The 82,218-nt window shown below is 39.7% G+C and carries 63 protein-coding genes (1 of these 63 running past the window's edge); 45 read left to right on the forward strand and 18 right to left on the reverse strand.

All coding sequences use genetic code 11. From position 1 onward, the window contains the following. The 3 genes from R2Q84_RS13670 to R2Q84_RS13680 form a co-directional block, all read right to left on the reverse strand. On the reverse strand, positions 1 to 1,000 hold the 5' portion of the coding sequence (locus R2Q84_RS13670) for an amino acid permease (protein ID WP_316817113.1). The gene continues 434 nt to the left of window position 1, outside the view; the window shows 1,000 of its 1,434 coding nt (coding positions 1-1,000); its start codon is at positions 998 to 1,000; its stop codon lies off the left edge, out of view. An 88-nt stretch (positions 1,001 to 1,088) separates the two neighbouring features. Beyond that, a complete protein-coding gene (locus tag R2Q84_RS13675) occupies positions 1,089 to 1,673 on the reverse strand; it encodes a YdeI/OmpD-associated family protein (RefSeq protein ID WP_316817114.1) in 585 nt (194 codons plus the stop codon). Positions 1,674 to 1,745: 72 nt separating this feature from the next. Continuing rightward, positions 1,746 to 2,489, reverse strand: coding sequence for an AAA family ATPase (locus R2Q84_RS13680; RefSeq protein ID WP_316817115.1), 744 nt, complete (start codon positions 2,487 to 2,489; stop codon positions 1,746 to 1,748). 147 nt (positions 2,490 to 2,636) lie between these two features. Here R2Q84_RS13680 and R2Q84_RS13685 point away from each other — a divergent pair, with 147 nt between their 5' ends. The 6 genes from R2Q84_RS13685 (at position 2,637) to R2Q84_RS13710 (ending at position 16,489) form a co-directional block, all read left to right on the forward strand. Then, complete coding sequence (locus R2Q84_RS13685; protein WP_316817116.1) at positions 2,637 to 4,244, forward strand: tetratricopeptide repeat protein; 1,608 nt, start codon at positions 2,637 to 2,639, stop codon at positions 4,242 to 4,244. 159 nt (positions 4,245 to 4,403) lie between these two features. Beyond that, positions 4,404 to 7,511, forward strand: coding sequence for a TonB-dependent receptor (locus R2Q84_RS13690; RefSeq protein ID WP_316817117.1), 3,108 nt, complete (start codon positions 4,404 to 4,406; stop codon positions 7,509 to 7,511). A gap of 19 nt (positions 7,512 to 7,530) precedes the next feature. Beyond that, the gene (locus R2Q84_RS13695) at positions 7,531 to 9,051 is read left to right on the forward strand and encodes a RagB/SusD family nutrient uptake outer membrane protein (RefSeq protein ID WP_316817118.1); all 1,521 of its coding nucleotides are present in this window, start codon (positions 7,531 to 7,533) and stop codon (positions 9,049 to 9,051) included. A gap of 81 nt (positions 9,052 to 9,132) precedes the next feature. Then, the gene (locus tag R2Q84_RS13700; protein WP_316817119.1) at positions 9,133 to 12,231 is read left to right on the forward strand and encodes a glycoside hydrolase family 2 TIM barrel-domain containing protein; all 3,099 of its coding nucleotides are present in this window, start codon (positions 9,133 to 9,135) and stop codon (positions 12,229 to 12,231) included. Then, complete coding sequence (locus R2Q84_RS13705; protein WP_316817120.1) at positions 12,228 to 14,189, forward strand: MGH1-like glycoside hydrolase domain-containing protein; 1,962 nt, start codon at positions 12,228 to 12,230, stop codon at positions 14,187 to 14,189. The genes R2Q84_RS13700 and R2Q84_RS13705 overlap by 4 nt, the downstream gene beginning before the upstream one ends. Next, positions 14,186 to 16,489, forward strand: a complete 2,304-nt coding sequence (locus R2Q84_RS13710; RefSeq protein ID WP_316817121.1) for an aminotransferase class III-fold pyridoxal phosphate-dependent enzyme — start codon at positions 14,186 to 14,188, stop codon at positions 16,487 to 16,489. Before R2Q84_RS13705 ends, R2Q84_RS13710 begins: the two co-directional genes overlap by 4 nt. 80 nt (positions 16,490 to 16,569) lie before the next feature. On the opposite strand, the gene R2Q84_RS13715 is transcribed toward R2Q84_RS13710, so the two are convergent. The 4 genes from R2Q84_RS13715 to R2Q84_RS13730 form a co-directional block, all read right to left on the reverse strand. Then, positions 16,570 to 18,168: a RagB/SusD family nutrient uptake outer membrane protein gene (locus R2Q84_RS13715; RefSeq protein WP_316817122.1), complete on the reverse strand. Its 1,599-nt coding sequence runs from the start codon at positions 18,166 to 18,168 to the stop codon at positions 16,570 to 16,572. 16 nt (positions 18,169 to 18,184) lie between these two features. Beyond that, positions 18,185 to 21,511, reverse strand: a complete 3,327-nt coding sequence (locus R2Q84_RS13720; protein ID WP_316817123.1) for a TonB-dependent receptor — start codon at positions 21,509 to 21,511, stop codon at positions 18,185 to 18,187. Between the two features lie 239 nt (positions 21,512 to 21,750). Next, the gene (locus R2Q84_RS13725) at positions 21,751 to 22,749 is read right to left on the reverse strand and encodes a FecR family protein (RefSeq protein WP_316817124.1); all 999 of its coding nucleotides are present in this window, start codon (positions 22,747 to 22,749) and stop codon (positions 21,751 to 21,753) included. A 97-nt stretch (positions 22,750 to 22,846) separates the two neighbouring features. Beyond that, positions 22,847 to 23,431 carry an RNA polymerase sigma-70 factor gene (locus tag R2Q84_RS13730; RefSeq protein WP_316817125.1) on the reverse strand — a complete coding sequence of 195 codons (585 nt, stop codon included), beginning with the start codon at positions 23,429 to 23,431 and terminating at the stop codon, positions 22,847 to 22,849. 330 nt (positions 23,432 to 23,761) lie between these two features. Between R2Q84_RS13730 and R2Q84_RS13735 the strand changes: the two genes are divergently transcribed. The 17 genes from R2Q84_RS13735 to gldN all read left to right on the forward strand — a co-directional run bounded on the left by R2Q84_RS13735 (position 23,762) and on the right by gldN (position 47,507). Further along, complete coding sequence (locus R2Q84_RS13735) at positions 23,762 to 24,343, forward strand: RNA polymerase sigma-70 factor (protein ID WP_316817126.1); 582 nt, start codon at positions 23,762 to 23,764, stop codon at positions 24,341 to 24,343. 74 nt (positions 24,344 to 24,417) lie between these two features. Beyond that, positions 24,418 to 25,554, forward strand: a complete 1,137-nt coding sequence (locus tag R2Q84_RS13740) for a FecR family protein (RefSeq protein WP_316817127.1) — start codon at positions 24,418 to 24,420, stop codon at positions 25,552 to 25,554. A gap of 169 nt (positions 25,555 to 25,723) precedes the next feature. Next, positions 25,724 to 29,089, forward strand: a complete 3,366-nt coding sequence (locus R2Q84_RS13745; protein WP_316817128.1) for a SusC/RagA family TonB-linked outer membrane protein — start codon at positions 25,724 to 25,726, stop codon at positions 29,087 to 29,089. Between the two features lie 12 nt (positions 29,090 to 29,101). Then, entirely contained in the window at positions 29,102 to 30,562 is a 1,461-nt protein-coding gene (locus R2Q84_RS13750) for a RagB/SusD family nutrient uptake outer membrane protein (protein ID WP_316817129.1), read from the forward strand. A gap of 14 nt (positions 30,563 to 30,576) precedes the next feature. Further along, positions 30,577 to 31,350: a DUF4843 domain-containing protein gene (locus R2Q84_RS13755; RefSeq protein WP_316817130.1), complete on the forward strand. Its 774-nt coding sequence runs from the start codon at positions 30,577 to 30,579 to the stop codon at positions 31,348 to 31,350. A gap of 17 nt (positions 31,351 to 31,367) precedes the next feature. Further along, a complete protein-coding gene (locus R2Q84_RS13760) occupies positions 31,368 to 32,894 on the forward strand; it encodes a PKD-like family lipoprotein (protein WP_316817131.1) in 1,527 nt (508 codons plus the stop codon). Positions 32,895 to 32,963: 69 nt separating this feature from the next. Then, on the forward strand, positions 32,964 to 34,313 hold the full coding sequence (locus tag R2Q84_RS13765; RefSeq protein WP_316817132.1) for a TlpA disulfide reductase family protein: 1,350 nt from the start codon (positions 32,964 to 32,966) through the stop codon (positions 34,311 to 34,313). 17 nt (positions 34,314 to 34,330) lie between these two features. Next, positions 34,331 to 36,433 carry a S9 family peptidase gene (locus R2Q84_RS13770; RefSeq protein ID WP_316817133.1) on the forward strand — a complete coding sequence of 701 codons (2,103 nt, stop codon included), beginning with the start codon at positions 34,331 to 34,333 and terminating at the stop codon, positions 36,431 to 36,433. Positions 36,434 to 36,965: 532 nt separating this feature from the next. Beyond that, on the forward strand, positions 36,966 to 38,012 hold the full coding sequence (locus tag R2Q84_RS13775) for a type II asparaginase (protein ID WP_316817134.1): 1,047 nt from the start codon (positions 36,966 to 36,968) through the stop codon (positions 38,010 to 38,012). Between the two features lie 12 nt (positions 38,013 to 38,024). Next, a complete protein-coding gene (locus tag R2Q84_RS13780) occupies positions 38,025 to 39,218 on the forward strand; it encodes a porin (RefSeq protein WP_316817135.1) in 1,194 nt (397 codons plus the stop codon). A 50-nt stretch (positions 39,219 to 39,268) separates the two neighbouring features. Further along, positions 39,269 to 40,681: an aspartate ammonia-lyase gene (gene aspA, locus R2Q84_RS13785; RefSeq protein ID WP_410478425.1), complete on the forward strand. Its 1,413-nt coding sequence runs from the start codon at positions 39,269 to 39,271 to the stop codon at positions 40,679 to 40,681. Positions 40,682 to 40,785: 104 nt separating this feature from the next. Continuing rightward, positions 40,786 to 41,775 (forward strand): DUF4271 domain-containing protein, encoded by a 990-nt coding sequence (locus R2Q84_RS13790; RefSeq protein ID WP_316817137.1) that lies wholly within the window; start codon positions 40,786 to 40,788, stop codon positions 41,773 to 41,775. A gap of 19 nt (positions 41,776 to 41,794) precedes the next feature. Next, positions 41,795 to 42,565, forward strand: coding sequence for a uroporphyrinogen-III synthase (locus R2Q84_RS13795; RefSeq protein WP_316817138.1), 771 nt, complete (start codon positions 41,795 to 41,797; stop codon positions 42,563 to 42,565). Between the two features lie 167 nt (positions 42,566 to 42,732). Next, positions 42,733 to 44,100 (forward strand): SUMF1/EgtB/PvdO family nonheme iron enzyme, encoded by a 1,368-nt coding sequence (locus R2Q84_RS13800; RefSeq protein WP_316817139.1) that lies wholly within the window; start codon positions 42,733 to 42,735, stop codon positions 44,098 to 44,100. Between the two features lie 37 nt (positions 44,101 to 44,137). After that, complete coding sequence (gldL, locus tag R2Q84_RS13805; protein WP_316817140.1) at positions 44,138 to 44,950, forward strand: gliding motility protein GldL; 813 nt, start codon at positions 44,138 to 44,140, stop codon at positions 44,948 to 44,950. Between the two features lie 47 nt (positions 44,951 to 44,997). Then, complete coding sequence (gene gldM / locus R2Q84_RS13810; protein ID WP_316817141.1) at positions 44,998 to 46,539, forward strand: gliding motility protein GldM; 1,542 nt, start codon at positions 44,998 to 45,000, stop codon at positions 46,537 to 46,539. A 5-nt stretch (positions 46,540 to 46,544) separates the two neighbouring features. Beyond that, positions 46,545 to 47,507, forward strand: coding sequence for a gliding motility protein GldN (gene gldN / locus R2Q84_RS13815; protein ID WP_316817142.1), 963 nt, complete (start codon positions 46,545 to 46,547; stop codon positions 47,505 to 47,507). Between the two features lie 99 nt (positions 47,508 to 47,606). Here gldN and uvrC read toward each other — a convergent pair whose 3' ends face one another. Genes uvrC through R2Q84_RS13830 form a run of 3 tightly spaced genes read right to left on the reverse strand, consistent with a single transcriptional unit; the run spans position 47,607 to position 54,432 of the window. Then, positions 47,607 to 49,409 carry an excinuclease ABC subunit UvrC gene (uvrC, locus tag R2Q84_RS13820; RefSeq protein ID WP_316817143.1) on the reverse strand — a complete coding sequence of 601 codons (1,803 nt, stop codon included), beginning with the start codon at positions 49,407 to 49,409 and terminating at the stop codon, positions 47,607 to 47,609. A gap of 24 nt (positions 49,410 to 49,433) precedes the next feature. Next, positions 49,434 to 51,653 (reverse strand): penicillin-binding protein 1A, encoded by a 2,220-nt coding sequence (locus tag R2Q84_RS13825; protein WP_316817144.1) that lies wholly within the window; start codon positions 51,651 to 51,653, stop codon positions 49,434 to 49,436. 1 nt (position 51,654) lies between these two features. Further along, complete coding sequence (locus tag R2Q84_RS13830) at positions 51,655 to 54,432, reverse strand: tetratricopeptide repeat protein (RefSeq protein WP_316817145.1); 2,778 nt, start codon at positions 54,430 to 54,432, stop codon at positions 51,655 to 51,657. 106 nt (positions 54,433 to 54,538) lie between these two features. Here R2Q84_RS13830 and R2Q84_RS13835 point away from each other — a divergent pair, with 106 nt between their 5' ends. The 12 genes from R2Q84_RS13835 (at position 54,539) to R2Q84_RS13890 (ending at position 62,499) form a co-directional block, all read left to right on the forward strand. Further along, positions 54,539 to 54,760: an AtpZ/AtpI family protein gene (locus tag R2Q84_RS13835; protein WP_316817146.1), complete on the forward strand. Its 222-nt coding sequence runs from the start codon at positions 54,539 to 54,541 to the stop codon at positions 54,758 to 54,760. Positions 54,761 to 54,807: 47 nt separating this feature from the next. Beyond that, positions 54,808 to 55,194 carry a hypothetical protein gene (locus R2Q84_RS13840; RefSeq protein WP_316817147.1) on the forward strand — a complete coding sequence of 129 codons (387 nt, stop codon included), beginning with the start codon at positions 54,808 to 54,810 and terminating at the stop codon, positions 55,192 to 55,194. Between the two features lie 17 nt (positions 55,195 to 55,211). Next, on the forward strand, positions 55,212 to 56,342 hold the full coding sequence (gene atpB / locus R2Q84_RS13845) for a F0F1 ATP synthase subunit A (protein WP_316817148.1): 1,131 nt from the start codon (positions 55,212 to 55,214) through the stop codon (positions 56,340 to 56,342). Between the two features lie 41 nt (positions 56,343 to 56,383). Beyond that, the gene (gene atpE / locus R2Q84_RS13850) at positions 56,384 to 56,593 is read left to right on the forward strand and encodes an ATP synthase F0 subunit C (protein ID WP_062551197.1); all 210 of its coding nucleotides are present in this window, start codon (positions 56,384 to 56,386) and stop codon (positions 56,591 to 56,593) included. Positions 56,594 to 56,670: 77 nt separating this feature from the next. Continuing rightward, positions 56,671 to 57,165 carry a F0F1 ATP synthase subunit B gene (locus R2Q84_RS13855; protein ID WP_316817149.1) on the forward strand — a complete coding sequence of 165 codons (495 nt, stop codon included), beginning with the start codon at positions 56,671 to 56,673 and terminating at the stop codon, positions 57,163 to 57,165. A gap of 34 nt (positions 57,166 to 57,199) precedes the next feature. After that, entirely contained in the window at positions 57,200 to 57,748 is a 549-nt protein-coding gene (gene atpH, locus R2Q84_RS13860) for an ATP synthase F1 subunit delta (protein ID WP_316817150.1), read from the forward strand. Positions 57,749 to 57,807: 59 nt separating this feature from the next. Then, positions 57,808 to 59,382, forward strand: coding sequence for a F0F1 ATP synthase subunit alpha (gene atpA / locus R2Q84_RS13865; protein WP_316817151.1), 1,575 nt, complete (start codon positions 57,808 to 57,810; stop codon positions 59,380 to 59,382). 27 nt (positions 59,383 to 59,409) lie between these two features. After that, the gene (gene atpG / locus R2Q84_RS13870; RefSeq protein ID WP_316817152.1) at positions 59,410 to 60,294 is read left to right on the forward strand and encodes an ATP synthase F1 subunit gamma; all 885 of its coding nucleotides are present in this window, start codon (positions 59,410 to 59,412) and stop codon (positions 60,292 to 60,294) included. 173 nt (positions 60,295 to 60,467) lie between these two features. Further along, the gene (locus tag R2Q84_RS13875; protein WP_316817153.1) at positions 60,468 to 60,623 is read left to right on the forward strand and encodes a hypothetical protein; all 156 of its coding nucleotides are present in this window, start codon (positions 60,468 to 60,470) and stop codon (positions 60,621 to 60,623) included. Positions 60,624 to 60,717: 94 nt separating this feature from the next. After that, a complete protein-coding gene (locus R2Q84_RS13880; protein WP_316817154.1) occupies positions 60,718 to 61,077 on the forward strand; it encodes a hypothetical protein in 360 nt (119 codons plus the stop codon). Positions 61,078 to 61,187: 110 nt separating this feature from the next. Then, positions 61,188 to 61,403, forward strand: coding sequence for a hypothetical protein (locus tag R2Q84_RS13885; RefSeq protein WP_316817155.1), 216 nt, complete (start codon positions 61,188 to 61,190; stop codon positions 61,401 to 61,403). Between the two features lie 229 nt (positions 61,404 to 61,632). Beyond that, positions 61,633 to 62,499, forward strand: coding sequence for a DUF4349 domain-containing protein (locus R2Q84_RS13890; protein WP_316817156.1), 867 nt, complete (start codon positions 61,633 to 61,635; stop codon positions 62,497 to 62,499). Positions 62,500 to 62,513: 14 nt separating this feature from the next. On the opposite strand, the gene ruvC is transcribed toward R2Q84_RS13890, so the two are convergent. Beyond that, positions 62,514 to 63,077 carry a crossover junction endodeoxyribonuclease RuvC gene (gene ruvC / locus R2Q84_RS13895; RefSeq protein ID WP_316817157.1) on the reverse strand — a complete coding sequence of 188 codons (564 nt, stop codon included), beginning with the start codon at positions 63,075 to 63,077 and terminating at the stop codon, positions 62,514 to 62,516. A gap of 43 nt (positions 63,078 to 63,120) precedes the next feature. On the opposite strand from ruvC, the gene R2Q84_RS13900 reads away from it, so the two are divergent. Genes R2Q84_RS13900 through R2Q84_RS13930 form a run of 7 tightly spaced genes read left to right on the forward strand, consistent with a single transcriptional unit; the run spans position 63,121 to position 70,047 of the window. Continuing rightward, complete coding sequence (locus R2Q84_RS13900) at positions 63,121 to 64,098, forward strand: hypothetical protein (RefSeq protein WP_410478426.1); 978 nt, start codon at positions 63,121 to 63,123, stop codon at positions 64,096 to 64,098. Then, the gene (locus tag R2Q84_RS13905) at positions 64,076 to 65,212 is read left to right on the forward strand and encodes a glycosyltransferase family 2 protein (protein ID WP_316817159.1); all 1,137 of its coding nucleotides are present in this window, start codon (positions 64,076 to 64,078) and stop codon (positions 65,210 to 65,212) included. Before R2Q84_RS13900 ends, R2Q84_RS13905 begins: the two co-directional genes overlap by 23 nt. Beyond that, on the forward strand, positions 65,212 to 66,300 hold the full coding sequence (locus tag R2Q84_RS13910; protein WP_316817160.1) for an ABC transporter permease: 1,089 nt from the start codon (positions 65,212 to 65,214) through the stop codon (positions 66,298 to 66,300). The genes R2Q84_RS13905 and R2Q84_RS13910 overlap by 1 nt, the downstream gene beginning before the upstream one ends. Before the next feature lie 32 nt (positions 66,301 to 66,332). Next, positions 66,333 to 66,944 (forward strand): ribonuclease HII, encoded by a 612-nt coding sequence (locus R2Q84_RS13915; RefSeq protein WP_316817161.1) that lies wholly within the window; start codon positions 66,333 to 66,335, stop codon positions 66,942 to 66,944. A 16-nt stretch (positions 66,945 to 66,960) separates the two neighbouring features. Further along, positions 66,961 to 68,163, forward strand: a complete 1,203-nt coding sequence (locus R2Q84_RS13920) for a glycosyltransferase family 4 protein (protein WP_316817162.1) — start codon at positions 66,961 to 66,963, stop codon at positions 68,161 to 68,163. 42 nt (positions 68,164 to 68,205) lie between these two features. After that, positions 68,206 to 69,285 carry a glycine cleavage system aminomethyltransferase GcvT gene (gene gcvT / locus R2Q84_RS13925; protein ID WP_316817163.1) on the forward strand — a complete coding sequence of 360 codons (1,080 nt, stop codon included), beginning with the start codon at positions 68,206 to 68,208 and terminating at the stop codon, positions 69,283 to 69,285. A 30-nt stretch (positions 69,286 to 69,315) separates the two neighbouring features. After that, positions 69,316 to 70,047 carry a 2-phosphosulfolactate phosphatase gene (locus tag R2Q84_RS13930; RefSeq protein ID WP_316817164.1) on the forward strand — a complete coding sequence of 244 codons (732 nt, stop codon included), beginning with the start codon at positions 69,316 to 69,318 and terminating at the stop codon, positions 70,045 to 70,047. Here the strand turns inward: R2Q84_RS13930 and R2Q84_RS13935 are convergent. Continuing rightward, positions 70,027 to 70,797 (reverse strand): patatin-like phospholipase family protein, encoded by a 771-nt coding sequence (locus R2Q84_RS13935; protein WP_316817165.1) that lies wholly within the window; start codon positions 70,795 to 70,797, stop codon positions 70,027 to 70,029. The two genes, R2Q84_RS13930 and R2Q84_RS13935, sit on opposite strands and share 21 nt — an antisense overlap. A 19-nt stretch (positions 70,798 to 70,816) precedes the next feature. Beyond that, the gene (gene gldB, locus R2Q84_RS13940) at positions 70,817 to 71,848 is read right to left on the reverse strand and encodes a gliding motility lipoprotein GldB (protein WP_316817166.1); all 1,032 of its coding nucleotides are present in this window, start codon (positions 71,846 to 71,848) and stop codon (positions 70,817 to 70,819) included. Positions 71,849 to 71,906: 58 nt separating this feature from the next. Here gldB and R2Q84_RS13945 point away from each other — a divergent pair, with 58 nt between their 5' ends. Both R2Q84_RS13945 and R2Q84_RS13950 read left to right on the forward strand, forming a co-directional pair. Beyond that, the gene (locus R2Q84_RS13945) at positions 71,907 to 72,572 is read left to right on the forward strand and encodes a porin family protein (RefSeq protein WP_316817167.1); all 666 of its coding nucleotides are present in this window, start codon (positions 71,907 to 71,909) and stop codon (positions 72,570 to 72,572) included. Positions 72,573 to 72,642: 70 nt separating this feature from the next. Then, positions 72,643 to 74,283 carry an NAD+ synthase gene (locus tag R2Q84_RS13950; RefSeq protein ID WP_316817168.1) on the forward strand — a complete coding sequence of 547 codons (1,641 nt, stop codon included), beginning with the start codon at positions 72,643 to 72,645 and terminating at the stop codon, positions 74,281 to 74,283. 1 nt (position 74,284) lies between these two features. On the opposite strand, the gene lnt is transcribed toward R2Q84_RS13950, so the two are convergent. The 3 genes from lnt to rsmI all read right to left on the reverse strand — a co-directional run bounded on the left by lnt (position 74,285) and on the right by rsmI (position 77,437). Further along, positions 74,285 to 75,907, reverse strand: a complete 1,623-nt coding sequence (gene lnt, locus R2Q84_RS13955; protein WP_316817169.1) for an apolipoprotein N-acyltransferase — start codon at positions 75,905 to 75,907, stop codon at positions 74,285 to 74,287. Between the two features lie 11 nt (positions 75,908 to 75,918). After that, positions 75,919 to 76,569 carry a PH domain-containing protein gene (locus R2Q84_RS13960; RefSeq protein ID WP_316817170.1) on the reverse strand — a complete coding sequence of 217 codons (651 nt, stop codon included), beginning with the start codon at positions 76,567 to 76,569 and terminating at the stop codon, positions 75,919 to 75,921. Between the two features lie 151 nt (positions 76,570 to 76,720). Further along, positions 76,721 to 77,437 (reverse strand): 16S rRNA (cytidine(1402)-2'-O)-methyltransferase, encoded by a 717-nt coding sequence (gene rsmI, locus R2Q84_RS13965; RefSeq protein WP_316817171.1) that lies wholly within the window; start codon positions 77,435 to 77,437, stop codon positions 76,721 to 76,723. A 169-nt stretch (positions 77,438 to 77,606) separates the two neighbouring features. Here rsmI and serS point away from each other — a divergent pair, with 169 nt between their 5' ends. Continuing rightward, entirely contained in the window at positions 77,607 to 78,878 is a 1,272-nt protein-coding gene (gene serS / locus R2Q84_RS13970) for a serine--tRNA ligase (RefSeq protein WP_316817172.1), read from the forward strand. Positions 78,879 to 78,954: 76 nt separating this feature from the next. Here the strand turns inward: serS and R2Q84_RS13975 are convergent, their stop codons facing one another. After that, complete coding sequence (locus R2Q84_RS13975; RefSeq protein WP_316817173.1) at positions 78,955 to 79,845, reverse strand: PorP/SprF family type IX secretion system membrane protein; 891 nt, start codon at positions 79,843 to 79,845, stop codon at positions 78,955 to 78,957. Between the two features lie 29 nt (positions 79,846 to 79,874). Beyond that, a partial coding sequence (locus R2Q84_RS13980; RefSeq protein ID WP_316817174.1) for an Ig-like domain-containing protein occupies positions 79,875 to 82,218 on the reverse strand: 2,344 nt, incomplete at its 5' end.

Here is an 82,218-nt window from a genome sequence, read left to right on the forward strand (position 1 = left end):
TCCTGCTGTTGCTGTAAACGCAACTGTTGTACACAGATAAGGCCGCAGTTAGCACAATGACATTAAGCGCATTGGCAATTATACTTGTAAAGTAAATGGTTTTGCCCATAAGGGTAAACTGAAAGCCTTTTAAACTATCAAAAACCATCACAAACGGACTACTATCGGTGGTGATATTTTTCCATGGAGATAATGAAAACAGGATTACAAGCGCACCTACATAAAAAATAAGAATCCGGTAAATTACCTGATTGGTTGCCTTTGGAATCGTTTTCTCAGGCTGCTCTGCCTCTGCGGCTGTTATCCCGATTAATTCCAATCCACCGAATGAAAACATGATTAACGCTATTGCAGCAAATAACCCCTGATAGCCACCTTTTCCATCTCCACTAAATAAACCTTTTGCAAAAAATCCTCCATCGTTCCATAGGTTCTGGACACTTGCCTGTTGACCTCCGTTACCACTAAAAAGCAGATAAATACCAAAAATGATCATGGCAATAATGGCTACCACTTTTATGATTGAAAACCAGAACTCTACCTCGCCATACACCTTAACCGAAGTGAGGTTTAGAGCATTAATTGCTATGAAAAAGAAAAGACTGGAAGACCATAACGGGATTTCAGGCCACCAGAAATGTACGTAAATTCCAATAGCGGTCAGCTCAGACATACTTACCAGGATATACAATACCCAATAGTTCCAGCCAGAAGCGAAGCCTGCAAAAGGCCCCCAGTACTTATTGGCAAAGTGACTAAAACTACCAGAGACAGGTTCTTCTACCACCATTTCACCTAACTGGCGCATGATAAAAAAAGCAATAATGCCGGCTAGTGCATAGCCTAAGATTACAGAAGGGCCAGCCAATACAGCCGCTGGACCAATGCCTAAAAATAATCCGGTTCCGATGGCTCCACCAAGGGCAATTAACTGAATGTGCCTGTTTTGTAAACCTCTTTTGAGTTTTTGCTCTTCAGGCTTTTCGCTAGCTTGTTTCAATATTTATGGTTTTATTCAATAACAATATGAGTATCACTCAGAATTTCAGCAAAAGTGGGAACTTATATTGAATATTTTGCTTTTTCCTTTAGTTAAACTGTTTGGGTTTCAGTTTTTGTGCTGCAAGTTCTGCTATTTCGGTCACTCTTTTTTGTCTGGTTTCTGGCCGTTTGGCCATAATAAGCCAGTGCAGTATCATCTTTTTAACGGACTTACTCAGACCGTTGAAATAGTCTGCTGAACCTGGCTGTGATTGGAATGCGTCCTCCAGATCTTTTGGTATGACCAACTCCTCTACATCATCCAGGATAGACCAGGAGCCATTTTTCTTTGCTACTTCAATGGTTTTAAAACCCGCGGCTGTCATCAGCCCTTCTTCTATCAGCCGTTGAACTTTTGCTTTGTTAATCTTTGACCAGTTACTCGTTGGCTTCCGTTTACAGAAGAATTGCGCATAGCTTTCCTCGTCAATCGTTCTCCTCGTGCTGTCAATCCAGCCAAAGCAAAGCGCTTCATCAACTGAATCGCTCCAGGTTATACTCGGCTTGTCCGATTTTTGTTTATACTGGACAAGCCAAACAGATTGGCTGGAATTATGGTTTTCTTTTAACCATTGTCTCCATTCTTCCCGACTTGACGGACAAAAAGTTTCTATTTCCTTGTTTTGCATCATATGACTGTTTTGTTGCAATTAAAATAATACTTCTAACTATTACGAGTTTTTAAAGGCCTATCTGGAGATTTATTATTCCAATAAGATAGAAGTCATTTGCTCGGGATTATCAAGAAACCCTTTATACAACTGATAAGTCTCAGTCTCTTTATACTTCACTTTATAAACGCCTTCCGGTGTCATCTGGTAAATAGTGGCATCCGGATAGGCTAATATAATCGGGGAATGTGTGGCTATAAGGAACTGAGAACGTTTATTTACCAGCTTGTCGATTTGCGCAAGCATGGCCATTTGGCGCGTAATGGACAATGCCGACTCAGGTTCATCCAAAATATAAAGACCTGAGCCACCGAAACGATGCATGAACAAGGACCAGAACGACTCACCATGCGATTGTTTATGTAAAGATTTGCCACCATACGAATCGATGATGCGCCCTCCTAATCCTGGTTCTGAATCCCGAGAGTCTATTTCAGATGCCAGGTTGTAAAAGCTCTCACTTCTTAAAAAGAAGCCGTCCCGCATCTTATGGACACCTTTTGAAATTCTCAGGTAATTATGTAAGCTGGAATGGGTAGCCTGTGTATCAAAATTGAAATTCTTACTTCCACCCTCTGCATTAAAACCTAAATTAACAGCTATGGCTTCCAGTAACGTTGATTTACCCAATCCGTTTTCTCCGATCAGATAAGTGACTTTCGGATGAAAGGTCATTTTCTTACAGTGTTGTAAGGTCGGAATGTCAAAAGGGTAATCTGTGGAAATATCCTCTGGCAAATCTAACTGAAGGTTATTGATGTATCCGTAAAAATCCATGATCCTTTAATATATGCTGCAATTATAGGGGATAATTATAAAGAAAGCTATGGTTACCAGAAGGAAATAATTAGTTCGGCCCGGATCGGGTTGTTATTATCTTTACATTGTCTATATTGTATTTGAAAGCAAGAAAATTAACCATCAATGTTTAGACTAACTTATTTTGCCGCTATATTATTCCTTTGTACACTTTGTCTTAATAGCATTGCTGCAGTATATGATCCTTTGGTACAAGAAGTTCCCGTAATAGAACAGATTGAAACGTTAAATAAAAAGGCCAAACAACTAAATAGAGATGCTACCAATCAGGCGATTGCCTATGCTTATAAGGCCTACTTGCTGGCTTACGAGAATAAATTGCGACTTCAGCAAGCTGATGCATTGGTTATTCTTGCCGAAGGTTATTTGTACAATGATATTTACGATCTGGCGCTCGAATATGGATTTAATGCGCTGGAGATTTATAAAGAAAAGGGCACAAATGAACAGATTGGAGCCACTTATACTTTATTGGGCTGGACTTATTATGATGTCGAAAATGCCGAGCTTTCTCTAAAATATCATACGCTCGCATACAATTTATATAAAAATGCAGGCAATGAACAGAAAGCATCGATTTCTTTAAACGGATTAGGGTTAATATATCAGTTGAAGAATGAATTTAAAAAGGCTGCTGATTATTTTAATCAGGTATTAGTGCTGGCAAATAAATTCAAAAATAAAACATTAGTCAGTGCTGCATACAATAACCTGGGGATCAGTAGTAACAATACCGGGGATTATGAGCAGGCTATCCGGTATTTTCAGCTGGCACTACAGTATTCAACGGGACAGCTACTTTCGCTGGCCGAAATACATAATCAAATGTCCTTCTCGCTGGTTAAACTTGGTCGTTACCAGGAAGCAGAGCAATCGCTCAATAAGGCATTTACCTATATTGAACAATCAACATCTAATTCGAAGAAAGAAAACCTGTTAGATTATTATAAAATTTTCTCCCAGCTCTACCAGGTTACGGGCGATTATAAACGTGCTTATGAATATGTACAAAAATATAATAATGCACGCGAAGAATTTCTATCAAAGAATAAGATAAACGCTTTATTGACGCTCACCATGAAACGTGAGGCACAAGAAAAAGAGCGGCAGATTAAAGCATTGAGCCTGGAAAAGAGTTTAAAATCCTATCAGCGAAATACACTGGCCATCATTGTGGTTTTGTTAGTGATCATAGGCTTTCTGCTTTATAATAAACTGCGTAGCAGACAAAAGAAAAATGCAGAACTGGCTGAAGTCAAGCAACAGTTATTGAGTAATAAACTGGAATTTAATCATGTGGAACTTAAGAATTACACCATGTATATGGCGCACAAGAATGAAGTGATCAGTAATTTTATTGAAGAACTGGGAATCCTTGAAAAGGCCGGGGGCGATGATATACTGCAACGTCTTCATAAACTCGTAAATAAGTTTCGTTATGATGTGAATAGCGAAAAATATATCGAAGATTTCAATTTACAGATCGAAACCAAGTACCAGGATTTCTTCTACAACTTACAGCAAAAATTTCCTACGCTTACCCAAAATGAAAGAAGGTTATGCGCACAAATCAGACTCAACTTATCCATTAAAGAAATAGCTTCCTTGAACAATATCTCTGTTAAGTCTGTGGAAATGGCAAGGTATCGGTTAAGAAAGCATTTTGAATTGTCGACAAATGACAGCCTTAATGATTTCTTAAAGGCCTTTTAAATGCATTTGAGCGCCCTTGTAGAGGTGGTGTAGGGGTGAAATGCGTGTGAATGTAGGGGTAGTGAAAATCGTTTTTTCGACCCTTTAATATTTAGGTTTGAGTAACCAATCACCGGATCAGCAGGTTCGGAATTAAATCAACTTTTTAAACCAAATATTATGATTAAAAATTTACGTTGGCCAATTCATTTTCTTTTTGGACTATTTTTTTTGTTCAATACAGGTGAAAGCTTTGCCCAGGACAATCTGGTCAAAGGACAGGTCTTAAATGAAATAGACCAGCCAATTGCTGGTGTCAGTGTCAAAATAAAAGGAACTTCTATTGGTACTGCTTCTGATGCTTCCGGGCGTTTCGTCATTAAAGCATCCGGAACGGATATCCTGGTGTTTTCAGCCATAGGATTTACAACACAAGAAGTAACTGCAATTCCCGGAAAAGAGATGAGTATTAAACTACTAATGGATACGAAAGGTCTGGAGGAAATTGTGGTGGTCGGTTATGGAACCCAGAAAAGAAGTAACCTGACTAGTGCGGTAAGTTCTGTTAGCGGGGAGAAATTAGGTAAGGTTGCATCTAACAACCCCGTAAATGCATTACAGGGAAGAGTTGCAGGTTTATCTGTTAGCAGTCCCGGAGGTAACCCTGGTCAGTCTTCAGATGTACGGTTAAGAGGAATTGGTACATTTGGTGTACACCAGCCGCTGTATATTATTGATGGTGTTCCCGGAGATCCATATTATTTGAGTAGTAATGATGTTGCATCGGTAGAAGTATTAAAGGATGGTGCCGCAGCTTCCATTTACGGATCAAATAGTGCAAATGGGGTAATTTTGATCACGACAAAAAAGGGTAAAAAAGGTGCACCAATAATTGATTTTTCTGCTGCCTACAGTACGGTAAAACCTACGGATAAGTATAGTTTTTTAGATGCAGATGGGTACAAAAAACTTCATAATATGATGTACACCAATGCCGAGGTCGATCCTGCCGATTTTCCGGCTTACATTGCAAAAACGAGCAGTGTAAATACCAACTGGCAGGACCTGATTAACAGAACAGGGGTCTCACAAAATTACAATGTTGGATTAAGTGGTGGCGGTGATTACCTGACTTATGCATTAAGTGGTGATTTGACCGACGATAAGGGAACTTTTATTGGATCTAATTTTAATAAGAAATCTGTAAAATCAAGGAACGACTTTACCAAAGGGATACTGAATGTCAGTAGTAACATCATTTATACGGAAACAATTACTGAAGCTGCTAAATTTAATCTGAAAGACAGTTACTTCCAGTCTCCCTTACTTCCCGTTTTTGATAGCAATGAGAAATATGGGTATGCCTTAACCATAGATGATCTTCCTAAATTTCAAAACCCTATTGGAACAGATCATTTTATGGACGTAAATTCCAAGACAAGATATCTGGCCGGAAATGTGAAATTTAATCTGAAGCTCTATAAGGGACTAAGCTATACTGCAAACCTGAGCTATATCAATGCCCAAACAGACGATTATTCACATAACCCCTCCTTCAGATCAAATGCCAATGATCCGGAGGTGTCGTATCCTAATGTGTTTAACCGTACTTCAAATTACAAAGAGCGTTTAATGGAACATTTGTTAAACTATGATCTGGATATAGAAAAACATAGCTTTAAATTACTCGCTGGTTATACGGCACAGGAAAAAACTAATCGCTTTTTAAGCGCATCAGTGGATGGGAAAACAATTATTAGAACTGTAGTAAATGGTAGGATTGTTGAGACAGAGGTGCCCGGCGGATTTCGTAATCCCGATTTTAATACAATTACAGCAGGATTGGGTGGAACCTTCAATGCTGCCGGATCAAACAATAAATATGTACGCCTGTCGACGTTAGCCAGGTTAAATTATGCGTACGACAATAAGTATTTATTGCAGGTTTCAGTACGTCGTGACGGTTCTTCTGTATTCGGTGAAGGCAGAAGATATGGTGTATTCCCTTCTGTGTCGGTGGGCTGGAATATGAATAAAGAAAGCTTCCTGCAAGATGTAACATGGTTGAACAATTTAAAGCTTAGAGCAAGTTATGGAGAGCTTGGAAACGAAGGCGCTTTGGGCTATTATGATCACCAGGCATTGATTACAACGTCCAATACCTGGGCTGGAGGTTATGTTCAGGGATCTGGAGGTACACCCTGGCCAGGCTCAGCAAGTTATACGCTGCTAAACCGGGATTTACAATGGGAAACTATAAAATCTAAAAACCTTGGTTTGGACTTTGGATTGTTCAATAGTTCATTAACAGGTTCATTAAACTATTATGAAAATGTAACGGATGGTTTATTGATCACGAAGGAAGTACCTCCATCAGCAGGATTAAGAGACCCTATTCTGAACGTTGGAAAAATCTCTAATAAAGGTTTAGAACTCGAAACAAACTACCATTTTACTAAAAACGACTGGAACTTTGATCTGGGCGGAGCCTTTAGCCTATTAAAAAACAAGGTAGTTAGTCTTGCCAATTCAAACCAGGTATTGTTTGGCACAGGACTAAGGTTTGGCACAGATCATATCCCTACCCAAACTATTGTGGGAAAAGAAATTGGTGCATTTTATTTGTATGAAGCCGACGGAATATTTCAGTCGGATGCGGAAGCTGCTAATTATAAAAATGCAGAGGGCGATGTGTTACAGCCAGAAGCTATGGCTGGTGATATAAAATTTAGAGATACAAACGGTGATGGAACCATAGATGAGAAAGATAAAACTTACCAGGGATCAGGATTTGCCAAATACGAATACAGTTTAAACCTGGGGGTTTCGTTTAAGAACTTCGATTTGTCACTCTTTTGGCAAGGTGTGGGTGGAAACAAACTCTACAATGGAAACCGATTTGAATTGGAAGGAATGGATGCGGGAAGGAACTTTTTAAGTAGTACATTGAATGCCTGGACACCGCAAAATACCAATACCGATATGCCCCGTGCTGTGCTGGGAGATCCAAACAGAAATGCAAGGGAGTCGACAAGGTTCCTGGAAAATGGAGCATACTTAAGGTTAAAGTTAGTTCAGCTTGGGTATACGCTTCCTCAGGATTTGTTAAAGAAAATGAAGTTTTCAAAGCTGAGGGTTTATCTGAGCGGTCAGAACCTGATTACGTTGACAAAGTATTCAGGTCTGGATCCCGAGGTTGGAACATTTAGTGCTTTGGATACAGGAGTAGACCGAATGTTGTATCCGCAAAATAAGAGATTACTGGCGGGTGTTCAATTGACTTTTTAATCCATTCAATTTTCTAAAGATGAAAGCAAATAAACTATATATAGGATTATGCATCGTATTGCTTGCAGTTGCAGGATGTAAGAAAAGTGAACTGGAACAACAGGTTCCGGATCAGTTAACTGTAGATAATTTCTGGACCAATAAAGACAGGGCGCTTTCTGGTCTGTCGGCCGCCTACTCACAACTGGAAGGTTTTGTAGGTTGGGACAATTATGTTGAAGCCCGATCGGTACGTGAGTTTTACAGAGAAGATTATGTTGTACCGGGAGCAGATGCCTTTAATTATCCATGGTGGACTGAACATTATAATTTTGATTTTACTTCAGGGAACTATGCGATTGACTTATTGTGGAGAGAGAATTATAAGGGCATCAATTTTTCAAATCAGGTAATCGAAAATGTGGGTAAAATGAGTACCTCAGCAATAGATGATGTGAGTAAAAGGCAAATTATTGCTGAAGCTAAATTTTTAAGGGCTTACTATCACTTTAAGCTGTTGAATAATTTTAGCAAAGTAATTATCAGAGATAAAGTGCCTACATCTGATGCAGATCTTTCTAAACCATTTTCTTCACGTATCGAGGTTTATGATTTTATACTAAAAGATCTTAAGGAGGCTGAACCGGATCTTCCTTTGAGATCTGTAAGACCTGCAACAGAACTTGGCAGGGTTACCAAAGGTGCTGCTCAGGCTTATCTGGGTAAAGTATATCTCTATCGTGCAGGTGATGACAAAACGAACGTAGCAGCTTATTATACTGAAGCTAAGAACTGGCTTGAAAAAGTAATCCTTTCCAAACAGTACATCCTCGATGCTGATTTTGGCGACATGTTTAATGGGGTTACAAGAAATAGTACAGAGTCGGTATTTGAGCTTCAGCAAACGGCCGATGTGTCAAGTGGGGCTAATTACCGCTCTTATCTTAGCGATTGGGTAGCTGCATCGGAACTTGGGGGTTATGGCGAGATCTATGGAACGCCACGGTTGCTAACCGAAATGCTGAGTGAAGGTAAAATTGTGAATGGCAATTACGATCCAAGGGTATTCCAAACGATGTATTTCAGGGATGATTACTTTAACGATTCTGCTAATCCCCGGGTTTATGGAAAGACCTATAACGCAACTTTTGGTGCGGCTGCACAAACAATAGCTTTTAGGAAGTGGATTCCTGCTACTCCAGATCGTATTGGAATGTCTAATGCGATTAACGTGCCTTTAATGCGTTATGCTGATGTGTTGTTAATGTTTGCAGAGGTCTTAAATGAACAAAACAATCCCGATGCGATCAACTATGTGAACGACGTACGCAATAGAGTTGATCTCCCCGATGCAGCAGGAGGGAATAAACAGGCCGTATTTAACCAGATTGTTCATGAACGGGTAATGGAATTTACACTTGAAGGGAGCCGCTTTTATGATTTAAGACGCTGGGGTCTTTTAAGTCAGAATATGCAAGCTGCAGGCAGGAAGTTTACCGCTGATAAAGCTTTTTATCCTACACCACTTAAAGAAGTAAATAACAATCCACAAGCTCAGTAGTCTACACGCTCAATAATTAGTCTCGTAACATAGGCCAGTTGGAAAAACTTTTTTTTCAACTGGCTTTATCACCTTTTGCCGATGAATTTTTATAAAACTTCACGCTTTCTCGCCTTTTGTCTTTTTTTTATGCCCCAGTTTTTATCTGCGCAGCAAAATGATTGGGAAAATCCGGAAAGACCATCTTTCAATACAGCCCCTGTACATGCTTATTTTATTCCGCAGGAGGCTTCCAGAATTTCACTTGACGGAACGTGGCGGTTTAAGATCGTTGAAAATCCATCGTTAAGGTCACTGGACTTTTTTAAAAACAGTGAGCTGACCAAAGATTGGCAACAGATAAAGGTGCCCGCCAACTGGCAAACAGAAGGGGTTGATAAATATATTTTTACAGATGTAGAATATCCCATTCCCATTAATCCGCCGCATGTTCCTAAGGATTATAATCCTGTTGGATCTTATCAGAGAGATTTTGAGATTGATCCGTCATGGACAGGCAAGCAGGTTTTTATACACCTGGGAGCTGTTAATTCTTTTTTTTACTTGTGGATTAACGGGCAATACATAGGCTTTAGTAAAGACAGCAAAACACCTACAGAGTTTGACATCACGAAAGCCATAAAAAAAGGTAAAAATACGGTCTCACTTCAGGTATTTCGATTCAGTGACGCAACTTATCTGGAAGGGCAGGATATGTGGAAGCTAAGTGGTATTGAGCGAAGTGTATATTTGATTGGCAGACCAGCTTTTCACCTGTTTGATTTCAAGGTAAAGGGGACATTGGATGAACACTTTAAAAATGGGTTACTCGATCTTAAGGCTATATTTAATAAAGCCCCGGATAAAAAAGAACAAGGGTCATTAATAGTAGAACTTACTGATGCTTCCGGTAAAGTGGTGTACCAGGCTGATCGCCAGATTAAGACAGAGCAGGTATTTAATTTCAAGACGGAAATACCAGCTGTGAAAAGCTGGAATGCAGAACACCCAAATCTTTATCAATTAAAGATCAGTCATCTGAATTCAAAAGGAGTGCTTGTTGAAAGTGTTGTTCATCCAATGGGGTTCAGAACTGTGGAGGTTAAAAATGGACTATTCCTGGTAAATGGCATGGCGCTGAATATTAAAGGCGTAAACCGGCACGAACACAATATGGTTACTGCAAAGGTGATAACTGAAGCTGATATGTTGAGGGATATCCGGTTGATGAAGGAGTTGAATATCAATGCGGTGCGGACCAGTCATTATCCCAATTCAGAACGATGGTATGCCTTGTGTGATCAATATGGGTTGTATGTAGTAGATGAAGCCAATATTGAATGTGATGGTATGAGCTTTAGTCCGTTGCAGACCCTGTCTGATAAACCGTTATGGAAAAATGCATATCTGGACAGAGTACAGCGGATGTTTGAAAGGGACAAGAATTTTACCTGTATTGTCACCTGGTCTACCGGGAACGAAAGTGGTTTCGGCGAAAACCTGAAGGAATGTTATACCTGGTTAAAAGCAAACGACGACAGCAGGCCTGTTCAATATGAAGCAACAAAAGATGAGCGATATTCTGATATCTTTTGTCCAATGTATAAGTCCATTACAATAATGGAAAACTATGTAAAAACATGGCGTAGCCGTCCGCTGATCCAGTGTGAATACGCACACATGATGGGAAATAGTGGAGGGAACCTCAAAGATGATTGGGATTTAATTTATAAATATCCCCAGTTGCAGGGTGGTTTTATATGGGATTTTTCTGATCAGACTTTTGCGATAAAGGACAAAAAAGGGAATAAGATATGGGGATTTGGTCGTGATATGGGGACGGTAGGCTTAACCAGTGATACCAGTTTTTGTGCAGACGGACTTTTATCTGCAGATCGGACTTTTCATCCACAGGCCTATGAATTACAAAAGGTTTATCAGAACGTTGGATTTGAAACAGTCGACCTGGCGCAATATATCTTCAGATTAAAAAACAGATTTGACTTTACTAATCTGTCGGGATATAAATTGAAATGGGTAATTAAGGGGGATGGACAGGTTGTAGCTGAAGCAGTGGTTGAGGACTTCAATTTAGAACCGGGGAAAGAGAAAGAACTTCGTTTAAGTGTACCTTCTTTTGTGAAAAAAGAAGGGGTGGCCTATTTCATAACATTGGAATTCCGTACCAAAGAAATGACAGGGCTTTTGCCTTTGGATTTTGTAATTGCGAAGGAACAGTTTCGGTTACCGTCCTTAGAAAAGCAAGAAAAAAAGCTTTTCGCGAAATCTCTGCGAATGACAAAAAAGAAAACAGGGCATCAGCTTCAGTTTTATGGGAAAAAGGTAATGATTGGTTTTAATGAGCACACGGGCTTATTAGAAAGTTATAGTATTGAAGGAAAAGAGCTGATCCAAAAAGCACTTGAACCTCATTTCTGGCGCGCTGCAACCGATAATGATATCGGCAATAGTTTGCAGATCAGAAGTAAAGTATGGCAAAATGCCTTTCAAACTGCGGTATTGAAAGAATTCAAAGTCAGTGATATGGCTTCGGGCCACTTGCTGGAGACTTCGCATTGGCTCCCGGCAGTTGAAGCGACTTGTAACATGACCTACCTGGTTAAGGGGAACGGTGAGGTCGATATCAGTTACCAGCTAAAGGTAGGAAAAGAGAATTACCCGGAGCCACAGCGGATAGGAATGAGACTGATATTAAATTCTGATTATGAACAAGCTAGTTGGTTTGGCCGCGGTCCTTATGATAATTATGTTGATCGTAAGTACGCTGCGGATATTGATTTGTATCAGATGAAGGCAGAAGAATTGTTTTATCCATACCCAAGGGCGCAGGAAAGTGGTTACCGCACGGACGTACAATGGGTGGCGTTGAAGGACCAGAGGGGAGCCGGATTAATGGCTATTGGTAAATCACCATTGAGTACTGGGATATTGCATTTTGATATGAAAAACCTGGACTTTGATAAGGATGCCAAAGAAAATGTTCACGGAGGCTCAATGGTTAATGAAGATTTGATTTGGTGGAATATTGATCTTCAGCAGATGGGTGTAGGAGGAGATAATAGCTGGGGTGCACAAACACACCCACAATATCGGTTGCCTTACAAAGACTATCAGTATTCTTTTACCCTTAGACCAATATTTAAACAAACGGATTTAACAGGAGAGGAAAAAAGTAGATGAAAAAGTATTTAGTCATATTATTCAGTTTAACCCTGAGTAGCGTTTTTGCGCAGAGTTTAAGAAAACAGTTTCCAAATGTTTTAAAACTGGGCCATCAGGTAACCAAGCCCTCAGCTATTGAAGCAAATGTGTTCTCAGATATGGGAGCTTGGCATGCCTATACCTTGCCCGTGGATTCGAAAGACCAAGGTACTTTTATAGGCCCGATGGTTATGGATATGAGTGGTCAGTGGCTTGCAAATTTCATAGCTAAGTTATCCATCTATCAATCCGGTCAGCTCATAGATTTGAGCAAAGCCAGAATTTCAGCTCAATATTATCCGGGACTTTTGGAACAGGAGTTATGGATTGATGACCTGAAGATCAGTATGCAACTCATTTTTATCTCCAATCGTGAAGCTATGGTGAATACGATTGTCACCAATCTTTCCAATTTGAAAAAACAATTGCGCTTAGAATGGTCAGGAACGGTGTTGTTAAAAGATGCAAAACTAAAGCAGAAAAAAAATCTAATTGATATAGCGTTTAATCAGGGACACCATTTTCAAGTCAGCTTTCAGGCAAAGGAACAACTTCAGTTTGAATTGAACCCTGTTGGCTACAAAGCAAAGACTTCTGCTTTTATATTGCCCCCAGGGGAAATTTATACGATAGCCCGTAAAGAGCGCTACGATCTTGAACCGGAAAAAGTACCACAAAAGTTAAATACAGAAAATTTTAAAAGCCTGTTCCAGGCAAATGAACAGCGATGGAACAATTATCTGCATAGTTATTTTAGTGCTTCCGGAAAGGAGCTGAAAGATACTGTTCAAAAAAGAATTGCAGTAAAATCAATTGTTACACTGATGACGAACTGGAGGAGTAAGGCGAAGGATTTGTTGCACGACGGAGTGTTCCCATCACTTAACTACCAGGGGTTTTATGGCTTTTGGAGTTGGGACAGCTGGAAACAAGCGGTGGGGTTAAGTTATTTTAACCATGAACTTGCGAAAAGCAATATCTTATCCATGTTTGATTATCAGGATGAGCATGGCATGATTGCAGATTGTGTGTATGCCGATAAAAAAGAAAATAACTGGAGAGATACCAAACCACCACTGGCGGCATGGAGTGTTTGGATGGTTTATGAACAGTCAAATGATGTAGGATTTTTAAAAGCAATATATCCTAAGCTGGTTCGCTATCATCAATGGTGGTATAAAAACCGTGACCATAATAAAAACGGATTATGTGAGTATGGAGCTACCGACGGTACCCGGATTGCGGCAGCATGGGAGAGTGGAATGGACAATGCGGTCCGTTTTGATCATGCCGTGTTGTTTAAAAATAATGATTATGCATGGTCCTTAGATCAGGAGTCTGTTGATTTGAATGCTTACCTGTACGCTGAAAAAGAATATCTCGCTAAGATTGCAGATGTACTATCATTGGCCAGTGATTCAAAAGACTGGAGAAAACAACTTGAACCTTTAAAAAAACAGATCAATGAAAGGTTCTACCATAAAGATAAAACTTTCTATTATGATAGACTGATCAACGGAGAATGGATCGCAGCAGAAGGACCTGAAGGCTGGATTCCTTTGTGGGCTGGATTGTCTGACGGGAAACAAGCTGAATCTGTTTTACGTATCATACAAAATAAAAATAAGTTTAATACCAAAGTACCCCTGCCTACACTAACGGCAGATCACCCAAAGTTCGACCCTACAAAAGGATACTGGAGAGGTCCGGTATGGCTTGACCAGGTATATTTTGGTTTAAACGGCTTACATAAATATGGCTTTCATAAGGAGGCTGGTTCATTCTTGAATGAACTGTTACAAAACGCAGAGGGGCTGGAAGGAGCTGGGCCAATCTGTGAAAACTATCATCCTCTTAGCGGAAAGGGATTAAATGCCAGAAATTTTAGCTGGTCTGCCGCACATTTACTTATGCTTTTAAAAGAAAATAATTTATGATACTTTCCGAACAATATATTAAAGAACTCATACATACACATTATGCAATAGAGGTATTTTCTATTGAAAAGATCCATGGCTATGAAGACCAGAATTTTCTGCTCCAGGATGTATCAGGAGGGAAGTTTATTGCGAAACTGACTACAGAACCTGTTAATGTATCATTTTTAGAAGCCCAGCTAAAAATAATGGAGCATTTACGGTCCAGGGATAACGAAATTAAAATACAAGAGATTCTGCCGAATGTGAAAGGCAAAGATCTGACTGTAATAAATGCTGAGGACAAGACTTCATACCTTCGGGTACTTTCCTTTTTGGAAGGGACCTTTATCGGCGATTTAACGGAATTCCCGGATTCTATTTTTGAGAGTCTTGGGACTTTACTGGCTACAATGGATCGTCATCTTACAGGTTTTTCTCATCCGGCTGCTTATCGTTTTACGGAATGGGACCTTGCACAGGTAATGAATTGTAAGGAATACCTGCATCACATTAAAGACCATGAAAAAAGAACCATGGTTGATTACTTTCTGTTGCAATATGAAATGGAGGTATTGCCTTTGCGTTATCTACTTCGAAAGGCCGTAATTCACAATGATGCAAATGATTATAATGTCCTGGTAAAGAATGCAACAGTTAGCGGAATTATTGATTTCGGAGATATGGTGGAAAGCGAGTTAATCAATAATGTCGCGATAGCCTGCACTTACTCAATGTTTAAGAGCGATAGCCCATTGGACAGGGCCGTGGTATTGATAACCAGCTACCACAAGACCTATCCCTTAACAGAAACCGAACTTTCCGTATTGTATTATCTTATTGCAGCACGTCTTTGCATGAGTGTAATTACTTCTGCCAGGTTAAGAAGCGAGAGTGATAATGAGCATCATTTTGTTTCTGAAAACGATGCATGGAAGTTATTGTATCAATGGATAAAGATTAACCCCCTGCTTGCACAGGACCGATTCAATATATGTTGTGGTTACCCTTCTGTAATGGGAAAGGAAACAGAAGATGCCGCTTTGAAAAAAGAAAGAAAAGATGTTGTAGGGGCGAATTTGAGCATCAGTTATAAAAAGAATTTAAAGATCATCAAAGGTGCTTTACAGTATTTGTATGATGACAAAGGTGATACCTATATAGATTGTGTAAACAATGTAAGTCACGTTGGACATTGTCATCCTGTAGTTGTTCGGGCCATGCAAAAGCAACTGGCGAAACTGAATACCAATACGAGATACTTGCATGATAGCCTTGTAGCCTACGCAAAAATGATTACTGCAAGTCTGCCACCAAAGTTAAAAGTTTGCTATTTCTGCAATTCTGGTAGTGAAGCCAATGATCTTGCCATACGAATTAGCCGACACTTTACCAGGCAAAAGGATGTTGTTGTATTGGATCATGCTTACCATGGAACCTCAACTGTGGCAATGGAGTTAAGTCCTTACAAATTTGATGGTAAGGGAGGTGCAGGAAAACAACCTTATATTCATAAAGGAATGAATCCCGATTTATACCGTGGAAACTACCGATATGGCGATGAAAAGGCTGGCGAGAAATATGCCGATGATATTGCTGATATTATAAAAGGTCTGGGAGACAAAGGGACAGGGATTGCAGCCTTTATTTGTGAAACCTTACTTGGTGTTGGCGGACAGATCCCTTTACCGGATGGTTACCTGAAGGCAGTGTATGGACATGTGAGGGCTGCAGGAGGTTTATGTATAGCCGATGAGGTACAGGTGGGCTTTGGTAGAGTAGGTGAGCAGTTTTGGGGTTTTGAACTGCAAGATGTTGAACCTGATATCGTCGTACTTGGTAAACCAATTGGTAATGGGCATCCGCTCGCTGCGGTGGTGTTAACGGAGGAAGTTGCCGCTGCATTTAACAACGGTATGGAGTATTTTAATACCTATGGAGGTAATCCGGTATCTATGGAAACCGGGATAGCCGTATGGAATGTGATCAAGGAGGAGGAATTGCAGCAAAGGGCGGTTGAAACCGGAGATTATCTCATCAAAGGACTCAAAGAACTTATGCAAAAACATAAAATTATTGGAGATGTGCGGGGAAAAGGCTTGTTTGTAGGCGCCGAACTGGTAAGAGATAGAGCAACGCTGGAACCCGCAGTTCCCGAAATTGATGAAATCGTTGAAGAAATGCGTAATAGAGGGTTTTTAATGAGTACAGACGGGCCATTACATAATGTTTTAAAAATTAAACCACCAATGTTGTTCAATATTGAAAATGCGAGATCTTTTTTAATGAACCTTGATGAAGTACTGGCGATGAGGATTTGAATAAGTCGTGTTGTAAAAGATCAACTTTTTCTTAGTAAGGGTGTCCGAAAATAGTGGACACCCTTTTCTGTTTTATAGCTTTACCAGCCCGGAGTTTGGTTATAAGCCCCGTTACTTCGGGAAATTTCATCAGGATTTACCGGCCATGCCATATGTCTCTGCGGATCAAAGTTCCTTGCAGGCCATATTTCTATTACTGTAAATGGGGAATTAGGATTTGTTTTATCTGCGTGAATGCGTCCATGCAGAGGTGCTTTAATCTTCGCAAAATCTCCCCATCTTTTTAGATCTGCCAAACGATCAGTCCATTCACAAGCCAGTTCAACACGACGCTCATGTTTTAGATCATTTAATGTTGGATTGCTTATTTCAGTTAAGCCGACTCTCGTTCTAACTTCATTTAAAGGGGCTGCAGCATCGCCACTTCTTCCCAGTTCTATTAATGCCTCTGCTTTAAATAGTAGGATTTCGGCATAGCGCATCAAAGAAACGTTAAGCATGGTCGAAGGATAATCTCCACTAGGATTAATCTTAGTGTTGGTACCAGCATTTCCACCAGTACCATAACTATAAGGCTCCATGTATTTATTAATCTGGAAACCTGAGAGACTATTGGTTGAATAATAGGACCTTTCCTCTCCGAAGAAAGTGAATTTATCGCCAAATTTTAAGATGGTAACCTCACGTCTTGGATCATTGGCTTCATATTCATTATAAAGTTCCAGCGTAGGTTGGAAGTATCCCCAGCCATTGAAAACGCCCCAGCCTTTGTTCTCCAATATTACACCGGGAAATTCAGAACCACCCTGTACACCTGAAGTAACAGACCACATATATTCCGAGGTCCAGTTGTTGTCAATCGTAAATACACTTCGGTAATTGGTTTTTCCATCTACTTTTCCGGTGATTAAACGCCTGTTGCCTTCATTTTTGATTCTATCGCAAAGGGCCGGAACAGGCTGCCATTTGCTTTTATCATATTGTGCCCAATACGCATAAGCTTTTACCATATAACCCCATGCAGCTACTTTGTGTGCCCTGCCACGGTCGGCGTCGCCGTAAGTTTCAAATAGAGGAAGTAGTTCAGACGCTTTTTGTAAGTCCGATATGATCTGCGCATAGTTGTCTGTAACCGATTTTAATTGAGGAGGGATCCTTTTACCGTACTCAGGGTTTTCAGCAGCCTCAAATGGAACACCCTGATCTTTATGCCCCCAGATATAAGCAATCCAGAAATGAGAAAAACCACGCATAAAATAAGCCTCACCTAAGGCCCTGTTGCGAAGGGCTTCACTGGCAGCCGTTACAGTGGGTATATTTTTTATGGCTTCATTCGCTCTGTTCATCATCGCGTAAAGATCATCCCATCCACTGCGCATGTACCCTTCTCTTCCGGTAGGAATAAAGTTTTTAATGTTCTCGCCATCTGCTTTCGATCTGCCCACAACAAGATCATCACTCGCATTTTGTACCCAGAAAAGATCTCTTCCCCAGGTCGACTCATAACGCATAGCTACATAGAATGCAGCTGTACCTTTCATAATGTCATCTTCGCTTTTCCAGAAAAATGCAGTAGTAGGAGCACCATTCGGTTTTGTGTCTATCCAGCCTTTTTTACATCCACTTATAGATAAAATTGATAGGAAGACTATAAGGATATAGTTAGTTTTCTTTTTCATGATTTGGTTGATTTAATCAGAATTTAAGTTTTAGTCCAAGTGAATATATGCGTGATACCGGGTACTGCCCACCATCAAGACCTATGCCGCCTACTTCCGGATCCATTCCTGAATACTTGGTAACGGTTAACAGGTTCTCTGCACTAACGAAAATCCTTAAACTGGAGTTAAATGGCATTTTGTTAAAAGTATAGCCTAAAAGGACATTTTTTATACGTAGATAATCTCCACTTTCCAGGTACCAGTCTGATGTTGTCTGGAAGTTTTTGTTTTTATCACTTGCGGAGATTTGTGGGATATCAGAACCCGTGTTTGTTGGCGACCATGCGTCAAGGATTTTATCCCATCTGTTGTAGCCTTGCTCCGAACCATTTAATGTAGATTGTTTAAATGCATGGAATAATTTTGAGCCACTTACACCTTGCAGGAATAAACTGAAATCAAAGTTTTTCCAGCTAAGGTTGGTGGTGAAACCATAAGTCAGTTTAGGGAAAGCACTGCCCATGTACGAACGGTCACCATCATCAATTTTTCCATCATTATTCAAATCCCTGAACTTCAGGTCTCCGGCTTTGGCATTAGGCTGGATTTTCTGGCCATCTTTTACGTAAGCATTTGCCTCAGCATCAGATTGGAAGATACCTTCATTTTTAATTAACCAATAAGCATAAGAAGGCTGGCCAACTACAGATCTGTAAGGTGTCAAAACCTCTCTCCAGTTATCACCATATGCCCAATATGAATTTGGGTTCTCATCAATGTAATCTACCCTGTTTTTTAAGGTTGCAATATTGGCGCCGAAATCATAAGTGAACGCACCTGCATTATCTTTCCAGTTCGCGGCAACTTCGAATCCTGTATTCTTAATTCTACCCTGATTGATCATTGGAGCATTATATCCAAAAGTGTTTGTCCACTCCGTATCCTGCTCTTTAATCAGGTCAAATGTTAATTTATTGAAGTAATCAGCTGTGATACTTAGCCTGTTATTTAATAAAGTTAAATCCACACCAAGGTCATATTGCTCAGATGTTTCCCAGCTAAGATCGGGATTGTAACGGCTTCCAACATACGTGGCGTTAGTTTGCGGGGCCCCATTACCAATCTGGTAAAGATAATCGGTAGACAAAGGTAAATAACCATAATAAAGTGGTATGGACCCGAGATTTCCTACCCTTCCCCAACTGGCACGTAATTTAAAGAGGTTCACCATTGGTAGGTTAAAGAAGGGTTCGGAACTAATTTTCCAGCCTGCAGTAGCAGCTGGGAACCCTTTTTGACGGTTGGCTGCTGCCAAACGTCCTGCATTATCGTAGCGATAACTTCCTGTTAGAAAATATCTATCTGCCCAGCTGTAAGACAGCCTGGCAACGTATGAAATATTACGCTCTTTATTTTCATAATCAGTAGGTTTGAGCTGATCAAAAATAGAGGCGTTTATAAAAAACTGTGCCCAGTCCTGTTCCCTGTCAAAGCCTTTAGCTGCGGCTGAATAGCCGCGGTCTCCATTTTCCTGTGCAGTAGTAGAAGCCATTGCCCCAATGGTATGCCTGTTAAATACTCGGCTATAATTTGCCGTATTTTCCCAAATCCATGAATCCCTTTTGGAAGTGGCATAAGTTAAAGTGTTTTGTTCGTTTGGTTTACCTGGTTCAGACCTTTTTGGTTCAAAATTTTTCCATAATCCATTGTTTTGGCGATAAGAAAAACGGGAAAGAACGGTTAATCCTTTTATAACTTCTGATACAGAAAGCTCGGTAACAGACTGTAAGTCGCTACTTTTGTTATAAGGTTTGTTTCTAAGTAAAGTAGCTACAGGATTAATGGCATCACCATGTATACCCAGGTATTGGGAATCTCTTGGACCAATTCCGCCGAAAGTTCCATCCTCGTAATAAGGGGTAGCAGATCTGGGCATGTAAATGGCCGAGAGAATACTTCCACTATACCCACTGGAAGCGTTAGTTCCACGATTGTCATTGTTGTTCCAGAACAGTTCCTGGCGTAATTTTATATTTTTGTTGAACTGGTAACTTGAATTAAAACGAAGGGAAAGATTCTTGCTGTAAGTATTTATTAATGTACCGTCCTCTTTTTCATAACGTCCCTGAATTAGATTAGAGAATTTCTCCGTTCCGGCGTTTACACTGATGTTATGTCTTTGAATTAAACCTGTTCTGAAAATTTCGTCCATCCAGTCTGTTCTGGTCACCTGTGCATAAGGGTTTAGGTTTGCGTCCCATCCACCAAGAGGAGGAGAGCCGGCGTTGGTTTGGGCTAAATTGGCAACTCTGGCCTCATCTTCGGCTTTGAGTGACTGTGGTAAACGCCAGGCGTTTTTTAACCCGGTAAAGCCACTGTACTCCACACTCGGTTTGCCTTGGGCGGCTTGCCGCGTTGTAATCAGAATTACACCTCCCGATCCGGAAAAAGCACCATAGATGGCTGCAGAAGCCGCATCTTTTAATACCGTAACAGATTCAACATCCGCAGGGTTATATGGGGCATTTGGAACACCATCTACTACGTAAAGCACATAGCTTCCATTGTCACGGGATCCAGAGCCTCTAATTGTTATGGAAGGGCTGCTATTAGGGTGGCCGCCATTATTTATAGCTGTAACACCCGGAACTTTCCCCTGGAGCATAGCACCAATACTTAAAACCGGACGATCTTTCGCTTTTTCAATATCGGGGACAGAGGATACCGCAGATGAAAGGTCTTCCTTCTTTGCCGTTCCATAACCAATCACGACAACCTCACCTAAGGATTTTCTATCTGTTTTGAGTACAATGTTAAGCGTCGAACTTTTACCTACGGTAACCTCTTGTGAAAGGTAACCTATGTAGCTAAAAATAAGCACAGACTGGTCGTTGTCAACAGAAATGCTGTACTTACCATTTGAATTGGTTACCGCTCTTTTATTTGTCCCTTTTATTTGAACTGTAACTCCGGGTAAGGGGCCTTCAACATCATCGGCTGTTATGGTACCAGTAACAATTCGTTCAACTGGCGGTATAGGTTTTTCGTCGATGACCAGGTTGTTGTCAATCTGTGTGTACCGAAGGTTGGTGTTACCAAGAATTAGCTTTAATGCTGCTTCCATGGAAATCTGACCAGCACTAATGGTCGTCTTTTTTGCATTCTTTTTAATCAACGCCTCTCCAAAAGAGAATTTTATGCCAGTTTGTTCTTGTAGTGTTTGGAAGCATTCTTTTAAACCTGCATTTTTTAGCTTTAGGTTTAACTGTATCTTGTTCAGATCCTGACTATTGGCGCTGTTCGCAAACAACATTCCTGTTAAAGTCAGCTGTACAATTAATGTAATTGCGGATATCTTCATAATAAATCTGATACATGGGTGTAGGTACAATCCTTTTTGCATATTTTTGTTTGTTTAGTAGGTTTTTTTCCAAATAAAATGGGATGAATCTATAGCCGTCTGAGTCAATTAACTCAGATGTGGATCCTTTAAGTCTTGAGGCCTCGTAAACCAATGACTTAAATGGATTTAGTTAAATGCGCCCTGTTTAACAGGGCGTTTTTTTTAGGTAGTTTTTCTCTTTACATAGGTTAGGTTTTTTAGTTAGAAATTGTAATTTGGTCGTGTTCCAGTTTGTATTTAAAACCTCCCGCTTTACCCATTATCTCCATAATTTTAGTTATAGATTCGTTTAAAGAACAAGTTGTGTTTATACGATAATTGGACAATTCAATGGAAGGGATAAGAATCTTAATATCATAATGCCGTTCTAATACAGTCATTACATCTGCTAAACGTTGATTGTTAAAAGTGAGCACACCGTCTTTCCAAAGTTCCAGTTCCTCAGGTGATACGTCTGTTAAGATTGATTTTTTTGTTTTTTCGTCCCAACTTACATGGTGCCCGGGTGTAAGGACCGCAACTGGGCTTAGCCGTATGTCGGTTGCGTTTGCAAGCCGGTCTACACTCACTTTTCCCGTTGCCACGCTCACTTCAATTGGGGTTCCCTCAAATGCTTCTATTTTGAAAGAAGTGCCAAGAACCTTAGTCTGGATGTTATTGGTATGGACAATAAATGGCCGTTCGGTGTCTCTTTTAACTTTGAAAAATGCTTCACCTATTAATTCTATTTCCCTGGTTTTGGAGAAAGTTTTAGGATAGCGTATTTTACTGTTTGAGCCAAGGTAAATTAAGGTCCCATCTGAAAGGGTAACTTTTGAGCGTTGTCCTTTGTGGTTAACAGTTTCAATCAGCGCAACCTTAGCGGGAGATGCTGTTTTATATTTAGATAGCTGGTATAAGCCGAACAGGATTGGAAGGATGAGAATTGCGGCATATCTCATCAGTTTTTTTGGCCAGAGTTTAGTCGGTTCCACAATGGGCTCAGGCTCACTTTGAAGCTTTCCCATCAATTGCCGGCGATAAGTTACCATGGCATGAATATTCAGTTCAGGTGCTTCCATTTCCTGCCAGGCTTCATCAATCACCTCGTTAAATAGGCTTGTTGAATCTGGCTGTTGCAGAAATTGTTTTACCTCCTCCAGTTCCTGATCGTTACAGGTATGATTTAAGTATTTTTTAAGTAGTGCTTTGTTCAATTTGCTTTGGCATTTAGGCCTTCAATATTGAATACGTAAAAACGGAAAAATACCCTGAATGAGAAAAGTTATTTTTTTATAACACTTTGATTATTAGTTATAAAAAATGAATATTGATGATGGTGATCAGCAGGCTGACGTGGTTCTTCATTTTTTTTCTAAGAAAAAGAAGAGACGTAGAAACATGGCTTTCTACAGTTTTTACAGAGAGGTTTAAGGTGTCGGCAATTTGACGATAGCTAAGATTTTCATGCCTGCTCATCTCAAATACGAGTTTTCTTTGCGGACTCAATTGATTAAGGGAATCAAGGTAGATTTTTTGAAGCTCATTATAAGAAACAGCTTCATTGGTGGTGTCTTGAGTAAAAGAATCTTCCACTAGCTTGCAAATGGGGGTGGTTGAAAGTTCCTTTTTTCGGAAGTAGTCAATCATTGCATTTTTGAGGGATTTGAATAGGTAGGGGCCTAAAGAACCCTCTTCCCTGAAGCTGTCTTTCTTTTCCCATACTTTTAGCATAAGGTCCATAATCAGTTCTTCTGTTACCGATTGTTGACGGATATATTTCAGGGCAAAGTGATTTAATTTATTAAAATACCTGTCGAATAGCAAATCAAATGCACGGCTATTGCCTTCCTTGCATCTTTTTAACAGTTCATAATCTGATAAATTTCTATTCGCCATTACGCAACTAAATTAACTACTTGCTCGATTTTCTTTTATTATGTTTTAGTTAAATGCGCTTAACATTTATTTAATGTATCGTTTTTCGGGGGAAGTTCTTTTATTCAAGTGCTAGTAATAATATTAGCTCAGTCTTAACTGTACTGCTGCTAAATGGTTGTTCGGTGTTTATAAATGGTTTGGTTAAGGTACATATTTGTCTGATTTTTACGAATTTTTTTAAAGGAATTTTTAATTGCCCAACCTATCCAATTTTATACGTTGTATAGACATTGAAACTTATTTAAATCCCTATTTTTGTATTGAATTAATTCAAGCGCTCCTGAATACATGCAAAAAGAAGATTTAAGCCGTATTCCTGACGATGAACTATTCTTGCTTTTTAAAGCAGGAGAGAGAAGGGCGTATGAGCAAATCTACAATCGGTATTGGGCAATCATGTACGTGTATGCACGTAAAATTATGGCCGATGAAGATGATGCACAAGATATTGTGCAGGAAGTCTTTACTTATTTATGGAATAAAGGACCCGAATTGGTGATCAAATCTTCGCTATCGGTATATCTATACACTTCAGTGCGTTACAGAATCTTTGATTTGTTGGATCACAGGAAAGTACGGACTGATTATAAAGCATACCTGCAACAATTTATTGAAGAAGGGGTCTATATAACCGATGAAGAGCTTAGGTTGAAAGAGCTGGTAGCTGTTGTTGAAAAGGAAATTTCCTTACTACCTCCGAAAATGAGAGAAATGTTTGAATTGAGTAGGAATGAAGGACTTTCTCACAAAGAAATTGCCGATCAGCTTGGTGTTTCCGATCTCACTGTTAAAAAGCAAGTTAGCAATGCTGTGAAAATTTTAAAAGGAAAGCTAAAGCTGTTTTCGATATTTGTGACGATTAATTTTTAATTTTTTAAAATTCATCTACTCCCTGTCTGCTACTTAACCTACATCTATCTAAGCAACCCTATTAAACAGCTTAGATGATGCATAATTACAAATCAGAAGATCTCTTACACAAATACAAAGCCGGCACCTGTACAGATGAGGAAAGGGCGATTGTGGAAAGCTGGCACATACATGAGCTGAACAATAGTGACTTTATGCCTGATGAGGAAGAGTTGGACCGGGTAGGGAAAGCAATCTGGGCGGGTTTACCTGTTCATGAACCAAAATACAATATCATTCCGCTGTGGCTTAAATATACTGCTGTGGCATCTGTAGCAGTAATCCTATCTGTAGGAGGGCTGTATTTTTTTAAGCAGGAAAAAGAAATCCCGGTAGAAACAGAAAGTCAGGCCGTAAGATTTAAAAATGATGTAAAACCAGGGACTAATAAAGCCATGCTTACACTGGCTGATGGTACCGCGATTAGTCTGGATGATGCGGCAACCGGTAAAGTTGCAAAACAATCTGGCATTGTGATCAGTAAAACGGCCGACGGGCAATTGGTTTATGGTATGGCCAAAAATGGAGCTGCCGATAAAACACCTGAGTACAATACAATTTCTACCCCACGTGGCGGTCAGTACCAGGTAAACCTACCCGATGGTACAAGAGTATGGCTCAATGCGGCGAGTAAATTAAAATTCCCTTCCTCATTTATTCAGTTAAAGGATAGGAAAGTCGAATTATCAGGAGAAGCCTATTTCGAAGTTACAAAAGATAAAAAACGGCCGTTTATTGTTTCTGCTTCTGATCAGAAAGTAGAGGTACTTGGTACACATTTCAACGTAAACGCATACCCTGGGGCAGTGGTTGATAGAACTACCTTATTGGAAGGTAGTGTAAAACTCACAAAGCACAGCAAAGAATATATGTTAAAGCCTGGTCAGCAGGCTACTGTAGGTACAGCAGTACGCATTGCCGAAGTCGATACAGAGGAAGTGATAGCCTGGAAAAATGGCAACTTTATTTTTGTAGACAACGACATCAAAACTATTATGGATATGCTTGAAAGATGGTATGACATAGAGGTGGTATATGAAGGAAAACAAAGCCCAATTGGCTTCAATGCAGAGATATCAAGAGATAAATCTTTAGTACAAGTACTTAAGGCCCTCGAAAAGACAGGAAATGTGAAATTTAGGATTGAAGGGAGGAGGGTAATCGTTATGTAATCAGATCTCTACCTAAAGATAGTCCTAAAAAGAACCAGGAGTGATTGGACCCACCCCTGGCTGATGGCCGGATTATTCAATTAAATATAGCTTACACACTAATCAACTAATTCCAAACCAAGACCTTAAGCCTTGTGTACCACAAGTTAAAAGGCCTAAACTCAAATGTATGAATTTTTATGCGCTATTTAAGCGTAGACAATTTGCTGGTACAGCAAATCAGATACTGCGAATTATGAAACTGACCATTATCATATTATTCACCTCTTTACTTCACGTAAGTGCAGCCAGCTTTGCGCAGCGCATCAGCCTGAATAAAAATAAAGCGCCTTTACATGAAGTAATCAGAGAAATTAGAAAACAGAGCGGCTATGACTTTGTCATCACCACACCGCAGATTAAATCTGCCAAACCAGTAAGCATTAAGGTAACAAATAAACCCTTGAAGGAGGTACTTGATGAATGCTTTGCCGATCAGCCCTTCTCCTATATTATAGAAGATAAGATTATTACCATTACCAATAAAGCTGCGGTACCAGTTGTGCGTCAGCAAGAAATAACGGGCGTAGTATTGGATGAAACGAATAAACCCGTACCCGGAGCTTCCGTTAGGATTAAAGGAATACCAGCTAAAGTTGTGGCAACCGACAAAAATGGGAAATTCAGGATTCAGGGTGTATCAGAAAATGATGTGCTGGTAGTTTCCTATTTAGGCTATAAGCCTCAGGAAATTAAGATTAAAGCAAACCAGTCTACTTTAACCATTAAACTTGAAATTTCGGAAAATGAAATGAATGAAGTGGTCATTTCAACAGGTATATTCAAAAAGTCTGCTGAAAGCTTTACCGGATCATCTACTACTGTAACTGCGAAAGAACTGGCTTCTTTCGGTAACCGAAATCTGATTACTTCTTTAAGAAATATCGATCCTTCTTTCAATATCATTGAAAGCAATTCATTCGGATCAAACCCAAACCGCTTACCTGATATCCAAATCAGAGGAAACTCAAGTTTACCAAATATTGATGATCTTGACAATCTATCTGGACTGAATACCCCCCTGGTAATTTTAGATGGCTTTCAATCTACACTTCAACGGATGTTAGATATCAATGAAAATGAGGTGGAGTCCATTACCATTTTAAAAGATGCTGCAGCTACAGCTATTTACGGTTCGCGTGGTTCAAATGGGGTAATTGTAATTACCACCAAATTGCCGCAAGCGGGATCATTAAAGATCAGCTATCGTGCGGATGTGAATATAGAAATGGCAGATTTATCTGACTATAATGTTTTAGATGCCAGACAAAAACTAGATCTGGAGCAGCGGGTAGGTCTATATAATAATGCAGCACCAGAGGCTGATTTGAAGCTTAAAAACTATTATAATTACCTGATTAATGAAGTGAATAGTGGTGTAAATACTTATTGGTTGGATATGCCTCTTCGTACAGGTGTAGGGCAGCGTCATAATTTTTCACTTTCTGGTGGGGATAATACTTTCCGTTACTCCGCATCAGCACAGGTAAATAACATTCAAGGTGCAATGAAGGGATCAGCAAGGAATACCTTTAACGGTACAGTAAACCTGGCCTATACCTATAGAAATATAAAATTTAGCAACAGATTAATCATTACCGAAGGTAAATCATCAGAATCCCCGTACGGATCATTTAGTGATTATGTAAGAATGAACCCTTACTGGAGAGCTTATGATGCACAAGGGAAAGCATTGAAAATTATGGGCGATCCCGGGACCAATGATTATGAAGGCAGATGGTTTCCATTACCAACCAGTCCTTTGTACAATGCCACATTGAATGTATTTGACAAAGGTAAAACGTCGGAACTAACCAATAATACTTCTGTAGAGTGGAGTATACTTAAGAGTTTACAATTAAGAGGACAAATCGGCATATCTAAAGGAACAACCCAAACTGATAAGTTCAGACCTGCAGATCATACTGCTTTTGCTAATTATAGTGGTGTCGACATCTTCCGTAAGGGTGATTATAACTATGGTATCGGCAATTCATTTAACTATGATGGTGGCTTAAACTTACAGTATTCAGAAACCTTTAACGGAAAACACACGATTTTTGGTGGTTTTGATTTTAACGTTCGGCAAAATAAGAATGCTGTTTATGGTTTCCTGGCAGAAGGTTTTGCCAACCCTAATTTTGATTTCGTTTCTATGGCTTTACAATATGGAAAAGATAAAGCACCTACTGGAAATGAAAGCTTAACAAGAGCCTTGGGCTTTACAGGAAACGTAAACTATATTTACGATAACCGTTATTTTATTGATGCTTCTTACCGTTTAGACGGAGCCTCTCAATTTGGTTCGCGCCAACGTTTTGCACCTTTCTGGTCTACCGGATTAGGATGGAATATGCACAACGAAGAATTCATGAAAAACAATGGTATTGTAGATCGTTTAAAACTGAGAGGATCAGTTGGGATCACGGGATCGCAAAACTTTAATGCTTATCAGGCATTGTCTACCTACCGGTACTACTCCGCTGATCGTTATTTCAACTGGACTGGGGCATATTTGCTGGGGTTAGGCAACAAAGATCTGAAATGGCAGCAAGCCTTGAAATATGATATTGGTTTTGATGCAGAGTTTTTAAAAGGTCGAATTAAAGTAGTCGGCGATTATTATACAGGAACAACAAAGGATCTTGTTTCTCAAATTGACTTGCCGGCTTCAAATGGCTTCTCCAGTTACATTGAAAACATCGGTAAAATGCGTAACCGGGGATTTGAGTTGAAAGTTACCGGAGTTCTGGTAAACAAACCTGGCGAGCTCTATTGGAGTGTAACGGGAGCTGTGATTCAAAACAGGAACATGATTATCGAAACTTCAAAAGCACTGAAAGACGCACAAAAGTCAAGACAAGATAAAGTGGGTGCAGCACCAACCAAGCTTTATTTTGAAGGCTATTCAACCAATGCCATTTGGGTAATGCCATCTCTGGGTATTGATCCTAGTACAGGAAAAGAACTTTATATGGACAGAAACGGGAATCCTACCTATGATTGGAGTGGACAGAATCTACGTGCCATTGGCAATACAGATCCTGATTTTCTAGGTAATTTCAGCACGATGGTTCGCTATAAAAACCTTTCAATGAATGCTTCTTTTGGGTACCGTTTTGGCGGACAGATGTATAACCAGACGCTGATCGATAAAGTAGAAAACGCAGATTTTAAATATAATGTAGACAGTAGAGTATATGATCACAGATGGCAACAACCTGGTGATGATGCTGCTTTTAAAGGATTGTTGGTTACAACTCCCACTTATAGAACGTCACGTTTCGTAGAGAATGAGAACTCGATCACCTGCCAGAATATCAACTTGCTGTACGAGCTGAGATCAAAGGCCATTCAAAAGAATTTAGGTCTAAGTTACCTGTCATTTTCTGCAAATATGGCTGAGCCTTTCCGTTTCTCAAGTATACAACAGGAAAGGGGAACAGTTTATCCGTTTTCAAGACAACTTTCATTCAGCGTTAATGCAACATTTTAATTTATCATGAAGATGAAACTAAATATAAAATATATCGTCCTGGTTTTGTTAATCGCATTAACAGGAACATCATGTCAAAAATTTTTGGATGTGAAACCTAGAACTGAGATGCCACAAGACGTTTTGTTCTCAACTGAATCCGGGTTTAAAGATGCCCTTACCGGAGTGTATATTCAATTGAAATCTGATGCTGGTTATGGAAAAGCGTTGACCATGACTACGCTTGAGCAATTGATTTCCAGCTGGGATGTTACAGCCAACTCCACGGAGCAGCGATTGGGTCTCTACAATTTTGCGGACGCAGGAGTTCAGCAATCATTGGCTAATGTTTTTGGGCAACAGTATAAAGTGATTGCCAGTATCAACGCCATATTAGGACATATCGATGCGAAGAAAAGCGTCTTTAAGCCCGGAATGTACGAGATGATCAAGGGCGAGTGTTTGGCATTGCGCGCATATTGTCATTTTGATGTGCTGCGTTTATTTGGACCTGTTCCAACTGCAACAAGCATAGGGAATCAATTGCCTTATGTAACAGTTTTAAGCAACACGCCTAATGCACCAGTTAGTTTTGAAACATTTAAAACAGCAATGTTAAAGGACTTAGCAGAAGCAGAGGCGCTGCAAAGGGATGTTGACCCATTTACTAAATACTCAATGGATGACTTTAAACTGCCTTCTCAAGTTGCGGTTTTTAAACCAGAGGATGATTTTATCAGCTACAGATACCTAAGGATGAACTATTACGCAGTTAAAGCATTACAGGCGAGGGCTTATTTATGGTTTAATGATAAAGCAAAAGCTTATGAAAGTGCTAAATTTTTGATTGATGTAAAAAATATAAATGGAACTCAAAAATTCAGATTAGGGAATTCATCAGATATGACCAATAAGGACTACGTACTTACCGCCGAACATATTTTCGGTTTATATGATTTTGATTTGTATACCAAATATGGTAACACTTTTGGGAACGGTACGTTGAAAAAAGGAACAGCGGAAGCGACTATTAAAAACCAATTGTATGGTAATTCAGGTACTGATATTCGTGAGGCAAATCTTTGGGAGCTGATTACTTTAAGCAATAATGCCAAATGTTATGTATTGAAGAAATATCAGGTTGAACAGAATCCAAGCCGACTAGCGGCGGATTTTAAACAGATTCCAATGTTGAGGATTAGTGAAATGTATATGATTGCTATTGAGTCTGCTCCTTTGGGCGAAGCTCAAAATCTATGGGCGGCATACCGCAATTCCCGCAATATTTCGGTCACCACATTGCCGGCAGATCCAGTACAGCTTCAGATGGAACTGTTAAAAGAATACCGTAAGGAATTTTATGCAGAGGGACAAGCCTTTTACGCTTACAAGCGTGTAAATGCACTAAAGGGAAGCGTGTTATTTACGCCTTCAAATGCAACGGTAAATTATCTGCTGCCATTGCCTAAAACAGAATCCAGCACTGCTAACTAATAAATGGTTTGAAAATGAAAATGCATAAATATTTTATAGTAGTCATAGCCATAATCACTTTGGTTAGCTGCAAAAAGAACGATTATTATCTTTTTAACGATGTGGCGAGGTTACAGTTCGGTCCCGCTATTTCAGAGCTTTATTACGCCCCATATAAACTAAAAGATACTACTAAGACCTACACTTTTGTGTATGAGGATAATGCTGTTGTACAAGACACTGTTTTCTTTGATTTGTATACCATTGGTGGAAAATCTGATAAAGACAGAGTTTTCAGGTTAAAGCAGGAACAAGTTCCGGGCGTAACCAACGCCATTCCGGGCAAACATTACAAAGCCTTTACAGCGTCTGATATGGCACATGAATATATAATTAAAGCTGGTCAGGTTCACCTTTCAGTACCCATAGTTTTGTTACGGGATGCTTCTTTAAAAGCAACAGATGTGGTGTTGAAGTTTAGTGTGGAAAGCAATGAAAATTTTCAGTTGGGAGAACAGAGCAATATATGGCGTAAGGTGATTTTTGCTGACCGCCTGATCCGTCCGAATTTATGGGACGCCAGTGGAGCACAATACTATTACGGGAAATATAGTAGAGTGAAACATGAATTTATGATTGAGGTTACAAAACAGAAATGGGATAATGCATTTTTTGAAATATTCAACGCTGACCCTGCCCAACGTAGTTATTGGTTGGGAGTGTTAAAAACTGCATTGATCAATTACAATAACAATCACCCCGAAAAACCAAAAGTAGACGAGGATGATGAAGCTTTAGTGTTCCCATAAATAAATTAAAAAAGAAGATGAAGAAATTATATATCATTTTTTTACTGGTGGGCTTATTTATGTCTTCCTGTAAGAAGGACCTTGGAAATTACGATTATAAGGAGTTAGAAGAAATCACTATCACAGGTATTGAAACAACTTATGCTAAGTTGACTGATGTGGATAGGATTACTTTAGACCCTACAGTGACCTCATCGGTGGAAGCCGCTGAATTTGAATATTTATGGGGCATATATGAAACTAACGTTACCGGACGAGTACCTGTTATGGATACCATTGCCAAAACCAAGGCGCTGGACTATCCTGTTAAATTAGTAGCAAAGGAGTGGGTTTTGGTATTTCGTGCAACCAATAAAAAAACGGGGTACTCAAAATATGTCAAATCCAGAATTAATGTTGGAACAGAGTACACCCGTGGGTGGTATGTAGCGAAAGACGATGGTATTCAGGCTGATATGGATCTCTTTTTAACACCTCAAACCATCGTCCCTGAGCGTTTAAGAGAGAATGTGTTTAGCTCCGTTAATGGTAAAAAGCTGGAAGGGAAAGCAAAATTAATTAGTTTTTATCACGACTATAAATCGGCCGTTTCGGGTACTATGGGGAATACCAGATCGATATTCCTGACTACCGAAAGAGATCTCTCTGTAGTTGATGTAAATACCATGAAGGAAATTCATGACTTTAATGGATTGTTTTATGGAGCACCTCAAACTAAAGCTCCTGATTTTGTTGCGAATGGAAGTCAGTCGCTATACCTCGCTAACGAGGGCCAACTGCGCGGTATTGGTACTATGTCGGGAAATACAGGTGTATTTGGCGAAAGACAATTGATAAATAGTTATGACACACCTTATAGGCTGTCCAGATTTTTTATGGCTTATACCTTGGGTTCAACGGTTTTCTTTGATGAAATAAGTAGTTCATTTATTTCTTCTTCCGGATCAGGTAATGTGATGACTGCGTTGGTTGACGCTAAAGAAACGCAGATGCCTGCCGCCAATACGAACAAGATAATGCTTTTTATGGGCGCAAGATCTATGTCGCCTTTTGTTGGCTATGCCGTGTTACAGGATAAAACAGATCCAACGAAAAAAACAATAACGAAAATAACAAGGACATCAACAACCATCGATTTGCAGAACGAGGCGATCAAAGTCACCGATAAAATCTATAATGCTGAAAGGTATGCACTTAATGATACCGATGAAAGTATTATTTATTTCACGGTTGGAAATGAGGTTTGGTCACGTAACCTTTCTAACGGCCATGAGCTATTACAGTTTACTGCAGCTGCAGGCGAGGAAATCACCTTCCTGAGACATAGAAAGTATACAGGGTTAAATGCCGAAGCTCCTTATACCTACAATTATGTAATGGTAGGGACTACTTCAGGAGGCAAATATAAAGTAAGAATGTTCGCTAAAACATCAGGTAACCTGGCTTCAGACCCTGCTTTTGTATTGGAAGGCAATGGTATACCAAGAGATGTGATGTATATGGCGCCTCTGGTAGGAGGGTTTACTTATCTCACAACTTATTAATCATAAAATCTTAGGCTGCATCCCGTTCGGTTGGTGCAGCCTGATTAAACACACATAAACAAACATCAAATGAAAAAAATAATCTTATCAGCAGCGATGCTGGCCAGTTCCCTTTTTGCCTCAGCTCAAATGAGTCAGATCAGCGGAACCGTTAAACCTGAAAAAGCAACCATCAAAGAAACTATAGCTTTAATGAAAATTGAAGACGGAGCACCGAAGGTCATTGCAACGACTGAAATCGCCGCGGATGGTTCATTTGGCTTTTTGTTTAAACCTGCTTACGAAGGCTTTTATGCCGTTGGGTCGCCCGATATGATGAAAGGTCAATTTCCTTTCTATTTAAAGGCTGGAGATAAAGCCGAAGTAACCTTTGATAATGTAAATGCTGAATTTACAGGAACCAATACGCCTGAAAATACCGTTTTGAGCAAATGGGCTAACCTTACCAAAAGCCTGAAAAGAAAATCAGTATATTTTATGGGCTCATTCAGTAATTATGAAGATTTCTTCCCGGAATTAACTGCTGTGGCCGGACAAACTGATGCCTTTAGAAAAACCATAAAAACTAAGAATGCTAAATTCAACGATTTGATGAGGGATTTGACGGTTTATGATATGGATTTTTACGCGCTAAACTTTTTACGTACCCCACGTTCAAAACATCCTAAAAAAAGTGATTACCCAGCTTATTATAGCACTATAGTTGTAAAAAATAAGTTCCCGAATGATCAAATATTAGGCACATTATATGGTAAAAGAGCAATGTCGATGTATGCAGAATTTGCTGCGGGTAGTGGAGCTGATATGAATCAGGTATTATCATTTTTAACGACTACTACCCAAAAAGGCGAATACGTGTTTTACAGTCAAACTATGGGAATGAAATCATATGATAAGTATAAAGCTATGATTGATCAGTATGGCCAGTATCTACAAAGCCCAAGTCAGAAAAAGAGATTGGAAGTATTAAGTGCTGATCTTTATACCACAAAAGCAGGCGGTATAGCTTCTGATTTCGAATACCCGGATCATACAGGTAAAATGGTTTCTTTAAGCGGTCAGAAAGGTAAAGTAGTTTTGGTAGACGTTTGGGCAACCTGGTGTGGCCCTTGCAAGAAAGAAATTCCTTCTTTAAAACAACTGGAGAAAGAAATGCATGGTAAAGACATCGTAATCATGAGTGTTTCTGTTGATGAAGAAAAAGATAAAGAGAAGTGGTTAAAAATGATTAAGGATGAGCAGCTTGGCGGTGTGCAGTTGTTTGCCAGTGGATGGAGTAAAATCACCAAAGATTACAAAATCACAGGCATCCCACGCTTTATGGTATTCGATAAAAAAGGAAATGTGGTTACCATTGACGCTCCTCGTCCAAGTGATCCTAAGTTAAAAGAATTGTTAGAAGCTGAGCTTAAAAAGTAATCAAAAGCAAAGATCAAATGAAGAAATTGAACTCTATAGTCCTGCTCACCGCAGGACTATATTTATTAATGCCGGGTATTTCCGTTGCGCAGCAAAGAACCTCGGATATTGAATTTATTAAAAGGGCTCCTGTATTTCGCTGGGCAGATGACAATCATTACAAAACCTATCGTACGGGTGATGTGTTTGGCCGCGGAGAAGAAATCATCGTAGATGTTTTGACCGGCAAAGCAACACCCGCTGGCCCTACAGCAGGTTTTGCGTCCAGAATTAACATTTTAAGAAACGGTTCTGTTGTGCTGGCAAAAACTGCAACTGCTAAGGCCGATACGCTTAAAGGTATACAAACACCAGTAGTGTCGCCAGATTCTGCAAATATTGCCTATACCAAAAACAAAAACCTATATGTATACAACATCGCAGACCGTAAAGAATGGCAGGTAACTACAGACGGTTCCGAAAGCATTTATAACGGCTGGTCATCATGGGTGTACAATGAAGAAATTCTAGGTAGAGGAATGGCTTACCGTGCTTTCTGGTGGAGCCCTGATAGCAAAAAGATTGCTTTTATGCGTTTCGATGATACCAAAGTCCCTGTTCATTATATGGTTGATGATTCCGGTATTCATCAGAAACAAATTGCTATCCACTACCCCTTACCTGGAGATACCAATCCTGAAGTGAAAACGGGAATTGTAAATCTGACGAGTAAACAAATCACCTGGGCGGCTTATGACGCTAAAGCAGATCAATATTTTGGGATGCCGGTATGGACACCGAATTCCGATCAACTTTGGGTGCAATGGATGAACCGCGGACAGGATACCCTTAAAATTGAAGCGATAGATTTGTTAAACGGAAACCGTAAAACAATCTATACGGAAACACAGAAAACCTGGATCTCCCTTGATCAGGATAACCGTGTCGCATTTGTACCCTCAAAAAAGCAATTCTTGCTGATGAGCGATAAGAGTGGTTGGATGCACATCTACGCCCACAATATGGAAGGCAAACAGTTAAAGCAGCTTACTGCCGGAAACTGGACAGTAGATGTAATCAATCATATAGATGAAAAAGGAGGTTGGGTTTATTTTACCGCTAAAAAGGAAAACTCCACCCGTTTAGATCTTTACAAAGTAAAACTGAGCGGTGGTAAAATAGAACGATTAACCTTTGGCGATTACATGCACCGTTTTGAGTTGTCGCCAAATGCCAAATATTTTATTACTACTTATGCAAATTTTAATACTCCGGGCAGGGTCGCATTGGTTGACAACAACGGTAAAATCATTAGAGAACTTGCAGACAGCAAAGGTAAGGACTATGAAAAGTACCTTTCAAAAGCGAGTAAATCTGAGATCATCAGGGTAAAAACCCCTGATGGATTTGAATTGCCTGTGCGTATCATGTATCCGGAAGGTTTTGATCCGAATAAAAAATATCCTTTAATGGCAAATATTTATGGCGGACCAAATTCAGCATTTGTAAACGATGCCTATTTAAGCAATTATACTGGTAAACCAAACGAAATGGATAACCTGATCAGAATCCAAATGGATCATCGCGGATCTGGACATTTCGGTAAAGTAGGACAAAACTATATGCACCGCAACTTAGGTCATTGGGAAATTGAAGATTACAGTACTGTAGTCAATTACCTTAAAAAGACCTATCCTTTCATTGATGGATCAAGAGTTGGTATCAGTGGGTTTAGTTACGGAGGTTATATTTCTGCACTCGCACTGATGAAAGCTCCTGATGTATTTACAGTGGGCTTAGCAGGCGGTAGTGTGACCGATTGGCATTTGTATGATAGCGCTTATACCGAAAGATTTATGGATAGTCCGAAAGAGAACCCAGAAGGCTATAAAAGCTCCAGTGTATTTACTTATGTGAAGAACTTAAAAGGTCATCTGAGTCTTAGACAAGGTACCATGGACGATAACGTACATATGCGCAATACCATGAAACTGGTAGATGCTTTAATGGAATCAGATAAAGATTTTGAACTGATGTTTTATCCTGGCGCAGCACATGGCTGGTACTACCTGCCACATAAAGCTAAATTTGAAAGGAATGCAACTGATAAATTCGTTAAGAAATATTTGTTGGCACCGTAAGGATTCTTGTTTGTTGAATGATACAACCCCCGTTCTATATTGTTAGATCGGGGGTTGTTTATTTTCGATCTGTTTCTGCCCTGAGTTTACATTTACTTGAGCATTAACTTAAACTTAACAGGGCGTTACTAGGGCCTTAGTAGGGCTAGGGGGTAAAGCAAGGCCCTAGTAACACCCTACTAAGGCCCTACTAACGCCCCAGTAATAACGAAGGCTGATATTTAGGTGAATTAACTATTAAGAAAATATTTCATCAAAAAAATGCCCTGATTTGACTCCAACAAACGTGGTTCATATGTTCTTATACTAACAATACGCTATCTCCTTTATACGTTCTGTTGCGATGAAATAGGGTTGATTGTAGATTGGTTAAGGTTTTCTTCGGAAAAAGGGTACTTTTCTCCGAAGAAAGGTGCACGCAATGTGCACCAAACCTTTATCCAAGCCTATACTTGTGTCTAATTTTATTTTTCTTAAACAAATCGCAGAACGCTTTGGTTATGTTATAGTATTCATCTATCAACCTCTGGCCATGAAAAAAGCTTTATTACTCTCATTCCTTTTACTGAGCATAACCGTTTATGCACAAAAACTACCAAGGATTAAGATACTCGCTACAGGGGGTACCATTGCAGGAAAAGGGGCTTCTGCGGACCGATCCGCATATAATGCTGGTGAATTGCCAATCGAGGATCTGATTGCTGCGGTGCCGGGAATAGAGAAAATTGCAACCATTTCAGGTGAGCAGATTTCAAATGTGGGCAGTCAGGATATGTCTGTGGAGATATGGATGAAACTCAATAAGAGAATCAATGAAATATATAAACGTAATGAAGCCGATGGTGTGGTTATTACCCATGGTACCGATACGCAGGAAGAGACGGCCTATTTCCTCTCCTTAACGCTGCGTTATGACAAGCCGGTAATCGTTACCGGTTCAATGCGACCTGCGACGGCCATTAGTGCTGATGGTCCTAAAAATCTGTATGATGCGATTGTTGTTGCCGGGTCTAAAGAGGCATCACACAGTGGGGTGTTGCTGACATTTAGTGAAAACATCTTTTCCCCAAGAGAGGTGTCAAAAACGAATACAACCCATGTAGACGCATTTACTTCGCCTAATTCCGGCCCAATCGGCCGGGTATATGACGGGAAAGTGGTCATGTATCAGACTCAATTGCGAAAAGTGAATAAAAGTACGCCGTTTGACATTGCAGGGTTAACATCACTTCCCGAAGTTTCGATTATTGAATTGTATGCAGGGGCATCGGCAGTAGGTCTGAATGCCAGTATCACCGCTGGTGTAAAAGGAATTATTACTGCCGGCTTAGGTAATGGAAATCTGAATAAAGCCAATGCTGAAGCTGTTGCCGAAGCGACGAAAGCAGGGATTACTGTGGTACGCTCGTCCAGAACAGGAGCGGGCAGAGTAACTTTGCTTGGTGAAACGAATGATGAAAAACTGGGGACAATAGTGGCGGACGATTTAAGTCCGCAAAAGGCCAGGATACTCCTTATGCTGGGCCTCACAAAAACCACGGATAAAAAACAATTGCAACAATATTTTTTCGAGTATTAAAACCGAAACTTTATGGCCAGATTTCTACCATTGTTTTTGTTACTGTTAGTTGGACACAGCATGTATGCGCAACAGGAAAAACAGGGAGATACGACAATAAATCGTAACGTGCCATTGATAACTGCCGACAAGGTTGATTTATTGAACAATGTTGACGTAATATTTAATACTCAGGTAGGATTTAACAGTTACTTCAATGATGGAAAATATGGTAGCAGCAAGTTTGCTGTAAACCAATTCAGATTTGAGATCAGAGGTAAGGTATTTAAGGATAAAGTGTTTTTTCGTTTCCGGGATCGCTATACCAGGGATCCGGAAGTACAGTCAATTGATAATTTGAGCCGCTCCACAGATCTTGCTTTTATCGGATATACCGTCTCAGATAAAACCAGTATCGCTATTGGTAAAATGACGGCAAACTGGGGCGGTTATGAATTTGATATGAACCCTATCGATATTTATCAGTACAACGATTTCATCGAAAATTCGGATAATTTTCTAACGGGTGTGCAGTTTAACTGGAAGGTCTCTTCAAATCATGCTTTATCTGCTCAGATACTCAATTCAAGAACTAAAACTTTTACCGAATTGTATGAGGAAATGCCCGAATTTAAGGACGCAAAGTTTCCTGCTGCCTATGTAGGTACCTGGAACGGAAGCTTTTTGGAAGGGAAATTTCAGACCATCTGGAGTTTTAGCATATTGCAGGAAGCAAGTAGGAATGGCAGTCCTGTAAATATGTATTATACCGCCCTTGGAAACCAGCTCCGGTTAAAAGACTGGTTGCTGGAATACGACTTTAAATGGAGTAGCGAAGATCTGGATAGGACAGGGGTGGTGAGCGCATTGATCCCGCAAGATCTTTTAGGTCATGCCGCACAGAAAACCGATTATAAAGAACACTGGCTGCGCGCGGTTTATTCCATCAATCAACAATGGAAAGCCTCGGTAATTGGAATGGTCAGTACAGCAACATGGAACAATCCGGTTGATGAAAGAGCTGATGCAATTGGGGTCAGAACTTCCTGGGGGATTATTCCCGCAGTAGAGTTTTATCCCATAAAAAATTATAACCTTAAGTTTTATGCAGCTTATGTAGGGCAGTATCTGAATTACAGTAGCTATGCTAAAACTACGCTTCGACAGGTGAATAGCGATTCCGGTAGGATTATGCTCGGAATTACGTCCCCACTGCTTGTTTTTTAATACCCGATAAATGAAATGATTTAAAAATATAGAACTCTTTAAAATTTAATATTATGGCAAAATTTCGCGTTGAACATGACTTTCTTGGAGAAAAAGAAATTAGTGACGAATATTATTATGGCGTACAGACGGCACGCGCAAAAGAAAACTTTGATATAACTGGAATACCCATTGGTAATGAACCACTTTTGATTAAGGCTTTTGGTTACGTGAAAAAAGCCGCCGCCATGGCCAACAGAGACCTGGGAATTCTGGACGCTAAAAAAGCAGATGCAATTATTTATGGCTGTGACAGATTGATTGCCGGTGAATTTACCGACCAGTTTATTAGTGATATGATACAGGGAGGTGCTGGGACCTCCACCAATATGAATGCCAACGAAGTGATAGCTAATCTCGGACTTGAACATATGGGATATGCTAAAGGCGATTACCAGTACCTGCATCCAAATAATCATGTCAATCTTTCACAGAGCACAAATGATGCCTACCCTACGGCCTTTCGGATGGCCATCTATTTAAAGATAGATGCTTTTGCAGACGCATTGGAGCATTTGCAAAATACATTTTTTGCAAAAGGACAGGAGTTTAAAGAGATTCTGAAAATGGGTAGGACCCAATTGCAGGATGCGGTTCCGATGACGCTGGGGCAGGAGTTTAATGCTTTTGCAACAACCATTGGTGAGGATGTAATGCGTTTAAGAGAGTCGGAAAAGCTAATTCTTGAAGTGAATATGGGTGCTACGGCGATAGGGACAGGTGTGAATGCGCCTGAAGGCTATTCCGCGCTTTGTGTAAAACACCTCGCGGCAATCAGTAAGATTCCGGTAATCCTCGCCGCGGATTTAATTGAGGCTACTTATGACACCGGTGCTTTTGTACAATTAAGTGGAACTTTAAAAAGAAGTGCCATTAAACTGAGTAAAATCAGTAATGATTTAAGATTGTTGAGTAGTGGCCCCCGCTGCGGACTAAATGAAATCAACCTTCCGGCAATGCAACCGGGTTCGTCTATTATGCCAGGCAAGGTGAATCCGGTAATGCCTGAGTTGATGAACCAAACTTGTTTTTATGTAATCGGGGCTGATCTTACCGTGACTATGGCTGCAGAAGCCGGACAGTTGCAGTTGAATGTGATGGAGCCTGTAATCGGTTTTGCCTTGTTTACCTCCTTAGAATACCTGAGTAAAGCATGTAAGGCACTCGGAGAAAAATGTGTGAAAGGCATAACTGCAAATGCTGAACACAGTATGCAGCTGGTGATGAATAGTATTGGTATCGTTACTCAGCTTAACCCTATCCTTGGATATGAAGAAAGTGCATCGATTGCTAAAGAAGCCTTGAAAACAGGAAAATCTATCCATGATATTGTGGTGTTGGAACGCAAGTTGATTACACAGGCCAAATGGGATGAAATTTATTCCATTGAGAATTTGATTCACCCTAAATTTATTTCGCAGTAGTTGGAGGTTAATTGATAGTTAACCATTTTGGATAATAGCCAAAAGGGCCTTGCTTTCGTTAGGCCCTTAGCAGTTTCTGTAATTTTTTATCTAAGTTTGCAGGAATGAATGCCATGCGTGTTGTTTTAATGATCTGTTTGTTTTTTGCAATTAGCTTAGGTAGGGCAGAAGCCCAGGTGCCGGCTGCGTTGCCTTTGACTGACACCGTTGCAACACCAATAAAAAGTTATAAAAGGTGGGTAAAAGACCCTGCTTTTTTAGCCAGGCAAAAATTCGTAACAGATTCCATCATTTCGCATACCTGGATTCTCCCTGATTCTTTAGTAGACAAAAATATCATTATTGATAGTATCTTGAAAGCGCAGGTTTATGGCCGGTCCGGATTGTATACTCGCTATAAAGATTTTAAAACTTCGGAAAAAGTGAGCCTTTACCGAACCGGTACACCCGTTCCTAAAGGGAACCTGTGGGTACTTGGGGTTATTGTATTACTGATGGTTTTGTTTGCCTCCTTAAAGATTTCTTTTTCCAAGCAATTACAGACCATTGTGCAGGCTTTTTTTAGCAATCGGATATTAAATAACCTGAATAAAGAAGATAACCTTTTTACGTCCTGGCCGTTCCTATTGTTGTTTGTCCAATTCGGTTTTACGATAGGAATGTTCTTTTACCTGGTTACACAATATTACCATATGTCCTTTGCTGACAGTGGTTTTCGTTTTTATTTGAGCATTTCAGTGCTTATTGTGATACTTTATGTATTGAAAATTGTGCTGTTGCGGGCTTTGGGTTATCTTTTTAACATCCAGAAACCCATAAGTGAGTATGTTTCCATATTATATTTGAGTTATTTCAACATTGCATTAATGTTTATTCCGTTAGTGATCGCTTTTGCCTTATCTCCTTTACGATATGGGCCTTACTACATCGCAATTTCTTTCATTTTATTAATTATTGTCTTTGTTTTTCAATTTATTAGGGCTGGAGTTAATATTTTATCTCACTATCGGTTTTCAAAAGTCTATTTGTTTTTGTACTTTTGTGCCCTCGAAATCTGCCCTATATTAATATTAATCAAGGCGATAGGTTTATAAACGCGGTAACTAAGTAAAAATGCAAGAAAAGACAGAAGATAGGTTACGTAAGGTGAAAAGTATATTGGTAACCTTGCCAAAGCCGGAAACAGAAAAGTCTCCTTATTTTGATTTGGCTAAGAAGTATAACCTGAAAATTGATTTTAGATCATTTATTCATGTTGAAGGTGTCCCAGCCAGAGATTTCAGAAAGGATAAAATTACATTAAGTGATTTTACAGCTGTAGTTTTTACAAGCAGGAATGCAGTAGATCATTTTTTTAGAATTTGTGAAGAAATGAGATACGATGTGCCTGCTGACTTGAAATACTTTTGTATTTCAGAATCTACAGCGTTATATCTGCAAAAATACATCCAGTACAGAAAGCGGAAAATTTTCTTCGGAAAGCAAACTGCGGCTGATTTAGCCGAAGTGTTAAAGAAACATGCTGGTGAGAAATTCCTTTATCCTTGTTCTGATGTAGCAACAGAAGATACTATGAATTTTTTGCAAAAAAATGGATATGATTTTACTCCTGCTGTATTGTTTAGAACAGTGGTGTCTGATCTTTCTGATCTTGCAGAGGTTTTTTATGACATTATCGGGTTCTTTAGCCCTTCAAGTATACAATCGCTCTACACCAATTTCCCCGATTTCAAGCAGAACAATACACGTATTGCTGCCTTTGGAGTAAATACACATAAAGCGGTTACCGATGCAGGACTGATTGTTGATATTGCTGCCCCTTCACCAGAGGCCCCGTCAATGATTATGGCAATTGAGAATTATATAAAAAAATCGAACAAATAATATTTTGTTTCTATTTCTAGTTTAATAAGTTGCTTAAGCGTTATATTTGCGCTTTAGAAAAGAGCTAAAAGCTCTTTTTTTTTTGATTAGGTTATATTTTTATGTTTCAATAATTGTTTATATCAATCATTATTGATAAAATTGTTATAAAATTGCTTAGCGCTAATATGAGAAATTTATACTTCGGTGCGTTTATTGTTGTTGCTGCATTATTTTCGAGTTGTGGAAAAGGAGGACAGGGAGAACTGGTAGGCGTTTATAATAAAAAGTTTAGAAACAATAAAATTCCTCTAGGGATGGTCTACATCCCACCAGGCAGAACCTTAATCGGGATGTCTGATGAAGATATCAACAATACACAGAGTGCTCCGAGCCGGATGACCTCTTTTAGTGCTTTTTTTATGGATCAAACCGAGATTACAAATGCTGAATACAGGCAGTTTGTAAACTGGGTAAGGGATTCAATAGCTGTGACAACATTAGGCCCAACTACTGCCCCGGCTTTCTTTAGGCCTGCAGCAAAAGGAGCAGATGGTAATGCTGCGCTAGGTTCAGACAGATATATCGACTGGAAAAAAGTTGGTAATGGATCTTTACTTTGGAGCAAGAGAAATGGTGGAATGGGCAATAAACTGGGTGATATGTATTACACCGGGGCCGATGCTTTACCTGGTAAAAATGAAATTGATGTCAGGAAATTAAAATATGCTTACAGCTATGTAAGTCTTGACCTTGCTGCTGAAGGCAGAAAAGATCCATCTAAAAAGAGACAGGATTTTATCATCACTTATAGCGATAATCCTGATCTTTCGAACCCAAATCACCATCCTTCAATAGCGGTTTATCCGGATACAATGGTTTGGAAAGTAGATTATTCTTACTCGCAGAATGATCCAATGGTAAAATCTTATTTTAATCACCCTTCATATGATGATTATCCTGTAGTTGGTGTGAACTGGGAACAAGCCAGCGCTTTTTGCGTTTGGCGTAGCCGTTTCTACGAATCTGCTGCTGTTTCGAGAAAATTGCCTGCCAATTCAAGACCAGAATACGAATTGCCAAGTGATGCACAGTTTGAATATGCGGCAAGAGGTGGTAATGTGAAAACAAAATATCCATGGGGTGGCCCTTATGTCCGCAATACAAAAGGATGTATGCAGGCAAACTTCAAAGTTGGCCGTGGAAATTACTCTGATGATGGTGGATTATATACGGTTAACGTAAAATCATATTTCCCTAATGATTATGGCTTGTACAACATGGCCGGAAACGTAGCGGAATGGACAAAAACTGCTTATAACCAATCGGCAAGCCCAATGTTGCTGGACTTTAACCCTAACTTTGTTTATGTAGCCAAAACAGGTGATAGTAAATACATGAAACGTAAAGTAGTTAGAGGTGGATCCTGGAAAGACATAGGCTTTTTCCTTCAAAACTCTGTTGGTACTTATGAGTATCAGGATGAAGCCAAATCATATATTGGTTTCAGATGTGTAACCTCATATCCTGGTACTGACATTAGCTATAGAAACTAAAAAAAATAAATAATCAAAATCCCTTATTGACTTAAAAATGGCAGCAAAAAAGAAATTCGATTGGTTACACGTAGCAATATCCTGGGGTGCCAGTATTGTAATTCTAGGTGCATTGTTTAAAATATTGCACATCGGAGGTGCTTTAGGTAACTATGCGATAGGTATTGGCTTGGGTGTTGAAGCATTTTTGTTCTTTTTAACAGGATTTAGACAGCCAGAGCAGGAATTGCCATGGGAACGTGTGTATCCTGAATTGAGAAATGATTTTGATGGCGAATTGCCAAAAGCTTCTGCAAGACCTGTTGCTGCAGCTCCTGCAGCTTTTTCTTCAACTGCAGCTTTAGATAAGATGTTGGTTGACGCTAAAATCGGACCGGAATTAATTGAAAGTCTGGGTAATGGCCTGCGTACTTTTGGTGATAAAGTAGCCACGATTTCTAATGTAGCTGATGCTTCAATGGCAACTAATGAATTTACAGGAAAAGTGAAAACTGCTTCTTCTAAATTTGATGCATTGAGCGGCGCTTTTGAAAAAGCAACTTCTCAATTGGCGGAAATGGGTGAAAGTAATGTAGGTGCAACAGCTTATCACGATCAGGTAAATGCATTGGCTAAGAACCTTTCGGCTCTGAATGCTGTGTATGAGCTAGAATTACAGGATTCAAGTGCACACCTTAAATCAATGAATAAATTCTATCAGAACCTTTCTTTAACCATGGGTAACTTTAATGAATCTATGGAAGACTCGAAACAGTTTAAAGAAGAGGTTGGTAAACTGGCTAAAAACTTATCCTCACTGAACGCCATTTATGGTAACATGCTGACAGCAATGAATCAGCCACGCGTATAATTAGTAATCAATTAGTTATTATTTAACCAAACAGACCTAATTAGAAAATGGCCGGAGGAAAAGAAACAACGAGGCAGAAGATGATCAATATCATGTATTTGGTATTGTTAGCGATGCTCGCTTTAAACGTATCAGATACCATACTCAATGCTTTTAAGAACATAAACGATAGTTTGGTTACTTCAAAAACTAACGTAGATACCAGTATTGACCAGTTATTCTCTTCATTTGAGAATACAAAATTAAAAGATGAGCCTGCACGGGCACAACCAATATGGGAAAAAGCCAATAAGGCCAAAGCATATGCCGATGAGTTGAACAATTATGTTCAGAGTCTTAAAGACCAGTTCCTAAAGGCTGGTGAAGGCATCAACGAAGAAACAGGCGACATCAAGCTCAGGGAGAATATGGATATTGCCCAGGGTATTATGGTTAACCAGAAAGAAGGGCCAAAGCTTAAAGCTAAGATCAACGAAACCAGGGAGAAATTAATCTCTTTGCTGGACGAGAAAGATCGTGCTAATGTGACCTTCTCTCTTGAAGCTAAAGATGCAACAAAAAATGTCAATGGTAAGAAGGACTGGGTAGACATCAATTTTGGTGAAGGAACCCCGCTTACTGCTGCAAATACCATTTTGAGTAAAATTCAATCAGATGTTAAAAATGCAGAAGCTGAAATAGTTAAAAAACTATTTGGTAATATGGATAAAGCACTGGTAAACCTGGATAAATTTGAAGCTGTGGCTGTAGCGCCCAGCTCATATGTGGTACAAGGTCAGCCTTATACTGCACAGGTGTTTTTAACAGCAAGTGACAGCAGGTCTAACCCACAGATTTCTGTAGGTGGAAATAGCCTTGTTGTGAAAGATGGCAAAGGAACTTATACCGGTAGCACAGGTGGTGTAGGTGTTTTCAAATGGAAAGGCGTAATTCGCGTAATGCAGACAGACGGTACTGTAAAGGAATATCCTACTGCTGAACAAACATACCAGGTGGCCAAGCCTTCGGCAACGGTTTCTCCTGATAAGATGAACGTGATCTATGCAGGTATTCCAAATCCTTTCTCTGTTTCGGCAGCAGGATTCCCATTGGAAAGCGTAAATGCTAGTATTTCTGGCGGATCAATTAAAAAAATAGGTAGCGGACAGTATTCGGTAAATGTTGGTGGTGATCAGGTAGGTAAAACTTTAAGCGTTAATGTTTCTGCAAACAACGGAGGTAAGACACTTAATCTTGGTGCACAACAGTTCAGGGTGAAAGCACTGCCTACACCTAGAGCAAATGTGAAAGGTAAATCGGGCGGAAATGTTCCTCTAGAATGGATGGAAAGCGCTGGTGCTATCGATACCCAATTAGAAGATTTTGTGTTCGATGTTAAATTTAAAGTGGTGAGGTTTTCAGCTACTTTTATCAACCCACGCTCTGATGCGGTTACCATTGCAAACAATGGTGGTGGCTTTAGCGGGCAAATAAAAGGTGCATTAAATTCTATCAAGCCAGGTGCAACCATTATCTTTAAGGATATTGTTTGTGAAGGCCCTGATGGAAGACAGAAGGTTTTAGATGGCATAACATTTATAGCTAAGTAGGAAAGATGAAAAAGATATTAGGTATTACTGCAATTCTGCTGTTGAGTTTTGGTTCTTTTGCCCAGGTAAAGAAAAAAACTCCTGTAAGAACGCAACGTGCTCCTGCAAAGACTGCGGTAGCGCCTGCTGTAAAATCCGAAGTGGCGGAAGTTAAGGCAACAGAAGAGGTTAAACCGGCAGCTAAGGTGAAGATTAAGACTCCACCGAAAGACGGATTTATGGTAAGAGCTGATATTGATAGCAATATTATGGTTCCTTATGCTGATGTGAGAGACGAGGATGTTTATTATTCAAAGCGTGTATGGAGGGAAATTGACTTAAGAGATACAGTCAACTCTGTTCTGAAAGCAGAAAATGCTAAACTCATCGATATCTTATTGGAAGCAGTTGCTAATGAAGAACTCACAGTATACTCATCAAAAGATACTACTGCAGGAAAGCTCCTGGAAGATAATGATTCATTCAGAATTGCTTTGACTGCCAGACAGGCTATGGAAAGTGCCAGGGGAGTTTCTGAAGGGGTAGCAGATTCGGTAACCGGAAAAATTGCTGAACCAACTTTGAGAAGGTTACGTTCTGACGAATTTTTGAAATTCAGAATAAAGGAAGACTGGATCCTGGATATCAAACGCTCAATTTTTGAACCAAGGATCATCGGTCTGGCACCAATGAAAATGGTGGAAGGAAACTGGCAGCCAGTATTCTGGATTTATTATACAGATGCGAGAGAATTGCTGAGTAAAGAAAGAATAATGAATCCATTGAACGATGCTTCTCAGCTAACCTTCGATGATTTCTTTGTAAGACGTCTGTTTTCAAGTTACGTGGTTAAGGAAACAAATCCGGCCAACAAAAATATTGTAGATATTCTTGGGCAGACAGATCCTAAAGACACAAGAAAATTATATGAATCTGAAAGGATTAAGAAGTCTATTTCTGATTACGAGCAAAGCTTGTGGGAGTATTAGAGGATTAATGACCAGGCGCCTATTGCAAATGGTCTTAGAATAACGAAAGCCCGGATACAATTTACTGTATCCGGGCTTTGTATTTATGCTCTTTGCTCCTTAATCCTTACTCAAAAAGTAATCCAGCAATTTCTTAACCTGCGCTTTGTTCAATACCTTTTGCAGTTCCGCTTCATCAGCTTCTTTAATCTTTTTTACGGATTTAAAATGTTGTAATAATTTATCAGCGGTACTTTTTCCAATACCTGGAATTTGTTCAAGCTCTGTTTTAAGTGTGCCCTGATCTCTCTTTTTTCTGTGGAAAGTAATACCAAAACGGTGTGCTTCGTCACGCAGTTGTTGAATAACCTTTAAAGTCTCTGATTTCTTATCCAGGTAAAGCGGATATGGATCTCCGGGGAAGAACAATTCTTCTAATCTTTTTGCAATTCCAATTACAGTTACCCGTTTTTCTATGCCTAGCTTTTTTAAGCTGCTCATAGCCGACGAAAGCTGGCCCTTACCGCCGTCAATAATGATTAGTTGAGGCAGGGTGTCATCTTCTTCAAGCATTCGCTTATATCGCCTGTAAACGGCTTCTTCCATTGTTGCAAAATCATTGGGACCTTCAACAGTCTTTACATTAAAATGCCGGTAGTCTTTTTTAGATGGTTTGGCATCCTTAAAAACTACGATTGCCGAAACCGGATAAGCCCCCTGAAAGTTGGAGTTATCAAAGCATTCAATATGTTTAGGCAATTTGGTTAGCCCAAGATCTTTCTGCATCTGCGTAAGAATACGGTCCGTCCGTAAGTCGGGATTTAGTTTCTCATACTGGTTCAGTTTCTCTTTTTTGAAGAACAGTACGTTTTTCTGGGAAAGCTCCAGTAGTTTTTTCTTCTCGCCCAGTTTTGGGACAATCAGTTTCAGGTCCTTATCATCAAGTATAATATCAAAGGGAACAATAATCTCTTTCGAAGTACTGTTAAACCGGGTTCGGAACTCTGTAATGGCAATGGTTAGCAGTTCTTCATCTGTCTCGTCCAATCGTTTTTTGATTTCTATGGTTTGCGTTTGAATAATGCTACCGTTCATTACTTTCAGGTAATTTACGAAGGCATAGCGCTCATCAGAAGCAATGCTGACTACATCAATATTGGTAATGGCACTGTTGACAACTGTTGATTTGCTTTGGTATTTTTCCAGGACCTGTAATTTCCGCTGGTACTGATGGGCGAGTTCGAAGTTCAGATCTGTAGCTGCAGTTTTTATGACTTGCTTTACTTCCCTGATTACATTGCCTATTTTTCCGTTCAGAATATCTTTAATTTCTTCAATACTCGATTCGTAGTCTGCGGCAGTCTGATAAGCCTGACAAGGACCTTTACAGTTGCCAATCTGGTATTCAAGACAGACTTTAAATTTACCATCGGCAATGTTTTTATCACTAAGTGGCAGATTACAGGTACGAAGGGGATAAGTTTCCTTGATCAGATCGAGGATGGTATGCATCATGCCCACAGAGGCGTAAGGACCAAAATAGGTCGAGCCATCTTTCACCATTTTTCTCGTTGCATATAAACGTGGGAAAGGTTCTTTTTTAACGACAATCCATGGATAGGTTTTATCGTCTTTAAGCATGATGTTATACCGGGGCTGATGCCTTTTAATCAGACTGTTCTCCAGTAACCAGGCGTCAATTTCGGTATCAACAATGGTAAAGGTTATCTTCCGGATCTTGGAAACCAATACCCGGGTTTTACCGTTCATCTGGTTGTCCTTATTAAAATAAGAACCAACCCGGTTCCTTAAATCCTTAGCCTTCCCAATATAAATAAGGGTGTCATCCACATCCCAGTACTGGTAAACACCAGGCTTATGAGGAATGTCTGTCAGGGCCTTTTTATAATCGAAAGCACTCATGTTAATAGAAATAAGATATGGTTATTAAAACCCTAATTTTTCGTCCAGCTCAGTTTTTTGCTCTTGCTGCTGATATTGATTACAATCATAAGTGATAGATACGCCACCCTTAGGTATTTCAAAATCACCCTGGGTAATTTTGAGTTTTGGATTGGCATATACACGTTTCATGAAACCAGCAAAGATGGGTAATGCAGTTGTTGCACCATCACCACCTGCAGTACTTGTGAAGTGGAAAGCCCGGTCTTCGCAACCCGTCCAAACACCTGCCACCAACTGCGGACTAATGCCCATAAACCAACCATCAGAGTTGTTTTGAGTAGTTCCTGTTTTACCACCAATTGCAGCTTTAACGCCATATTTTCCAGCTAAACGCCATCCGGTACCATTTGTTACGACCCCTCTTAACATCCGGGTCATTACATAAGCCACTTCTTCGTTCATCGCCGGTCTTGGGATAGGTTTTTCACTATAAAGTACGACACCATTTCTGTCCTCAACCCTTACAATATAGGTAGGTTTGGTCCACACACCTTTGTTTGCAAAAACACTGTAAGCGCCGACCATATCATATACTGAAGCATCAAAAGAACCCAATGCAATAGACGGATAAGCAGGTACATCAGAGGTGATACCCATTTTCTTTGTCAGTGTAGCCACTGCAGTTGGCCCTACTTGTTTCATTAAATAGGCAGCAACATAGTTTTGAGAAAGTGCCAATGCTTTTTGCAGGGTCAGATAACCGGGAACAGTTCCTGAAGACCTTGGTGTCCATGGCGGACTTCCAGCTATTTCAATGGTTACTGGTTCATTCAATACACTGTAACATGGTGAATAGCCATTTTCTATGGCAACGGCGTAAGTAAATGGTTTCGCAGTTGAACCAACCTGACGGGTTCCCATTTTTACCTGGTCGTATTTAAAATGCTCATAATTGATACCGCCAACCCATGCTTTAACATAGCCGGTTTGTGGGTCCATGGCCATCATGGCATTTCTAAGTAACATCTTATAATATTTTACCGAATCTATCGGTTTCATTAAGGTATCTATATTGCCTCTCCAGGTAAAGATGGTAAGTTGGGTAGGTGTATTGAAATCTTTTTTGATCTCTTCCTCAGACTTCCCTTCTGTTTGAAGTGCTTTGTAGCGGTCAGACCGTTTAACGCCTTGTTCTATTTGCATTTCATTGCCTTTAAAGGGGTTTCTACCTTTCCAGCTTTTGTCAAATGAAGCCTGCAGTACTTTCATGTACTCTTTCTGCGCTTCTTCGGCATAGACCTGCATATCGTAGTTTAAGGTGGTATAGATTTTTAAACCATCTCTGTCAAGATCGTAAGGAACACCGTTGTTCAGGATAGAACGTTCCTGGAAAATTCTTTTGATATCATTTTTCAGAACTGCTCTGAAATAAGGTGCTATCCCATCATTTACAGTAGCGGCACTAAACCTGAGCCCTAAAGGTTTTTCTTTCTCCTCATCCAATTGCTGTTGTGTAATCAGATCGGCCTTTGCCATTAAGCCCATAATTGTATTTCTACGCGCCAGTGCACGGTCGGGATTACGGGTAGGAGAGTAGCGGCTGATACCTTTTAATATACCAATTAATGTAGCCGATTGAGCTACGGTTAACTTATCTGGAGTGGTATTGAAATAAACTCTGGCGGCCGATTTTATGCCATAGGCCTGATTGCCGAAGTCAACGGTATTGAGGTACATCACCAGGATTTCTTCTTTTGTATAATTGCGTTCCAGTTTTACCGCAATTACCCATTCCTGAAACTTCTGGAGAATACGTTTTAGAAAATTCTTTTGTCTGCCCTCTTCCGAGAAAAGGTTCAGGGCCAATTGTTGGGTAATGGTACTGCCTCCTTGTTTTTTTCCTACCAGGGCATATAGAAAAATGGTAAAAGTACGCTTGAAATCGATACCTGAATGTTCTTTAAAACGTATATCTTCTGTTGCAATTAAAGCATTAATGACATTTGGAGAAATTTCCTGGTAACTGATGTTGGACCTGTTTTGTACGAAATAGGTTCCGAGCACTTTGTTGTCGTCCGACAGGATCTCCGATGCCTGATTACTTTTTGGATGTTCTATATCTCTAAAAGAAGGAAGTGTGCCAAACAAACCAAAACCGATGGCTATAATGAACAATGCAAAAAATACGATCCCGCATGCCAATAGTTTCCATAATCTAAAATTGTACTTTCTGATGTCTTCTTTCGAAAGTTGTTTGTTCATTTTAATAATTGTTTTTATAAAAATCCAGGTATTTGTTCAGCAAATCTTTACTGGTTAATTTATCAAAGTTCTCTTTACTGATGATGAAGCCGGTGTAGATGTTGGCCGGAACTTTCATAATACGGCCTAACAATGGCGTTATCCCTTCAGCATAAGCTTTCGCGTCGTCAAAATTACTAAAGTTCCCTACATATATCAGCTGATCATTGTCAAATTCTTTCAATTGGTGCTTTAAACCGGCGCCAGCATAGTTACCACGGTTAAATTGCCCGATACCAAAACGGGAAGAACTCAGCGTTATAGAAGCATCTGCTACAGCAACAACATAATAGTAGAGATTTGATTCAGCAGCGCTGAAAATGCTTTGGACTTTTGGAGTAGTGGCTGGTTCAGCAGCTTTTTCAGTTATTACCGGAACGGGAACAGTTGCTATAGGTTCAACTGTTTTTTGTGATTGCTGCACCGGAGTTATCACTTCAGTTTTCGGAACATTCGCTATCACAGGTGCTGTTGGTTGTGCTACCTGGAAAAGAGGTTCATTCGGATCAGCATTAGGTAATGCGATTTTACGGCTTTGGAATTCTGCCAAATGCTCATTGATATAAACAATATGTTCCTTTACCAATGGGGTAATGATCCTATCGTCCTGAAATGAGGTGGTAATGCCATCAAAAGCAGCTAAAAGTAAGTCTACATGATTGGTTCTTCCAATTGAGATGGCTTTTAAATATGCAAACTGTGGCGATAGATAATTCTCTCCACTTGTTTTTTGTACTTCGTCTACGCGGCGTATAACTGACGCAAAATCTTTAAGCTGATATTGATCAAAAATGGCATTGTATTCCTTGTTGATCGCGGTCTCTATAGCGGTTTGCTTTAAAGAGAAGGATGGATCCAGAATGATTTTTGCGTATACAGAGTTAGGATAGTCTTTTAAAACTTTGTTTTTAAAACTATTTGCACTGGCTTCATTCTTATTTTTTGCGATTAAGAAAAGACTGTAATAAGTGGCCGCCAGGTGATTGTTTGTCGGGAAGCGTTCCAAAAGTTTCTGATAGACCTCTTCTGCCTCTTCCGGGTCATTGAGCTCCTGCAGGTAAAAGCTGGCAATGTCATAATAAGCATCAATAATTTTTTGATTTGATTTCGCTAATAATTCCGGAGACACAGGTAACGACTCTGTATATTCTTTCATCAATACGTTTTTATCAACGGTAGTCTGCGCGTTCTGCTGCTGGTTATCCGTACCATTGGTGCCAATGTTATTGGCAATATCCTGTATTGTCGACTGAGCTGATGACCGGATACTTTGACGCCAGTTATTTTCAAGTTTTCTATTCCCCCATTTTTTCTTGAAATCTGAATAACCTGTACTTATTGCGCCGGCATTACTGAAATAAAAAGTACTGGAAGCCTGCCCTCTGTTTTTGCCTGGGTTTTCGAAGGCAAAAGGGTTTTGCACCATATTAGTTTGTGCTGTATTAACAGGTGTTTTAACGCCGGGATTTAAAATTGCTTCTATTTTAGCCTGACGTTCTTGTTCGGGAAGCTTCGCTATGGCCTGTAAGGTATCTTCCTTAGCGATGATCTCATACCTGTTGGTCAGGTATTCCAGGTTCAAGGTCTTTTTAACGATGACATCATAACCCGGATAATTTTTTGGCAACGTGCTAACTGCACTGTCGTAATATAGCTTGGCATCCAGGTAATTGTGTAGCTGTTTAAAGTTAAGGTCTGCCATTTTTAAGTAAGAAAGACCTTTTTGATAAGGGTTCTTCTCGCTTTTCTGAATAGACAGATGATAGTATTTTTTTGCTTTTTCATAGTCGCCATCAGCCAGCAGGCTTTCAGCAATCTGATAATATACCTGGTCGTTGTAGTCTGTATTCTTGTCGTCCTTTAAAAGAGCAAGCAATTCATCCTGTTTGTTTAGCTTTTTGCCGCCCAGTAATGCATTTATTTTAATACGGTTCAGATTTGCATTAAAATACATTTCAAAGGGGGCATTGCTTCTTTCCACTTTTCTGTAGTGCAGCAGGGCGTCTTTATAATTTTGCTGTTGTTCATACATCTGGGCTAATATGTACGTCCACCTGATTTTATGCTGACTATTCTTACTTGCTTTGATGGCATCTGTTAGATAAGAAATAGCATTTGCATACTTGTGCTGATAAATTGCCATTTGGGCGAGGGTAGCCAATGGTTCAGCAGTATTTTTCTTTAAACCAGCAATTGCATAGGCCAGTGTGTCCAATAGTGATTTGGACTCGCTTAATCTTCTTACCTGCATCAAACTTCTGGCTTTCCAGTTTAAGGCTTCAATATAGCTTTTGGTATTTTCACGATAGTTTTTAGTCGTGTAATCAAAATACTCTGCAGCATTAAAATAGTTTCCTTTATAAAATTCAGCCTTACCAATTAGGTTATAGGCATCATCCAGGTAGTTGCTTTTGCTTTTTTCGAGGATAATGACCTGTGCTTTTTTAATCACATCATCAATTTGTTTGCCGGCAGCGTCTTTTACCATAAAATTGCTGTCTATCTCAGGCCCGAGGTAAACAGGAAGAACCTGGTCATAATTCTCCCGGAAGGATTCTGTCAGTTCCTGCTGATGGGTGCTTAAAATTACATTGGCGTTGTATATATAATTATAACGGGCAGTTAAATTTTGAATACCACTGCCTCTCGAATTCTTTTTTTGTGAGCCACAGGAATAGATGACGCAGGCAGTTAAACTAAATAGTATTACCTTTAAATTGCGAATAGCGTAATTTTTCAATTATGGGAAGATTTAAAGCTGGTAAACGATAACATTATATACAAAAGTATTTATATTCAACAATAACTTCTTAACAAAACCTGTTTTATTTATAAGGTATTTATTTATGATAGACCCTAACGAAAAGAAGAAAGGCTTAAATAATTTTGCAAAATATACGTCGATTAGCTTTCAAATGCTGGTAACCATTGGCATATTTGCTTTTGCTGGCTATAAAATTGATGAATATAGACAGAGTAAGACTCCGATTTTTACGGCTATATTGAGTTTGTTGGGGGTCGTTTTGTCTTTGTACCAGGTTGTAAGGCAGCTAAATAAAAATGAATGATTATTTAAACCGCCGGTAAATATATACTTTTGTAAAAATTTACTGATTTGAGTTTAGCAAGATTTACACTTTTTTATTTGTTGTTTACGGCCGTTCTTGGCGTCATCGCTTATTTTCTGCCTGTTGTTTTTCCTGGTGTTACCATTCTGGCTTCTAAGTTTTGGGTGGTATTCGGCTTTTTGGCTGGTATTACATTTATTGCTTATGTAGTAGCTGATCTGGGGCTAAAGCGTAATCCTGATGTAGGTATAATGGCTATTATGGGGTCGATTGCGTTGAAGATGATTTTCTCTATGGCTTTTGTGCTGATTTACAGCGTAAACACAAAAGAAAAAGGCATGGTTTTCGTGCTGAATTTTTTTTCTTTATATTTATTGTTCAGCTTCTTTGAAATATACTCTTTGTTACGTAACTTGCGCCACCAAAATAAATAGTAAAAATCTGCGACTAAATGGATTGTAGCCACGTTTTTGAATTTAAAGTTAATAGGTTAATTGTTGTTTTTGCGCTTTTTTTAGCGTTTTTAGCTGGTCCATCTGCCGCATTTGCCCAGGTTGATAGTTTGCAAACAACGGAAAGTGCTCATGCCGAAACTAAGGCTGAGAAGAAGTTTGATATTGGTAAGTTTGCTTTGCATCATATTGCCGATTCTCATAGCTGGCATGTTATCGGTGATACTTATATCAGTCTTCCGGTAATTTTGCATACCCCAAATGGTTTTGTGAACTTTAGTTCCGGAGATTTTAACCATGATGATAATGCTACTGTAGTAGTGGAGCGTAACGGACAGCGTTTTGTTAAATTTCATGAAAAAATTTACTATGCTTCTGATGTTGCGAATGCACATGGGCAGTATGTAGAGGTAGATGACAAACATCATGCGCTGAATAAACGTCCTTTGGATTTATCCATTACTAAGAACGTTTGTACGTTGTTTATATCTGTTATCGTTTTACTGATCGTATTCCTGAGTGTTGCGGGTAGTTATAGAAAACGTAAAGGCAAATCTCCAAAAGGATTGCAGTCATTTATGGAGCCAATTATTTTGTTCGTTCGTGATGATATTGCGAAGCCAAATCTTGGTCATAAATATGAGCGTTTTATGCCTTATTTGTTGACAGTGTTTTTCTTTATCTGGTTTAACAATACTTTAGGTTTGGTTCCATTCTTACCAGGAGGTGCAAACTTAACAGGTAATATTGCTGTAACCATGATCCTTGCATTGGCAACATTCGTGATTACTGTTGCTAATGGTAATAAATATTACTGGAAGCACATCTTTATGCCTGACGTACCATGGTGGATGTATATCGTTATGGTGCCGGTTGAAGTATTCGGTATTTTTACCAAGCCTATCGCCTTAATGATTCGTTTGTTTGCTAACATTACTGCGGGACACATTTTGGTGTTGTCATTAATCGGTCTTGTGTTTGTATTTGATAGTATTTATATAGCTCCTGTTTCTATTGCTTTTGCAGTTTTCATCGGCGCGATCGAACTACTGGTTGCATTTATCCAGGCGTTTATATTTACAATTTTGTCGGCCCTGTTTATCGGGATGGCAATTGAAGAACACCATTAATTAGAATTATTTTTTAACAACAATAAATATATAAAATCATGATTACAGGAAGTATTGCTGCAATTGGTGCAGGATTAGCTGCGATTGGCGCTGGTCTAGGTATCGGACGCATTGGTGGTTCAGCTATGGACGGTATTGCTCGTCAACCAGAGGCTGCATCTAAAATCCAAACTGCAATGTTAATCGCTGCTGCCTTCGTTGAAGCTGTTGCGCTTTTCGCAGTGGTTGTTGCCCTAATGGGTAATGGCTAAAAATGAATTTGTACCGGATTTAATATCCGGTACATTTTTTTGTTAAAGAAGAATAAAAATATATAATATATACTTAAATGGAATTATTAATACCTGAATTTGGCTTAGTTATCTTTCAATCGATAGCGTTTTTATTGCTAATGTTTTTATTGAGCAAATTCGCTTGGAAACCAGTATTGGCCGCAATTAAAGAACGTGAGCAAAATATTGATGAGGCATTAAACAAAGCAGAATTAGCGAAACAAGAAATGGCACGTTTAACTGCTCAAAACGAGGAGTTGATGAAAGAAGCGCGTGCTGAACGTGATTTGATTTTGAAAGAAGCTAAAACTTTAAAAGATAATATCGTTAATGAAGCTAAAACGCAAGCTCATAATGAAGGTGCTAAACTAATTGAAAAAGCTAAGATTGAGATCGAGAACCAAAAGAAAGCAGCATTGGCTGAATTGAAATCTCAGGTTTCAACTTTGTCTCTTGATATTGCTGAGCGTGTATTGCGTAACCAGCTTCAGGATAAAGCTAAACAAGAAGATTTAGTGGCTAACCTTTTAAAAGATGTTGAATTAAACTAATCTTTAGTTTAGTTAACTAGATATACCGTAAAAAATGTCAGAAAATAAAGCAGCATCGAGATACGCCAAATCATTAATTGATCTTTCAACAGAGCGCAATGCCCTGGAAGAAATTAAAAATGATATGGTCCTTTTAGAGCAAGTGATTAATCAGAACTCTGAATTGGAAGCCATCCTTAAGAACCCTATTGTTCCTTTGGATAAAAAAGCAGGAATTCTGGAAAATGTTTTCGGAAGTAAAGTGAACGAAGTTACCAGGGCTTTCTTTAAACTTTTGGTAAATAAAGGCCGCTCTGCAATTATATTTGATATAACAAAAGCTTTTATTAGTCAATACAATGTCCTTAAAGGTATTGTAACTGCTGATGTAACTACTGCAACTGAACTTACTGCAGAGAGTAGAGCAGAGATTATTGCCATTGTAAAAAAAGAAAGTGGTGCCAATCAGGTTGTGATCAAAGAAAAAGTGAACGACAAATTAATTGGAGGCTTTATTTTGAAAGTTGGCGACAGGCAGTTTGATGCAAGTATTGCCAGCAGTTTAAGTAAACTTAAAAAAGAATTTGCCCAGGGTATTGTTTAACAAGGGCAAAATATAACAGATAACAAATACTGAATTTACAAAAGAAATAATATAAAATTATGGTAGAGGTAAGACCAGACGAAGTATCGGCAATTATCAGGCAGCAATTGGCGGGCTTCAAATCAGAAGCAGAACTTGAAGAAGTTGGTACCGTATTGCAAGTGGGCGATGGTATTGCCCGTGTTTATGGTTTAACTAAAGTTCAATCGGGCGAGTTAGTTGAATTCGAAACAGGCTTGCAAGGAATTGTTTTAAACCTTGAAGAAGATAATGTTGGTGTGGTACTATTAGGCCCGTCTGACAAAATCAAAGAAGGTGATACTATTAAACGTACTAAGAAAATCGCCTCTATCAAAGTTGGTGAAGGTATGTTAGGTCGCGTTGTAAACACAATGGGTGAACCAATTGATGGTAAAGGACCAATCATTGGTGAAACTTATGAAATGCCGATTGAGCGTAAAGCTCCTGGTGTAATCTATCGTCAGCCGGTTACTGAGCCTTTACAAACAGGTATCAAAGCGATTGACGGAATGATTCCAATCGGTCGTGGTCAGCGTGAGTTGGTTATTGGTGACCGTCAGATTGGTAAAACAGCTGTATGTATCGATACCATCATCAACCAAAAAGAATTTTACGAAGCAGGTAACCCTGTATTCTGTATATATGTAGCTTGCGGACAAAAAGCAAGTACAGTAGCAAACATTGTACGTACTTTAGAAGAAAACGGTGCAATGCCTTATACTGTAGTTGTTGCAGCTTCTGCTGCTGAGCCAGCTCCACTACAATTTTATGCTCCTTTCTCTGGCGCAGCTATCGGTGAGTTCTTCCGTGATACTGGAAGACCAGCTTTGATCGTTTACGATGATTTGTCTAAACAAGCTGTAGCTTACCGTGAGGTTTCTTTGTTACTTCGTCGTCCACCGGGTCGTGAGGCTTATCCAGGTGACGTGTTTTACTTACACAGTCGTTTATTAGAGCGTGCTGCAAAGATCAACTCAAACGACGAGATTGCCCGTGATATGAACGATCTTCCTGAGTCTATCAGAAGTATCGTTAAAGGTGGTGGTTCATTAACTGCGCTTCCGATTATCGAAACTCAGGCTGGTGACGTTTCTGCTTATATCCCTACGAACGTAATTTCAATTACTGACGGACAGATCTTCTTAGAATCTAACTTGTTTAACTCTGGTATTCGTCCGGCTATCAACGTGGGTATTTCGGTATCTCGTGTAGGTGGTAACGCACAGATCAAATCAATGAAGAAAGTTGCTGGTACTTTGAAATTAGATCAGGCACAATACCGTGAGTTAGAGGCATTCTCTAAATTCGGGTCTGACCTTGATGCAGCGACTAAATCTGTATTGGATAAAGGTGCCCGTAACGTGGAGATCCTTAAACAAGGTCAGTTCTCTCCTATGACTGTTGAGAAACAAGTTGCGATTATCTACATCGGTACTAAAAACTTAATGCGTTCTGTTCCTGTAAACAAAGTGAAGGAATTTGAAGCAGAATATTTACAACAACTGGAATTGCGTCATGCAGATACTTTAAAAGCTTTAAAAGCTGGTAAGTTTGATGATACCATTACAGGTGTATTGGAAACTGTAGCAAAAGAGCTTTCAAGTAAATACTAATTACCCCATACTGAACATTAAAAAAGAATGGCTAATTTAAAAGAAGTAAGAATTCGTATAGCATCAGTGCAATCTACACAGCAGATCACCAAAGCCATGAAAATGGTTTCGGCTGCTAAATTGAAACGTGCTACCAATGCTATTGTACAATTACGTCCCTATGCTACTAAGTTGAAAGAGATCCTTGGAAATCTTTCAGGAAGCTTAGAAGGATCAGCATCACCTTTTATACAAGAACGTGAGCCTAACAAGGTGTTAATTGTAGTAGTTTCATCTAACCGTGGTTTAGCGGGTGCGTTCAATATGAACGTAATTAAAACTACCAACAACTTAATTGCCGAGAAATACAGCGAGCAATACAAAAAAGGTAATGTAAGTATCGTAGCCATTGGTAAGAAGTCTCAGGATTTTTATGAGAAACGCGGTTACAACGTTATTGGTAACAACAACGAGGTGTATGCTGCACTAACTTTTGAAAATGTAACTAAAATTACTGACGCCATCATGGCCGGTTTTGTAAAAGGTGAGTTTGATAAAGTAGAATTGGTTTACAACAGGTTTAAAAATGCAGCAGTTCAGATTTTAACTACTGAACAATTGTTGCCTTTGCCAAAAGCTGAGCCGGAAGCAGTAACTACAAAAGCGTCAAAAATAGATTATATTCTTGAGCCTGCTCAGAAAGAGATCGTTGAACAGTTGATTCCTAAATCGGTTAAAATTCAATTGTATAAAGCAGTGTTGGACTCTCATGCATCTGAACACGGTGCACGTATGACTTCAATGGATAAAGCAACTGAAAATGCTGGTGATTTGTTAAAAGCGTTAAAGCTTTCTTACAACCAGGCACGTCAGGCTGCAATTACCACAGAGCTTACAGAGATTGTAAGTGGTGCTGCAGCATTGAACGGTTAATCAGCCCAAAATATCGTAAAAAGGCCCTTACCAAAAATTGGTAGGGGCCTTTTTCTGTTTGCGTGGTTTGGTATTGTACTTATAGTTGAGAAACTTTGGTTAGCGCATGCATAACGATAATTCGATTTTTAGGAGTTGCAGCTATTCCATGTACAGCTCCTAAGGATAGGAAAATGGAAATTTTTGTTTTGGATAAGGAAGCTGGATTAGATGTCGGACATACAGCAATTAAAATTGGTGGTAAGGTTTACGGATATTGTCCATCTGACGATAATAATAACCAAATTTATGATGTTTCGGAATTATTTGGAAGTAAGGGAGCTAAGTAAGTGGGTTTAGTCCTTCTAGGTTATCGAGTGTTTTAGGTTCATCTCAAAATAGTGATGTTGTTTCAAAGATAACAAGGTTTAGAATCGAAGGGAAATGAAGTACAATATAATATTTATAGGATTTTTTATTCTAGTCTCTTGTACTAGAGTGATCGAGGAAAAAAAATTGGTAGAAATGTTCAATAGCAAAGATAAAAGACAACTTTTAACAGCAATTGACTATGTTTCTGACCATCATCAAGTTCATATGGTAAAGTGTTTATTGTCTGATGCTTTAGATCCTAGAATCGTTCATGATGTACGTTATAAAGGGATGTCAATATATCAAATAAAAATGGGAGCTATGCAGAAATTGACAGGTGTTAAACCGGTTAAAAAAATAACATACAGACCAGATTCATCTGTTGTTGACTTTTATCTTGAAATTTCCGTGAAGAATGGATGGATAAATTAAATAGCCCCCGCTGTTCCAAACAATCTGTCATTGGCAATACTTTAAATAATTGACGTGACTGTTGGTTTTTAGGTAATTAATCTTAATTTTGTCGCATAAATAGAAATCGCATGGAACAGACACCAAAACACAATACAGAGAGCATGAAAAGAGCTAACGAGACTTCAATTTATATATTGATGGTCGTAGGGGTACTAATCAGTATGGTTGGCGTTTATTTACGTTTTGCTGGTGATTCAACTACTTTGTCTATTGTTTCATGGGTAATTTTATTCGTAGGTTCAATTGTCGCTTGTAAAGGCGTATTCAAAATATTAGACGCTTAATAAAAAGTCGTTTTTAAAGGAAATGTCCCAATTGGTTTTAGCCGGTTGGGACATTTTTTTTGTAATAATTATGTTATCCAGCCTTTTGTAAGGTTACCTATTGATACATCTGGTATTAATTGTAAAACAATCAAATATTTAACCTGATGGAACCTGTATGATGCAATTCGCAAAACATTCTGGATAAGCTGAGCAAGCTTCATCGCTGTTAAAAACAAACCACATACTTATGAAAAAATACTTAATTTATTGCGTATTCGCGATAACGGCTTTCGGCTGCAATCAATCGGAGAAAATGGGTGAGTCATCCGCAGAGATCCTGGACAAAATTGAAAACGGAGATACCGTAATGGAAGCGAAAATCATCAAGACCGCCGACATGAAATTCAGGGTTAAAGATGTGCAAAGTACCAAAGAGAAACTTTCCGCAATACTAAAAGCAGAGGGTGGTACAATTGCTGAATTTACCATCAGCAGCAATATTCAGAATACTGAAAAAGTAAAGTATACTGCAGACTCTCTGCTCGAACTTACGTCCTACCGTACGGAAGGTGTAATTATTGCTAAAGTTCCTTCCGAGAAGTTGGACGACTTTACCAATAAGGTAGCAAGAATGGCAGTGTTTGTAGACAACCAGTCGATGAAGTTTGATGACCAGAGCCTGAGTTACCTCACAAACGAATTAAAGAGCATTAACAGGGCTGAAGTAGTTGCTACTATAAAAGAACAGCAAAGTAAGCAAAAGGCAGCTTCAGCGTCAAAAAGCGTAGACCAGCAACTTACCCTGAAAGATGAGTATGTAGATCGTAAAATGCAGAATATGTCTATCGACAGCCGGGTAGAATATAGTGATGTAAGTCTTAATTTCTATCAGGATAATACGGTTAAACAGTTAATCGTTGGTAATGATAGCTTATCTGATTACAAACCTCCTTTCTTTCAGCGCCTGGTTTTAAACCTGCAAAATGGCTGGTTTATATTCAAGGAATTGGTCCTGCTACTTTTCAATATGTGGTCTATACTTGTACTAATTGTCGCAGGGTACTTTGGTTATCGTTATTACAAAAAACAACAAAAGAAAAATCTACTGACTTAAAAGAAGACTTCGGATTATTTTATCCGTTTTTTGTTGTCGCTAACAAAAGATTCCCATCCGGAGTAGGTTTTACCCTTGCCTGCAGTTGATATCTTTTGAAAGGAATGACATACAGCCACGGCTAATCCATCGGTAGCATCTAAAAATTCAGGTGTTTCCTTAAAATTTAGTAGTCTTTGTAACATGGCTGCCACCTGTTCTTTTCCAGCACTTCCATTGCCTGTAATAGATTGTTTGATCTTGCGCGGTGCATACTCATTGATGGGGATATTTCTGGATAAGGCGGCAGCCATTGCAATACCCTGGGCACGTCCCAGCTTCAGCATCACCTGGATATTCTTCCCATAAAAAGGGGCTTCCAATGCCATGGTATCAGGTTTGTACTCGTCAATGAGTTTAACTGTCTTTTCGAAAATGCGTTGTAGCTTTAAAAAATGATCATCCAGATGGTCCATTCTAACAATGCCCATAGTGATCAACTCTATCTTGCTTCCCTTTTCCAGTATAACTCCGTAACCCATTATCGAGGTTCCCGGATCTATACCCATAATCACCCTTTCCTTTTTTTCAGCCAACATAAAACAATATTAAGCATATTTGCACAGAGTAAAAGTAAAAAAGTTGACATCCAATTATAAAAAAGTACTATCATACATTCTTAAAGCAGCAATTGTAATTTTTGCATTCGGTTTTGTATATAAGAAATTAGCGTCTAATGAGAATTTAAAGGAGTTTAATCATCTTTTAAAAGAGATCCCTCAGCAGGAAATTATCCTTGTACTTGGCTTCGTGTGTTTTTTGATGCTGGTAAACTGGGGTATTGAAGCACTAAAATGGAAAAGGTTAATTGCCCGTGTTGAACAGATCAGTATCTGGAGAGCGATAGAATCTGTCTTTTGTGGATTAACCTGGGCAGTGTTTACACCCAATCGAATTGGGGAATATGGAGGGCGCGTGTTTTTCCTTTCACCTAAACGGCGGATTATAGGGGTAGTGGCCATGGCTGTTGGTAATATTGGGCAGATGGTACTAACCAATGTTTTTGGTGCCATAGCGGTTTGTATTTTTCTTTACAGGTTTGTACCGCTTGACTATAGGTTGTTTTATTCGCTGGTGGCGTTGACCCTCATGTTCTGTACATTTTTTATTATATTTTATTTTAACATCAGGTGGCTTAATGGCATTTTACTCTCCATGCGCTTTACCCGTAAATACAAAAAGTTCTATAGCATTTTAGGTCGGTATAGTAAGAAAGAACTTCTAAATATCCTGCTGTTTTGTCTTGCTCGTTATATTGTTTTCAGCTCTCAGTATTTTATCTTGTTTTTCTGGTTAATCCCTCAGATTAATTATATGGATATTTTAATGATGGTGAGTATATTGTTCTTTGTACAATCAACTTTGCCGTCGCTTGATCTTTTTGATATTGGTGTAAGAAGTGTTACTGCTTCTTATTTTTTTAGTTTTGTAACGAAGCAGGATGTAGCCGTTATTGCATGTACAGCGAGTATATGGCTTATAAATATTATAATTCCTGCTATATTGGGATCTTATTTTGTGTTTAAACTTAATTTTTTTGGAAGTACTCAGCGTAATTAGTTATCTCTCCTCATTTTTAACGGTCCTGTATGTGGTTGTCGTAATTGCTTTTATAAAAGGCTGGCATAAACTCGTGTACTTTAAACCGAAAGGCGAACCGTTAAACACAAAAGTATCGGTACTTGTTGCTGCCCGAAACGAAGCAGAAAGTATTTCGAAGACGATTGAAGCCCTGATCGCACAGCGATACGATAAAACGCTTACAGAAATTATATTTATTGATGACCACTCTACCGACAACACTGCGGGAATCATCAGTGCTTATGCGGAGTCTGGCGTGAAGTTGATCCGTTTAAATGAAGATCAACCTTTAAATTCTTATAAGAAGAAGGCAATACAAACTGCCATCGCCCAGGCTAGTGGAACGTTAATCGTTACTACCGATGCGGATTGCAGAATGGGACCCGATTGGTTAAGCACCATTGTTAGCTTTTATGAAACGCATCAAAATAAAATGATTTCATCGCCCGTATCTTACTACGAAGAAAAGACTTTTTTTGAACGGGCACAAACGCTTGAGTTTTTATATTTAATCGGTTTGGGCGCATCAACAATTGGAAATAAAAAGCCTTCCACATGTAACGGTGCCAACCTGGCTTACGAGCGGGCAGCATTTTATGAGGTCGGCGGTTTTAAAGGTATTGATGATTTGGCTTCAGGTGATGATGAATTACTATTACATAAAATGGCGGCCAGGTACGATGGTAATATCGGATTTTTGAAAAATGAAGATGCCATAGTGTATACCCATCCAAAAGCGACATTGAAGGAGTTTATTCAACAGCGTAAACGCTGGGCATCAAAAAGTACCCGATATAAAAACAAATCTATCATTGTATTGGGCGTTTGTATCTGGTTGTTCAACCTGAGCATCCTGGTAAATTTAGGCATTGGGCTGTTTGCTGGTTTTTATTTTAAACTGGCCATTTTTCAGTTGATAGCGAAAATGCTTGTCGAATTCTTATTTTTATACGACGTAACCACCTTTGCAAAGAGAAAGAAACTACTGACTTTGCTGCCGGTGTTAAATGTTCTGCACATCTTGTACATTGTATATATTGGAATTGCAGGAAATACAGGGAAATATAACTGGAAAGGCCGAATGGTAAGGTAATGGATTTCATCAACACTCCTTCAGGAAAAATATGGAAGCGTTTTAAGAAAAACAGAATGGCTTTCGGAGGATTGTTATTTATTCTATTATTAGCCGTGATGGGGATTTTAGGTTATCTCATTACACCTGATAAAACCCCAATGGCGAATAGCATGCACTTGCAGCTGAGCAACAAAAAGCCGGGTAGAACATTTCACTTTTTAATCATTACTAAAAAAGACGTTGGAAAGGTAAATTTCCTGGAATGTATGCTGTATGGACAGGAGGCAGATTTTAAAAGTATTCCCATTACTTCTTACAGGGAAGAAAACGGTAAAGTGTACGCAAGGGAATACATTGGCGATGATGAGCAGGCTGAAGAAAGCGTTTATCCCTTTTTGGGACCCGATCAGCAATATCAGCAAACCTTTTGGCTGGGTACTGATACTTATGGGCGCGATATGCTGAGTAGATTAATTCTGGGCATCAGGGTCTCTTTATCCGTAGGTTTAATGGCGGTATTGATCTCTTTGTTTATCGGTGTTACTTTAGGAGCACTTGCAGGCTATTATGGCGGAAAAACAGATGCTGCTATCAGTTGGTTTATGAATGTTATCTGGTCGCTACCTTCGTTGTTATTGGTTATTGCCATTTCATTTGCCTTAGGAAAGGGTTTCTGGCAGATATTTATTGCCGTAGGCTTGTCCACCTGGGTAGATGTGGCAAGGTTGGTGCGCGGACAAGTGATGGCCCTGAAAGAAGTTGAATTTGTAGAGGCATCCAAAGCATTGGGCTTTTCTACATCAAGAATAATCGGCAAACATATTTTGCCAAATATAGCCGGGCCTATACTTGTGGTGGCATCTGCAAATTTTGCCGCAGCTATATTACTGGAAACCGGGCTTAGTTTTCTTGGCTTCGGGGCGCAACCGCCTATGCCTAGCTGGGGCACAATGATTAAAGAACACTATGCTTATATCATTATGGATGCAGCTTATCTGGCGCTATTGCCAGGATTAGCCATTATGTCAACCGTTTATGCTTTTAACTTATTGGCTATCGGACTTCGCGATGCATTTGATGTAAAATCTCAGCATATATCTGTGTAGTTTAGCTGTCGGATTTACTAACTTTGAACAGTATGCTATTAAACTGTTATCAGCAAGAATTTATAGAAGCAGGATGTGATGAAGCGGGCAGGGGCTGCCTGGCTGGGCCTGTATTCGCCGCCGCAGTAATTTTACCACCTGATTTTGTCGCCGGAGAACTCAACGATTCCAAGAAACTCAATCATCAGCAACGTGAAAAGTTAAGGCTGATTATAGAACAGGAGGCTATTGCCTGGGCCGTTGCCGAAGTAGATAACATCGAAATTGATAAGATCAATATCCTCAATGCCTCTTTTCTGGCCATGCATAGGGCCATAGAAAAACTGAAGGTGCAACCTCAGTATTTAAGTATCGACGGAAATCGTTTTAAAAAATACCCTGATATTCCCCATGCCTGTATTGTAAAAGGGGATGGTAAGTATTTAAATATCGCAGCTGCGTCGATCCTTGCTAAAACCCATAGAGATGAGTTTATGGAGCGTATTGCTGCTGAATATCCGCATTACCAATGGCATCAAAATAAGGGATATCCAACTATAGCACACAGATCTGCCGCATTGGACCATGGATTATCGCCATACCACCGTAAAACTTTTACAGTCAGCGCTCCTCAGCTAAAGCTGTTTTCAGAAATAGAGGGATAATTCGTATTTTCACATATTGAAAACGCTGATATTAACAAATAGAGTCCCTTTTCCACCCAATAGTGGATATCCTATAGTGGTTTACAATACCATTAAAGGGCTGTTAAAACTCGGGGTAGAAATTACCTTATTTAGTATCAACACCAATAAGCACCGGGTGGACGTAGATGATATTTATGATCCCATTTTTGAACAAATACAATTTCACTCTTTTAGCCTCGATACCGAGGTAAATGTATGGGGCGCTTTCCTTAATATCTTTTCTGATCAATCGTATAATGTATCCCGTTTTTTTGACGAGGATGCTGCAAGAATGCTGGAAGAGGTTTTGAAAGAAAATGAATTTGATGTGATTCAGTTTGAGGGGTTGTTTGTAGTTCCTTACCTGGATGTGGTAAAAGCGAACAGCTCTGCTAAAGTGATCTATAGGGCGCATAACATTGAATTTGATGTTTGGGAGCGTATCGCCATGCGCGAGCAGTTTACCCCCAGAAGAAAGTATCTGCAGTTTCTGGCACGACGCCTGAAATATTATGAAACTGAGCAGATCAATCGCTTTCATCAGGTCTTTGCTATTAGTGAGCCCGACAGACAACACATTGTAAAGTTTGGTTGCGAAACCGCATTGGATGTTTTTCCCGTAGCGATCGACTTCGAAAAGTATGTAATCAATCAGCCCCCGGCAGGGTTCCCTACATTATTTCATCTGGGTGCTATGGACTGGCGACCTAATAAAGAAGGTTTGGAATGGTTTCTGGATGAAATATGGCCCGATATTGAAAAATTGAACAGTGAGCTTCGTTTCTATATTGCCGGCAAACACATGCAACGCGAGTTCTTTGAGTATGATTCTGAAAACCTTGTGGTTGAAGGGGAAATATTTGATGCCGTTGAGTTTATAAACTCTAAATCTATTATGATTGTCCCATTGCTTTCTGCAAGTGGTATGCGTGTTAAAATTATAGAAGGGATGGCCATGCGCAAGTGTATTATTGCAACAAGTATGGCAGCCGAAGGGATCAGGTGTGAACACGGTAAAGACATCCTCATCGCCAATACTGCAGATGAATTTTACAGGTCTATATTGCAATGTATCACCAACCCAAAAAAGTGGCGTGAAATAGGAGATAATGCCCGTAAAACCGTAGAAAGAGATCACGATATCAATACCATTTCCCAAAGGATGTTGAATGTCTACCAAAAATTAATTAGTGCCTAAATTTATATACCTTTGCCACGCTTTTATTTATAACAAAACTGTATGAAGAATACCGCACTAACCGATAAACACATTTCATTGGGCGCCAAGATGGTGCCTTTTGCAGGATACAACATGCCTGTACAATATGAGGGTATAAACGCAGAGCACGCAACCGTAAGAAATGGTGTGGGTGTTTTTGATGTAAGCCACATGGGTGAATTCATCATAAAAGGCGAAAATGCTTTAGATTTAATTCAACGCGTAACCAGTAACGATGCCTCAAAGTTATACGATGGTAAAGTTCAATATTCGTACCTGCCAAATGAAAATGGTGGTATTGTAGATGATTTACTGGTATATCGCATTGATGAATTAACCTACATGTTGGTTGTAAATGCCTCAAACATAGAAAAAGACTGGAACTGGATTCAAAAGTTCAACACTAAAAATGTTGAAATGATCAATATTTCTGATAGGACTTCTTTATTGGCAGTTCAGGGACCAAAAGCTGCTGAAGCTTTGCAAAGCTTAACGGATGTTGACCTGGCTTCAATGGAGTATTACAACTTCGTAAAAGGACAGTTTGCTGGAATTGATAACGTTGTAATTTCTGCAACAGGTTATACTGGTGCCGGAGGTTTTGAGGTTTATTTCGATAATGAGCATGCTGATGCAATTTGGGATGCTATTTTTGAAGCAGGTAAGCCATTTAACATTAAACCAATTGGTTTAGGTGCCAGAGATACCCTGCGTTTGGAAATGGGTTTCTGTTTGTATGGAAACGACATCGATGATACCACTTCTCCAATTGCAGCCGGATTAGGATGGGTAACCAAATTCTCTAAAGCATTCACCAATTCTGAAGCTTTACTAGCTGAAAAAGAAGCCGGTGTAGCACGCAAGTTAATTGGTTTTGAAATGATTGACAGAGGTATTCCTCGTCATGATTATGAAATTGTAAATGCAGAAGGTGAAGTGATCGGTAAAGTGACTTCAGGTACACAGTCGCCATCCCTGCAAAAAGCAATTGGAATGGGATACATCGATAAAGGAATGGCCAAAGAAGGTACAGAGATCTTTATTAATATCCGGAACAATAAAATTAAAGCTAAAGTAGTTAAATTCCCATTTTATAAATAACCGTATTTTAAACCCATCTAATATCTGCAGATGCCTCACCAAAAAAGCATAGAAGTTTGTTTAACGCCCGCATTATTAAACTTGTACAATACCAGTAACAGCGTTGTTGTGGTGATTGATATTTTAAGAGCAACATCATCTATGGTGTATGGCATTGATAACGGAGCAAATGCAATTATCCCGGTTTCGCAGGTAGAAGACTGTTTAAATTACGCTGATCAGGGATTTTTACTGGCAGCAGAGCGAAATGGAGAAGTTGTGGAAGGCTATGACTTCGGCAATTCTCCATTTTCCTATAGTGCTGAAAAGGTCAAAGGAAAAACCATCGTGTTGACCACCACTAACGGCACTAAAGCATTACACATGGCCCGCGAGCAGGCGCATCAGGTAGTTATCGGTTCTTTCCTTAATTTAAATGCCCTGTGCCAATGGCTTAAAGTTCAGGAAAAGGATGTGCTGTTGCTATGTGCCGGCTGGAAAGATAAGTTTAACCTTGAAGATACATTATTTGCAGGTGCAGTTGTGAACGAATTGCGCAAAGACTTCACACATTTTGACGACTCGTGTGTAGCGGCAGAAGACCTTTACCTACTGGCAAAAGACGACCTTCGCGCTTACCTTCATAAATCTTCTCATAGCCATCGTTTGGCCGAGCTAAACATTGAAGAAGATGTGAAATTTTGTTTACAGCTTAATATTTGTGAAGCGATACCTGTATTAACTGGTGATGAACTGGTTGCTTTAAAGGCTCAGTTCGCTTAAAATTGTACTCTTTCTTATAGTTTTCAGAGCCTCTTCATAAGCCAGCCAATAAATGGTTTCGGCCTTGGCCATGTCAAAAGCATTGATATTGCCCATGCCTTTGGGCTCTATCAGAATGTTGCAGATAGCGGCCTTTTGTTCCATGTCTTTATTAATCGCCATAATGGTGGCCCTGGTTACCAATGATCTGAAAGTGTTGACTTTATCAACTGAACTTAAGTGGTTACAGGACGATCCAACAATGAAATCGCAGTCTTCCACCAATGGTTCTACAGGAAAATTGTTCAAAACGCCACCATCAACATACATTTTCCCATCAATCACAATGGGGTTGAAAATGCCAGGAATACAGCATGAGGCCTGTATAGCCTTGATAATTGATCCCTTTTTAAAGTAAACGAGTTTACCATCGCTAAAATTGGTCGCAGCAATGGTAAGCGGGATTTTTAAATTCTCCATTTTATCATCAGGGAAATAAGACTTCAATAAATCAGCAGTATGTTCAATATTGATCAGTCCTGAATTTCCTATCGCGGGTCGTATAAAGCGGAGAAGTTTGGTTTTTATAAAGATATTTAAGCTTTCTTCAGGGTCTATGCCTGCTGCATAAAATGCACCGGCTATTGATCCGGCACTGGTCCCACTAATGTGACTAAATTGTATGCCTGCATTTATAAAAGCCTTTAAAACGCCTAAGTGTGCAATGCCGCGGATGCCTCCTCCCGATAAAACGATACCAACTTTTGCCATGTGAATGCTTAAAGTTAAACTACTTGGGTTTGTACTTTGAAACCTGTAATATTTTTTGCGGGTCTTTTTCTGTCATTAACTGCGGTAAAGTAACTGACGGATTTTCCTGCATATATCTTCTAACAATTTGCCAGCCAGTCCATACGCCTAACTTCGGGGCCGACTCATTTTTTTCACCCAAACCTGGGGTAAAAGGACCTTCACCTAAAAGTACCTGTATTTTTTGATAGTCCGTTTCAAATAACAAATCGTTTTCCAGGTAATAACCCCATATTTCTTTTTCAAATGTTTTACACCACTCCAATTGTTTGCCTGTATAACCGATTTTAACGGAATCAGGTACATTGTCAGCTAAAACCTGATCCATAAAATATAGAATCTTACCATTGTGTATCATTTTCGCCAGCAAGGTTCTGTCGGCATCACGCTCTGTAAACAGTTCTTCCCTTGCATAAGTTTCCGTTACTCTTGGTACAATATACTCTGGCGTAAAGCGTCTGGATAGATAAACTGGTACACTTTCTACTATAGCTGGGTAAAACTGACTGTTTTTACCCAGAAACATATCCAGACCTATGCCTATATAATCGTTGCCAATTGGAGTTTGTACCGCAAAGCCCGAAATAAAAGTAATAAAGCGAGGTACCTGTGCTTTAGGGTAGTAGTATTTGATGTACTTGAAAGTTTGTGTCAGCTCTTTTTCAATCGGCCTGAGGTCAGTAAAAACACTGTCTTTTTCTCTCGTTAAATCCTCATAAGCCTGGTCGTTAAATAGGGTCGTTAGTATTTGTGCATTGCTGTACTCATAATTACCCACCATCTGATGCATAAAATCATCATAGAACATGCCATACTTTTTCTGCAACAGCTGATCTGTTTGCTTTAAATCCTTTGATTTACCTGCGTAAAGATCCTGGTCAAAACGTTCAATTTTTATATCCAGTTTGATATGGTCTACATCAGGCTTTGTATCCTGTTTGCAGGAAAGAAAAGTTAATATAAATAGAAAAAATAGATAGCTTTGGCTGAATTTTACGTTATAGTAGTTCATGATAAGCAAATATAAACGAAGTTTATACAAGCTTTTGCACCAAAATAGAAAATACCCAATGAAAAGATTACTCCTAAGCTTAACACTCCTACTTCTAACAGGCCAGCTTTTTGCACAATATTCACTGCCATCTTACGACTTCCGACTGGGCTTTACCGCACATCCAACCATAGGCTGGGTTAAGCCGGAGACCGGTAAAACCAATAGTATTGCTTTGGGCTTTTCGTATGGTTTAATGGCTGATTTTAATTTTGCTGAAAACTATGCCTTTGCTACCGGGTTAACAATTACAACGATTAATGGTAAAAGTACAGAGATAAATGTGCCTCCTTATTATGATGGATCAGCAGGACAGACGGCCTATGATTTAAGGTATAAATTACAGTATATTGAAGTACCGCTGACCTTGAAACTGAAAACGGATAAGATGGGAGAAGTAAAATGGTATGGGCAATTCGGATTGTCTAACGGTTTTAATATAGGTGCCAGGCAGTCTGCAAAAGCTGATGGTAAAACTAATGTTGATAACCAGGGCATTTCAAAGCAGACCAACTTTTACAGGGCCGGCCTGATATTGGGTGCCGGTGGTGAATTTGATGTTGCCAGGCATACCAGTATCACCATGGGATTAACTTTAAACAATGGTTTTACAGATATTACAGACGATAAAAGCCGTAAGGTAAGAAATCACTATCTTGGCCTCAATTTTGGCGTTTTCTTTTAATAGATTCGTCATCCTGAATTTTTTAGCAGTTCTAAAAAACAGACATTTGTAGCTTAAATTTAAACAAACTATGAAAATAGCGTTAGCACAACTCAATTATCACATCGGTAATTTCGAATACAATACAAATAAGATCATTGAAAACATTGAATTGGCCAAAGCCAAAGGTGCCGATCTTGTAGTATTTGCCGAGTTGGCTATCTGTGGTTATCCACCACGCGATTTTCTGGAGTTTGACGAGTTTATTGAGCTTTGTGAAGATGCAGCCCATAAAATTGCAGTACATTGTCATGGTATCGCCTGTATTGTAGGTCTACCTGTTAAAAATGACGTGCTTGCAGGCAAAGATCTGTATAATGCAGCCTATTTTATCGAAGATGGCAGTTTTAAACGGGTCGTGAAAAAAGCCCTGTTGCCTAATTATGATGTGTTTGATGAATACCGTTATTTCGAACCGGCAAAGAATTTTGAATGTGTAGATTTTAAAGGGATCAAGATTGCTGTAACCATTTGTGAAGATCTTTGGAACATCAATAACAACCCGCTTTATATCTCCTCGCCAATGGACGAGCTGACCAGGCAAAAGCCGAAGCTAATGATCAATATTGCCGCGTCACCGTTCTCTTATACACATGATGAAGAGCGTGTGGTTGTACTTTCTAATAATGCGAAGCGATATAACCTGCCCCTGTTGTATGTTAACCAGGTAGGGGCGCAAACCGAAATTATTTTCGACGGTGGATCTATGGCTTTTGATGCCAAAGGAAACCTGATCGATGAGATGCCTTACTTTAAAGAAGAGTTGCGCATCTACGAATTTGAAGACAATATTATTAAAGGACATGAGCCTATTCAGCAGCAGGCTGTCCCTGATACAGAACAAATTTACGAAGCACTGGTATTGGGCATAAAAGATTATTTCAATAAATCAGGCTTTAGTAAAGCTGTTCTGGGGCTATCCGGAGGTATTGATTCCGCAATTGTATGTGCCCTGGCTTGCCGTGCTTTAGGCCCTGAAAATGTAATGGCTGTACTAATGCCTTCAAAGTATTCTTCTGATCATTCCATCCAGGATGCTTTAGACCTGGTTAGTAATATTGGTTGTAACCACGAAATCATCCCTATAAAAGAAGTCGCCGATGCATTCGACCAGGTTATGGCCCCTACGTTCAATGGTCTTCCATTTAACCTTACCGAAGAAAATATTCAGGCCCGTTGCCGTGGCGTTATTGTAATGGCCATGTCCAACAAGTTCGGCTACATTTTATTGAATACATCTAACAAAAGTGAATGTGCGGTAGGGTATGGTACATTGTATGGCGACATGTGTGGTGCTATTGGTGTAATTGGTGATGTTTACAAAACCCAGGTATATGAACTGGCAAATTACATCAATAAAGACGGGATCGTGATTCCTGAAAACTCCATCATTAAACCACCTTCAGCAGAGCTCAGACCAGGTCAAAAGGATTCAGATTCTTTGCCTGATTACGATATCCTGGATAAAATATTGTTCCATTATATCGAACTGAAGCAGAGCTCAGCGGCTATTATTGCCAAAGGATATGATGAAGCACTGGTTAGACGGATCATTAAAATGGTAAATACCGCTGAATTTAAGCGATACCAAACACCTCCAATCCTGCGCGTATCATCTAAAGCATTTGGTATGGGCCGCAGAATGCCAATTGTAGGTAAGTATCTGTCTTAGCTTAAGGCGCTTTTTTAACCCATTTCCTGTAAGGGATAACCAATGCCAGGAGTAGGGCTGTTATACATGAAATTTTAGCGATGATATCGCCTGTTTTTACGTATAAAGTCAGTTCATCATTTAGGTTAATATCAGCTTTTAAAGCAGTTCTTGTCCACCAGCCCGCTTGTTTAATGATATCTCCTTTTTGATTGATGAAACAGGAAATGCCTGTGTTGGCCGACCGTACTACATAACGACGTGTTTCTATGGCCCTTAATTTCGCATACAAGAGATGTTGGTCCTTACCCGAGGTGTTGCCCCACCATCCATCATTGGTGATGATAGCGATGAACTGAGCCCCGTTTTTCACGGCAGTACCGATCCATTCCCCCCATAATGATTCATAGCAGATAACAGGCGCTGCGCCAATGCCACTATACGCGAAAAATACAGTGGGTTCCTTTTGCCAGCCATAGCCGCCAACGGTGCCGCCAAAACCTTCAAACAGGGGGCTTAAAACAGACAGTGCTGTAGGAAAAGGCATTTTTTCTACGCCAGGTACCAGTTTAGACTTATGGTAGAATTGTACATTAGCCGAATTTTCGACTTGTACTGCACCATTAAAAACATCCACATAGGTGCCATTATCTTGTTTTCTGGCCGATAGCGTTTGTTGATCCTGGTAAAACTTAATGCTTTCAATCCCGGTAATCAGCGTACCGTTTTTATACTTTTCTAAAAAATGCTGGGCAATTTTGAAATCCGAATTGTCCCTGATCCTGTCTTCATCTGCCGAATTAGGAATCGCCGTTTCCGGCCATATAAAATACTCTGTGTTTGGCTGTGCAACAGAGTCGGAAAGATGTGTTAATACATTTAACTGCTCCGCTGCCGAAAGGCCGCCGAATTTCTTATATGGGTCAATGTTCGGTTGTACGGTAACCACATTTACCGGAACAGACTTTTCAGCATATTGGTTGTACTTGGTTAAGGACAATGAAATAGGTAAAACGACCAATAATGCCCAGGTTAAAGCAGGTCTTACTTTTAAATAACCTTTCGCGTCAGATCTGAATCTTTTGTAGGCTTCAAATGCAAGGATGTTACTCAGTAATATCCATACGGATCCACCATAAACACCGGTATACTCATACCACTGTGCCAGTTGGTGCATGCCTGCAAGCCCATTTCCCAGCGACATCCATGGAAAGGCGAGGTCCCAGGTCTGGTGCAGGTATTCCATAGCTACATAAAACGACAGCAGCCCTGCATAAGCAATTTTTTGAGTGGTTACCTTTTGCAGACGATAATACAACCAGAAGGCAAAAGTCATTAACAAAGCTCCCAAACCAAATGGAATAAGCGATACAAATGCGGAAACCACTGGATTGTTTACGGCACTGATGGCATTATAAACCCAATAAATGGAGGCTGTATTCCAAAGTAAAAAAGTAAGACCGGCAGTCAGAAATACTTGTTTGCCGGTTTTGCCTTCATTTTTATGCACAATCTTCTCCAGTGCAATTAATAATGGTACAAGGGCAACCAATAATAATGGAGTGGTGTAAGGGATTGGAGGCCAGGCCAGCCATAATAAAAATGCGCTGAGCAGAGCCAGTGGGGCAGTGTTTTTAAAGTTCATTAAGGGGCTGCTTATAAGCTGTCTAAAATGTTAGCCTTTTTCGCTTCATATTCTTCCTGGGTAATCAGGTGTTTGTCATACAAGCTTTTCAGTTTCCTTAGCTTTAATGTTGTCTCGTCTTCCGGCTCTTCAGCAGGTGCTGCCGGAGGGCTTACAACAGGTTGTGAAAATACTGTTACAGGTTCTTCAATAGGTTCAGGTGTTACTGCATTTACGGTAACAGGGGAAGTGGACGAACGCCTTTCTTCCAGATCTGTTAATCTTTGTTGCTCTTTAAATTCCTCCAGTTGCGCATAAGCAGCCTGATATAATTTACGGGCCTGTACCTTAGGTATATATTCCGTGATGATATTTTCGCCATGCAAGGGCACGCAGATAAATTTAGAGCCAAATATTTCCTCTTTAAAAGAAACCTCTTTTACACTTTTCCAGGAGATATCTTTGAAATTCATCGTGATGCCGAAATTTCCCGGCTCACAATAAAAAATACGTTTATTACTTACCGCAATACAATCAGGAAGCAAGTTTACAGCTGGTTTTTTTTGTACCGCCATATAAATGAGTTCCTCGTTTGCAGTCAGCATGTCATTTAATTTGCCCAATACTTTTTCAACTGCTTTTGGGTCTTGTTCGTCACTTAAAAATCTATCTATTAAATTCATCTATTTAATTTTTTTGTCTTTAGCTGCCAGATACAATCCGACACGATGTTCGTTACAATATTTCTTTTACTGATTATCAAAAATCAGACCTTGAATTTATTTTGGTTAAATCGGTCGTCATCCTGGCAAAGGCCTGGATCTCGCACCGGTTCTAATCTTCGTCGAGGTCTTTATATTTGTTTTTCTTTTTCACCACCTCTTCGGCTCCGGCAACACAAATTACAAATTCCCCTTTTAATATATTGTTTTCAAAATGTGATTTAATTTCTGTTAATGTACCTCTAACGGTCTCCTCATAAAGTTTTGTCAGCTCCCGGCTAACCGAAGCCTGTCTTTCTGTACCTAAGTATTGCGCAAATTCTTCCAGGGTTTTCAGTAAACGGTGCGGGCTTTCATAAAATATCATGGTGCGTTCTTCCTCGGCCAGTTTTTTTAACCGTGTTTGTCTGCCTTTTTTTACGGGTAAAAAACCTTCGAAAACAAAAGCATCACAAGGAAGACCAGAATTTACCAGGGCAGGAACAAAAGCTGTCGCTCCCGGTAAACATTCTACAGCGATATCATGTTTTAGGACTTCCCTTACCAGGAAAAAGCCCGGGTCAGATATCGCAGGGGTTCCTGCATCAGAAATAAGGGCTACGTTTTTACCTTCCGTTAAAAACCGGATGATTTCTGAAGTGGCCTGATGTTCGTTGTGCTGATGATGAGAGTAGGCTTTTTTATCAATTCCAAAGTGTTTTAACAGCGGGGCACTGGTCCGTGTATCTTCTGCGAGGATGATGTCTGCTTCTTTTAAAATCCTGATGGCCCTGAAAGTCATGTCTTCCAGATTGCCAATTGGCGTAGGAACAAGAAAAAGTTTACCCATTTGTATTTACGATTTAACGATTTTGGATGTACGATTGATATAACAAAGGTTCAAATTTACGAATTAAGGTTAAGATCTAAACCGGAATAAACGTATTGATCCGGCTAAAAAAATAAACTATTCATCAATAATCGTAAATCAATCTTATCTTTGTTTAAAACAATAAATAATGCTGCAAGTTAACTATATCCGCGAAAACAGAGATAAAGTTTTAGCAGGCTTAAACCTGAGAAACTTTAAACAACCAGAACTGGTTGATGAAATTATTAAAACTGACGAAGAAAGAAGACAAACACAAACTTCGTTGGATAATCTCTCTGCTATTGCTAATTCGAGCGCAAAACAGATTGGGGAGTTGATGCGTAACGGTAAAAAGGATGAAGCTGAGGTGTTAAAAGCAGAGACCACGGCAAATAAAGAGCAGATTAAAAACCTGTCTGATGAACTGGGCGTAGCAGAAGAGAAATTGCATAACCTGATTGTGCAGTTGCCTAACCTGCCACATCATTTGGTAAAAGCAGGGCATACACCTGAGGAAAATGAAATTGTTTATACACATGGCGATCCGGCAGAAATGACGGCTACAGCGTTGCCGCATTGGGAGTTGACTTCCAAATATGATATCATCGATTTCGAATTGGGAACAAAGATTGCCGGTGCAGGTTTTCCTGTGTATAAAGGCAAAGGAGCACGTTTACAACGTGCCCTGATCAATTTCTTTTTAGACCATTCAACAGCTGCCGGTTACCGCGAAATGCAGGTGCCGCACCTGGTAAACGAAGCTTCAGGTTTCGGTACAGGACAGCTGCCTGATAAAGAAGGACAGATGTATCATGTAGGGGTAGATAACCTTTATCTGATTCCAACTGCTGAAGTTCCGGTAACGAACCTGTATAGGGACGTGATTTTAAAAGAAGAGGAGTTACCTGTTAAAAACACAGGCTATACCCCATGTTTCCGTCGCGAGGCTGGATCCTATGGTGCGCATGTACGTGGCTTAAACAGGTTGCATCAATTTGATAAAGTTGAAATTGTACAGATTGTTCACCCTGAAGAATCATACAAGGTATTGGAAGATATGAGTGCTTATGTGCAAACATTGTTGCAAAAGCTGGGTTTACATTACCGGGTATTAAGATTATGTGCAGGTGATATGGGCTTTACAGCAGCTATGACTTACGATATGGAAGTTTGGAGTGCAGCGCAACAACGCTGGCTGGAAGTTTCTTCTGTATCTAACTTTGAAACTTATCAAAGTAACAGGCTTAAATTAAGATATAAAGGTGCGACTGGTAAAACACAGCTTGCCCATACTTTAAACGGAAGCGCTTTAGCCTTGCCACGTATTGTAGCCGCGATATTAGAGAATAATCAGACTGATAAAGGTATTAAGATACCTGAAGCGTTGGTTCCTTATACCGGCTTCGAATATATTGATTAAGAAGAAACAGATGATAACAAAATAAAAAGGGCGTGTCCATCATTTTTGGACACGCCCTTTTTTATGTAGCTAAGCTTTATTTACTCAGGTTCAACCTTAGGTTCAATTCAAAACTGCCATTCGTATAATTACTCAGGGCGGATGTCTGCGTAGTATAAGTTCCGCTAATCAGGTATTTCTTTCTGAAATCCATTCCCAGGCCAAAGGTGGCATTTTCTGTGCTATGGTACATCGCCAATAAAATTACCTGCTTGTTGGCAATGCCGAACTGTGATCCTGCATCCCAGATGTTGTCAAAACCTTTCACACCCCGGTAGGCAACTTTTGGTTCCATGTCGATGCCTTCAGTACCTTCGCTGATTTGGATCTTGTAACTTACTGCGGTATAAAATGTAGCTACGTCTGCCAGCTTAATGACATCCTTTTTCAATACACTTTTAAGATTCGGTACCGAAGCCTGTATGTTCAGTTTATCTGAAGTATAGGCAACTCCGAAATCACCATCCAGGTAAGTCTTGCGGTTATTATACTGGCCTACCATAGGGTCGTTAGGATCTCCGTAAATGTCCGAATTTTCCAGTCGCTGGCTCATAAAACCCAGGGATACGCCGAAACGTAGACGCTGGTTGTTCTCGCTTAACTTCAGGTGATAAGCATAACTGCTCACTACCCTTGTTTGTCTTTGCAGACCGGCACTTTCATTGTAAACAGAAAGTCCGATACCTACCTTATTGAAACCATAATCAGCCGTTAAGGTTTGTGTTAAAGGCGAACCTTCAACATTGCTCCAGAGTTTGCGATAAGCACCATTCAGTTTCAATCCGGCATCTGCTCCGGCAAAAGCAGGATTAATTAAATACTGGTTTGTGTAGTATTGTGACGACAGCGGATTGAGCTGTGCTTTTATCGTTGTCGTACTGATAGCGATTGCAGCTATCAGTACTAGTTTTTTATAAGTTGTTTTCATTTTTTACTTCTTTAATGCATCCGGGGTATTTAGTCGTTTCTGACAATGGTAATAAAACCTTTTAATACTCTTGTTCTGTTGCCGAAATCGATCACGTAGTAATAAGTACCTTCATTTAAAGCAACACCATTAAAGGTTCCGTCCCAGCTGTTGTCATAGCCTTTCTTGTTATAAATCAAACGACCGGTTTTATCAAAGATCTTAACCTCATTATTCGGATAAAAATCAATGTTGTCAACAAACCATTTATCATTATATCCGTCATTGTTAGGTGTCAGGATATTGGTGGCTTTAACTTTTGCAAAGTCTTCATTTACCACTATGGTAATGGTTTGTGTCTGACTGCATCCGCTGGCATTGGTTGCTGTAACCGTATAGGTCGTAGTTTGCGAAGGCCTTATTTGAAGCACTGCTGTATTTGTTGTACCAATAATACCATTGCTATTGGCCCAGATATAGTTGGTTCCTCCCGTTGCGGTAAGCAGCACCGTTTCCCCTTTACTGATCGTAGTTCCTTTATCACTGTTAACCGCAACTACTGGTAGGGCATTTACGGTGATCACAAATGATCTGCTATAGGTGTCTATTCCACCATTCGCAGTACCTCCATTGTCTTTTACCGTTATCGTAATGGTCGCTGTTCCGGCCAGTACACCAGGTTTTACCTTGTAATTTAATGTGCCGGTAGTGCCGATACCAGTAACTGTTAATGCATCAAATAAGTTAACATTGCTGCTGCTGACAGTTAACGCTGTTGTTTGTCCTGCATCCGGACCTGCACTAATACCCGTTAACGCTACAGTCTGCGCTGCTGTGGTAAAGCAGATACTTTGATCGCTGATCGCTGCAAGAGTTGGCTCTTCGTTCACATTACTTAATGCAATGGTCAGCACCTTTTCAAGACTCAAATTATGTTGGGTGGTGCTTTTCACCCTAATGCTGTAGCTGGCTTTATTTTCGAAATTAAGCGGTGATGTGGTATTGATTTTGTTTCCAGCGATCGCAAACAAAGCATTATCCGTATCGCCTGTACCCGCAACCAGTGTATAGGTAAAGGTAGCGTCAGGGTCATCAGAAGTACTGCTCAGTGTGCCGGCGTTAGTTCCTGCAATACTGTTTTCATAAAGCGTTGTTCCAGCCAGACTGATATTGGTTGGTGCACCCGGTTTTATTCTTAGTGTACCCGCTACATAATTCATATCGTAGTTGGCAGCAGTAGCTCCGATGGCCGTAATCGGGTAATCTCCGATCGGACTTGTGGTCGTCGCAGTTGTACTTGCTGTTGCCAGACTGGTTAATATAGCAATGGTCTCGTTGTTTACAAAGCCGGAATAGCTTATCGTCAACGTTGGATTTGCCGTGGCCGCAAACTTCTCTTTATCATCAGGCTTAACAGTTAATGTCGCCTTGTTTATGGTTAAGGTTTGCTGAACATTTTGGGCAGCATTAGTGCTTGTATTTCCAGTCTGACTAGCTGTAACCATTGTATTTCCAGCTTTCAGTATGGTGGCGTTATTTCCGCTAATAGAAACCACTGAAGGGTCTGCAGCGGTATAAGTTACAGCTAAACCTGTTGAGGAATTAGCATTGCCTAAGGTAAATGTTGCCTCACCGTAGGTTTTGACGGTAATGGCGTTAAAGGTAATGGTTTGATTGGCTTTGGGTACAGCAGAGATATCTGTGCTTGCAGTACTTATGTTACCAGCTTGGTCTATAGCCTGTATGCGGTAATAATAAGTTGTTCCGTTGTTTAGTCCGGTATTCCTGTAAGTCGTGGTTCCTGCGGCAAGTTCTGTTAGTATTGTTGTTGGGGCAGCACTTGTTCCGGCCAGTATCCTGTATTTAGTCAGGTCGGTTTCGGTATTAGCTGTCCAGTTCAATACAATTTCGGTATCGCCAGGTGTTGCAGCTAAACCTGTAGGTGTGTTTGGTGCATTGGTCTCAATCGCATAATTGTTTGAATTGGTAATGCCGGTTCCTGCATTACCTGCCAGATCAGTAACACCTGTATTATCTAAAGTGATCAGATTGGTTGGGTCTGTAATTTCAGTTGCAGGTGTAAGTGTAGCTTTCCAGGTGATGCCTCCATCTGTAGAACTAACTGCACTTAGCGTGCCATTGGCAACAGTAAGGTCGTCATTGGTAAATCCTGTAACGGCTTCACTGAAAGTAATGGTTACTGTTGGTGTTTCGCCAATACTTAAAGCATTATCAGCTACAACTATGGTAGCTGTAGGCCGGTTAGTATCAATTGCGTAATTGTTAGAATTGGTATTGCCTGTTCCTGTATTACCTGCAAGATCAGTAACACCTGTATTATCTAAAGTGATCAGATTGGTTGGCTCTGTAATTCCCGCTGCAGGTGTAAGTGTA

It is taken from the genome of Pedobacter nyackensis, from assembly GCF_032678475.1.
Classification (GTDB): Bacteria; Bacteroidota; Bacteroidia; order Sphingobacteriales; family Sphingobacteriaceae; genus Pedobacter; species Pedobacter nyackensis_A.

Excerpts from the sequence above, each read along its gene's own strand:
- R2Q84_RS13675 (WP_316817114.1), bottom strand. The coding sequence starts at position 1,673 with ATGATGCAAAACAAGGAAATAGAAACTTTTTGTCCGTCAAGTCGGGAA.
- R2Q84_RS13680 (WP_316817115.1), bottom strand. The coding sequence starts at position 2,489 with ATGGATTTTTACGGATACATCAATAACCTTCAGTTAGATTTGCCAGAG.
- R2Q84_RS13685 (WP_316817116.1), top strand. The coding sequence starts at position 2,637 with ATGTTTAGACTAACTTATTTTGCCGCTATATTATTCCTTTGTACACTT.
- R2Q84_RS13690 (WP_316817117.1), top strand. The coding sequence starts at position 4,404 with ATGATTAAAAATTTACGTTGGCCAATTCATTTTCTTTTTGGACTATTT.
- R2Q84_RS13695 (WP_316817118.1), top strand. The coding sequence starts at position 7,531 with ATGAAAGCAAATAAACTATATATAGGATTATGCATCGTATTGCTTGCA.
- R2Q84_RS13700 (WP_316817119.1), top strand. The coding sequence starts at position 9,133 with ATGAATTTTTATAAAACTTCACGCTTTCTCGCCTTTTGTCTTTTTTTT.
- R2Q84_RS13705 (WP_316817120.1), top strand. The coding sequence starts at position 12,228 with ATGAAAAAGTATTTAGTCATATTATTCAGTTTAACCCTGAGTAGCGTT.
- R2Q84_RS13710 (WP_316817121.1), top strand. The coding sequence starts at position 14,186 with ATGATACTTTCCGAACAATATATTAAAGAACTCATACATACACATTAT.
- R2Q84_RS13715 (WP_316817122.1), bottom strand. The coding sequence starts at position 18,168 with ATGAAAAAGAAAACTAACTATATCCTTATAGTCTTCCTATCAATTTTA.
- R2Q84_RS13720 (WP_316817123.1), bottom strand. The coding sequence starts at position 21,511 with ATGAAGATATCCGCAATTACATTAATTGTACAGCTGACTTTAACAGGA.
- R2Q84_RS13730 (WP_316817125.1), bottom strand. The coding sequence starts at position 23,431 with ATGGCGAATAGAAATTTATCAGATTATGAACTGTTAAAAAGATGCAAG.
- R2Q84_RS13735 (WP_316817126.1), top strand. The coding sequence starts at position 23,762 with ATGCAAAAAGAAGATTTAAGCCGTATTCCTGACGATGAACTATTCTTG.
- R2Q84_RS13740 (WP_316817127.1), top strand. The coding sequence starts at position 24,418 with ATGATGCATAATTACAAATCAGAAGATCTCTTACACAAATACAAAGCC.
- R2Q84_RS13745 (WP_316817128.1), top strand. The coding sequence starts at position 25,724 with ATGAATTTTTATGCGCTATTTAAGCGTAGACAATTTGCTGGTACAGCA.
- R2Q84_RS13750 (WP_316817129.1), top strand. The coding sequence starts at position 29,102 with ATGAAACTAAATATAAAATATATCGTCCTGGTTTTGTTAATCGCATTA.
- R2Q84_RS13755 (WP_316817130.1), top strand. The coding sequence starts at position 30,577 with ATGAAAATGCATAAATATTTTATAGTAGTCATAGCCATAATCACTTTG.
- R2Q84_RS13760 (WP_316817131.1), top strand. The coding sequence starts at position 31,368 with ATGAAGAAATTATATATCATTTTTTTACTGGTGGGCTTATTTATGTCT.
- R2Q84_RS13765 (WP_316817132.1), top strand. The coding sequence starts at position 32,964 with ATGAAAAAAATAATCTTATCAGCAGCGATGCTGGCCAGTTCCCTTTTT.
- R2Q84_RS13770 (WP_316817133.1), top strand. The coding sequence starts at position 34,331 with ATGAAGAAATTGAACTCTATAGTCCTGCTCACCGCAGGACTATATTTA.
- R2Q84_RS13775 (WP_316817134.1), top strand. The coding sequence starts at position 36,966 with ATGAAAAAAGCTTTATTACTCTCATTCCTTTTACTGAGCATAACCGTT.
- R2Q84_RS13780 (WP_316817135.1), top strand. The coding sequence starts at position 38,025 with ATGGCCAGATTTCTACCATTGTTTTTGTTACTGTTAGTTGGACACAGC.
- R2Q84_RS13790 (WP_316817137.1), top strand. The coding sequence starts at position 40,786 with ATGAATGCCATGCGTGTTGTTTTAATGATCTGTTTGTTTTTTGCAATT.
- R2Q84_RS13795 (WP_316817138.1), top strand. The coding sequence starts at position 41,795 with ATGCAAGAAAAGACAGAAGATAGGTTACGTAAGGTGAAAAGTATATTG.
- R2Q84_RS13800 (WP_316817139.1), top strand. The coding sequence starts at position 42,733 with ATGAGAAATTTATACTTCGGTGCGTTTATTGTTGTTGCTGCATTATTT.
- gldL (WP_316817140.1), top strand. The coding sequence starts at position 44,138 with ATGGCAGCAAAAAAGAAATTCGATTGGTTACACGTAGCAATATCCTGG.
- gldM (WP_316817141.1), top strand. The coding sequence starts at position 44,998 with ATGGCCGGAGGAAAAGAAACAACGAGGCAGAAGATGATCAATATCATG.
- gldN (WP_316817142.1), top strand. The coding sequence starts at position 46,545 with ATGAAAAAGATATTAGGTATTACTGCAATTCTGCTGTTGAGTTTTGGT.
- uvrC (WP_316817143.1), bottom strand. The coding sequence starts at position 49,409 with ATGAGTGCTTTCGATTATAAAAAGGCCCTGACAGACATTCCTCATAAG.
- R2Q84_RS13825 (WP_316817144.1), bottom strand. The coding sequence starts at position 51,653 with ATGAACAAACAACTTTCGAAAGAAGACATCAGAAAGTACAATTTTAGA.
- R2Q84_RS13835 (WP_316817146.1), top strand. The coding sequence starts at position 54,539 with ATGATAGACCCTAACGAAAAGAAGAAAGGCTTAAATAATTTTGCAAAA.
- atpB (WP_316817148.1), top strand. The coding sequence starts at position 55,212 with ATGGATTGTAGCCACGTTTTTGAATTTAAAGTTAATAGGTTAATTGTT.
- R2Q84_RS13855 (WP_316817149.1), top strand. The coding sequence starts at position 56,671 with ATGGAATTATTAATACCTGAATTTGGCTTAGTTATCTTTCAATCGATA.
- atpH (WP_316817150.1), top strand. The coding sequence starts at position 57,200 with ATGTCAGAAAATAAAGCAGCATCGAGATACGCCAAATCATTAATTGAT.
- atpA (WP_316817151.1), top strand. The coding sequence starts at position 57,808 with ATGGTAGAGGTAAGACCAGACGAAGTATCGGCAATTATCAGGCAGCAA.
- atpG (WP_316817152.1), top strand. The coding sequence starts at position 59,410 with ATGGCTAATTTAAAAGAAGTAAGAATTCGTATAGCATCAGTGCAATCT.
- R2Q84_RS13875 (WP_316817153.1), top strand. The coding sequence starts at position 60,468 with ATGGAAATTTTTGTTTTGGATAAGGAAGCTGGATTAGATGTCGGACAT.
- R2Q84_RS13880 (WP_316817154.1), top strand. The coding sequence starts at position 60,718 with ATGAAGTACAATATAATATTTATAGGATTTTTTATTCTAGTCTCTTGT.
- R2Q84_RS13885 (WP_316817155.1), top strand. The coding sequence starts at position 61,188 with ATGGAACAGACACCAAAACACAATACAGAGAGCATGAAAAGAGCTAAC.
- R2Q84_RS13890 (WP_316817156.1), top strand. The coding sequence starts at position 61,633 with ATGAAAAAATACTTAATTTATTGCGTATTCGCGATAACGGCTTTCGGC.
- ruvC (WP_316817157.1), bottom strand. The coding sequence starts at position 63,077 with ATGTTGGCTGAAAAAAAGGAAAGGGTGATTATGGGTATAGATCCGGGA.
- R2Q84_RS13910 (WP_316817160.1), top strand. The coding sequence starts at position 65,212 with ATGGATTTCATCAACACTCCTTCAGGAAAAATATGGAAGCGTTTTAAG.
- R2Q84_RS13915 (WP_316817161.1), top strand. The coding sequence starts at position 66,333 with ATGCTATTAAACTGTTATCAGCAAGAATTTATAGAAGCAGGATGTGAT.
- gcvT (WP_316817163.1), top strand. The coding sequence starts at position 68,206 with ATGAAGAATACCGCACTAACCGATAAACACATTTCATTGGGCGCCAAG.
- R2Q84_RS13930 (WP_316817164.1), top strand. The coding sequence starts at position 69,316 with ATGCCTCACCAAAAAAGCATAGAAGTTTGTTTAACGCCCGCATTATTA.
- R2Q84_RS13935 (WP_316817165.1), bottom strand. The coding sequence starts at position 70,797 with ATGGCAAAAGTTGGTATCGTTTTATCGGGAGGAGGCATCCGCGGCATT.
- gldB (WP_316817166.1), bottom strand. The coding sequence starts at position 71,848 with ATGAACTACTATAACGTAAAATTCAGCCAAAGCTATCTATTTTTTCTA.
- R2Q84_RS13945 (WP_316817167.1), top strand. The coding sequence starts at position 71,907 with ATGAAAAGATTACTCCTAAGCTTAACACTCCTACTTCTAACAGGCCAG.
- R2Q84_RS13950 (WP_316817168.1), top strand. The coding sequence starts at position 72,643 with ATGAAAATAGCGTTAGCACAACTCAATTATCACATCGGTAATTTCGAA.
- lnt (WP_316817169.1), bottom strand. The coding sequence starts at position 75,907 with ATGAACTTTAAAAACACTGCCCCACTGGCTCTGCTCAGCGCATTTTTA.
- R2Q84_RS13960 (WP_316817170.1), bottom strand. The coding sequence starts at position 76,569 with ATGAATTTAATAGATAGATTTTTAAGTGACGAACAAGACCCAAAAGCA.
- rsmI (WP_316817171.1), bottom strand. The coding sequence starts at position 77,437 with ATGGGTAAACTTTTTCTTGTTCCTACGCCAATTGGCAATCTGGAAGAC.
- serS (WP_316817172.1), top strand. The coding sequence starts at position 77,607 with ATGCTGCAAGTTAACTATATCCGCGAAAACAGAGATAAAGTTTTAGCA.
- R2Q84_RS13975 (WP_316817173.1), bottom strand. The coding sequence starts at position 79,845 with ATGAAAACAACTTATAAAAAACTAGTACTGATAGCTGCAATCGCTATC.